Origin of the sequence: Enterococcus montenegrensis, assembly GCF_029983095.1 — a bacterium.
Lineage (GTDB): Bacteria > Bacillota > Bacilli > Lactobacillales > Enterococcaceae > Enterococcus_C > Enterococcus_C montenegrensis.
The window spans coordinates 57672-173014 of record NZ_CP120467.1; the positions used below are offsets into that span (position 1 = coordinate 57672).

At 38.9% G+C, this 115343-nt stretch carries 93 protein-coding genes, 9 tRNA genes, 3 rRNA genes and 2 pseudogenes (2 of these 107 cut by a window edge); 76 read left to right on the forward strand and 31 right to left on the reverse strand.

Features of this window, described 5'->3' with window-relative positions; translation table 11 throughout:
• The 3 genes from P3T75_RS00240 to P3T75_RS00250 all read left to right on the forward strand — a co-directional run.
• Positions 1-753: the 3' portion of a Gfo/Idh/MocA family protein gene (locus P3T75_RS00240; protein WP_282461917.1), read on the forward strand. Its footprint begins 327 nt before the window's first position; only the last 753 of its 1080 coding nucleotides appear in the window; the start codon falls outside the window, past its left edge; the stop codon is at positions 751-753.
• 49 nt (positions 754-802) lie between these two features.
• Positions 803-1771 (forward strand): sugar phosphate isomerase/epimerase family protein, encoded by a 969-nt coding sequence (locus P3T75_RS00245; protein ID WP_206902903.1) that lies wholly within the window; start codon positions 803-805, stop codon positions 1769-1771.
• A gap of 87 nt (positions 1772-1858) precedes the next feature.
• On the forward strand, positions 1859-2890 hold the full coding sequence (locus P3T75_RS00250; protein ID WP_282461918.1) for a Gfo/Idh/MocA family protein: 1032 nt from the start codon (positions 1859-1861) through the stop codon (positions 2888-2890).
• Positions 2891-2995: 105 nt separating this feature from the next.
• Here the strand turns inward: P3T75_RS00250 and P3T75_RS00255 are convergent, their stop codons facing one another.
• Together P3T75_RS00255 and P3T75_RS00260 are read right to left on the reverse strand one after the other, a co-directional pair.
• A complete protein-coding gene (locus tag P3T75_RS00255; RefSeq protein WP_282461919.1) occupies positions 2996-3673 on the reverse strand; it encodes a type 1 glutamine amidotransferase domain-containing protein in 678 nt (225 codons plus the stop codon).
• Positions 3670-4008, reverse strand: a complete 339-nt coding sequence (locus P3T75_RS00260; RefSeq protein ID WP_282461920.1) for an ArsR/SmtB family transcription factor — start codon at positions 4006-4008, stop codon at positions 3670-3672. The genes P3T75_RS00255 and P3T75_RS00260 overlap by 4 nt, the downstream gene beginning before the upstream one ends.
• Positions 4009-4260: 252 nt before the next feature.
• Between P3T75_RS00260 and P3T75_RS00265 the strand changes: the two genes are divergently transcribed.
• The 9 genes from P3T75_RS00265 to guaB all read left to right on the forward strand — a co-directional run bounded on the left by P3T75_RS00265 (position 4261) and on the right by guaB (position 12864).
• Positions 4261-5277, forward strand: a complete 1017-nt coding sequence (locus tag P3T75_RS00265) for an NADP-dependent oxidoreductase (protein ID WP_282462617.1) — start codon at positions 4261-4263, stop codon at positions 5275-5277.
• A 38-nt stretch (positions 5278-5315) separates the two neighbouring features.
• Positions 5316-5969, forward strand: coding sequence for a 5'-methylthioadenosine/S-adenosylhomocysteine nucleosidase (gene mtnN, locus P3T75_RS00270; protein ID WP_282461921.1), 654 nt, complete (start codon positions 5316-5318; stop codon positions 5967-5969).
• 159 nt (positions 5970-6128) lie between these two features.
• Positions 6129-6842, forward strand: a complete 714-nt coding sequence (gene rsmG, locus P3T75_RS00275; RefSeq protein ID WP_282462618.1) for a 16S rRNA (guanine(527)-N(7))-methyltransferase RsmG — start codon at positions 6129-6131, stop codon at positions 6840-6842.
• Positions 6843-7185: 343 nt separating this feature from the next.
• Entirely contained in the window at positions 7186-7950 is a 765-nt protein-coding gene (locus P3T75_RS00280; RefSeq protein ID WP_206902896.1) for a ParA family protein, read from the forward strand.
• Positions 7940-8830: a ParB/RepB/Spo0J family partition protein gene (locus tag P3T75_RS00285; protein ID WP_206902895.1), complete on the forward strand. Its 891-nt coding sequence runs from the start codon at positions 7940-7942 to the stop codon at positions 8828-8830. Before P3T75_RS00280 ends, P3T75_RS00285 begins: the two co-directional genes overlap by 11 nt.
• A 44-nt stretch (positions 8831-8874) precedes the next feature.
• The gene (locus P3T75_RS00290) at positions 8875-9063 is read left to right on the forward strand and encodes a DUF951 domain-containing protein (RefSeq protein ID WP_071865595.1); all 189 of its coding nucleotides are present in this window, start codon (positions 8875-8877) and stop codon (positions 9061-9063) included.
• A 268-nt stretch (positions 9064-9331) separates the two neighbouring features.
• Positions 9332-10432: a redox-regulated ATPase YchF gene (gene ychF, locus P3T75_RS00295; protein ID WP_206903057.1), complete on the forward strand. Its 1101-nt coding sequence runs from the start codon at positions 9332-9334 to the stop codon at positions 10430-10432.
• Between the two features lie 71 nt (positions 10433-10503).
• Positions 10504-11193: a DUF1129 domain-containing protein gene (locus P3T75_RS00300; RefSeq protein ID WP_206902894.1), complete on the forward strand. Its 690-nt coding sequence runs from the start codon at positions 10504-10506 to the stop codon at positions 11191-11193.
• A gap of 186 nt (positions 11194-11379) precedes the next feature.
• Positions 11380-12864, forward strand: a complete 1485-nt coding sequence (gene guaB, locus P3T75_RS00305; RefSeq protein ID WP_206902893.1) for an IMP dehydrogenase — start codon at positions 11380-11382, stop codon at positions 12862-12864.
• Between the two features lie 203 nt (positions 12865-13067).
• On the opposite strand, the gene P3T75_RS00310 is transcribed toward guaB, so the two are convergent.
• From P3T75_RS00310 to P3T75_RS00330, 5 genes are all read right to left on the reverse strand, one after another.
• Positions 13068-13523: a DUF2798 domain-containing protein gene (locus tag P3T75_RS00310; RefSeq protein ID WP_206902892.1), complete on the reverse strand. Its 456-nt coding sequence runs from the start codon at positions 13521-13523 to the stop codon at positions 13068-13070.
• Positions 13524-14065: 542 nt separating this feature from the next.
• Entirely contained in the window at positions 14066-15529 is a 1464-nt protein-coding gene (locus tag P3T75_RS00315) for a polysaccharide deacetylase family protein (protein ID WP_230709912.1), read from the reverse strand.
• Positions 15530-15886: 357 nt separating this feature from the next.
• Positions 15887-17164: a serine--tRNA ligase gene (gene serS / locus P3T75_RS00320; RefSeq protein WP_206902890.1), complete on the reverse strand. Its 1278-nt coding sequence runs from the start codon at positions 17162-17164 to the stop codon at positions 15887-15889.
• A gap of 403 nt (positions 17165-17567) precedes the next feature.
• Positions 17568-18785, reverse strand: a complete 1218-nt coding sequence (locus P3T75_RS00325) for a sensor histidine kinase (protein ID WP_282461922.1) — start codon at positions 18783-18785, stop codon at positions 17568-17570.
• On the reverse strand, positions 18775-19464 hold the full coding sequence (locus P3T75_RS00330) for a response regulator transcription factor (RefSeq protein WP_206903056.1): 690 nt from the start codon (positions 19462-19464) through the stop codon (positions 18775-18777). Before P3T75_RS00330 ends, P3T75_RS00325 begins: the two co-directional genes overlap by 11 nt.
• A 741-nt stretch (positions 19465-20205) precedes the next feature.
• On the opposite strand from P3T75_RS00330, the gene P3T75_RS00335 reads away from it, so the two are divergent.
• The 16 genes from P3T75_RS00335 (at position 20206) to P3T75_RS00410 (ending at position 32136) form a co-directional block, all read left to right on the forward strand.
• Positions 20206-21765 (forward strand): 16S ribosomal RNA (locus P3T75_RS00335).
• A gap of 233 nt (positions 21766-21998) precedes the next feature.
• Positions 21999-24911 (forward strand): 23S ribosomal RNA (locus P3T75_RS00340).
• 78 nt (positions 24912-24989) lie between these two features.
• A 5S ribosomal RNA gene (rrf, locus tag P3T75_RS00345) occupies positions 24990-25105 on the forward strand.
• Together the 16S, 23S and 5S rRNA genes with 9 tRNA genes alongside form the textbook arrangement of a ribosomal RNA operon.
• An 8-nt stretch (positions 25106-25113) precedes the next feature.
• Positions 25114-25186 (forward strand) — tRNA-Val (locus tag P3T75_RS00350).
• A gap of 3 nt (positions 25187-25189) precedes the next feature.
• Positions 25190-25262, forward strand: a tRNA-Lys gene (locus tag P3T75_RS00355).
• 10 nt (positions 25263-25272) lie between these two features.
• A tRNA-Leu gene (locus P3T75_RS00360) sits at positions 25273-25354 on the forward strand.
• Positions 25355-25360: 6 nt separating this feature from the next.
• Positions 25361-25433, forward strand: a tRNA-Thr gene (locus tag P3T75_RS00365).
• Positions 25434-25443: 10 nt separating this feature from the next.
• Positions 25444-25515, forward strand: a tRNA-Gly gene (locus P3T75_RS00370).
• A gap of 20 nt (positions 25516-25535) precedes the next feature.
• Positions 25536-25621, forward strand: a tRNA-Leu gene (locus P3T75_RS00375).
• A gap of 10 nt (positions 25622-25631) precedes the next feature.
• Positions 25632-25705, forward strand: a tRNA-Arg gene (locus P3T75_RS00380).
• Positions 25706-25724: 19 nt separating this feature from the next.
• Positions 25725-25798 (forward strand) — tRNA-Pro (locus P3T75_RS00385).
• 72 nt (positions 25799-25870) lie between these two features.
• Positions 25871-25944 (forward strand) — tRNA-Arg (locus tag P3T75_RS00390).
• Positions 25945-26335: 391 nt separating this feature from the next.
• Positions 26336-26803 (forward strand): CtsR family transcriptional regulator, encoded by a 468-nt coding sequence (locus P3T75_RS00395; protein ID WP_206903170.1) that lies wholly within the window; start codon positions 26336-26338, stop codon positions 26801-26803.
• 5 nt (positions 26804-26808) lie between these two features.
• On the forward strand, positions 26809-29307 hold the full coding sequence (locus P3T75_RS00400; protein WP_206903171.1) for an ATP-dependent Clp protease ATP-binding subunit: 2499 nt from the start codon (positions 26809-26811) through the stop codon (positions 29305-29307).
• A 255-nt stretch (positions 29308-29562) separates the two neighbouring features.
• Complete coding sequence (locus tag P3T75_RS00405) at positions 29563-30486, forward strand: peptidase U32 family protein (protein WP_282461923.1); 924 nt, start codon at positions 29563-29565, stop codon at positions 30484-30486.
• 405 nt (positions 30487-30891) lie between these two features.
• Positions 30892-32136: a peptidase U32 family protein gene (locus P3T75_RS00410; protein ID WP_230711197.1), complete on the forward strand. Its 1245-nt coding sequence runs from the start codon at positions 30892-30894 to the stop codon at positions 32134-32136.
• A gap of 260 nt (positions 32137-32396) precedes the next feature.
• On the opposite strand, the gene gloA2 is transcribed toward P3T75_RS00410, so the two are convergent.
• Positions 32397-32783: an SMU1112c/YaeR family gloxylase I-like metalloprotein gene (gene gloA2, locus P3T75_RS00415; protein WP_282461924.1), complete on the reverse strand. Its 387-nt coding sequence runs from the start codon at positions 32781-32783 to the stop codon at positions 32397-32399.
• Between the two features lie 293 nt (positions 32784-33076).
• On the opposite strand from gloA2, the gene gor reads away from it, so the two are divergent.
• Complete coding sequence (gor, locus tag P3T75_RS00420) at positions 33077-34426, forward strand: glutathione-disulfide reductase (RefSeq protein WP_271856781.1); 1350 nt, start codon at positions 33077-33079, stop codon at positions 34424-34426.
• Between the two features lie 381 nt (positions 34427-34807).
• Here gor and P3T75_RS00425 read toward each other — a convergent pair whose 3' ends face one another.
• On the reverse strand, positions 34808-35542 hold the full coding sequence (locus P3T75_RS00425) for an ABC transporter permease (RefSeq protein ID WP_282461925.1): 735 nt from the start codon (positions 35540-35542) through the stop codon (positions 34808-34810).
• Entirely contained in the window at positions 35539-36246 is a 708-nt protein-coding gene (locus P3T75_RS00430) for an ABC transporter ATP-binding protein (protein WP_282461926.1), read from the reverse strand. The genes P3T75_RS00425 and P3T75_RS00430 overlap by 4 nt, the downstream gene beginning before the upstream one ends.
• Before the next feature lie 103 nt (positions 36247-36349).
• On the opposite strand from P3T75_RS00430, the gene P3T75_RS00435 reads away from it, so the two are divergent.
• The 4 genes from P3T75_RS00435 to P3T75_RS00450 all read left to right on the forward strand — a co-directional run bounded on the left by P3T75_RS00435 (position 36350) and on the right by P3T75_RS00450 (position 39164).
• Positions 36350-37093, forward strand: coding sequence for a polysaccharide deacetylase family protein (locus P3T75_RS00435; protein WP_282461927.1), 744 nt, complete (start codon positions 36350-36352; stop codon positions 37091-37093).
• Positions 37093-38061 carry an ABC transporter substrate-binding protein gene (locus P3T75_RS00440; protein ID WP_282461928.1) on the forward strand — a complete coding sequence of 323 codons (969 nt, stop codon included), beginning with the start codon at positions 37093-37095 and terminating at the stop codon, positions 38059-38061. Before P3T75_RS00435 ends, P3T75_RS00440 begins: the two co-directional genes overlap by 1 nt.
• A 156-nt stretch (positions 38062-38217) precedes the next feature.
• Positions 38218-38529, forward strand: a complete 312-nt coding sequence (locus P3T75_RS00445; protein WP_282461929.1) for a PadR family transcriptional regulator — start codon at positions 38218-38220, stop codon at positions 38527-38529.
• On the forward strand, positions 38529-39164 hold the full coding sequence (locus tag P3T75_RS00450) for a DUF2812 domain-containing protein (protein ID WP_282461930.1): 636 nt from the start codon (positions 38529-38531) through the stop codon (positions 39162-39164). Before P3T75_RS00445 ends, P3T75_RS00450 begins: the two co-directional genes overlap by 1 nt.
• Before the next feature lie 107 nt (positions 39165-39271).
• Here P3T75_RS00450 and P3T75_RS00455 read toward each other — a convergent pair whose 3' ends face one another.
• From P3T75_RS00455 to P3T75_RS00470, 4 genes are all read right to left on the reverse strand, one after another.
• Positions 39272-40258, reverse strand: coding sequence for a polyprenyl synthetase family protein (locus P3T75_RS00455; RefSeq protein WP_271856804.1), 987 nt, complete (start codon positions 40256-40258; stop codon positions 39272-39274).
• A gap of 81 nt (positions 40259-40339) precedes the next feature.
• Positions 40340-40888 carry a Gx transporter family protein gene (locus tag P3T75_RS00460; RefSeq protein WP_206903183.1) on the reverse strand — a complete coding sequence of 183 codons (549 nt, stop codon included), beginning with the start codon at positions 40886-40888 and terminating at the stop codon, positions 40340-40342.
• A gap of 16 nt (positions 40889-40904) precedes the next feature.
• A complete protein-coding gene (locus P3T75_RS00465) occupies positions 40905-41324 on the reverse strand; it encodes a NusG domain II-containing protein (protein ID WP_230711189.1) in 420 nt (139 codons plus the stop codon).
• Between the two features lie 448 nt (positions 41325-41772).
• Positions 41773-43800: an NAD(P)/FAD-dependent oxidoreductase gene (locus P3T75_RS00470; RefSeq protein WP_206903185.1), complete on the reverse strand. Its 2028-nt coding sequence runs from the start codon at positions 43798-43800 to the stop codon at positions 41773-41775.
• A gap of 260 nt (positions 43801-44060) precedes the next feature.
• Between P3T75_RS00470 and P3T75_RS00475 the strand changes: the two genes are divergently transcribed.
• The 4 genes from P3T75_RS00475 (at position 44061) to menA (ending at position 49331) form a co-directional block, all read left to right on the forward strand.
• Positions 44061-45215 (forward strand): peptidoglycan-binding protein, encoded by a 1155-nt coding sequence (locus tag P3T75_RS00475; protein WP_282461931.1) that lies wholly within the window; start codon positions 44061-44063, stop codon positions 45213-45215.
• Positions 45216-45566: 351 nt separating this feature from the next.
• Positions 45567-46502, forward strand: coding sequence for an extracellular electron transfer flavoprotein PplA (pplA, locus tag P3T75_RS00480; protein WP_230711187.1), 936 nt, complete (start codon positions 45567-45569; stop codon positions 46500-46502).
• Positions 46503-47140: 638 nt separating this feature from the next.
• Positions 47141-48223, forward strand: coding sequence for an FAD:protein FMN transferase (locus tag P3T75_RS00485; RefSeq protein WP_282461932.1), 1083 nt, complete (start codon positions 47141-47143; stop codon positions 48221-48223).
• A gap of 151 nt (positions 48224-48374) precedes the next feature.
• The gene (gene menA / locus P3T75_RS00490) at positions 48375-49331 is read left to right on the forward strand and encodes a 1,4-dihydroxy-2-naphthoate polyprenyltransferase (protein ID WP_282461933.1); all 957 of its coding nucleotides are present in this window, start codon (positions 48375-48377) and stop codon (positions 49329-49331) included.
• Positions 49332-49475: 144 nt separating this feature from the next.
• Here menA and P3T75_RS00495 read toward each other — a convergent pair whose 3' ends face one another.
• Positions 49476-50438 carry a biotin--[acetyl-CoA-carboxylase] ligase gene (locus P3T75_RS00495; protein ID WP_206903190.1) on the reverse strand — a complete coding sequence of 321 codons (963 nt, stop codon included), beginning with the start codon at positions 50436-50438 and terminating at the stop codon, positions 49476-49478.
• 924 nt (positions 50439-51362) lie between these two features.
• Between P3T75_RS00495 and rpoB the strand changes: the two genes are divergently transcribed.
• Together rpoB and rpoC are read left to right on the forward strand one after the other, a co-directional pair.
• Positions 51363-54977, forward strand: coding sequence for a DNA-directed RNA polymerase subunit beta (gene rpoB / locus P3T75_RS00500; RefSeq protein WP_230711185.1), 3615 nt, complete (start codon positions 51363-51365; stop codon positions 54975-54977).
• A gap of 123 nt (positions 54978-55100) precedes the next feature.
• On the forward strand, positions 55101-58751 hold the full coding sequence (rpoC, locus tag P3T75_RS00505; RefSeq protein WP_277988641.1) for a DNA-directed RNA polymerase subunit beta': 3651 nt from the start codon (positions 55101-55103) through the stop codon (positions 58749-58751).
• 300 nt (positions 58752-59051) lie between these two features.
• On the opposite strand, the gene P3T75_RS00510 is transcribed toward rpoC, so the two are convergent.
• The gene (locus P3T75_RS00510; protein ID WP_282461934.1) at positions 59052-59768 is read right to left on the reverse strand and encodes a prepilin peptidase; all 717 of its coding nucleotides are present in this window, start codon (positions 59766-59768) and stop codon (positions 59052-59054) included.
• A gap of 139 nt (positions 59769-59907) precedes the next feature.
• Between P3T75_RS00510 and P3T75_RS00515 the strand changes: the two genes are divergently transcribed.
• The 14 genes from P3T75_RS00515 (at position 59908) to P3T75_RS00580 (ending at position 74249) form a co-directional block, all read left to right on the forward strand.
• Complete coding sequence (locus P3T75_RS00515; RefSeq protein WP_282461935.1) at positions 59908-60615, forward strand: DUF5105 domain-containing protein; 708 nt, start codon at positions 59908-59910, stop codon at positions 60613-60615.
• Positions 60616-60804: 189 nt separating this feature from the next.
• The gene (locus P3T75_RS00520; protein WP_206903195.1) at positions 60805-61272 is read left to right on the forward strand and encodes a Dps family protein; all 468 of its coding nucleotides are present in this window, start codon (positions 60805-60807) and stop codon (positions 61270-61272) included.
• 596 nt (positions 61273-61868) lie between these two features.
• Positions 61869-64529: a pectate lyase-like adhesive domain-containing protein gene (locus P3T75_RS00525; RefSeq protein WP_282461936.1), complete on the forward strand. Its 2661-nt coding sequence runs from the start codon at positions 61869-61871 to the stop codon at positions 64527-64529.
• Positions 64530-64537: 8 nt separating this feature from the next.
• Positions 64538-64888: an LPXTG cell wall anchor domain-containing protein gene (locus P3T75_RS00530; protein WP_206903197.1), complete on the forward strand. Its 351-nt coding sequence runs from the start codon at positions 64538-64540 to the stop codon at positions 64886-64888.
• Positions 64889-64916: 28 nt separating this feature from the next.
• A complete protein-coding gene (locus tag P3T75_RS00535) occupies positions 64917-65585 on the forward strand; it encodes a WxL domain-containing protein (RefSeq protein WP_206903198.1) in 669 nt (222 codons plus the stop codon).
• 62 nt (positions 65586-65647) lie between these two features.
• Complete coding sequence (locus tag P3T75_RS00540) at positions 65648-66427, forward strand: WxL domain-containing protein (protein ID WP_206903199.1); 780 nt, start codon at positions 65648-65650, stop codon at positions 66425-66427.
• 19 nt (positions 66428-66446) lie between these two features.
• Positions 66447-67184: a WxL domain-containing protein gene (locus P3T75_RS00545; RefSeq protein WP_282461937.1), complete on the forward strand. Its 738-nt coding sequence runs from the start codon at positions 66447-66449 to the stop codon at positions 67182-67184.
• 178 nt (positions 67185-67362) lie between these two features.
• A complete protein-coding gene (locus P3T75_RS00550; RefSeq protein ID WP_282461938.1) occupies positions 67363-68460 on the forward strand; it encodes a DUF916 and DUF3324 domain-containing protein in 1098 nt (365 codons plus the stop codon).
• Positions 68435-69202 carry a class A sortase gene (locus P3T75_RS00555; RefSeq protein WP_282461939.1) on the forward strand — a complete coding sequence of 256 codons (768 nt, stop codon included), beginning with the start codon at positions 68435-68437 and terminating at the stop codon, positions 69200-69202. The genes P3T75_RS00550 and P3T75_RS00555 overlap by 26 nt, the downstream gene beginning before the upstream one ends.
• 21 nt (positions 69203-69223) lie before the next feature.
• On the forward strand, positions 69224-69811 hold the full coding sequence (locus P3T75_RS00560) for a hypothetical protein (RefSeq protein WP_282461940.1): 588 nt from the start codon (positions 69224-69226) through the stop codon (positions 69809-69811).
• The gene (locus tag P3T75_RS00565; protein WP_282462548.1) at positions 69795-71270 is read left to right on the forward strand and encodes a helix-turn-helix domain-containing protein; all 1476 of its coding nucleotides are present in this window, start codon (positions 69795-69797) and stop codon (positions 71268-71270) included. The genes P3T75_RS00560 and P3T75_RS00565 overlap by 17 nt, the downstream gene beginning before the upstream one ends.
• A 241-nt stretch (positions 71271-71511) precedes the next feature.
• Entirely contained in the window at positions 71512-72039 is a 528-nt protein-coding gene (locus tag P3T75_RS00570) for a GNAT family N-acetyltransferase (protein WP_282461941.1), read from the forward strand.
• Between the two features lie 96 nt (positions 72040-72135).
• Positions 72136-73455 (forward strand): putative DNA modification/repair radical SAM protein, encoded by a 1320-nt coding sequence (locus P3T75_RS00575; RefSeq protein ID WP_282461942.1) that lies wholly within the window; start codon positions 72136-72138, stop codon positions 73453-73455.
• 41 nt (positions 73456-73496) lie between these two features.
• The gene (locus tag P3T75_RS00580) at positions 73497-74249 is read left to right on the forward strand and encodes a TIGR03915 family putative DNA repair protein (RefSeq protein ID WP_282461943.1); all 753 of its coding nucleotides are present in this window, start codon (positions 73497-73499) and stop codon (positions 74247-74249) included.
• A gap of 516 nt (positions 74250-74765) precedes the next feature.
• Here the strand turns inward: P3T75_RS00580 and P3T75_RS00585 are convergent.
• From P3T75_RS00585 to P3T75_RS00600, 4 genes are all read right to left on the reverse strand, one after another.
• A complete protein-coding gene (locus P3T75_RS00585; protein WP_282461944.1) occupies positions 74766-76130 on the reverse strand; it encodes a hypothetical protein in 1365 nt (454 codons plus the stop codon).
• Positions 76127-76696, reverse strand: coding sequence for an RNA polymerase sigma factor (locus P3T75_RS00590; RefSeq protein WP_282461945.1), 570 nt, complete (start codon positions 76694-76696; stop codon positions 76127-76129). Before P3T75_RS00590 ends, P3T75_RS00585 begins: the two co-directional genes overlap by 4 nt.
• Before the next feature lie 420 nt (positions 76697-77116).
• Positions 77117-78508 carry an argininosuccinate lyase gene (argH, locus tag P3T75_RS00595; RefSeq protein WP_282461946.1) on the reverse strand — a complete coding sequence of 464 codons (1392 nt, stop codon included), beginning with the start codon at positions 78506-78508 and terminating at the stop codon, positions 77117-77119.
• A 301-nt stretch (positions 78509-78809) separates the two neighbouring features.
• Positions 78810-80024 (reverse strand): argininosuccinate synthase, encoded by a 1215-nt coding sequence (locus tag P3T75_RS00600; protein ID WP_242595801.1) that lies wholly within the window; start codon positions 80022-80024, stop codon positions 78810-78812.
• A 462-nt stretch (positions 80025-80486) separates the two neighbouring features.
• On the opposite strand from P3T75_RS00600, the gene rplM reads away from it, so the two are divergent.
• The gene (gene rplM, locus P3T75_RS00605) at positions 80487-80933 is read left to right on the forward strand and encodes a 50S ribosomal protein L13 (protein WP_303754245.1); all 447 of its coding nucleotides are present in this window, start codon (positions 80487-80489) and stop codon (positions 80931-80933) included.
• A gap of 15 nt (positions 80934-80948) precedes the next feature.
• Positions 80949-81341: a 30S ribosomal protein S9 gene (rpsI, locus tag P3T75_RS00610; RefSeq protein WP_206903211.1), complete on the forward strand. Its 393-nt coding sequence runs from the start codon at positions 80949-80951 to the stop codon at positions 81339-81341.
• Between the two features lie 22 nt (positions 81342-81363).
• Here the strand turns inward: rpsI and P3T75_RS00615 are convergent, their stop codons facing one another.
• The 4 genes and pseudogenes from P3T75_RS00615 to P3T75_RS00635 all read right to left on the reverse strand — a co-directional run bounded on the left by P3T75_RS00615 (position 81364) and on the right by P3T75_RS00635 (position 84441).
• Positions 81364-82659 (reverse strand): site-specific integrase, encoded by a 1296-nt coding sequence (locus P3T75_RS00615; RefSeq protein WP_282461947.1) that lies wholly within the window; start codon positions 82657-82659, stop codon positions 81364-81366.
• Positions 82660-82724: 65 nt separating this feature from the next.
• The gene (locus tag P3T75_RS00620) at positions 82725-83000 is read right to left on the reverse strand and encodes a helix-turn-helix transcriptional regulator (protein ID WP_002340127.1); all 276 of its coding nucleotides are present in this window, start codon (positions 82998-83000) and stop codon (positions 82725-82727) included.
• Between the two features lie 39 nt (positions 83001-83039).
• A pseudogene (locus tag P3T75_RS00625) lies at positions 83040-83884 on the reverse strand (rolling circle replication-associated protein).
• 206 nt (positions 83885-84090) lie between these two features.
• Entirely contained in the window at positions 84091-84441 is a 351-nt protein-coding gene (locus P3T75_RS00635; RefSeq protein ID WP_156190012.1) for a hypothetical protein, read from the reverse strand.
• A 180-nt stretch (positions 84442-84621) separates the two neighbouring features.
• Here P3T75_RS00635 and P3T75_RS00640 point away from each other — a divergent pair, with 180 nt between their 5' ends.
• The 20 genes and pseudogenes from P3T75_RS00640 (at position 84622) to P3T75_RS00735 (ending at position 107050) form a co-directional block, all read left to right on the forward strand.
• Positions 84622-85485 (forward strand): helix-turn-helix domain-containing protein, encoded by an 864-nt coding sequence (locus tag P3T75_RS00640; RefSeq protein ID WP_156190011.1) that lies wholly within the window; start codon positions 84622-84624, stop codon positions 85483-85485.
• 244 nt (positions 85486-85729) lie between these two features.
• Positions 85730-89200 (forward strand): Eco57I restriction-modification methylase domain-containing protein, encoded by a 3471-nt coding sequence (locus P3T75_RS00645; RefSeq protein ID WP_156190010.1) that lies wholly within the window; start codon positions 85730-85732, stop codon positions 89198-89200.
• Complete coding sequence (locus P3T75_RS00650) at positions 89200-92676, forward strand: helicase-related protein (RefSeq protein WP_265614591.1); 3477 nt, start codon at positions 89200-89202, stop codon at positions 92674-92676. Before P3T75_RS00645 ends, P3T75_RS00650 begins: the two co-directional genes overlap by 1 nt.
• A 733-nt stretch (positions 92677-93409) precedes the next feature.
• Entirely contained in the window at positions 93410-93754 is a 345-nt protein-coding gene (locus tag P3T75_RS00655; protein WP_230711166.1) for a PadR family transcriptional regulator, read from the forward strand.
• Complete coding sequence (locus P3T75_RS00660; RefSeq protein WP_282461949.1) at positions 93744-94568, forward strand: DUF1129 domain-containing protein; 825 nt, start codon at positions 93744-93746, stop codon at positions 94566-94568. The genes P3T75_RS00655 and P3T75_RS00660 overlap by 11 nt, the downstream gene beginning before the upstream one ends.
• Positions 94569-94840: 272 nt before the next feature.
• Positions 94841-95885 (forward strand): annotated as a pseudogene (locus P3T75_RS00665) (Fic family protein).
• Between the two features lie 283 nt (positions 95886-96168).
• Positions 96169-96294 carry a hypothetical protein gene (locus tag P3T75_RS00670; protein WP_282461950.1) on the forward strand — a complete coding sequence of 42 codons (126 nt, stop codon included), beginning with the start codon at positions 96169-96171 and terminating at the stop codon, positions 96292-96294.
• A gap of 367 nt (positions 96295-96661) precedes the next feature.
• A complete protein-coding gene (locus tag P3T75_RS00675; protein WP_282461951.1) occupies positions 96662-97171 on the forward strand; it encodes a hypothetical protein in 510 nt (169 codons plus the stop codon).
• A 305-nt stretch (positions 97172-97476) separates the two neighbouring features.
• Complete coding sequence (locus P3T75_RS00680) at positions 97477-97692, forward strand: hypothetical protein (RefSeq protein ID WP_282461952.1); 216 nt, start codon at positions 97477-97479, stop codon at positions 97690-97692.
• A gap of 80 nt (positions 97693-97772) precedes the next feature.
• Positions 97773-98042 carry a hypothetical protein gene (locus tag P3T75_RS00685; protein WP_282461953.1) on the forward strand — a complete coding sequence of 90 codons (270 nt, stop codon included), beginning with the start codon at positions 97773-97775 and terminating at the stop codon, positions 98040-98042.
• Positions 98018-98791: a hypothetical protein gene (locus P3T75_RS00690; protein WP_282461954.1), complete on the forward strand. Its 774-nt coding sequence runs from the start codon at positions 98018-98020 to the stop codon at positions 98789-98791. Before P3T75_RS00685 ends, P3T75_RS00690 begins: the two co-directional genes overlap by 25 nt.
• A gap of 912 nt (positions 98792-99703) precedes the next feature.
• Entirely contained in the window at positions 99704-99979 is a 276-nt protein-coding gene (locus P3T75_RS00695; protein ID WP_206903236.1) for a hypothetical protein, read from the forward strand.
• Between the two features lie 281 nt (positions 99980-100260).
• Positions 100261-101073, forward strand: a complete 813-nt coding sequence (locus tag P3T75_RS00700) for a metallophosphoesterase (protein WP_282461955.1) — start codon at positions 100261-100263, stop codon at positions 101071-101073.
• Positions 101074-101557: 484 nt separating this feature from the next.
• Entirely contained in the window at positions 101558-101959 is a 402-nt protein-coding gene (locus tag P3T75_RS00705) for a hypothetical protein (RefSeq protein WP_282461956.1), read from the forward strand.
• A 660-nt stretch (positions 101960-102619) separates the two neighbouring features.
• Positions 102620-103420, forward strand: a complete 801-nt coding sequence (locus tag P3T75_RS00710) for a hypothetical protein (protein ID WP_282461957.1) — start codon at positions 102620-102622, stop codon at positions 103418-103420.
• 264 nt (positions 103421-103684) lie between these two features.
• Complete coding sequence (locus P3T75_RS00715; protein WP_282461958.1) at positions 103685-104590, forward strand: Rgg/GadR/MutR family transcriptional regulator; 906 nt, start codon at positions 103685-103687, stop codon at positions 104588-104590.
• A 225-nt stretch (positions 104591-104815) separates the two neighbouring features.
• Positions 104816-105373 (forward strand): hypothetical protein, encoded by a 558-nt coding sequence (locus P3T75_RS00720; RefSeq protein ID WP_282461959.1) that lies wholly within the window; start codon positions 104816-104818, stop codon positions 105371-105373.
• Positions 105374-105401: 28 nt separating this feature from the next.
• Complete coding sequence (locus tag P3T75_RS00725) at positions 105402-105557, forward strand: hypothetical protein (protein WP_282461960.1); 156 nt, start codon at positions 105402-105404, stop codon at positions 105555-105557.
• 104 nt (positions 105558-105661) lie between these two features.
• A complete protein-coding gene (locus tag P3T75_RS00730) occupies positions 105662-105952 on the forward strand; it encodes a hypothetical protein (protein ID WP_282461961.1) in 291 nt (96 codons plus the stop codon).
• A 336-nt stretch (positions 105953-106288) separates the two neighbouring features.
• Positions 106289-107050, forward strand: a complete 762-nt coding sequence (locus P3T75_RS00735) for a hypothetical protein (protein WP_282461962.1) — start codon at positions 106289-106291, stop codon at positions 107048-107050.
• 289 nt (positions 107051-107339) lie between these two features.
• Here P3T75_RS00735 and P3T75_RS00740 read toward each other — a convergent pair whose 3' ends face one another.
• From P3T75_RS00740 to P3T75_RS00770, 7 genes are all read right to left on the reverse strand, one after another.
• Entirely contained in the window at positions 107340-108170 is an 831-nt protein-coding gene (locus tag P3T75_RS00740; protein WP_206903253.1) for an ABC transporter substrate-binding protein, read from the reverse strand.
• The gene (locus P3T75_RS00745; RefSeq protein ID WP_282461963.1) at positions 108170-108850 is read right to left on the reverse strand and encodes a prenyltransferase; all 681 of its coding nucleotides are present in this window, start codon (positions 108848-108850) and stop codon (positions 108170-108172) included. Before P3T75_RS00745 ends, P3T75_RS00740 begins: the two co-directional genes overlap by 1 nt.
• Positions 108823-109119, reverse strand: coding sequence for a hypothetical protein (locus P3T75_RS00750; RefSeq protein WP_282461964.1), 297 nt, complete (start codon positions 109117-109119; stop codon positions 108823-108825). The genes P3T75_RS00745 and P3T75_RS00750 overlap by 28 nt, the downstream gene beginning before the upstream one ends.
• Complete coding sequence (locus P3T75_RS00755; protein ID WP_206903255.1) at positions 109116-109934, reverse strand: carbohydrate ABC transporter permease; 819 nt, start codon at positions 109932-109934, stop codon at positions 109116-109118. Before P3T75_RS00755 ends, P3T75_RS00750 begins: the two co-directional genes overlap by 4 nt.
• Positions 109935-110738: a carbohydrate ABC transporter permease gene (locus tag P3T75_RS00760; protein ID WP_282461965.1), complete on the reverse strand. Its 804-nt coding sequence runs from the start codon at positions 110736-110738 to the stop codon at positions 109935-109937.
• Between the two features lie 61 nt (positions 110739-110799).
• Positions 110800-112077 (reverse strand): ABC transporter substrate-binding protein, encoded by a 1278-nt coding sequence (locus tag P3T75_RS00765; protein WP_282461966.1) that lies wholly within the window; start codon positions 112075-112077, stop codon positions 110800-110802.
• Positions 112078-112128: 51 nt separating this feature from the next.
• A complete protein-coding gene (locus P3T75_RS00770; protein ID WP_282461967.1) occupies positions 112129-113163 on the reverse strand; it encodes an ABC transporter ATP-binding protein in 1035 nt (344 codons plus the stop codon).
• A 520-nt stretch (positions 113164-113683) separates the two neighbouring features.
• Between P3T75_RS00770 and recQ the strand changes: the two genes are divergently transcribed.
• Positions 113684-115343, forward strand: partial view of a DNA helicase RecQ gene (gene recQ / locus P3T75_RS00775; protein ID WP_282461968.1) — the 5' portion only. Its footprint extends 86 nt past the window's final position; the window shows 1660 of its 1746 coding nt (coding positions 1-1660); it begins with the start codon at positions 113684-113686; its stop codon lies beyond the right edge, outside the window.

The window sequence follows — 115343 nt, forward strand, 5'->3', positions numbered from 1 at the left end:
ATGGTGGCAGTGGCAAAAAAGACTGGGAAAAAGTTGACGATCGGCTATCAAAATCGCTTTCGTAAGGATGCCCAATATTTGCAAGAAATTTGTACAGAAGGAGAATTGGGAGAAATTTATTTTGGGAAAGCTCATGCAATTCGCCGGCGGGCTGTCCCGACTTGGGGTGTTTTTCTAGATGAAAAAGCGCAAGGTGGCGGACCTTTAATTGATATTGGAACCCATGCTTTGGATTTGACTTTGTGGATGATGGATAATTATGAACCAAAATTTGTCGTGGGTACGGCCTATCGTAAATTAGCGGAGCTTGAAAATGCGGCAAATGCGTGGGGCGCTTGGGATCCACAAAAATATAAAGTGGAAGACAGCGCATTTGGTTTTATCACCATGAAAAATGGGGCCACCATTTTCTTAGAAGCAAGCTGGGCGTTAAATTCTTTGGATGTTAAAGAGGCAAAGACAACATTGTGTGGCACAAAAGCTGGCGCAGATATGAATGATGGGCTAACCATTAATGGTGAGGATCACAGCACGTTGTATGAAAAGAAAATTGAATTGGAGCCAGGTGGCGTTGATTTTTACGATGGTGCCGCAGATGATCCCGCATATAACGAAGCAAGAGCGTGGATCGATGCCATTTTAAATGACACAGCACCTTTAGTAAAACCTGAACAGGCTTTAGTCGTCACTGAAATTTTAGAAGCAATGTATGAATCTTCGGCGACAGGAGAACCTGTTTATTTTGAACAATAATTTTTAACTTTACCAAATTAAAAGAAAACAAACCGGAAGGATGATAACAATGAAATTAGGCGTTTTTACCCCCTTATTTAATAATTTAAACTTTGACGAAATGATTGAAAAAGTCGCCAGCTATGGCTTGGAAACAGTGGAAATCGGCACCGGGGGATCACCGGGCTCTGCCCATTTAGATATTGAGCAATTATTAGCCTCCTCAGATAGTCGCAAAGAATATTTGGCTAAATTAGCCGATAAAGGACTGAGCATTTCGGCTTTAAGCTGCCACCACAATCCAATTTCACCAGTGGCGCAAGTGGCAAAAGAAGCGGACGAACTTTTACAAAAAACCATTAAATTAGCTCAGTTAATGAACGTACCAGTGGTCAATGGTTTTTCTGGTGTTGCCGGCGGGAATGCCACGGATACGCAAGTAAACTGGCCGGTTTTACCGTGGCCAACAGAATATAGCGACAGCTATAACTATCAATGGGAGCAAAAGTTAATTCCTTACTGGCAAGAAATTAATACTGTCGCCGAAAGTGCTGGCGTGAAAATCGGGATTGAATTACACGGTGGCTTTTTAGCCCATACCCCTTACACGATGTTGCGTTTGCGGGAAGCAACGGGCAAAGCGATCGGCTGTAATTTAGATCCTAGCCATTTATGGTGGCAAGGCATTGATCCAGTCGCGGCAATCAAAATTTTAGGCAACGCGGGTGCTATTCACCACTTCCATGCCAAAGATACATTTTTAGATCAAGATAATATTAATATGTACGGCTTAACGGATATGCAGCCATACGGCAATGTTAAAACTCGTTCGTGGAATTTCCGTTCTGTTGGTTGTGGTCACGACTTGAAAGTTTGGTCTGATATTGTTTCTGCTTTGCGTTTGCAAGGTTATGACTACGTATTGAGCATTGAGCATGAAGATCCGTTGATGTCAATTGATGAAGGCTTACAACGGGCAGTCACGAATTTACGCTCGGTCATGATTTGCGATACACCAACTGATATGTGGTGGGCGTAAATTACAATGCGGATTACTAGGAAAAAAAGGCGGACAAAATAAGACGTTATTGTGGTAAAAAGACGTCAAAAGAAAGTGAGTGCAAAAATGAAACAATTACAATTTGCCATTATTGGGTATGGCGGAATGGGTTCTTACCACGCCACGACCATCATGCCGCAATCACAAGAACTTGTGGCGATAAAAGGTGTTTACGATCTATTACCCGAACGCAATGAAGCAGCAAAAGCAGACGGTTTTTTTGCTTATGGGAGTTTACAGGAGCTCTTAACAGATGAAAAAAGCGAGGCAGTTTTAATCGCAACGCCTAACGACAGTCACAAAGACTTGGCGATTGCGGCTTTAAAGGCAGGAAAACACGTCGTTTGTGAAAAGCCAGTGGCGATGAATACAGCAGAATTAGATGAAATTTTAGCGGTGGCAGAAAGTGTCGAAAAAGTCTTCATGGTCCACCAAAACAGACGCTGGGACCCAGATTTTTTATTAATTCGCAAACTCTATCAAGAAAAACCACTGGGAGATTTATTCCAAATTGAATCAAGGGTTCAAGGAGCAAACGGTATTCCCGGCGACTGGCGTCATTTGAAAAAACATGGTGGTGGTATGCTCTTAGATTGGGGCGTTCATTTATTTGATCAACTACTTTTTTTAATTGACAGTCCAATTAAATATATTCACACCGACTTAAGTTACATTTTAGGCGATGAGGTGGATGACGGGTTTCATAGTTATTTGACGTTTGAAAATGGCGTTAAAGTGATCATTGAAGTCGGAACGACAAACTATGTCACCTTACCGCGCTGGTATGTCAAAGGTTTAAATGGAACCGCGAAAATCTCTGACTGGGCGTTAAACGGTGAAATCATGCGGCGTACACAACAGGAAATCGCTGCACCAAAACCCATTCAAGCCGGCGTGGGCTTAACCAAAACGATGGCACCACCACAAGAGGAGGCCACAGAAAAATTGGCTTTTCCTAAAGTAGAATCCCCTTATCCAAGTTTTTATGCGAATTTTTACGATGTTGTTGTGCATAATGCCACCCCAATTGTAAAAAACAGTGAAGTTCGCCGTGTTTTATCCTTACTGGAAAGTATTTTAGCAGCAGGAAAAGATTAAAAAAAGTGAGTCCGCTATTTGAGCAGACCGGATAAATTAGCCGAAAGCTAATTTTGCGGTTGCTACAATAGGGACTCGCTTTTTTGGTGAGGTAATTTTAACTCTCTACTTCTTAAAATTTTCAAGCAAAAGTTTCGCCACGGCTTTAACAGAAAAAGGATTTTGTCCGGTAATAAATTGTCCATCTTGGAGGGCAAATTCGCTATAGGGCCGTCTCTTTTGAAAATGCGCCCCGCGTTCTTTGGCGACGTGTTCATTTAAAAAGGGCACGACGCTTTTTTTGCCGGCTAAAATTTCTTCACTGGTGGTAAAACCGGTGATTTTTTTGTCTGTAATTAAATAGTTGCCTGCATCATCTTGTAAATTCAAAAGTCCGGCGACACCATGGCAGACAGAAGTTATATAGCCACCTTGTTTGTAAATATCTAAGGCAAGTTTGTGCAGGGTATCATTATTGGGAAAATCCCACATCACACCATGACCACCGGTGAAATAAATCGCATCATAATTTTTGGGGTCGACAACTTCCAGCGGCAGGGAATTTGCTAGCGCCCGCTGTTTAAAGTCGGTTGTATTATAAAAGTCCATGATTTCTTCATTCGTATATTTCATGCTGCGGGGATCAATGGGGACATATCCGCCATTGGGACTGACGTAATCATAAGAAATGCCGTGTTTTTGCAATTCGGCTGCAAATTCAGTGGCCTCACCTAACCATAAGCCAGTGGCATCTTCTGTGTTACCATAATGGGTTGTGTTCGTTAATACAATCAATACTTTCATTTTCTTCCCGCCTTTTCAATAATTTGACTGACGTGACTTAGCAATGCTTGTAATTTATCAATTTGCGTTGTTTCGTGGGATAAGTAATAGTAATTTTTGGTTCCTTCTTGGCGATAATCAATTAAGTTAGCTTGCTTTAAAATTTTTAAGTGATGGGAGACTGCCGGTCGTGATAAATTGGTGGCCGTAGTCAAATCATTCACCCGCAATCCCTCACAAGCTTTATCTTGCAGCAAAGCAATAATAATTGCTTGGCGTTTTTCATCGCCCAATGCGATTAAAAAATCGCTGACTTCGGTAAATTCTTGTTTCAAATTTGTTAAATCAGGGGACATGAGCAAACTCCTTTGGTCGATATTTTTAAACCATTAAACCAAAGACTTAAAAAAAAGTCAATTTTTTTAACTTAGGAAAAGGGAGAAAATAACGCAGATTAAGGGGTATCTGCCAAAATCTGCTCGGTGAATTTTAGGTGCGTTTCAAATTCTTGACGATAAAAAATTTCTGCGTTAGGCTATGGTCAGTTTTAAACGGTTTAAAAGTTTAAACGAATAAACGATGTGTGAGGATAAATGATGAAAGATACAATGATTGCAGCACAAATTGAAAATTACGGTGAAAAAATTGGTTTAAAAAAGCAGCCACTACCTAGAATTGGCAAGAAGGACTTACTTGTAAAAGTCATTGCCGCTAGTATTAATCCGATTGATTTAAAAACAAAAGACGGCAAAATGAAGTTGCTCCTTCGTTATAAAATGCCGTTAACTTTAGGCAGCGACTTTGCTGGTATTGTGGTGGCGCGAGGGGAACAAGTAAAAAAATTTCAGGTTGGCGATGCTGTTTATGGTCGGGTGCAAAAAAATCGCATCGGAACTTTTGCGGAGTATATAGCTGTAGATGTGAAAGATGTCGCCTTGAAACCCAAAAATCTGACGTTTGCCAAAGCCAGCAGTATTCCTTTAGTTGCTTTAACCAGCTATCAAGCCCTACATGAAGTGATGAAAATTAAACCGCAAGACAAAATTTTAATTCAAGCAGGTTCTGGCGGGATTGGAACACTTGCCATTCAATTGGCAAAGCTTGCCGGCGCGTACGTTGCTACAACAACGAGTGAAAAAAATCGAGCTTTTGTAAAAAGTCTTGGTGCAGATGAGGTAATTGATTATCGTAGTGAAAATTTTGCCGAAAAATTAAAAGACTACGATTTTGTTTTCGATACCATGGGGGGCGATATTTTAAAGGATGCTTTTAAAATCGTGAAGCCTGGCGGTAAAGTCGTGACCTTGTCGGGTACGCCTAATTATGCTTTTGCAAAAAATTATAATCTCCCCTTATGGAAGCAAATAGCTTTAGGGATTGCCAGTTATCCCATTACCAAATTAGCCAAAAAAACTGATGTGTCCTATGACTTTTTATTTATGCGGCCAGACGGCAACCAACTAGCTGCATTAACCAAACTAATTGAAGCAAAACAATTACAACCAATCATCGACAGCGTTATTTCCCTAGCCGAAATTCAAAAAGCCATCGATAATTTAGCTTCTGGGCGCGCCAAGGGGAAAATTATTTTAGCAGTGGATGAAAAACTGGCACAAGAATTTTAAAAATACAGTAAACTAAAAGATAGATGAGGTGATTAAGAATGAAAATTGCATTTGTAGCTGCAATGGAGCTAGAAATTGAAGAGCTAATAGCTAAGTTTACTGCTGTTACGAAAGAAACTTTTTTGAAGCGAGATTTTTACACAGTAAAAGGTGAAAATACGTATATCTTTTTAGCAACTGGGCAAGGAAAAACCAATGCAGCGATGTACACGCAGTTTTTGATTACGAAATTTGTCCCAGATGCAATTATCAATCTCGGTGTTTGTGGCGGTATCACATCACAAAGTGAGCTTTTGGCTGTGTATGTTGGAAGTAAGTATTGTCATTATGATATTCGCAAAAAACAAGCTATCGGCAAATTTCCTCGGCATCTATATTTTGACGCAGATACAAAATTACTGACACAATTCTTACACGCTAATAAAGAAATTCAAGTTGGAATTTTTGGAACGGGAGAAGGATTTGTTTCAAGTAAAGAGCTGGCCGAAAAAATCCATTCTAATTTTGCAGTAGATTGCGTGGACATGGAGTCTGGTGCAATGGCGCAATGTTGTCAATTGAATCAAGTGCCCTTTATTTCCATAAGGGCAGTCTGTGATTTAGCCGACCGGAAAAAAACTTCTTCAGATGATTTCCAAAAAAAAGCGATGAAAAAAGTACATCGCATCGTTTTTGAAACGATGAATTCATAGGTTGGTAAAATTATCACCCGCCAAATGTTGGCGGTTCTTTTTTTACCTTAAACAAGCCTTTAAAATTCAATTCCTCCCATTGCGAAAAACCTCCATTTGCGTTAAAGTAGAGAAAGCGTGAAACAAAAATTTGTTTCACAAAAAAGAAAGGAAAAGGCCATGTTACCAGAAGAATTTCAGCAGCAGTTGGCCCAAAAAGGCATTGAATTAAGTTCTACTCAAATGCAACAGTTTGAAAAATATTACGAGCTGTTAGTCGAGTGGAATGAAAAAATGAATTTAACGGCGATTACTGAAAAAAAAGAAGTTTACTTGAAGCATTTTTACGATTCGATTTTACTTGGTGTGGCAGTGGATTTAAAAGCAGAGGCTGCTATTTGTGATGTTGGCGCAGGAGCGGGATTTCCCAGCATTCCACTGAAGATTGCTTTTCCTGGGTTAAAAGTCGCTATCGTCGATTCTCTTAATAAACGAATTACCTTTTTAAATCATTTAGCACAAAGTTTGAATTTGACGGGGGTTGATTTTTATCACGATCGCGCCGAAACTTTCGCGCAAAACCCACAATTTCGTGCTCAATTTGATTATGTCACGGCTCGAGCAGTGGCACGTCTGAATGTTTTAGCGGAATTGTGTCTGCCTTTGGTGAAAAAAGACGGCTTTTTCTTTGCTTTAAAAGCGGCAAAATCAGAGGAAGAATTATCAGAAGCTAAAAACGCGATTGCGACACTTGGTGGCAAGTTCATTGAAGATAAAGAGCTTGCTTTGCCCAATGGTGATACGCGACACATTTTGGTGATCCAAAAGAAAAAAGAAACGCCCAAAAAATACCCCCGCAAACCCGGCACGCCCAATAAGCAGCCGTTAAAATAGCGGTAAAACGATAGCAAAATTGTTTTATTTTGGACAGCTTTTTATCTTTAAACGGTGAAAAAAAAGCCGTTTCAACTTTTATTGTATCTAGTTTCATGAGCTGGAAAAATCGGAGACAAGCAAAAATAACCATCTGACAAAAAAACGTCAGCCGTCTATTTTGTTCTTGTCCCTCATTTTCCGATCAAGCTCATTCAACTTTTATGGTATCTAGTTTCAACGGCTAAAAAAGCCGGTAATAAGCAAAAAAATGAAAAAGTCAGAAAGCGACTTTCTAATTTTTCCGACTTATTCCTTCTTTTTTTAACAAGCCGTTTCAACTTTTATTAAAGGAGACAAGAGAATGGCACGAATTATTTCTGTGGCAAATCAAAAAGGTGGCGTCGGCAAGACGACCACAACCGTCAATTTAGGAGCTTGTTTGGCTTTTATTGGTAAAAAAGTATTGTTAGTCGATATTGATGCCCAAGGTAATGCCACCAGCGGTATGGGCATTCGCAAGCCAGATGTAGCCAAAGATATTTACGATGTTTTAGTGAATGAAGAACCGATTAAAGAAGCAATTTTACCAAGTTCACGGGAAAATATGGACATTGTGCCAGCAACGATTCAGTTGGCAGGTGCTGAAATCGAATTAACTTCCATGATGGCCCGCGAATCACGGCTAAAATCAGCACTAGAAGAAATCAAAGATGATTACGATTTTATTTTCATCGATTGTCCGCCGTCATTGGGACATTTGACGATCAACGCCTTTACGGCGAGTGATTCGATTTTGATTCCGGTGCAGTGCGAATATTACGCTTTAGAAGGCTTGAGCCAATTACTAAACACCGTGCGTTTGGTGCAAAAACATTTCAATCCTGGTTTGGAAATCGAAGGGGTCTTATTAACGATGTATGACGCCAGAACCAATCTTGGAGCTGAGGTAGTGGAAGAAGTGCGCCGTTATTTCCAAGAAAAAGTTTATGACACAATTATCCCCCGCAATGTGCGGCTTTCAGAAGCACCAAGTCATGGTTTATCGATTATTGACTACGATCCAAGTTCAAAAGGTGCCGAAGTTTATCAAGCACTAGCAAAGGAAGTGTTGACCCGTGAAAAATAAAGGAAAAGGTTTAGGTCGGGGCATTGACGCTTTGTTTCAGGACTTGCAAGATTTAGAAGAAGTAGATGTAAAAACCGAGGAAGTTGTCGATATTCCTTTAAGTGAATTGCGCCCAAATCCTTACCAACCGCGCAAAACATTTGATGAGTCTTCTTTGCAAGAATTAGCCGCGTCTATCGAACGTTCCGGTGTGTTCCAACCGATTATTGTCCGCAAATCGGCAGTAAAAGGCTATGAAATTATTGCCGGTGAGCGTCGTTTTCGCGCTTCAAAATTAGCGCAAAGAGAAACAATTCCCGCAATTATTCGAGATTTTGACGAAGAATCCATGATGCAAGTGGCCGTTTTGGAAAACTTGCAACGGGAAGATTTAAATCCGCTGGAAGAAGCGGAAGCCTATGAGATGCTAATGAAAAACTTGAAATTAACGCAAGCGGAAGTAGCGGAACGTTTAGGTAAAAGCCGTCCGTATATCGCCAATTATCTGCGATTGTTGACATTACCGAAACTGGTTAAAGAAATGGTACAAGATGACCGCCTCTCAATGGGGCAAGCGCGGACGTTATTGGGGCTAAAAGATAAAAGCCAAATTTTAAAATTAGCCAATCGCTGTGTGAAGGAAAACTTGACCGTCCGTCAGTTAGAACAGTTGGTAAATACGTTAAACGAGAAAAAAGTTGAGAAAAAAACACCACCCCGCGTGGTCAAAGAAAAACCTTACTACTTGCGAGAAGGCGAAGACCGTTTAATGGATAAATTCGGTACGAATGTGGAAATTTTAGAAAAAGACGGCAAAGGAAAAATCGAGATTGAATATTTATCGCAAAAAGATTTGACCCGTATTTTGGATATTTTAGATATTCGCTTTGACGAGGCCTAAGCTATCGTTAAAACCAAATTTTTATTAAAACGAGGAGGATTCAAATGTACGATTTAGGTGACATCGTGGAAATGAAAAAGCCCCATGCTTGCCAAGCCAACCGCTGGGAAATTATTCGGATGGGTGCTGACATTAAAATTAAGTGTACCAATTGTGGCCACATCGTCATGATGACCCGCCGCGATTTTGAGAAGAAAATGAAAAAAATACTGGAAAAAGCGCCCGAAAAATAATCCAGTTTCATGAGCTAGAAAAGTCGATAATAAGACATGAGAGCTTTGTAAACGTGTTTAACTCTCAAGCAATAAGGTGGAATTTTGATAAATTGCTTTTCAAATTTCTCGAAATTTCAACTTATTGTCGTAGCGAGTTCGTTTCCAAGGCTTACCAAAGCAAGAAAACTCCCAAGCTAAAGAGCAGCTTTTTCGTTTTCTGTCTTATTACTCCTTTTCTAAACAAGCTCATTCAACTTTATAATTAAAAAAAGAAAGAGTGAAGAAAATGGCTTTAACTGCCGGAATCGTTGGGTTACCCAACGTTGGGAAATCAACTTTATTTAATGCAATCACAAAAGCAGGTGCAGAGGCTGCAAACTATCCTTTTGCAACAATTGATCCAAATGTGGGAATGGTTGAAGTGCCAGATTGGCGCTTACAACGGTTGACAGAACTTGTGCATCCGAAAAAAACGGTGCCGACAACTTTTGAATTTACTGATATTGCCGGTATTGTAAAAGGCGCCAGCAAAGGGGAAGGTTTAGGAAATCAATTTTTAAGCCACATTCGCCAAGTAGATGCGATTTGTCACGTTGTGCGTTGTTTTGACGATGACAATATCACCCACGTTGAAGGTCGGGTTGATCCATTAGAAGATATCGACACGATTAATTTAGAGCTTGTTTTAGCCGACTTGGAATCGATTAATAAAAGATACACTCGCATTGCTAAAATCGCGAAGACAAAAGACAAAGATGCCGTAGCGGAATTAGCGGTGTTGGATAAAATCAAACCGGTTTTAGAAGAAGGCCAATCTGCTCGTAGCATTGAATTTTCCGATGATGAACAAAAAATCGTGAAAAGTTTATTCTTATTAACAACAAAACCTGTTTTATATGTGGCCAATGTTTCAGAAGACGATGTAGCTAATGCCGATGATAACCACTATGTACAAGAAGTCCGGAATTTTGCGGCAACAGAAAATGCAGAAGTGATCGTTGTCTGTGCCCGTGCAGAAGAAGAAATTGCTGAATTGGACGATGAAGATAAAGCTGAATTTTTAGAAGCACTTGGAATTGAAGAATCTGGTTTGGATCAATTGATTCGTGCAGCTTATGATTTATTAGGCTTAGCAACTTACTTTACTGCCGGTGAACAAGAAGTGCGGGCGTGGACCTTCCGCAAAGGAATTAAAGCGCCACAAGCAGCGGGAATTATCCACACCGACTTTGAACGGGGCTTTATTCGGGCGGAAACAGTTTCGTTTGAAGATTTGGATAAATACGGCAATATGCACGCGGCTAAAGAAGCTGGTCGGGTTCGTTTGGAGGGCAAAGATTACGTCGTACAAGATGGCGATGTCATGTTATTCCGTTTTAACGTTTAAAAAAACGGTGTCATCTTGGCTGCAATATGTTAAAATGCCCTTTGTAAAAGAAGTTCAGGAGGAAGTCATTCATGGATGCAGAAGCACTACGCGCAATGGTTGCACAAAATCGCGAATTAGAACCGCAATTGACCAAACGTAACCAACAATATATTTTTGATTTGAAGAAATCTTTAGAAGCAGCGAATTTATCCGAAGCAGAAATGGCAACAGCTTTAAATGAAATTCTGCCGGTTTTAGTCAAAGAACAAAAAGGCGGGAAAACCGCGCGCCAATTATTTGGGACGGTTTCAGAACGGACAGAAGCTATTTTGGCCAAGCCAGAACCTAAAAAAGAAACCAAACCACTTTTAATGTGGGCAGATAATGCGATGTTTATCTTTGGTTTGTTTGCGGTAATGTTAGGCTTAATGCGCCTGTTCACGAAAAATAGTGGACAACAAACTTACGGCTTATTGACATTGATTATTGCCTCATTATTTGGGGGTTATGCATTTTACTTAATGTATAAATACATTTACCAATATGAACGTCCAGGGGCAGATAAGAGCAAACGGCCGAAATTATGGAAAACAATGTTAATTTTAGTTCCTGTATTCTTCTTATGGATTTTAGTCTTTACGGTTAGCGCAATGTTGCCATACAATATTGTGTTGGATCCATTTATCCAATTGGTTTTAGGTGCCGCTGTCTTTGCATTACGCTGGTACTTGAAGAAAAAATACAATATCGAAGGTTCCCTTACAATTCCCAAAAATTAATTCGTCGCTAAAACTGACTGGAAAAACTATTCCGGTCAGTTTTTTTGTTTAAGTAATTTCCGAACATTGTCTAAAGGCGTTACGATGAATTTTCAGAATATTACGTAAACAATTGCAGCTGTTGACTTGCCGCTTATTTTCTGTTAGTTTCATAGATAAAAATAAAACTGAGGAGTGGTACTAACAATGTCTAACTGGGAAACGAAATTCGCTAAAAAAGGTCTAACTTTCGATGATGTCTTATTAATTCCGGGTGAAAGTCACGTCCTACCAAATGAAGTGGATATGCATGTTCAATTAGCGAAAAATATCCGTTTAAATATTCCAATCATCTCTGCCAGCATGGATACTGTAACCGACAGTAAAATGGCAATTGCCATGGCACGTCAAGGCGGCTTAGGTGTTGTTCATAAAAATATGAGTATCGCGATGCAAGCTGATGAAGTACGCAAAGTGAAACGTTCGGAATCTGGCGTTATTATCGATCCATTTTTCTTAACTCCTGATCATTTAGTGCAAGATGCTGAACATTTGATGTCAAAATATCGCATTAGTGGTGTGCCGATTGTCGAAACAATGGAAAATCGCAAATTAGTTGGGATTATCACCAACCGCGATATGCGTTTTGTGACAGATTACAGCATTAAGATTGACGATGTGATGACCAAAGAAAATCTTGTTACCGCCCCAGTTGGTACCAAATTAGCAGATGCTGAAAATATCCTCCAAAAACATAAAATTGAAAAATTACCGATCGTGGATGAAGACGGTCGTTTAAGCGGCTTGATTACCATCAAAGACATTGAAAAAGTAATCGAGTTTCCTCATGCAGCAAAAGACGAACACGGGCGCCTGTTAGTTGCGGCTGCTGTGGGCGTAACGAGCGACACTTTTGAACGGGCGCAAGCGTTACTTGACGCTGGAGCAGATGCCATTGTAATCGACACAGCGCATGGACACAGTGCCGGCGTTCTACGTAAAATTGCTGAAATTCGGGCAAAATTTCCACAAGCCACTTTGATTGCCGGTAACGTTGCAACTGCTGAAGGAACAAAAGCATTGTATGATGCTGGCGTCGATGTTGTAAAAGTCGGGATTGGCCCAGGCTCAATTTGTACAACACGAGTTGTTGCCGGTGTTGGCGTGCCCCAATTAACAGCCATTTATGATGCTGCTTCTGTTGCTCGCCAATATGGCAAAGCAATTATTGCCGATGGTGGGATCAAATATTCTGGTGATATCGTGAAAGCATTGGCCGCAGGCGGTCATGCAGTTATGCTCGGCTCCATGTTAGCTGGTACGGACGAATCTCCTGGTGAATTTGAAATTTATCAAGGTCGTCGCTTCAAAACTTATCGTGGGATGGGTTCGCTTGGCGCAATGGAAAAAGGTTCTAGCGATCGCTACTTCCAAAGCGGTGTCAATGAAGCCAACAAACTGGTGCCAGAAGGTATTGAAGGTCGTGTGGCTTATAAAGGCAGCGTGTCTGATATCATCTTCCAAATGATTGGTGGGTTGAAATCAGGGATGGGGTATGTAGGCGCAGCTGATTTGAAACAACTCCGTGACGATGCACAATTTGTCCAAATGAGTGGCAATGGTTTGAAAGAATCTCACCCACATGATGTTCAAATTACAAAAGAAGCACCAAACTACTCCGTTGAATCCTAATTTCTTTTAAAATTAAATATTAAAAATACCCGGACCTGTTTTTTGTCGTCACCTTTTTGACGAACTAGAAAACAGGTTCGGGTATTTTTTGTCGTGATAAAAAATAGCGTTTATCGCGACAAAAAGTTGAATTTTAGTCGTCTTGTTGGGGACTAAAATTTTTTAGACGAGTGGCTCATAATAACTTAAATTAATAGTACGACTTAAGCTGAGGCTGTCATTTTGCGGCTGGCACTTAAGATAGTCAAAGCGAGTGGACGCACAATTAATAGTTGTAATGGTAATGCCATCACAAAATTAAATAACCAGGTATGCAGATACGTTGCCAAACTTAGCTGGTGCCAACCAGATTCTACGACAATGCCAAATAACGACATAAAACTAACCATGCCTAAAATCATGCAGACACTAATGGAAATGCCGACTTGCCACATTTTTTCTTTATTAGTAGGTAATTTTAAGGCGATTTTTTTAGCCGGTTTCGCTACAACAAAGACATCTAAAATAAGAGCAATCACAAAGGCAAAGGGGAAACCGCCAAAAACGGCACCAAACGATAACGCGCCATGTAAAGCAACATTATAAATCGTCATGCCAAATACCATGAATAGACACATACTACAGGTGAAAAGCCAACTTTCTTTTTTTGTTTGGGGCATACAAAACTTCCTTTCAGTTTGCGCATGACAGAAATTTTCTGTAAATACGCTATTTTTCAATTGCAACGTTAGCTATCGTATCAAGAGAAAAATTTCTTCGTAAGTTCTTTTTGCTCCCTTTAGAATTTCTTAATAATTTGGTTCACGCAATGTATACAAAAAAACTCACCTTGCAGTACTCGGCATTTCCTAATGGAAAGCAGAGTGCAAGGTAAGAGAAGTAATTGGCTCTTTGGTAATCGTAATTTATTAAACTTCCGACTTAATACTTGGAAGCTGGGCTCATTCAGCTTTTCTTCATGTCTAGTTTCACGAACGAACTCTCGGCAACAATAAGCTAAAATCGTGAGAAATTTGAAAAACAATTTATCACAATTTCATCTTATTGCTTGAGAGTTAAACGCGTTCGTACCACTTTTCTATTGTCTAGCTTTATGAACGAACTTCCTACGGTATTAAGTCAAAATTTTAAGAAATTTGAGGAGCAATTTATTAAACTTCCGACTTAATACTTGGAAGCTGGGCGCGTTCATAAAGCTTTTCTATAGGTCTTTAGCTAAGCGGTAGTCTTCGGCGCCGAAGTAGACGTACATTGGTTTTTGTTGTTTTTTCAAGAGTGTATCAACGGACACAAACTCGAATCCTTGTTGGCGCATGTTGTCGATTACACCAGGTAATGCTTCAACGGTGGCGGGTTGAATATCATGCATCAAGACGATAGCATTTTCAGTTAAAGTGGCTTTGATGCGGCCTTGAATCATGCCGGCATTTTTGGATTTCCAATCTTCTGAGTCAACATCCCAGTTGATGATGGGTTTTCCAGCCACGCGGGCCACGCGTTCATCTGCAGCACCATAAGGCGGACGCAGGTTTCGTGGTAAGATACCGCAAGCTTCAAAAATAGCTTTATCTGTATCGCGAATTTCCTTTTTCAAAGCCGCATCTGACAAACTAGGTAAGACCGGATGGGTGTAAGAATGGCTGGCAACTTCATGGCCATCGGCTACAACACGTTTGACGATATCTTGGTTGTCACTAACATTTTTACCCAGCATGAAGAAAGTTGCGCTAGCTTTTTTATTTTTTAAAATATCTAATATTTTAGGCGTTGTGGCTGGATTAGGACCATCGTCAAAGGTTAAGGCCACGTATTTTTTCTTTGGATCAAGTTGCGGGAAGGCATCCTTGATTTTTTCTGGATTGACAAAATCTGTATTCACATAGGCGGCAATATCTTTGTAATCCAACGTAACCTGATCAACGCCGGTTTTATTTTTTGCCAAGTCGATGGTTAATTCATCTGGTGTGAATTCAATTTTATTTTGATAATTAATGCGGGGTAAATCCAAAATACTATCGATAACCGCTTTTTTATCTTTTGCTTCATTGAAAATCTTTTGTTGAATCACTTGTTGAATGCCAAGTAGGTCGCCTTCTTCTGGAATCAGCTCTTTAACCGTTACAGCTTTGCCAGTTTTATGGGCAATATAGGCGGGCTTGTTGCTGACTGGTTTACCTTTGGTGAAACTTTGTTTATCCTTGTGCCACACATAAGGCTCAGCGACTAATTCGTAAGTATCTAACTGATCGCTAACAGGATTAACTTCCAATTTTGCGACAATCAGGCCTTTTTTATCTTTTAGACTTTCTTTGGCTTTATTGGTTAGGGCGGTTAATTCTTTGTTACTATCTGCTGCAGAAAAAACTTTGTCTTCTTTTGGTAGGTAAGTCACCGTCACCAAATCAGTAGCTTTTTTTTCTGTTTTTTCGCTAGGAATCCCACTTTGATTCCGTTCTTCTTGTACTTCTTGTAAGAGCGCAGTCGTTTTTTCTTCAAAAACTTTTTGCGCCTTGGCCTCTGCTTGTTTCATTTGATAAAAGGTATAGGCGAAAAAGCCGAATAAGACGACTAATAAAATGCTAAGCAAGGTAAAAATATTCTTACCCAAATTGTTACTTGGTTTTTGCGAGTGCCGACTGCTGCGGGTACTGTTGTTTTCTTCCATTTTACGCGTAACTCCCTAATTGTCCGTGATTATTTTCACTGTACCATTATTGGCCTATCCATTCAACACAAAAAGGTTGGCGCAAGCCTTACATTATCGTCATTTTCAAATTTCTTAAAGAAAAACCGCTCCTGGCATTTTAAGTAAAAAAACTGCCCGTCTGCCTTAATTTTTGGGCAATAGGACCAGAATATTTCGAAATTATTGCCCAAATCAAAAACATTTTTTCTTAGGGGTGTTAAGGCTAGTTTGCAAAGCAATTATTTATGTAAAAATTTTATATTTTCCTGATAGTAAAAAAGCGCAGTTGAAAATTTTCGGTAAGAAAAATTTCCAACTGTGCTTTTAAATAGTGGATTAGTCTTTGGCGATTTTTTGTAAACCACCCATGTAAGGGACTAAAACTTCGGGAATAGTAACGGTGCCATCAGAATTTTGATAGTTTTCCAAAATAGCAGCGACAGTGCGGCCAACTGCTAAACCAGATCCGTTTAAAGTGTGGGCGTAGTGCAATTTGCCTTCTGCATCACGATAGCGGATCATAGCGCGACGAGCTTGGAAATCTTCACAGTTTGAACATGAGCTGATTTCGCGATACGTATTTTGCGCTGGAATCCAGACTTCTAAGTCATACGTTTTAGCAGCAGAAAAGCCCATGTCGCCCGTAGATAAAGCCACCACGCGATAAGGTAAGCCCAATTTTTGTAAAATTTCTTCGGCGTTATTGGTCATTTTTTCCAATTCTTCATAAGAATGCTCGGCATCAGAGAATTTCACCATTTCAACTTTGTTAAATTGGTGCAGGCGGATTAAGCCGCGGGTATCGCGACCAGCACTACCAGCTTCAGAACGAAATGATGGGCTTAATGCAGTGAAATAAATTGGCAAGTCTGCACCATCTAAAATTTCACCATTATAATAGTTTGTTAAAGGCACTTCAGCTGTTGGAATCAAGGTTAGGTCAGTGTCTGCTAACTGGAAGACATCTTCTTTGAATTTCGGAAATTGACCGGTACCAAACATAGAATTGCTGTTCACGATGTAAGGTGGGATCATTTCAGTATAGCCGTGTTCATAGACGTGTAAATCCAGCATAAAGTTATACAAGGCCCGCTCTAAGCGTGCGCCTAGACCGCGATAGTAAACAAAACGGCTACCGGAAACTTTTGCGCCCCGTTCAAAATCTAAAATTTCCAAGTCTTCTGCTACTTCCCAGTGGGCTTTTGGTTCAAAAGCGAAGTTTCGTGGCGTACCAAAACGACGGACTTCGACGTTATCTTCTTCATCTTTACCGATTGGCACAGAGTCGTTAGGCAAGTTTGGTAAGGTTGTCGCGATTGTTTTTAATTCGTCGTCAATTGCCGCGATTTTAGTATCGTATTCTTTAATTTTTGCGCCGACAGTTTTCATGGCCGCGATTTTTTCTTCGGCATTTTCTTTATTGCGTTTTAATTGGGCAATTTCTGCTGAAACATCATTGCGTTGTTTTTTCAATTCTTCTGATTGGACTAAAAGCGTGCGGCGTTCTTCATCTAATTTAACAAATTCATCTAAGACATCTGCGGGCACACCTCTTGTTGCTAATTTTTCTTTTACCATCGTCATGTTTTGGCGAATCATTTTGATATCTAACATTATTTTCCCTCACTTTATTTTTTTTCGATAAGACTTTTTAAACGTATAACAGCTGCGAACTTTATCACGTTAGGAGAAATAAAAAAAAAACTATTCCATCCCAAATTGCTTGGGACGAAATAGTTTGTTCGCGGTACCACCCAAGTTCAGCTTACGCTGCCCTTGTTGACTGGTATCGTCAGTCAGCCGCGCTTATTTGTCATAAGCGTACGTAAACAAAAACTGGATTCAACGGTTTGGCCTACTGATTCACACCACCATCAGCTCTCTTTAAAGTTACACCATTTACTAGGTTTTCTCGTTTTTCTATCAAGTTAGCTTTAGCATACTCAACTTTTGAATTTTCGTCAACTGGCATCTTCGTAGAAAAGTTTAACCCGTCAAACGTTAAAACAGCATAAACTTACTCTTTTGGATACAAATAGTGATCAGATTTCCGCGCTTTTGGTGAGACATTGCTTTTCACCGGCAAGTGAATAATAAAAGAAGTCCAGTTAGGATTACTCTTAGCGTAAATATAGCCGCCGTGTAGCGCAACGATGCTTTGCGTAATGGCAAGGCCCAAGCCGGTTCCGCCAGTAGCTTGATTACGAGATTCTTCTACACGATAAAAACGGTCGAACAAGGAGTCTAACGCTTGTTTTGGAATCATCGCGCCATTATTTTTAACAATAATAACTGCTTCTGTTCCAATTTGATCGACTTCAATCACGATTTTAGTGGCACCTTTGCCATATTTAAAAGCATTTGTGAACAAGTTGTTAAAAACGCGCACAATTTTTTCGGTGTCTCCATCCATAATCAGCTGTTCTTTTGGTGAAGCAACTTCAATTGTAATATTTTTTTTCTTGGCTTCCAATTCAAAATCTGCGGCCAATTGTTCTACCAGCTGAATCATATCAAAAGAAGTAACGTTGATCGGCACACTAGGCTGACGTACTTTTGTGTACTCAAATAAATCATCTACGAGAGACTTCATCTGTTTGGCTTTCACAAAAGCTGTGTGGGTGTATTTTAGCAAATCAGCTTCTGATTGATATTGGCCGTCTTCGATTAGCCCCAAATACCCAATAATAGAAGTTAAAGGCGTGCGAATGTCGTGACTGACATTTGTAATGAGTTCGTCTTTGGACTTTTCAATTTTGCGCTCATCTTCAATAGCCGCAACGGTACTATCGACTAAACCGTTAATGCTGGAAACGACACGACTTAAATCGCCGCTTAATTCAAAGGGAATGCGATGATCGTAATTTCCGTTGGCGATATAGTGAAGTTCACTGATAATATGCCGCAATTGCATCTGACGATAACGGCGAATCAGCCGCCAATACAAGACACCAGCATCAAGTAATAAAAATAGCGGCAAAATAAAATTTCGACCATTCCAGAAAAAGTCAGAATCAAGCCGGTGGGCAAAAATATTTTTAGAATCCCAAATGGCGTTTTCCAGAGAAGGGGAGTTTTTAATAATCGAAGCTAAGACTACTAAAACAGCTACGTTTACTAATAGTAGTAAGATAATCGTAACAATTCCCTCAGCCAAAAGTTCGCTGATTTCTTTTGATGTCAAAGTTATGCGTTTTTTCTTTTCGACTTTGCGTTGTCTGCTTTTATTTTGCATCGATCTTATAGCCAACACCCCAAACTGTTTGGATCACTTTTTCGCCGCCAGTGGCTTCTTCGATTTTATCTCGCAAGTGACTCACGTGGACCATTACGGTTTTAGCTGAAACAACACTTTCTTGTTTCCAAACGCGTTCAAAGATTTCATCGGCACTAAAGACGCGATTTGGATGAGAAGCCAATAGATATAAAATGCCAAATTCCAACGCTGTTAGTTGTATCTCTTTACCATCCATTGTTTTCACTTCATGGGAATCTTTATTAATGATTAATGAATTTACTTCTAGAATATCAGGTTGATCTGGCGTAACTTGCATTTTTGTTCGGCGTAAAAGAGATTTTACTCGGGCCATAACTTCCAATGGATTGAATGGTTTTGTTACGTAATCGTCAGCGCCTGCAACTAATCCTTTAATTTTATCCATGTCGGTTGTCTTAGCCGTTAACATAATAATCGGAATTTGTGATTCCTTGCGTAGCTCTTTGACAACTTGCATCCCGTCTTTTTCGGGCATCATGATATCTAAAATCATTAACTCAATATCGGGATTTGTGCGGATTTTTGACAGGGCTTCTTTACCATCATAAGCTTTGACCGCTTCGTAACCTTCATTGTGAATATAAATGCTCAATAACTCGACAATCTCTTTGTCATCATCAGCAACTAAAATTTTCATCATAAAAAATCCTCCTGTATTAAAAATAATTTGTTCTTTCTATAGAAGAAAAGATTTGTAAAACAAATTTAAGTAGAAAAATTTACCGTACTTTCTACAGCTATAGTATCAAAAAAGTGCTAAAGAAAACACTCAGAGCCCCTTTTTAACGATTCCTTAAAAATCACCTTCAAAAAATTAACGAACGAAATTTCATTTAACCCAGTTTTAAAAAGTTCTATTTCGGAAAAATCACGAACGATTTTCCGTCGTTTCAAATCTATAGTTTAGAGTTGTGAAAAATGTTGTTAAATCAATAAGTTTTCGTTGACTTAAACTTTCAAAGTTGGTATATTATTACTTGTCCTTGAGAACGAGATTCTTAAGAAAACAAACTTTGAAAAAAGTTAAAAAAAGTTGTTGACAGTTGCTACAACGACTGTTAAACTAACGAAGTTGCTTGATGAGCGGCGGACTTCTGAAATATCATTTCAAAAAGTTTTTAAAACTTTTTGAAAAAACAGTTGACAGAAATTAAGTCAGCTGATAAGATATAAGAGTTGCTGAAACATTTCAAAAAGCAACCAACTGCAAGTTAGATAAATACATTTAACTTTGCAAGTAGACCTTTGAAAACTGAACAAAGCAAGCAAACGAACCAATGTGTAGGGCGCTTCTTTTATAGAAGCAAACAACATGCAAGCAATAGCTAGCAAAGTTAATTTTTATTTGAGCTTAACAGTCTATGACTGTTCAAACACTTTTTATGAGAGTTTGATCCTGGCTCAGGACGAACGCTGGCGGCGTGCCTAATACATGCAAGTCGAACGCTTCTTTTTCCACCGGAGCTTGCTCCACCGGAAAAAGAGGAGTGGCGAACGGGTGAGTAACACGTGGGTAACCTACCCTCAAGCGGGGGATAACACTTGGAAACAGGTGCTAATACCGCATAACAATACCAAACACATGTTTAGTATTTGAAAGGCGCTTTTGCGTCACTTGAGGATGGACCCGCGGTGCATTAGCTAGTTGGTGAGGTAACGGCTCACCAAGGCCACGATGCATAGCCGACCTGAGAGGGTGATCGGCCACACTGGGACTGAGACACGGCCCAGACTCCTACGGGAGGCAGCAGTAGGGAATCTTCGGCAATGGACGAAAGTCTGACCGAGCAACGCCGCGTGAGTGAAGAAGGTTTTCGGATCGTAAAACTCTGTTGTTAGAGAAGAACAAGGATGAGAGTAAAATGTTCATCCCTTGACGGTATCTAACCAGAAAGCCACGGCTAACTACGTGCCAGCAGCCGCGGTAATACGTAGGTGGCAAGCGTTGTCCGGATTTATTGGGCGTAAAGCGAGCGCAGGCGGTTTTTTAAGTCTGATGTGAAAGCCCCCGGCTCAACCGGGGAGGGTCATTGGAAACTGGGAGACTTGAGTGCAGAAGAGGAGAGTGGAATTCCATGTGTAGCGGTGAAATGCGTAGATATATGGAGGAACACCAGTGGCGAAGGCGGCTCTCTGGTCTGTAACTGACGCTGAGGCTCGAAAGCGTGGGGAGCAAACAGGATTAGATACCCTGGTAGTCCACGCCGTAAACGATGAGTGCTAAGTGTTGGAGGGTTTCCGCCCTTCAGTGCTGCAGCAAACGCATTAAGCACTCCGCCTGGGGAGTACGACCGCAAGGTTGAAACTCAAAGGAATTGACGGGGGCCCGCACAAGCGGTGGAGCATGTGGTTTAATTCGAAGCAACGCGAAGAACCTTACCAGGTCTTGACATCCTTTGACCACTCTAGAGATAGAGCTTCCCCTTCGGGGGCAAAGTGACAGGTGGTGCATGGTTGTCGTCAGCTCGTGTCGTGAGATGTTGGGTTAAGTCCCGCAACGAGCGCAACCCTTATTGTTAGTTGCCATCATTTAGTTGGGCACTCTAGCGAGACTGCCGGTGACAAACCGGAGGAAGGTGGGGATGACGTCAAATCATCATGCCCCTTATGACCTGGGCTACACACGTGCTACAATGGGAAGTACAACGAGTTGCGAAGTCGCGAGGCTAAGCTAATCTCTTAAAGCTTCTCTCAGTTCGGATTGTAGGCTGCAACTCGCCTACATGAAGCCGGAATCGCTAGTAATCGCGGATCAGCACGCCGCGGTGAATACGTTCCCGGGCCTTGTACACACCGCCCGTCACACCACGAGAGTTTGTAACACCCGAAGTCGGTGAGGTAACCTTTATGGAGCCAGCCGCCTAAGGTGGGATAGATGATTGGGGTGAAGTCGTAACAAGGTAGCCGTATCGGAAGGTGCGGCTGGATCACCTCCTTTCTAAGGAATATTACGGAAACTACACAGTTGTAACTTGTCTTTGTTCAGTTTTGAGAGGTTTACTCTCAAATATTTTATTTTGTTCATTGAAAACTGGATACTTGAAGAAAAAATCAAAACAAACCGAGAACACCGCGTTGAATGAGTTTTTTAATAAGTTCAATTGCTTATTTTCTTGAGTAAGCTTCTATCGCTAGAAGAACTGCTCAAAACCAGACCGTAAGGTCTTATAAGGTTAAGTGAATAAGGGCGCACGGTGGATGCCTTGGCACTAGGAGCCGATGAAGGACGGGACTAACACCGATATGCTTTGGGGAGCTGTAAGTAAGCTATGATCCAGAGATTTCCGAATGGGGGAACCCAACATCTTTTATAGGATGTTACGTATACGTGAATACATAGCGTATACGAGGTAGACGCAGAGAACTGAAACATCTAAGTACCTGCAGGAAGAGAAAGAAAAATCGATTCCCCAAGTAGCGGCGAGCGAAAAGGGAACAGCCCAAACCAAGATGCTTGCATCTTGGGGTTGTAGGACTCCAATATGGTAGTTCTTTCAGATAGTCGAATGACTTGGAAAAGTCAGTCAAAGAGGGTAAAAACCCCGTAGGCGAAATTTGGAAGGCACCTAGGAGGATCCTGAGTACGGCGGAACACGAGGAATTCCGTCGGAATCCGGGAGGACCATCTCCCAAGGCTAAATACTCCCTAGTGACCGATAGTGAACCAGTACCGTGAGGGAAAGGTGAAAAGCACCCCGGAAGGGGAGTGAAATAGATCCTGAAACCGTGTGCCTACAACAAGTTAGAGCCCGTTAATGGGTGATAGCGTGCCTTTTGTAGAATGAACCGGCGAGTTACGATTGCATGCGAGGTTAAGTTGAAGAGACGGAGCCGTAGCGAAAGCGAGTCTGAATAGGGCGAATGAGTATGTAGTCGTAGACCCGAAACCATGTGATCTACCCATGTCCAGGTTGAAGGTGCGGTAAAACGCACTGGAGGACCGAACCCACGTACGTTGAAAAGTGCGGGGATGAGGTGTGGGTAGCGGAGAAATTCCAAACGAACTTGGAGATAGCTGGTTCTCTCCGAAATAGCTTTAGGGCTAGCGTCGAAGTTAAGAATGATGGAGGTAGAGCACTGTTTGGACTAGGGGCCCATCTCGGGTTACCGAATTCAGATAAACTCCGAATGCCATTCATTTATATTCGGCAGTCAGACTGTGAGTGATAAGATCCATAGTCGAAAGGGAAACAGCCCAGACCACCAGCTAAGGTCCCAAAATGTATGTTAAGTGGAAAAGGATGTGGGGTTGCACAGACAACTAGGATGTTGGCTCAGAAGCAGCCACCATTTAAAGAGTGCGTAATAGCTCACTAGTCGAGTGACCCTGCGCCGAAAATGTACCGGGGCTAAACATACTACCGAAGCTGTGGAGTACACCGAAGGTGTATTGGTAGGAGAGCGTTCTAAGGGCGTTGAAGGTAGATCGTGAGGACTGCTGGAGCGCTTAGAAGTGAGAATGCCGGTATGAGTAGCGAAAGACAGGTGAGAATCCTGTCCACCGAATGACTAAGGTTTCCTGGGGAAGGCTCGTCCGCCCAGGGTTAGTCGGGACCTAAGCCGAGGCCGATAGGCGTAGGCGATGGACAACAGGTTGATATTCCTGTACCCGTTGTATTTGTTTGAGCAATGGAGGGACGCAGGAGGCTAAGAAGTGCAGACTGATGGATATGTCTGTTCAAGCAGTAAGTCTTGAGATGAGTCAAATGCTTATTTCTATAAGGACAAGCTGTGATGAGGAGGGAAATAATAGTACCGAAGCTTCTGATGTCACACTGCCGAGAAAAGCTTCTAGTGAGAAGACAACGGCCCGTACCGCAAACCGACACAGGTAGTCGAGGAGAGAATCCTAAGGTGAGCGAGAGAACTCTCGTTAAGGAACTCGGCAAAATGACCCCGTAACTTCGGGAGAAGGGGTGCTGACCGCAAGGTCAGCCGCAGTGAATAGGCCCAAGCGACTGTTTATCAAAAACACAGGTCTCTGCAAAATCGAAAGATGAAGTATAGGGGCTGACGCCTGCCCGGTGCTGGAAGGTTAAGAGGAGTGCTTAGCGTAAGCGAAGGTACGAATTGAAGCCCCAGTAAACGGCGGCCGTAACTATAACGGTCCTAAGGTAGCGAAATTCCTTGTCGGGTAAGTTCCGACCCGCACGAAAGGCGTAACGATTTGGGCACTGTCTCAACGAGAGACTCGGTGAAATTTTAGTACCTGTGAAGATGCAGGTTACCCGCGACAGGACGGAAAGACCCCATGGAGCTTTACTGTAGTTTGATATTGAGTGTCTGTACCACATGTACAGGATAGGTAGGAGCCGTAGAGATCGGGACGCTAGTTTCGAAGGAGGCAATGGTGGGATACTACCCTTGTGTTATGGCCACTCTAACCCGCACCACTAATCGTGGTGGGAGACAGTGTCAGATGGGCAGTTTGACTGGGGCGGTCGCCTCCTAAAAGGTAACGGAGGCGCCCAAAGGTTCCCTCAGAATGGTTGGAAATCATTCGCAGAGTGTAAAGGCAGAAGGGAGCTTGACTGCGAGACTTACAAGTCGAGCAGGGACGAAAGTCGGGCTTAGTGATCCGGTGGTTCCGCATGGAAGGGCCATCGCTCAACGGATAAAAGCTACCCTGGGGATAACAGGCTTATCTCCCCAAGAGTCCACATCGACGGGGAGGTTTGGCACCTCGATGTCGGCTCGTCGCATCCTGGGGCTGTAGTCGGTCCCAAGGGTTGGGCTGTTCGCCCATTAAAGCGGCACGCGAGCTGGGTTCAGAACGTCGTGAGACAGTTCGGTCCCTATCCGTCGCGGGCGTTGGAAATTTGAGAGGAGCTGTCCTTAGTACGAGAGGACCGGGATGGACTTACCGCTGGTGTACCAGTTGTCTCGCCAGAGGCATCGCTGGGTAGCTATGTAGGGAAGGGATAAACGCTGAAAGCATCTAAGTGTGAAGCCCACCTCAAGATGAGATTTCCCATTTCTTAAAGAAAGTAAGATCCCTGAGAGAAGATCAGGTAGATAGGTCAGGAGTGGAAGTACAGTGATGTATGGAGCGGACTGATACTAATCGATCGAGGACTTAACCAAAGTAAAAGAAAACTCGGAAGAGTTTTGAAAAACTTCAAGATCCAGTTTTGAGTGAATGAAATTCACTTAATTAAATAGTGTGGTGGCGATAGCGAGAAGGATACACCTGTAACCATGCCGAACACAGAAGTTAAGCTTCTTAGCGCCGATTGTAGTGAAGGGTTTCCCTTTGTGAGAGTAGGACGTCGCCACGCGAACTTATGGGGGTTTAGCTCAGCTGGGAGAGCATCTGCCTTACAAGCAGAGGGTCAGCGGTTCGAACCCGTTAACCCCCATATGAGCCGTTAGCTCAGTTGGTAGAGCATCTGACTTTTAATCAGAGGGTCACAGGTTCGAGCCCTGTACGGCTCATAAGAAATATGCGGGTGTGGCGGAATTGGCAGACGCACCAGATTTAGGATCTGGCGCCTTACGGCGTGGGGGTTCAAGTCCCTTCACCCGCATAAAAGGCCGGCTTAGCTCAGTTGGTAGAGCATCTGATTTGTAATCAGAGGGTCGAGGGTTCAAGTCCTTTAGCCGGCATCAAAACCATGCGGAAATAGCTCAGTGGTAGAGCACCACCTTGCCAAGGTGGGGGTCGCGGGTTCGAACCCCGTTTTCCGCTTTACTTTAAAAAGTAAAAAAGCCGGGGTGGCGGAACTGGCAGACGCACAGGACTTAAAATCCTGCGGTGAGTGATCACCGTACCGGTTCGATTCCGGTCCTCGGCATTAGAAAGATGCGCCCATAGCTCAACTGGATAGAGTGTTTGACTACGGATCAAAAGGTTAGGGGTTCGACTCCTCTTGGGCGCGTAGTCTTTTTATTTTTTATCGGGAAGTAGCTCAGCTTGGTAGAGCACTTGGTTTGGGACCAAGGGGTCGCAGGTTCGAATCCTGTCTTCCCGATTTTTTTTATTTTAGGCTTTATTTCTAAATGAATTTAAGCTATAATGTTGTCAGACTTAATTTAATATTTATGCGCCCATAGCTCAACTGGATAGAGTGTTTGACTACGGATCAAAAGGTTAGGGGTTCGACTCCTCTTGGGCGCGTCTTAACGAAATCATATTAAGGATTTCGTTTTTTTGTATATCAAAATAGTTCTCTCAAGGTCAAAATTTTATTAGCTATGATTTTGTTTAAAAAATAGACAAGCTAGTAAATTATTTAGTGAATTATAAGGAAAAATAGTATGTGATTAGCTCAAATTAATGTATGAATATTCATTGTGTTAGATTTTTTACTTTTGTGAAAGTTGCGGTAAAATAGAGAAGTAACTTTTATTTCCTATAAAGAAGTTACAAAGCAGTTCGTGTGTACGTGTTTTACTTTTTCTTCCACTAATTCTTAAAGGAATGTTGTGATTCAGTCATGTTCCTTTAATTATCCAGCTAAGTTGGGTATAATTAAGGTCAGAATTAGTCAAGGGAGGGAAATCGCATTATGAGTCGTCACAACACTTCTGATTTAATTGAAGCTTATTTGAAAAAAATTTTGGAAGATAGCGAAATGATTGAAATCCGTCGCACCGAGATGGCTGATTTATTCAACTGTGTACCATCCCAAATTAATTATGTCATTAATACGCGTTTCACAATTCAACGGGGCTATGTTGTTGAAAGTAAGCGCGGTGGCGGTGGCTATATTAGAATTGAAAAAATCAAAATTTCTGACAATCATCGCTTTTTAGAGCAAGTAGATCAACTTTTTGTCGATACACTAGGTGAAAAAGATGCTTTAGCCATTATTCAAAAGCTATACGAAGAAGATATTTTAACCAAAACAGAAGGTAATTTAATTTTAGCGGCTTTGGCTAAAAGTACGCTGGGACGTTTTAAAAATGAAAATGAAATTCGAGCTGGCATGTTACATGCAGTGCTAGAGCGATTAAGTTATGAGGATAGGAAGTGAGTCAGATGGATGAATTATTTACAGAAAAAGCCAAGGCGGTCTTGACGATTGCCCAAGAAGAAGCAAAAACTTTCAAACATCAGTCAGTCGGTTCAGAACATCTACTATTGGCTTTGATTATTGAACAAGATGGTATTGCTGGAAAAGTTTTACGGGAAATGAGCGTTACTGAAACAGATGTTAGAGAAGAAATTGAGCATTTAACTGGCTATGGCACGATGAAATCTTATCCGGCTGGAGTTTACTTACCGTATTCACCACGGGCAAAACAAATTTTTGCCTATGCAGGTGACGAAGCAAAACGCTTAGGCGCTCCGAATATTGGCACAGAGCATTTACTACTGGGACTTTTACGCGATGATGAAATTCTTGCTTCTCGCATCATGGTCAACCTTGGTTTGAGCTTAGCTAGAATGCGCCAACTTTTGAAAAAGAAAATGGGCGTAAGTGAAAGCAAGGCACCCAATAACGGGTTAGGAGGACGCCGCAGACAAGCGCCTCAGGGTACAAAAGGCATGCAGCAAGGTACGCCGACGCTAGACGGCTTAGCTCGGGATTTAACGAAGCTTGCCAGAGAAAACCGCCTCGATCCCGTGGTAGGCCGCAGTAAAGAAGTAAAACGTCTGATTCAAATCCTCTCGCGCAGAACGAAAAATAATCCTGTTTTAGTAGGGGAACCTGGTGTTGGGAAAACAGCTATTGCAGAAGGTTTAGCGCAACAGATCGTGCGGGGCGAAGTTCCGGAAGATATGCAGCAAAAACGTTTGATGATGCTGGATATGGGTTCTCTTGTAGCGGGTACGAAATATCGTGGTGAATTTGAAGACCGGATGAAAAAAATCATTGATGAAATTTATCATGACGGGCAGATTATCTTATTCATCGACGAGCTGCATACTTTGATTGGTGCCGGCGGAGCTGAAGGGGCCATTGATGCTTCCAATATTTTGAAACCGGCTTTAGCTCGTGGCGAGTTACAAACAATTGGGGCCACCACGCTAGATGAATATCAAAAGTATATTGAAAAAGATTCTGCATTGGAACGTCGTTTTGCTCGTGTGCAAGTCGATGAGCCAACGCCAGAAGAGGCCGAAGAGATCTTAAGAGGCTTGCGTCCTCGTTACGAAGAACATCATGGTGTTGAAATCTCTGATGAAGCATTACATGCGGCTGTCCAGTTGTCTGTTCGCTATATCAATTCGCGGCAGTTACCAGATAAGGCAATTGATTTAATGGATGAGTCTTCAGCAAAAGTGCGTTTGGATAAAGCAGATGAACCTTCTGAAATTATCGGTTTGCAAGAAGACATTGCAAATCTGATGAGTGAAAAAGAAGAAGCAATTCAAAATCAAAACTTTGAAGCGGCAGCTCGTTTACGCCAAAAAGAGAAAAAGTTAAGTCAACGTTTGGCAGAATTAGCCTTTGCGGAAACAAAAGAAGCCTCTGGTTTTGCTGACCGTGTGACAGCAGAAGATGTCGCAACTGTCGTTTCTCAGTGGACAGGTGTACCGTTGCAACAAATGGAGAAAAAAGAAAGCGAACGCCTCCTAGATTTAGAAAAAATTCTCCATCAACGGGTAGTGGGCCAAGAAGAAGCAGTTAAAGCTGTCGCACGTTCGATTCGTCGTGCTAGAAGTGGCTTGAAAGATCCAAATCGTCCAATTGGTTCCTTCATGTTTTTAGGACCAACTGGTGTTGGGAAAACCGAATTGGCCAAAACGCTAGCAGAAGCGATGTTTGGCAGTGAAGATGCACTGATTCGCGTGGATATGTCAGAATTTATGGAAAAATACAGTACGAGCCGTCTGATTGGTTCTCCTCCAGGTTATGTCGGGTATGACGAAGGTGGACAATTAACAGAGAAGGTTCGTTCTAAACCATATTCTGTTATCTTGTTGGATGAAGTTGAAAAAGCGCATCCAGATGTCTTTAATATTTTATTACAAGTATTAGACGATGGGCATTTGACCGACTCAAAAGGACGTAAAGTTGATTTTCGTAATACGATTTTGATTATGACCTCCAATATTGGTGCTACGCAAATTCGTGAAGAAAAAAATGTTGGTTTTAACGTAACGGATTTAACAAAAGATCATGGGGCTATGCAAAAACGTATTTTAGAAGAATTGAAAAAAGCTTTCCGCCCTGAATTTTTAAACCGAATTGATGAAACAGTTGTCTTCCGTTCATTAGGAGAAGCTGAAATTCAACAAATCGTGAAAATCATGAGTAAATCCATTATAAAACGCTTGGCCGAACAAGATATTCAATTGAAAATCACACCTGCTGCCAATGAAGTTATCGGTAAAGCTGGTTTTGATCCAGAATATGGCGCTCGTCCAATCAGAAGAGCACTGCAAAAAGAAGTGGAAGATCGTTTATCTGAAGCGTTATTATCTGGCCAAATTCATTTGGGGGATAATGTTACAATCGGTGCTAAAAAAGGGAAAATCACCTTAACAGTAAAAGAACCTACTGAAGGGAAAAAATTGCAAAACGTTTAAAAATGCGGCCTCCAAATGTTAGTAATTTTCTAACATTTGGGGGTTTTTGTGTTCAGTTCTCTTTTAACGATTTTTTGGCAAAGTTTTGTTTTATCCATTTTACTTTCGGGGGATAAATTACCAGACTTATTAGCGTTCTGTTGTATTTTTAAAATCCAATCAGGAAATCTTCTAAAAATAGTAGGATTTTTGATTGCTACTTCTAAAATTCCACACCCTGTGATAAGATAATTGAGTTATCAAAGGGGGAAGAAGATGATTGAATTAGTCACAACGGTAGCCTCTGTTGACCAAGCCGAAAAATTACTAGCAGCTGGTGTGGACACCATCTACTTTGGGGAAGAAACGTTTGGTTTGCGGTTACCTTATTCATTTTCACGCAAAGAACAAAGGCAATTAGTAAATTTAGCCCATGCTGCCGGGAAAAAAGCAGCAATTGCCGTCAATGGCATTATGCATCCGGAAAAAATGAAGTTAGTACCGGAGTATTTAGCTTTTGTAAAAGAAAGTGGTGCCAATCAAATTGTGGTGGGAGATCCTGGTGTCGTCTATGTGATGACGCAAAATGAAAACTTGGCGACGCCTTTTATATATGATGGGGAAACCTTAGTGACCAGTGCGCGTCAAATTAATTTTTGGAGTAAAAAAGGTGCTGTTGGGGCTGTTTTAGCCAGAGAAGTGCCTTTTGCGGAAATGGTAGAAATGGCGCCACAATTAACGGTACCGGCGGAAGTTTTAGTTTACGGTGCAACCTGTATCCATCAATCAAAACGGCCACTTTTACAAAATTATTATAATTATACGCAGCAAGATGAGCGTACAAGTCGTGAACGCGATTTGTTCTTATCGGAACCAAAAAAACCAGAAACCCATTACTCAATCTTTGAAGATAGTCATGGGACGCATATTTTTGCTGATAATGATTTGGATTTGATGAAAGAAGTAGGACAGTTGGCCCAAACTGGTTTTACAACGTGGAAACTGGATGGATTGTTTACCGATGAAGCCAATTTTGTTGCCATTGCCGAATTATTTGTGGCCGCTAAGGCAGCCATCTTAGCTGGGACGTGGGACGAAGCACAAGCTGCAGCATTAGATGAAAAACTGCAGACCTTGCATCCTGAAAAGCGCGGATTAGACACTGGTTTTTATTATTTAGATCCAAAAGCGATTCGCTAAAAAGCAAGCGAAACTATTTACGATAAATGAAGTGAAAAAGGCCAGAAAGTAGCAAAAAGCCAAGAAATAAATGATAAGCAAAATGCGCTTACACTGTTTTTGCCTAATTGCTCACTTTCTAAGCGAGCCTTTTTCACATCTAAAGAAATCGAGTTGTCAAAAGTCCTGCCAACTGGGTATTAAGCCACCCAACGTGCATGCCAAAAGGCGGCATACAATTGGTTTTACTTAATACCAGTTGGCAATTCGGATGTTGACAACATCACTAAATCGAGTAAAAAAGGCCAGAAAGTTCAACAATAAGTAAAACCAGTGATAAGCAAAATGCGCTTACACTGTTTTTGACTTATTGCTCGCTTTCTGTGCAAGCCTTTTTCACATCTAAAGCAGGAGTGACAAAAAGACATGACAAAGAGAGTCTTGAAGCGGCCGGAGGTTTTGGCTCCGGCGGGAACTTTGGAAAAATTGAAAACGGCGATTCATTATGGCGCCGATGCTGTTTATATTGGCGGGAACGCGTATGGTTTGCGAAGCCGCGCGGGGAATTTTAGTTATGAAGAAATGGCAGAAGGTGTAGCTTTTGCTAAAGAACACAATGCCAAAGTATACGTAGCGGCCAATATGGTTACCCATGAAGGGAATCAAGAAGGTGCGGGAGAATTTTTCCGCGAGTTGCGGGATGTCGGAATTAGTGCGGTGATCGTGTCTGATCCGGCATTGATTGAAATTTGTGCAACAGAAGCGCCGGGTCTTCCGATTCACCTTTCAACGCAAGCCTCTGCCACAAATTTTGAGACACTGGAATTTTGGAAAAATGAAGGCTTAGAGCGGGTCGTTTTAGCACGGGAAGTTTCAATGGCAGAAGTTGCTGAAATTCGCAAAAATACTGAAATTGAGATTGAAGCCTTTATTCACGGGGCAATGTGTATTTCATATTCAGGCCGGTGTACATTATCGAACCATATGTCCATGCGGGATGCCAATCGCGGCGGCTGTTCACAATCTTGTCGCTGGAAATATGAATTATACGATATGCCCTTTGGTACAGAGCAACACCGCAGTTTAACGGATAAAGGAAATGTAAATGAAGAATTTTCCATGAGTGCTGTCGATATGACGATGATTGAGCACATTCCAGATTTAATTGAAAACGGCGTGGATAGTTTAAAAATTGAAGGGCGCATGAAATCTATTCACTATGTTTCCACCGTTTCAAACGTGTACAAAGCGGCGGTGGACAGCTATATTGCAGATCCAGAAAATTATGTTTGCAAACAAGAGTGGATTGACGAACTATGGAAAGTGGCACAACGAGAGCTTGCAACGGGTTTTTATTACCATACACCAACGGAAAATGAACAGCTCTTTGGCCCAAGACGTAAAATTCCGCAATATCAGTTTGTCGGCGAAGTCATGGCCTATGATCCTACAACGAAAATTGCTACGATTCGCCAACGAAATCACTTTTCTGTCGGGGATGAAATTGAATTTTATTCACCAGGCTTTAAACATTTTGAACAATCAGTGGCATGGATGAAAAATGATGAAGGGGAAATGATCGACCGGGCCCCAAATCCGATGATGATTTTAACGATGCCTGTTGCCCAAGCTGTTGCGGTGGGGGATATGATTCGTAAGAAGAAGGATTAGGAAATAGGATAAAAGACAAGGCAGGTTATTTCGCTTGGCGGGAAAAATATCAGAAGCTTGACTTTGGTGTATTTTCCGCAAAGCAAAATTTCAGCTTATTGTGAATAAAACTAGTTCAACAATAGAAAAACTCCAGTCTAAATGGATGACTGTCACTAAGGTAGCTTTGATGCTAACCTAAATGAGATAGCCGACCATGAATTAGACAGGAGTTTTTTTGTTTGATAGATTGGGTGCAGGTTAATTTGTTGCGACTTTATTTATTCATGCAATTCCAGCGGCAAGCCGTCAGGATCAAAGAAGAAAGTCATTTTTTCGTTTGTGAAGGTGTCCCGCCGAATTTCTTCACATCTTACCCCCTGTTCTTTTAAGTAGGCGACTTCGGCTTCAATATTGGTAGTTTTGAAGGCTAAGTGGCGTAGTCCGCAAGCCTCAGGAAAACTTGGTCGTTTGGGCGGATGAGTTGTGGCAAAGATTTCCAGTTGGCAATTATCTAATTGCAAATCGAGTTTCGTATCATTTTTTTCGGGCCGATAATGTTCTCTAATGATCGGTAGTCCCAGAATGTCCACATAAAAGTGTTTGGCGCTAGCGAAGTTGGAAACGATAATGGCAACATGATGAATTTGGGTAAATTTTAGCGGCATGATTTTGCTCCTTTATACGAAAATAACTATTACGCAAAAATTACTGGTTATATCCACGTAATCTTTAAGTAAGTTTAGCCTATAAACAGCCTACTAGCTTATCATTTTTCTTTCAAGTACAATACAGGTATTGGAAAAATTATGGGAATCCTAGTATGTCTGAAAATGTAGTAGGCTTCAGATTTTAGCAAATTTTTTGAATGAAGACTAAAGGGTGACTGATAGGACAAAGGTCAAATTATCTGTCGTTGAAATTTTCAGACGTATTCTAAAAGGATAAAGGGGAGAATTACGTGAAAAGTTATGATTATATTGTCATCGGTGGCGGTAGCGGCGGGATAGCATCGGCAAATAGAGCGGGGCTGCACGGACAAAAAGTTTTGCTAATTGAAGGCAAAGCTTTAGGCGGAACGTGTGTAAATGTTGGTTGTGTACCGAAAAAAGTAATGTGGCAGGCTAGTGAAATGCTGGAAATGATTCGCCGCGATGCACCAAGTTACGGTATTACAGCAGATATCAAAGCGTTTGATTTTACAGAATTGGTGACGCGCCGAGAAAAATATATTTCCTTTTTACACGGGGCTTACCAAAGAGGTTTAGACAGTAATAAAGTTGATGTAGTAACGGGCTATGGAAAATTTGTCGACTCCCAGACGGTAGTGGTTGGCGATGAAAAATTTACAGCCCCTCATATTTTGATTGCGACTGGGGGAAGACCGAGCCATATGAATATCCCCGGGGGAGAATATGCAATGGATTCAGACGACTTTTTTGCCATGACGAAAAAGCCGGAGAGTATGCTGGTCTTGGGAGCAGGCTACATTGCAGCAGAGCTTTCTGGTATGGCACAACAAATGGGCATTAAAACCATGTGGGCTTATCGGCAAGGGCGTCCGTTACGAACTTTTGATCCGATGTTAAGTGATAATTTAGTGGAAATGTACCAAGAAGCAGGCTTGTCTTTGTATCCTGAGCACGTTGCAACTGAAATTATTAAAAATGATGACGATACTTTTACAGTGACGTTTGAAAACGGGGCAAAGTTACAGGCTGAAAAAGTTCTCTTTGCCGGTGGGCGTTTACCAAATACGCAAAATCTTGATTTAGAAAAAATTGGGGTGAAATTAGACCAGCGTGGGTTTATCGCGGTGGATGAATTCCAAAATACTTCGGTGCCGGGTGTTTATGCGGTAGGCGATATTATCGGGAAAGTTGATTTAACCCCAGTTGCGATTGCTGCCGGACGGCGTTTATCTGAGCGCTTATTTAATGGCAAAAAAGATCTGCATTTGGATTATGATCTGATTCCAACGGTGATCTTCACCCATCCGCCGATTGCGACAATCGGGCTGACAGAAGAACAAGCCTATGAAAAATATCAAGCTGAAAAAGTAAAAGTTTACCGTTCCCGCTTTACCCCGATGTATTTTGCCTTAAATGATTATCGGCAAAAATGCGAAATGAAATTGATTTGTGTGGGAGAAGAAGAACGAATCGTCGGCTTGCACGCGATTGGTATCGGTGTGGATGAAATGTTACAAGGTTTTGCGGTTGCCATCAAAATGGGGGCCACAAAAGCAGATTTCGACAATACGGTTGCGATTCACCCAACCGGAGCCGAGGAATTTGTCACAATGCGTTAAAATAAAGTACGACCTTTTAAGCAAACTTAAAAGGTCGTACTTTTTTTAGTGCTGATCATAAATTTTTTTGAAAAATTTGGGGGTGAAAAAGAGAATTGTCCTCTCGTTTTAAAAAGAAATTCGCTTGGAGAACAAAGCGAAATTTTGGGAGCACCAAGTAAGAACACGCAACATCAAGGCTATAAACGTTGTGTTTTCTAGTTATTCCCTAAGTTTCCGCCTCAATGCTAGAGGTCTAAACGAGTTTGCAAAGCTTTTTTTAATCTAGCTTTTCGCACTAGCCCTCTGCGACATTAAGGTAAAATCTGGCGAAATTTGAAGAGCAATTTAGCCAGTTTCCCCCTTAATGCTAGCGGGCTAAACGAGTTTGCAAAGCTTTTTTTAATAGCGGAACTTTTCTTCTAGTAGGTCCAATAAAAGGAATAATATGCCGCCTAATAATGCGATACAAAAAATGCCGGCAAACATTTCGGAGTAGGCCATTTTGGTCCATGCGCTTAAAATCAAATAGCCTAGGCCGTATTCTGTGGCATAATTTTCGGCAAAGAATAAAGACGCTAAGGCAATGCCGATACTGACCCGTAAGCTGGTTAAGAGGCTTGGGATTAAGGCGGGCAAAATCAAATAATAAATCTGCTGTAAAAAATTTGCATGAAAGTTCGTCATCGTCTTTTGGAAGTTGGCTGGAATTTGGTGAACGCCATCGCGAATGGAGACGATTACCTGCAGTAAAATAATCGCAAAGAGCAAGAGTACCTTCGAAAAATTCCCCAAGCCCCAAAACAGCATAAAAATCGGCAAGAAAGCGACTTTTGGTAGCGGGTATAAAAAATAGATGAAAGGGGCTAAGATGCGATTGGCTCCTTTAGATAAGCCCAATACAATCCCCATAGGAACACCGACTAAAAGGGCCAACGCTAAAGCAGTCAACACCCGTAAAAAACTCGCACCACTGTGAAGCAGCAGCATTTTTTTCAAGGCCCAAAAAGTCGGCCAAGTAGCAAGGGGCGTTGGAATGGCGTGATTTTTCGTAATTAGGGCTAATAGTTGCCACAACAAAAGATACATAATTCCACCCAGCAGCAGTTGACTTACGTGTTGTCGTAATGTTTTCATTGTCGCACCTCTGCTCTTAAAGCAATGCAAAATTCATAAAAGGCCAAACTTTCCCGTCGATTTTTAGTGGTAGCGGCAAATGTTGGGTTATCCATGACGATGAGTTGGGCATCTTTGACAATTAAAATAGTTTCACCCAAAAAGGCAGCTTCTTCAATATCGTGGGTTACGACTAACAGACTGTTTTGGCGTCTTTGTTGTTGGGCGATGAGTAAATCTTGAATTTTTTCTTTACTTTGGGAGTCCAAAGAAGAAGTGGGTTCATCCAGTAATAAAAATTGCGGGTTAAGGGCCAAGCCTTGTGCAATGGCAACTCGTTGTAGTTGTCCGCCGCTTAAAGCTTTCGGCCGTTTATCTTTTAAGTCGGTAAGTTGCAACTCCCTTAAAAGCTGTGTTACTTGTTGGTTGCGTTTGTCTTTTTTTTCGTGGGCTAATTTTAAGGGTAAGTTTACGGCAGCGGCAACAGTTAACCAAGGAAAAATTTGATTATTTTGAAAGACGGTCATAATCGTGTCTTCATCTTTTGTAAGGGTGCCGTCAGTTGGGGCTAAAAAACCTTGCAACAGCTGCAATAAAGTAGTTTTGCCGCTGCCAGAAGGGCCAATGACTGCATAGCGGTGATAATTTTTAAAACGATAATTTAGGTTTGTGAAAATAGTTTGTTTTCCATAATGGAAGGAAACATTGTTTAAGGTAATAGGCATGCTATAGGTATCCTTTTCTAAGTAGTTTGTGCAGCTTTTTTCAAACCTTGTGTTATACTAATGGAGGTTTTCAATGAAAGACAGCTTTTAAGGAGAGAAAAAAATGTTTACAACTTTAGTGTTTCACGAAATCCGACCACTTGCTGAGATAAAAGCGGGGATGCGCCCGATTCAAGTAGCAGATGGCTACGCCGATTCACTGCCGTTGCCTTTATACAATGATTTAGACAGTTTTACAGCCCAAATCGATTACTTAATCGCACAGCAGTATCATTTTTTAACATTGGCAGAAGTGGCAGCCTTTTATGCCGGAAAGTTTAATCTGCCCAAAAAAAGTATTTTGTTAACTTTTGATGATTGTTACCAATCGCAACTGCGCTATGCTTATCCTATTTTACAACAACGCAAACTGACGGCGGTCTCATTTGTGCCAACTGGTTGGATCTTTGCAAGGCCTAGTTTATATGCGCCGGAAGTTTCTCGTCCGGTGAGTTTCCCAGAACTATTGGGCATGGCAGATGTTTTTACTTATGCCAATCATACCCATCATTTTCACCAACGTAAAGGGACAACTGCTTCTAGAGCGATGTGGGAAAGTGAAACTGATTTTATTTTAGATTTAAAAAAGTGTAATCAATTTGTACCAGTGAAGGATGTTTTTGCTTATCCATTTGGGCTCTACGATGAAAAAAACGTAGCAACTCTGGCCAAAGAGGGCTTTAAACTAGCCTTTACCACCATTAAAGGCAGAAATGAAAAAGAGACAAATCCGTTGGAATTGCGCCGCAATGTGGTGCCGGCACAATTACCTTTAGCAGCATTTAAAGAAATCGTGGGGGAAAAATAATGAAAAAAATAGCGGCGAGTTTATTGGTTGTACTCAGTGTTTTAAGTTTAGCGGCTTGTGGTCAAAACAATACCCAAACAACGCCAACAACAACGACGAAGACAGCTGAAAAAGTAACTGGAAAAACAATTAATATGGGGATTTTACCAGCAGAATCGGCTATCCCGATTATTTTGGCACAAGAAAAAGGCTTCTTCAAAGAAGCTGGAACCAATGTCGCAATTAAATCCTTTGCTTCACCAAACGATCGCAATGTTGCCGTTCAATCCAAACAGCTAGACGGCACAATTAGTGATGTTATGACCGAAGCAACTTTTAAGAAAAACGGAATCGATATGAAAATTACTTCCGGTATTTTGGAAGATTTTAAAGTGTTGGCTTCCCCCCAATCCAAAATTACGGAGATGAAGGGCTTAGCGGGAAAAAAAGTCACTTTAGTTCCTAATTTTATTTTGGAATATATTATGGACGACTTTGCTAAAAAAGACGGCTTTACTTATGAAGTTGTCAATATTCCCTCATTTTCTGCCCGCTCAGAGGCGTTATTAAATGGCCAAGTGGACGGTGCGGTTTATACTGAGCCCCAAGCCAGCATGTTGGCTAAACAAGGCGCAAAAATTTTAGGTAGTTCTAAAGAGGCGAAAATTAACGGCGGTACGTTGCAATTTACCGATGCCATTTTAAAAGAACGTCCCCAAGATATTACTGCTTTTTATCAAGGTTATAATCAAGCTATCGATTATATGAATCAACACAAAGCCAGTGAATATGCGAATATTTTAACCAAATATCAATTCCCAGAAGCTATGAGTACGTATTTGGATAAGCAGCAAAAAGATTATCCTCATGCGCAAAAAGTACCTAAAGAACAATTTGATGCCATTATCAAATGGGCCAAAGATAAAAAGCAAATTGATGAAAATTATAGTTATACTGCATTAACAGACTTTAATCATTTAACAAAATAGTCGCTGAAAATTGCTATTTTGTAGCAATTGATTAAAAAGTCCCCAAAATTTCTTCTCAGAAAAGAAATTTTGGGGCTTTTTTTTCTTGCCTATTATACAGTTGTACTATATAGTTTAACTATACAGTTTGACTATATAAAAACAGGGAGCACTTTTATGAAAACAGATCAATTACCATTAACGGAAACGATTTTTTATCTGCTGCTGGTATTTTCCGAACCGACTTATGGTTATTTGGCGATTAAAAAAATTGAAGAATTAAGTATGGGCAACGTCCGGATTGCAGCAGGGACGATGTATGGCGCGATCGAAAATTTGTTGAAGGCCGAGATGATTATCCAAGTATCGCCGATACAAGAGCGCAGAAAGATTTACCACATCACAGAATATGGGCGCAATATTTTGACAGATGAAGTGAATCGGATGAGGCACTGTACACAGATTTTTGAAGAAATGGGGGAAAAATAATGAATCGCACAATTACAAAATTTCGGCTATTTTTTTCGCTAGAAAAAGAAGAAGTCTGGCTTAACCGCAAGTTAGCACAAGGATTTCAGCTATTTGACATCACCGGCAGCGGGATTTTTTATCACTTTAAAAAAGTCAAGGATACCGACAAAGTAATTCAATTTGATTATCGTAAGTTTACAAACAAAGAGGACTTTACCGATTATCTGCAATTTATGACCGATGCTGGCTGGGAGCATATTTATGGTCGTTACGACAGTGGTACCCAGTATTTTATCAGTGATCGCAGCCAAAATTTGCAATTATTTTCAGATGTTTCCTCTCTGATTGAACGGGAAAAGCGAATTCGCAAGGGTGTCTTTGGCTCTTTGTCTTTTCTAGTCCCAATTTATGTGGCGCTATTTATGAGTAGCACTGACCTTTCTGTGTTGTGGCACCCACAAAAAGAATTTCTAACACCAGGTCTCTGGCAGAAAACGGGTAGTGAGTTTTGGCGCGCTTTTTTCTTTGAATTACCTTTTGCTTTGATGCGGATTTTGAATCATTTGGTAGTGCCGATTATTTTCTTGTTCATTCTTGCGGTCTTCCTTAATTCTTATTGGCGCATGCAGCGGTATAAGAAATTGGTGTATTAGTGAAACATTACAGGTCCAAAAAAACGACGTTAAAGTTCAAGGACGGTCTCTTTTCATTAGAGATAGTCCTTGAATTTTTAGCGTCGTTTTTTGGTAAAAAATGCCGTCTAATTGTTCCGTTCTAATATCGTCTGGGTTAAACGTAAAAGTGTCTCTTTGGTGTTTAAGTCATTTTCGGGCAACTTGTGAATCCCTTTTAGCGCTTTATCGGTGTAATCTTTTGCGTAGGCTTTTGCTTTTGCTACGCCGCCATATTCATGGACATATTGATAAAGCTGTTCAACTTCTGTATCGGTAATTTCAGCTTTTTTTTCTAAAAGCGGTAGTAATTTTTGTGGTGCTTTTTGTAAGGCCAATAATAAAGGAAGGGAGTATACGCCTTGGCGCACGTCTTCTAGGACCGGTTTTCCAATCTCGGTGGCATTTTTAGAATAATCTAAGATGTCATCGATGATTTGAAAAGCCATGCCGATATTTTGACCGATATCACCACATTGTTTGGCAAAACGCTCCCCAGTACCACTTTCTAAAGCCCCAACAAAACAACTTAGGGAAAATAGTTCAGCCGTTTTTCCAGAAATATTTTCCAAATATTCGGCAATGGATACATCGGTCGCATAACGGGTGTCCATTTGTCCGAGTTCTCCGTTTAAGATTTTTTCCATACTACGGGAGTTGATTTGCAAGCTGCGCATGGAACTAGCGTAGTCTGCCATTAATTTAAAACAGCAGACAAAGAGAAAATCACCAGCATAAACAGCCACAGCATTGCCAAATTCAGAGCGGATAGTTTGAAGTCCGCGGCGCAAATCAGCTTCATCGACAATGTCATCGTGGACTAACGTTGCTGTGTGCAACATTTCAATTGAAGCAGCCAAAGAGACAGCTTTCTTGCGGTCTTGTTCGGGCCCAAATTGTGAAAAAAGTAATTGATAAGCAGGGCGCAATAGCTTGCCGCCGGAGTGAATCATGCTTAAAATTGCTGTTGCAACAGGTTTGTTTTTTAACTTGATAGAATCTTCCATCAGCGTCAAAGTTTGACGCAATTCAGGTTGTAAGACAGGATAGTCCTGCCACAGTGGATGTAACTTCATAAAATTCTCCTTTAGGTTTTAAAAGGTGCATAAGGTTCTTTTCCCTTTTATTTCCAACAATTGACACAAAAGATCAGCGTATTAGCGCCAACTTTGTTTTGTTTGATGTTCATAGGCAATTTGGAATTTTTGCAATGTTTGCACCCGCTGCAATAAAAAGTTTGCAGCAATACCAATGGCAATTCCAGATAAGATACCAAAAAACGAAAGAATCGGCAGGTACAACATGACCGTCCAAGATTGGGCAATAAAAGAAGCTGTTAAAAGCTGCCCAACATTGTGCATGAAGCCGCCGGCGGCACTAATGCCGATGATGCTGATGCGTTTTGGTCCCAAAATGCGTAAGCAGGCCATCGCAAAATAGCTTAGCATAGCACCGCTCATACTATAAAGAAAAGTTGAAAGTGTGCCGCCTAATAAAGTAGTTAAAATTAGGCGCATCCAAACTAGAGTAAAGCTGTCTTTTTTGGGCATGGTGAAAAGAGAAATAATGGTAATTAAATTTGCTAAGCCCAGTTTGGCACCAGGGGCAAAGGCAAAGGGGTAAGGAATCATATTTTCAATTAAGCCAATGACTACACCTTGTGCAACCAAAAGCGCAATATAAATCATTTTTTGTGTACGACTCATTTTTTGGGACGTCTAATTAATAAATTAAATCGTCGCCGTCACCTCCTGAACTTTGGCCTTGTACCTCAATGACCAGTTTATGAGGCAAACAGACAATCGTCTCGCCATTTTTTTTGGCCCAGCCCCGCCGCACACAGACCTGATCGCCGCAATTTGCTTCTTTGATACGGATTTTGTCGTCTTTTACCTCGATTAAATTATAATCTCCATCAGGATCTTCGTAACGATACGTCTCAATTTGTCCTTTAAAAAGTTTAAAGGTCTTGATCTCTTTGCCGTCAACCCGCAAAACCGCTACTTTGGTCGTAACAGGAGCATCTGTTTGCTGCAAGCCAAAAATAAGGGTCGGGATAAAAGAAGCAATAATCAAAATAATAACGATGATAAAATCCCAGGGTTTTAATTTACTGGCTTTAATAAATTCTTTTAGTTTCAAAAAGGTCACCTTTCTAAGTCTTAAAGGGTTACAAACGTGTGCTAAAAAACATTTGAATACAAAGTTAGTGTAATTTTTTCGAAAGCGTGAAAGGTCACCTTCCGCTTTTTGATCTAGCAGTTAAAACGAACTTCCTACGGCATTAAGCTGAAATTTCAAGAAATTTGAAAAACAATTTATTAAAATTTTATCTTAATGCTTGGAAGTAAACCGAGTTTTATCGCTTTTCTTTTGTCTAGCTTCAGGTGTCAACACTTTAAGAAAAATTCAAAAACTCGATTCTGGTAAAAAGCATACCAGAATACAAGTTCCTGATATTTTTTTAAGAGCTAACCGTCACCTTCCGCTTTTCTTTTGTCCTTTATTTTACCATAGGAACTTGGTTGGTAACTAAGAAAAGACCCAGACAAAAACTGCCCGGGTCTTTTTTACATGCCTAACAGCAAGTTTATTTTTGATTGTAAAGAGATTTCGGCTTGCCGTACCACCAGCCGCCTAGTTTTTTCTGAATCCATGGGATTACCCAACGGTCTAAACCGACTGCGCGACCAGAGCCGTTCATTAAGGCAAAGGCAACCGGGATGAACCAGATGTTAACCCAGTAGAACATACCAGACATACAGAACATGGCAACTAAGATGATTGTTGTACCACTCATTAACCAAGTGAACAAACCAGCCATTAAACAAAGTGCAATTCCGATTTCAACGAAGACCATCATTTTTTGGAAGAACATCGCAACGTCCATATTTGGCATCATCACTTTCATGATGCTGCTGAACCAGTCAGGCGCTTTGTCTAAAACAGCCATTGGTTGTTCGCCGTAACCGTAGCTTAAGCCAAAGTGGGCTGCATGTGCCGCAGCTTCTGCACCACCAGATGAAGCTGCATTTGTTGCTGCGTCGGCTGCACCAGAAGAAACAGTTGCAGAAGCACCACCGACAGCGTCGGCTACGCTTGAAGCAGTCGTTGCCGCGGTAGCCGAAGCACCAGAAGCAGCGTCAGCACCAGAAGATGCGGTTGTCGCAGCTTCTTTAGCATATTCCCAAGTCCAAGGGAAGACAGAGTTACCTGTAAACCAAGAACCTTCACCAAACCAAGTAGATGGTTTTAATACTTCGCCGTTTCCGACGATTTTTTTGAAGGCTTCAATAAACCAAACTAAACCGTAGAAAACGCGTAATGGGACACTCCACAAAACATTGCCGTAACGAGAAGAATGACCTCGTGTTACGTTGCGGTCGTCTTTGATGTGGAAGAATTCGTGCATCATGTATTGGAACATATAATAGCCAGAACGAATATCAAAGAAGTATTTCAAGTTGACGATGTGTTTCATAATGATTGCTAAGAAACCACTTAAATGGATTTTGCCGAATAATTCCGCAACGCCCCATTTCGCACCAACAGAAACCATGAATCCTTGATAGTTACTCTTGAATTTATGTTTTTGACCGTCACCTTTAATAGCAGATACTACGTTTGCTGCCGCACAGTGACCGGTTTGTTCAGCCGCTTGTACGATTTGCGGTGTTGGTGTATTTGGTTGTTCTTCATAGTAAACCAAATCCCCAATAATATAGATGTTTTTATCTTCGTAGCCTTTTGCTTCCATATATTCATTGGCAACTAAACGGTTACCACGAGCTGCTTCTAAACCAAAGTCAGCTGCGTCAGAGGTTGCTTTAACACCGGCTGTCCAAATTAAAGTGTGAGTTGGAATAGTAGAGCCGTCTTTTAATTTAATATGATCTGCGTCAACTTCAACGATTGGTGCATTTAAAACAAGTTCAACATTTTTCTTTTCCAAGTAACGAACAGCTTTGTTGGCATCGTTACGATTTAACATATTTAAAATTGTTGGCATTGCTTCAACAACTTTTAATGTAAATTCGCTTTTATCTAATTTGTAGTCTTCAGCTAAGCGGTCTTTCCAGTCCACTAATTCACCGATCATTTCAATTCCGGTAAAACCAGAACCACAGACAACAAATGTCAACATTGCTTTACGTTTTGTAGCATCAGGTTCAATTGCTGCTTTGGCAACGGTGTGTTCAATGTGTTCGCGAATGCGGACAGAATCTTCAAAAGACCACAGTGTGAAGCCGTGTTCTTTGACACCAGGGGTACCAAAATCATTTGGTTCGCCACCCATACCAATTACTAAGTGATCAAATGGATAGCTGCCAGCTTGTGTTTTGACAACTTTTTGATCTTTGTCGATACCAACTACAGTATCTGTTACTAATTTGACGTTCTTCTTACGGGCAAACAAGCGTTGTAAGTCATATTGAATAGCAGTTGGTTCCACGCGGCCGCCGGCAACTTCGTGTAGTTCTGTCATCATGGTGTGATAAGAATGACGATCGATTAATGTGATTTCCACATCATCTTTCTTCAATTTCTTGGCCATGAATTTAGTAGCGGCTACACCTGCGTAACCCGCACCCACAACGACAATGTTTTTCTTTGTCATTGAAAATCGCTCCTTAAAATATAAAAATAGTATGATAATTATTACACAATCCACACCATTATACAGACTTGTTCGCCATTTGTCTATTCTAAAAACTTCATTAGAATGAGGTTTTTCGCTGAAAATGAGCTTGTGAACATAGACCATTATTGTGAATTTTTCTCAAAGCTGTAAACGTTTGACTTTTACGTCGCTTTAATTACAATGTAATGTGCATCACATGCTTGTCACGTGAGAAGAATATGAAAAGGGGAAATACCATGTTAAACAAAAAATTAGTAGCAGGGTTTACAGTCTTGACGTTTTCTGCCTTAGTATTAGGCGCTTGCAGTCCAGACAAAAAAGATGATAGCGCGGCTAGTTCATCTGCTAAAACAGAACAAACAACAGCTTCATCCAGCAAAGCGGCAAATGCTGACGTTAAAATTGTCGATGGTAAAACAGAAAATGCAGAAGTTCCTGGAGCAGGTACAATTGTTATGCGTCAATTATACACAGCCCCTCACGGAGACAAATCATTTGCAGTTGTCAATGTAACATTAGATGGCGACAAAATTCTTTCCGCCCGGATGGATGAATTCCAATACGTTGAAAAAGGTGACGACTGGACTGGCGTGCCAAATTCAGACGGCAAATTGGGAGAAAACTTCCCGAAAGGTAATATTTTAGTTGCAAAAGAAGAAAACAGCAAAGCATACTCTGCTATGATGAAAGATCATGGTGGCGCAACGCAAACTTGGGATGCTAGCATGACAGCAATCACAAACTTTGTTAAAGGTAAAACAGTTGCAGAAGTAGAAAAAGCTGTTAAAGATTTAGAAGCACAAGGCAAAGATGCAAAAGTTGCCGATGTTGTTTCTGGGGCAACGTTTGCTGATACTAAAGGTTACTTGCAATCAATCGTAGATGCTGCTAAATCAGGTATGGTTTCGGTTGGCGAAAAAACAAGCAACACTGATTTGAAAGAAGCGATGATTTTAGCTGCTCCTCATGGCGATCAATCATTTGCTACTGTAACAGTTGCTTTAGACGGTGACAAAGTAGCTGCAACCTTTGTTGATGAATTCCAATATGTTGATCCAGCAGACTTCGGTGGCGTGCCAAACTCAAATGCTGCATTTGGTGAAGGCATTAAAGACAACTTGGTTTTAGGTTCTAAATATGCTAACAATGAAGCATACTCTGCTATGATGAAAGACCATGCAAAAGCTACACAAACATGGGAAGAAAATATTCACGCCGTTGATGCCTTTGCAAAAGGTAAAACAGTGGCAGAATTAGAAAAAGCTGTTAGCGACTTGAAAGGTCAAGGCGAAGACGGTAAAGTTTCTGACGTTGTTTCCGGTGCGACATTTGCTGATACAGCGGGTTACTTACAAGGAATTATCGACGCTGCTAAAAAAGCTGCAGAATAATTTTTATTAAAAAATTTTTGAACTTCCGGTCTTTTACGACTGGAAGTTTTTTTGTGAAAAAAAGGAGGGGCAATGCTTTTTCAAATAAAAACACAAAAAGAACAATAGTTGTCAGAACACAGCTTTGCCAGTTTTTAGAAAAAGAAAAAGATGGCAGTTTTTCATGTGAAATTTTTTTCAAAATGAAACGAAATTAAGAAAAATGGCGAATCGAAGATACAATAACAGGCTTTGTGAATCGTTAACAATCATGGAAACGTTTGACTTTTATGTAAGATTAATTACAATGTAATATGTATCACATGCTTAGTATGTGACAAGAATAAGTGAAATGAAGAGGGGAAATACAAAATGAAATCAAAAAAATTAGTAGCGGGTTTTACAGTCTTGGCGTTTTCTGCTTTAGTGTTAGGCGCATGTAGTGCAGACAAAAAAGATGATAGCGCAGCAAGCTCATCTGCTAAAACAGAACAAACAACAGCTTCATCTTCAGCAGCAAAAGAAGAAGCAGCTAAAGTTATCGCTGGCGGCGAAATGAAAGACGGTACTTACAAGTTAGAAGAAAAGAACTATTCAAACGGCTACCGTGCAACTTTTGAAATTACTGTAAAAGACGGTAAAATTACTGAATCTAAATACGATAACATCAATGAAGCTGGCAAATCAAAAACTGAAGATGCTGACTACAACAAACAAATGAAAGACAAAGCTGGTATCTCACCAGAAGAATTTATTCCTAAATTCAACGAAGAATTAGTTGCAGCACAAGATCCATCAAGCATGGACGTTGTTACAGGCGCGACACATTCATTTGAATCTTTCCAAAACTATGCACAACAATTAATCCAAGCTGCTCAAGCTGGTAAAACAGATACAATTGAAATTGACAATGGTGCAGAACTTAAAGACGGCACATATGCATTGAAAGAAAAAAATGACAAAAACGGCTACCACGTTGACTTTTCAATCGTAGTTAAAGACGGTAAAATTACTGAATCTAAATACGATAACTTAAACGCAGACGGCAAATCTAAAAAAGATGACGCTGACTACGAAAAGAATATGAAAGACAAATCTGGCGTTGGTCCTAAAGAATATATCGAAGACTTAAACAAAAACTTCTTAGCTGCAATGGGCAAAGAAGACGGTTCACCTGCTGATATGGACGTTGTAACTGGTGCAACTCACAGCTCACATACATTCATCATCTACGCTGAACAATTAATCAATGCCGCTGAAAAAGGCGACACAACTCCAATCGAAGTTGACAACATTGTAACTGAATAATCTATCACCTGATGAAATCCCGGCTGCTTTTTTTAGCAGTCGGGATTTTTGCGACTTCAACTAGGCGTTTTTCTGCCGTAGTTGAATCGTAAGCGTGACGAGGAAAAATTTTTCAAACTTTGAAAAAAATACCGAAGATGCGAGTTAGCAGCGACTTCAACTAGGCGCTCTCTGCCATAGTTGAATCGTAAGCGTGACGAGAAAAAATTTTTTAAACTTTGAAAAAAATACTGAAGATGCGAGCTAGTAGCGGCTTCAACTAGGCGTTTTTCTGCCGTAGAAAAATCCTAAGGGAAAGTAAAATGGTCACTGGTCAAGTTTAACTATATTTCTACTTTTTTTGATTATAAAATAATGAAAGCTGTTAGAAATGCCACTTTGGTTAAAAGAAAGTGATAGTTTTCATTTTTTGCTAATGTAACGGAAACCATTGTGAAAAAAATGGATAAAATAGTTATTAACTTTGACGGATCACAGCTTTTTCCAACGGCTTAATTTGCACAAAGGAATTTTTATTTTATTTTGTTATTTCATTTTCTTAAAAAAATGAAATATTCCGCTTTTTTTATAAGCTTGTGACTTTGCAAACAAGTTAAAAACCGCTATGATGTAAACGTTGATTTTAAGGAGGAAGGAACATGAAAAAATATTGGCGCCTGCTGTTTATTGCCTTTATCGGCATTTTCTTTTTAGCTGCTTGTGGCAAAGGCGACAGCGAGAAAAAGACGGCAAAATTACGAGAAGAACCTTATTACCAGGAAAAATTTTTAATGGGAACCTACGTTAGAATTCGCGTTTACGACGAAGGGAAAGAAGACGCGATGAAACCGGCTTTTGATCGGGTAAAAGAATTAGCTGACAAGATCACCATTAATCAAAAAGGATCAGAAATTGATGCGATTAATGAAAACGCCGGGATTAAACCGGTGAAAGTAACTTCGGATATGTATTACTTGTTAAAAGAAGCCTACAAATATAGTGAAGAAACAGATGAAGCCTTTAATATGACCATCGGTGCGATCACGCAATTGTGGCGGATCGGCTTTGACGATGCCAGAAAACCAGCCCAAAGCGAAATCGATGCCGCTTTGAAAAAAATTGATTTTCATAAAGTGAAATTCAACGACCAAAATCAAACGGTTTATTTGGAAGAAAAAGGAATGATCATCGACCTTGGTGCGATCGCCAAAGGCTATATTACAGATGAAGTAGTAAAAGTTTTACAAGATAAAGGTGTAACGTCTGCTATTGTTGACCTTGGCGGGAACGTTTATGTTTTAGGTCATAGCAACCGTGGCCAAAAAGATCCGTGGAATGTCGGTATTCAAGATCCTAATAAGAGCCGTGGCTCCATTGTCGGCAGTATCAAAGAAAAGAATCGGACGATTGTAACGTCTGGTATTTATGAGCGCTTCTTGGAAGTGGATGGTAAAAAATATCACCACATTTTTGATTCTAAAACAGGTTACCCTTATGATAACGATATTGCTGGAGTATCTATTATTACGAATAAATCCATTGACGGCGATGCCTTATCAACTTCTGTATTTGCTATGGGAGTTAAAGAAGGGTTGAAATTTATTGAAGAACATGAAAAAGGCAGCGATGCAATTTTTGTTACCAAAGACGATAAAATTTATGTGACCGACGGAATTAAAGATAATTTCAAAATTGGGAAAGACTCTGGTTATACCATGGGAAATCGTAGTGAATTAAAATAAAAAGGCGGGGCGGTTCTAAACGCGTTTAGTTACAGGTGATAAGCCAAAATTTTGCACCAGTTTTCTAAAATTAGGAAAATTGCGGCTAAATTTGGCTTATTATTTTGAATTGTTTATTGCCGCCTTTGAGATGGAAAAAGGAGTTTGTGGTATGTCTTTAAAAGTATTTTTGGAAATCGTGGAGATTAAGACTAAAATTGCCAGTGTTTTCCCCTTCTTAGTTGGGGCACTGTTTTCAGCTACGTTTTATCATTCCTTTCATTTTGGTTATACGCTATTATTTTTTATTGCCATGTTAATTTTTGATATGACGACAACGGCAATTAACAATTATATGGACTTTGAAAAAGCCCATTCACAAACCTATAAGTTTAACGAAAATGTGATTGGGCGGGAAAATGTGTCGCCTAAATTGGTGCGACAAATGATTGTAGGAATGATTTTAACCGCTGCTCTTTTAGGTTTTATTCTAGCCTATCAAACAGGCTGGTTATTGCTCGTGTTAGGTTTGGTGTGCTGTTTTATCGGCATTTTTTACACCTATGGCCCAGTACCGTTATCCCGGATGCCATTGGGAGAAATTTTCAGTGGTGTAACAATGGGATTGGGGATTACTGCTATGGTAGTTTATATCAATACCATGAGTAGCAACGTGATGTATTTAAGCGTTGATTTTGCGAGCGGTAAGTTTTCCTTTGACGGAAATTTCTGGCTGATTGCAGCGCTAGTTTTAGCTGCAATACCTTTAATTTGTACGATTGCCAATATCATGTTGGCAAATAATTTGCGAGATTTGGAAACAGATATTAAAAACCATCGCTATACTTTGGTTTATTACATTGGCCGCGAGCACGGAATTCACTTGTTTTCGTATTTGATGTATGCCAGTTACGTGGCAATTTTGGTCGGTGTGTTACTGCAAATCTTCTCTTGGCCACTGCTTTTGGTCTTTTTAACTTTGCCAAAGATCCGCCAAAATTTAATTGCCCACAAAAAAGAATTGCCTGCACCCCATAGTTTTGTTTATTCCTTGAAAAACATGGTGCTCTTTAATAGTGCCTATGTTATCTGCCTAGGCTTATCTTTAATCTGGCAATTGCTACGCTAACAGATAAAATCCAACCAAATAAACGCCCATCAAAGCAGACTAGAAATTTCTAGGAGGACTTTGATGGGCGTTTTTTATGTCAAAATAAATATGCGTTACTTTCACAAAAAAAGTTAGTGCTCTTTTTAACTGAACTTTTCTGCCTTATTTGCCAATGGAGCTGAGACTGATCTCGCCAGAGTTTAAGGTGAAGGTTTGTTGTGGCGTAGCTACGACTAGCTGGCCTTCATCGGTAATATCTTTAGCAATACCGGAATACGTTTTTCCGCCCTGCGTAAAGCTGACATTTTGCCCCAAAACAAAGGAGCGCTTGCGATACTCAGTTAAGAAATCTTGCTTGGGTAATTGCGCTAATAGGTCAAAAAAGTGCCGCCAAATTTCATTGATTAATTGATTACGTTCAAAAGGTGGCGTACCCCCTTCGGCAAAAAGAGAAGTGGCTTTTTGTTGCAGGTCACTTGGAAAATCTTTTTGTGGAATGGCAAAGTTAAAGCCCATACCGATAATCACGTGGGAAATAATGCCAGACTCAAAATCGCTTTGGGCTTCTGAAAGGATGCCGCAAATTTTACGCCCCTCCAAATAAATATCGTTGACCCATTTAATTTGTGGTTTGCGGGTTGTTAATTTTTCAATCGCCTGGCAAACAGCCACAGCCGCCAAAACGGTATACTGGGGTAATTCCGCAAAAGATTGGTTAGGAGTTAGTAATAAACTCATGTAAATGCCTTCGCCTTTTTGCGCGAAAAATGGGCGGTTAAAGCGGCCGTGCGCCGCTGTCTGCATATCGGCTACGACTAAAAAGGGTGCTTTAATACCACTAACTTGGGCAAGTTTGGCATCTTTCATCGTCGATTCCGAGATGTCTTTTGTCGCCACTGCTAAATCAGGTAAACCAGCGGCAATGGCTACATCATCCAAGCGATCTTGTGGTAAATAACGGTAACCTGTTTTTAAATGCTCAAAAGTATAACCGACTTTTTCCAATTCTTTAATTGCTTTCCAGACAGCAGTACGGGAAATAGCTAATTCTTGGGCAATTTTTTCTCCGGATAAAGTGGCGTTATTTTGTTTTAAAAGTTGTAATACGCGGTCTTTTGTCGTCAAGAAAAAACCTCCTATCTATTTTTATGGTCATATAAAAGATAAAGGATTAATGCTAAAAAAGAAACAAAAAGACAGCCAATTCGTATTAATAAAATCGTTGGGGACTCAAAATGCCGGTGATTCAGCACTTGGCTGAAGAAAAATAATAATAATAGCAGCAAAACGGCTAAAATTATTTTGTGGCGGTCCCACTTAATAAAAAAGGCAGCAATAATTAGAAAAAGTAGCACCGGTACCCAAAAAATGAGGCCGCTAATTTTCTCCATACAAAACACTCCAAATAAAAGATTCAATTTTTTGCTGTAAAGCCAGACAGCTTCAGCTTAATGCCAAAAGACTAACCGAGTTCATTTGGCTTTCCTATTGTGTTAGCTTCATGAACTAACTTTCTACGGCTTTAAGTTAAAACTTCAAAAAATTTGAAAAACAATTTATTGAACTTCCACCTTAAAGCTTGCAAGTTGACCAAGTTCATTTGGCTTTCCTATTGAACTATATTTTTTTGTAGAAAGTCACGAAAAAATTGTTAATAATTGAACAAGAGCGGCTAAGTTTTTTCAAAGGAAAAGAATTTGTTTCACCATTTTGAAAAGAATCAAATGAAAGAATGAATCTTTAACAAACTATTAAGCAAAGCCGTCAGCGCTGGGAGAAACCATTGACAAAATGGTATTTGGTCTGTATAATCGACAGAGCAAAAACTATCTGATGAAAAGAAGGAAGCAGGAACGATCTATTGTCCGTTTCGGCTTTGCCATAGGAAAACAAAAGTAGAAAGGTCAATTTGAACGTTCTATCTTTTGGTTTTTTTTATGCCCAAAAGCCGCAAAAAATGCTTTTTGTTACGAAAGTTTAATATTTGTAATCTTTTTGTAACGAAAGTTGGATAGCCTTTTTGAAAGAAATTTTTGAGGGGTGAAGAGCTTGGCTGGACACGTAGTAAAATACGGGAAACATCGCGAACGTAGAAGTTACGCTAGAATCAGTGAAGTATTGGAATTACCGAATTTGATCGAAATTCAAACCGACTCTTACCAATGGTTTTTAGATGAAGGTTTACGTGAGATGTTTGAAGACATCTTACCAATTGATGATTTTAACGGTAATTTGTCACTGGAATTTGTTGATTACGACTTGAAGGAACCAAAATACACAGTTGAAGAAGCTCGCGCGCATGATGCAAACTATTCTGCGCCACTACATGTTACTTTGCGTTTGACAAACCGGGAAACTGGCGAAATTAAATCACAAGAAGTTTTCTTCGGTGATTTCCCATTGATGACCGAACAAGGTACATTCATCATCAACGGTGCTGAACGGGTTATCGTATCACAGTTGGTACGTTCACCAGGTGTTTATTTCCACGGTAAAGTAGATAAAAATGGTAAAGAAGGCTTTGGTTCAACTGTTATTCCTAACCGTGGTGCATGGTTGGAAATGGAAACAGACGCCAAAGATATTTCCTATGTACGGATTGACCGCACACGTAAAATTCCATTAACAGTATTGGTTCGGGCGTTAGGTTTTGGCTCCGACGATACAATTCTTGAAATTTTTGGCGAAAGCTTATCATTACGCAACACAATCGAAAAAGACTTGCATAAAAACGCAAGTGATTCTCGTACTGAAGAAGGCTTAAAAGATATTTACGAACGACTACGTCCAGGAGAACCAAAAACTGCGGACAGTTCTCGTAACCTTTTGAATGCCCGCTTCTTTGATCCAAAACGTTACGACCTTGCTAATGTCGGTCGTTACAAAGTAAACAAAAAATTAGACCTTAAAACACGTCTATTGAACTTAACGTTAGCTGAAACTTTGGTTGATCCTGAAACAGGTGAAATCATCGTTGAAAAAGGCACTGTTTTGTCTCACCAAGAAATGGACAAATTAGCACCTTTCTTAGATAACGGTTTGAATGCTGTTACGTATTATCCTTCAGAAGATGGTGTCGTGACAGAACCAATGACAGTTCAAGTGATTAAAGTATTTTCACCAAAAGATCCAGAACGAGAAGTTAACGTAATCGGTAACGGCTATCCTGACGCTTCTGTGAAAACAGTTCGCCCTGCAGATATCATTGCTGCTATGAGCTACTTCTTCAACTTAATGGAAAGTATCGGCAATGTTGACGATATCGACCACTTAGGTAACCGTCGGATTCGCTCCGTTGGTGAATTATTACAAAACCAATTCCGTATCGGTTTAGCCCGGATGGAACGTGTGGTAAGAGAACGGATGTCTATTCAAGACACTGAAACGCTAACACCACAACAATTAATCAATATTCGTCCAGTTGTGGCAAGTATCAAAGAATTCTTTGGTTCTTCTCAGTTGTCACAGTTCATGGACCAAACAAACCCATTAGGTGAGTTAACCCACAAACGTCGTCTATCAGCCTTAGGGCCTGGTGGTTTGACACGGGATCGTGCCGGCTATGAAGTTCGAGACGTTCACTATTCTCACTATGGTCGTATGTGTCCAATTGAAACGCCTGAAGGTCCAAACATCGGGTTGATCAATAGTTTGGCATCATACGCAAAAGTAAATAAATATGGCTTTATTGAAACACCATATCGTCGTGTGGACCGTGCGACTGGCCGTGTAACGGATCAAATCGACTATTTAACAGCCGACATTGAAGACCATTACGTGGTTGCCCAAGCAAACAGCCCATTAAATGAAGATGGTAGTTTCAAAGAAGAATTAGTGATGGCCCGTGCAACTTCTGAAAACTTAGAAGTAACGATTGATAAAATTGATTACATGGACGTATCGCCAAAACAAGTAGTTGCAGTTGCGACTGCATGTATTCCTTTCTTAGAAAACGATGACTCCAACCGTGCCTTGATGGGTGCCAACATGCAGCGTCAAGCTGTGCCGTTGATTAACCCTAAATCACCATGGGTTGGGACTGGGATGGAATATAAATCAGCTCATGACTCAGGTGCTGCTTTATTATGTAAAAACCCAGGTGTCGTTGAATTTTGTGATGCATCTGAAATTCGTGTTCGTCGTGAAGACGGGGCATTAGATGTCTACTCTGTTACAAAATTCCGTCGTTCAAACTCAGGTACTAGCTACAACCAACGCCCATTAGTAAAACTAGGGGAAGAAGTTGAAAAAGGCGATATCCTAGCTGACGGACCTTCCATGGAAAACGGGGAAATGGCCTTAGGACAAAACGTTTTAATTGGTTTCATGACTTGGGAAGGTTACAACTACGAAGATGCCATCATCATGAGCCGTCGTTTGGTTAAAGATGATGTTTATACTTCGATTCATATTGAAGAATACGAATCAGAAGCTCGTGATACAAAATTAGGACCTGAAGAAATTACCCGCGAAATTCCAAACGTTGGGGAAGATGCATTGAAGAACTTGGACGAAATGGGGATTATCCGCATTGGTGCCGAAGTAAAAGACGGCGACTTATTAGTTGGTAAAGTAACGCCAAAAGGTGTAACGGAATTATCAGCTGAAGAACGTCTATTACATGCTATCTTCGGTGAAAAAGCCCGCGAAGTTCGCGACACTTCTCTTCGTGTTCCTCACGGCGGTGGCGGTATCGTCCACGACGTGAAAATCTTTACCCGTGAAGCTGGCGACGAATTATCACCAGGGGTTAATATGTTAGTGCGCGTTTACATCGTGCAAAAACGTAAGATCCATGAAGGGGATAAAATGGCCGGTCGTCACGGTAATAAAGGGGTTGTATCCCGGATTATGCCAGAAGAAGATATGCCATATCTTCCAGATGGTACACCAATTGACGTGATGTTGAATCCTTTAGGGGTGCCATCACGGATGAACATCGGACAAGTGTTGGAATTACACTTAGGAATGGCTGCCCGTCAATTAGGTATTCATGTTGCAACACCAGTCTTTGATGGTGCAAATGATGAAGACGTTTGGGCAACTGTTAAAGAAGCAGGTATGGCAAGTGATGCCAAAACGGTTCTTTACGATGGCCGTACTGGTGAACCATTTGATGGTCGTATCTCCGTTGGGGTTATGTACATGATTAAACTAGCCCACATGGTTGACGATAAATTGCATGCCCGTTCAATTGGACCTTACTCACTTGTTACCCAACAACCATTGGGTGGTAAAGCGCAGTTTGGTGGACAACGTTTCGGGGAAATGGAAGTTTGGGCACTGGAAGCTTACGGTGCAGCTTACACCTTGCAAGAAATCTTGACTTATAAATCAGATGACGTTGTAGGTCGTGTGAAAACATACGAAGCAATCGTTAAAGGTGAACCAATTCCAAAACCTGGTGTACCAGAATCCTTCCGCGTATTAGTGAAAGAATTACAATCATTAGGTTTAGATATGCGCGTCCTTGATATCGAAGATGAAGAAATTGAACTTCGTGACATGGATGACGATGATGATGATTTAATTACAGTAGATGCTTTGACGAAATTCGCCGAACAACAATCTGCTAAAGAAGTTGAACAGGCAGCTGCCGCTGAAGAAAAAACTGCAGAAGAAGATTTGAATCAAGAAATCGAAACTGCCGAAGACGTTGAATAAGCTTTAATTTAACGGAGCATTTGGCACTTTTCAGTCATAGACTGTCAAGTGTCAAAACTCCCTTAAAAGCTTACGTTTATATTCAGTTGCAACCCGCTAGAAATGAAATGGAGGGAACCCCTTTTGATCGATGTAAATAAATTCGAAAGCATGCAAATAGGTCTGGCATCTCCTGAGAAAATCAGAAGCTGGTCATACGGGGAAGTTAAAAAACCTGAGACCATCAACTACCGCACGCTAAAACCGGAACGGGAAGGTTTGTTTGACGAACGCATCTTCGGTCCTACTAAAGACTGGGAATGTGCTTGTGGTAAATACAAACGCATCCGTTACAAAGGCATCGTCTGTGACCGGTGTGGCGTGGAAGTAACACGCTCAAAAGTACGTCGTGAACGTATGGGTCACATTGAATTAGCTGCTCCGGTTTCACATATTTGGTATTTCAAAGGTATCCCATCACGGATGGGCTTAGTTTTAGACATGAGCCCACGGGCATTGGAAGAAGTTATTTACTTCGCTTCTTATGTCGTAATCGATCCAGGCGATACTTCACTAGAGAAAAAACAATTATTGACTGAAAGAGAATACCGTGAAAAACGGGAACAATACGGTCAAACATTCACTGCTGCGATGGGGGCTGAAGCAATTAAACAATTGTTAGACAGCGTTGACTTAGACGGCGAAGCAGCTGAATTAAAAGAAGAATTAAAAACAGCTTCTGGTCAAAAACGGACACGGGCAATCCGCCGTTTGGATATTTTAGAAGCATTCCGAAAATCTGGCAACAAACCAAGCTGGATGGTTATGGATGTTATTCCTGTAATCCCGCCAGACTTACGTCCAATGGTGCAATTAGAAGGTGGCCGTTTTGCAACGAGTGACTTAAATGACTTGTACCGTCGTGTGATTAACCGTAACAACCGGTTAAAACGTTTATTGGACTTAAATGCACCATCTATTATCGTACAAAATGAAAAACGGATGTTACAAGAAGCCGTTGATGCATTGATTGATAATGGTCGTCGTGGCCGTCCTGTGACAGGACCAGGTAACCGCCCATTGAAATCACTTTCTCACATGTTGAAAGGGAAACAAGGTCGTTTCCGTCAAAACTTGCTAGGAAAACGTGTTGACTATTCTGGTCGTTCCGTTATCGTTGTTGGACCTTTCTTAAAAATGTATCAATGTGGTTTGCCAAAAGAAATGGCAATCGAATTGTTTAAACCATTTGTTATGAAAGAATTAGTCCAAAGAGAAATCGCTTCAAACATCAAAAATGCAAAACGTAAAATCGAACGCATGGAAGATGAAGTTTGGGACGTTTTAGAAGACGTCATCAAAGAACATCCAGTTCTATTGAACCGGGCACCTACTTTGCACAGATTAGGTATCCAAGCCTTTGAACCAGTCTTAGTTGAAGGTCGCGCAATCCGCTTGCACCCATTAGTGTGTGAAGCCTACAATGCCGATTTCGATGGGGACCAAATGGCTGTTCACGTACCGTTAAATGACGAAGCGCAAGCAGAAGCGCGGATGTTAATGTTAGCGGCACAAAACATCTTAAATCCAAAAGATGGTAAACCAGTTGTAACCCCTTCTCAAGATATGGTCTTAGGGAACTACTATTTGACGATGGAAGAAGATGGCCGTGAAGGTGAAGGTATGATCTTCCGCGATATGGATGAAGCTGTAACTGCATGGCGCAATGGCTATGTGCATTTACACTCTCGGATTGCGGTTAACCCAAGAACTCTAGGGGACAAACCATTCACTGAAGAACAAAAAAATCGTTTGATGGTAACGACGGTTGGTAAAGTTATTTTTAACTCCATTATGCCACCAGAATTCCCTTACCTAAACGAACCAACTGATTTCAACTTGACAATCCAAACGCCTGACAAGTACTTTGTTGAAGCAGGAACAGATATTCCAAGTTTCATCAAAGAACAAGAGCTCGTTGGACCATTCAAGAAGAAAAACTTAGGAAATATCATTGCAGAAGTCTTCAAACGTTTCAAAGTTACAGAAACTTCTAAAATGTTGGACCGCATGAAAGACTTAGGTTACAAACACTCTACTCATGCCGGTATCACTGTGGGGATCGCTGATATCATGGTTTTATCTGAAAAACATGACATCATTGAAAATGCCCACAAACAAGTAGAAACAATCACTAAACAATTCCGTCGTGGTTTGATTACAGATGATGAACGGTATGAACGCGTTATTGGTGTTTGGAATGCAGCCAAAGATGAAATCCAACAAAAATTGATGGAATCTTTAGATGCGAAAAACCCAATCTTCATGATGAGTGACTCTGGAGCCCGTGGTAACATCTCCAACTTTACGCAGCTTGCTGGTATGCGTGGTTTGATGGCCGCTCCAAATGGTCGTATCATGGAATTGCCAATCATCTCAAACTTCCGTGAAGGACTTTCTGTCTTGGAAATGTTTATCTCTACTCACGGTGCACGTAAAGGGATGACCGATACCGCCTTGAAGACTGCCGATTCCGGTTATCTTACACGTCGTTTGGTTGACGTGGCTCAAGATGTTATCATTCGTGAAGAAGACTGTGGTACCGATCGTGGTTTAGATATCAGCGCAATTCGCGAAGGCAACGAAATCATCGAATCCTTGGAAGAACGCTTAGTAGGACGTTATACACATAAATCTGTCGTAAATCCTGAAACGGGCGAATTAATTCTTGGTTCTGATGACTTAATCACCGAAGATATTGCACGTCAAATCGTGGATGCTGGGATTGAAACTGTTTCAATTCGCTCTGTCTTCACATGTAATACAAAACATGGTGTATGTAAACATTGTTATGGTCGTAACTTGGCAACAGGTGCTGAAGTTGAAGTTGGTGAAGCAGTTGGTACAATCGCTGCCCAATCAATCGGTGAACCAGGTACTCAGTTGACCATGCGTACATTCCATACCGGTGGGGTTGCCGGGGACGATATTACCCAAGGTTTACCTCGTGTCCAAGAAATTTTTGAAGCCCGTAATCCAAAAGGGCAAGCTGTCATCACTGAAGTTACAGGTGAAGTCATTGAAATCGCTGAAGATGCTGCAACACGCAGTAAAGAAGTGACAATCAAAGGTACGACCGATACACGGACCTACACTGTTCCGTATACAGCACGCATGAAAGTGACAGAAGGAGATTACATCCATCGTGGTGCACCTCTAACTGAAGGTTCTATCGATCCAAAACAATTGTTACAAGTTCGCGATGTTTTATCCGTTGAAAACTACCTATTACGGGAAGTACAACGTGTTTACCGTATGCAAGGGGTAGAAATCGGTGACAAACATATCGAAGTTATGGTTCGTCAAATGTTGCGTAAAGTTCGCGTAATGGACCCAGGTGATACTGAAATTTTACCAGGTACATTATTAGACATTGCCGACTTTAAAGACCAAAACTACAACACATTGGTTGCTGGTGGCGTACCTGCGACATCTCGTCCAGTGTTACTAGGGATTACAAAAGCATCATTGGAAACAAATAGTTTCTTATCTGCTGCGTCATTCCAAGAAACAACACGGGTGTTAACAGACGCTGCAATCCGTGGTAAACGTGACCCATTACTAGGCTTGAAAGAAAATGTTATCATCGGGAAAATCATTCCTGCTGGTACTGGTATGGCACGTTACCGCAATATGGAACCAAAAGAAGTTACGGTTGCTTCTGAAAATGTGTATAGCATTTCAGACATCGAAGCCCAAATGGCGGCAGAAGATGCCTTAAACAACCAAGACTAATGCGTTAGTATTAAAAGTCGCGGCAGAACGCTTGCGAAAATGCCGTTTATTTTTGGAAATGAGTCAGGACAAAATTTTTGTCCTGGCTCATTTTTTTTTGACTATAAGAAAAGTAGGGATTGTCGTAGGAATAAATTATCTTTTTTTCTAAGCCTGTTTGTACCGCAAGAAAATAGGCAGGATAAATAAACCTTAGCCAAATCAGAAATTTAGCAGCTAGGTGTAGGATTTTTATAATCAATTTTTTGAAAATGAAGTTAAATTATGGAATTTTCAAAGTCACAAGGTTAAAAGATGCCGTCAAGGGAACTCCCATGCTAAAATAAAGAGAGCATGTATCGTTTTGTTAAAGTGTAGGACGAGGAAAAGCCCACAGCTTAAAAAAGGGATAAAGGGCAATCTGTCGCTATTTTTTTGCAGTATTTTTGCTACGATAAAGTACAAAAGTCCGAAACTACTGCTAAGAAAAAGCAGCATAGAAAATTGCCAGAAAGATAACCAAGGGCTCCACGCCAGCAATAATAAAAGGTCACCAACCCCCAATTTATCACGGTAGTAATAACTAAAAAGCGCGGCAAATAGGAGACAATAAAGGAATGTCTGCCAATGAAAAGGCATCTTTAAATAAGACTGCCCAAGCCATAGCACAAGACTTGTTACCAAGAAGGTACTGGTTTCTAAAATTTTGAAATAGTAGTCGGAAATACTCAAAAGCCAAGCAGAATATAGCCAAAAACAAGTGATGATCGGGTTTGCCGGCGAATAATTTAAGCATAAAGTAAAGAGCAGTCCGCAAGTAATTTCTGCAATAAGGTAATCCAAGGGAATTTTTGTTTGACAGTGACGACAGCGTCCTTTTTGTAAGAGAAAGCTTAACAGTGGAATCAATTCCAACCAGCTAAGACGCGTGTTACACGCCTCGCAATGAGAGGGAGGAAAAAGTGAGCTATTTTTAGGCAGACGCGTCGCGAGAAGATAACCAAAAGAGCCAAAGCAACAGCCAATAATAAAAGTCATAACCATTCTCCTTTCAAAATAAATTACGCAAAAAATATGTAACTTATTTATGAAAAAATATATGATTTCATCAAAGCAAAAATTTTGTTTTAATGTTTTAAAATTAGCAGCTATTTATCAAAAGATTGGGAGTGTTCGTATGAAAAAAATCTGGATACCATTCATGCTAGTGGCATTATTTGTTTTAGCGGGGTGTAATAAGGCTATTCCTGCCAAAGAGGCGGGTGAGCTGTTCGTTGATCGCGTCGTCTATGACGAAGATACGAAAAAATTTACAGAAAACTTTGCGAATGGAGAAGAATTGAATAAAGGCTTTAAAGAAAATGAGGCCAATTTCAAAGATAATTTTACAGCGGGGTTAATCAGTGTCGGCGATGCCGTTTCCAAAGATGAAGCCAATGAATTAACGGAATTATTAAATCATCAAATCAAAGAAGTTACTTCCTATGACGTAAAGGTAAAAGAAGCAGGTAAAATCTCCAATGTGACATATGAAGTGAAGGGTCTAGATTTTGCTGCCATCATGAAGGAAACTTCAAAAGGGATTACGCAAAAAATGATTGCAGATAATAAACTAGCCAACGATCAAAATAAGATTATTGAAGAAACGTTACAGCTGTTAAGAGAAAATATTAAAACAGCTAAAGCCAAAGAAACAGCTGTTCCGATTATGATCGAAATGAAACCTGAAAAAGGAAAGTGGACTATTGTCAGAGGACAAAGAGACCAAATTAATAATTTATACTTTGCCTTTGTAGCGGGTGTTAAAGATCAAGAAACACTGACAAGTGATTGGAATAAAGCGATGGAAGAAGTCGCAAAAGAAGTACAAGCAGAATTGAAATGATCCAATGACCTCTTGTTAAAAAACAAGAGGTCATTTTTAAAACGGGGGATTTTCAGTAAAGATTCCGCAAATTTACTTATTTTTTAAAAGTATGACAAAATTTGAAATAACGCCAAAGAGTGTTTTGTTGTACTTTTTTCCGATTTCATACTATCATTTTAATGTAAACAATTTGAAGGAGGATGAAAAATGAAATTTGCAAAAACAAAAGAAGTATTAAACCAATTAGTGGCAGACTTAAGTCAAATGTCAATGGTTATTCACCAAACTCACTGGTATATGCGAGGACCTGGTTTCTTGACATTACACCCAATGATGGACGATTTCATGGATGATGTGAACGACCAATTAGATGAAATTTCCGAACGCTTAATCACATTAGATGGCGCTCCTTTTTCTACATTGAAGGAAATGGCTGAAAATACTAAAATTCCTGATGAAGTAGGTCGTTGGGACCGTTCAATGGAAGAACGCTTAGCTACTTTGGTTGAAGGTTACCGCTATTTGGCTGACTTATACCAAAAAGGGATTGAAGTATCTGGTGAAGAAGGCGACGATCCAACGCAAGACATCTTCATCGAATTCAAAACAGCAACAGAAAAACGCATTTGGATGATTCAAGCACACTTAGGCAAAGCGCCTGAAATTGATGCTTAATATTTAAATACTATCTAAAAGATTCAGCGATGTATGTCGCTGGATCTTTTTTTGTTTAAAAGAAAAGCTCCTTACTCAAAAAGCAGCTTTTTAAGTGAGGTCTCATCTTGTTTTAAATGAGTGTGTTAGTAAACACTGAAAAATGAATATCACAGATTTTTATCGAAAACGAACTTTTCTTAAATTGCGTTTTTCACTGGATGAAAATGTATGTATCAAAGTTATGGAAAGCGCTTTTAAGAAATATCTATCATAAATTCATAATATTTTTTACTAAAAATTAATATTATTTTGGTATAGACAAAAATTTAAAATTAAAACTAGAATCTGATTTTTATTTCATAGTTATTTTTTGTTTTTTGGTTTAGTTTTTATAAAAAGGTATTTTCAATAAATTTTGATAAAATATATTATTTAATAATGTAATATAACGATTATTATTATGAGTGATTTGATTAAAAAAGACTCATTTTGGTTTGGGCTTTTTGCGACTGTTTTCTTATTTATTATAAGATAATTGTCATTTTAAACGAAAAAAATATAAAAATAGAAGAATTATCGTGCTATTATTTAGACCGTGAAGGAGGTGAATGAAAATGGTGCGGCGCAAAATGAAAATTTTTTTATTATTCACTATTTTGCTTTCTAATTTGATTGCTCCGCAAGTACAGGCAGTTCAAGCAACTTCAACAGATGAAACAAAGGTCACTACAGCCACGAGCGATGAAGGGAACCATGAATTTTCGACTAGCCAAAATGAGATTATCGACTCTGCAGAAAAAGCAATCTCCACAGAGGAGACCAAAGAAACAGCAGTCGGTGAAAAAGAGCCAACAGAAGTCACTACGCAAACCGAAAATAAGGTACAGGAGAAGACGACAAGTAGCAGCGAGCAGGTTGAAAAAAGAACAAATGCGTCTGCAAGACTGGCAGCAAACGAAGCAGAAGTAAGCAATTGGGCGGATTTTGTTAGTGCAATTCGTAATGAAACAATTACTAAAATTACTTTAACAGCAAGTTTTTCGAATCCGAATTTTTCGGATACGACGCTTTCCTCCTATCCCAGAAAAAATGATTTAGAAATCGACGGTAAAGGCAATCGTGTTGATTTTAGAGACTCTTCTATTTATCTGACTACACCGCAAAATGCAATCGGGAACTTTCACATGCACGATATTACATTGAATCAAACCTACGCCACGGCTAACTCAGAAGACATTGTCGGCAATCGTCTTGTATATGGTGCAAATTGGCGATATAGATTTGGGAATATCACCACAGAACCCGGGGTACAACGTTTAGCTCGAGCTCCTTATTCAGAAGTGCGTGTTTATGGCAAGATGAACATCAGTACGCGAGCAGAAAACTTTTATTTGGGCAGTATGATTATGGAAGATGGTACGCAATATGTAGGCACTGTTACTGTTTATGATTATTCCGTCTTTTGGTATAACGTGCCGCCGGTTGCAGGAGCAACAGGTGCGTCTCAAGAATTTACTATCGGCAAGAATTGTCGCGTAGATGTTGGTCAGGTACAAACAGCTGGCCGGACATATCCAGCAGTTTATCTTTACTATAAGGCAATCACAGTCGGGGAAAATAGCGTCTTTAACGTGGATATGCCAGGTAATGCGGTTCGGTTTGACAACGAGGGTTCTGGCATGACGATAAAAAAAGGTGCGATCGTCAACTTGACGAGTAAACAAGTGGCGGGGTCAATTGTCGCGTTTAGTAACAACAATACCTATTTAACTGCAGAACCCGGTAGTTATTTTTATGTAATTGGCACAAGTAATCAGCCGTTAATTAATCTTTCGGCTGACGGCGCGGGAACAGCAAGTGTTGTCCGTTCAGGAAATAGTTTTACTTTAAACAGCCCTGCCCAATATGATTTACGAAATTTGAATGATACACAAACAGCGGTGAGTGTTTCATATCCAAATGTGGCGAACAATAATTTTACTATTTTAGATTCAGATATTGACTTGTGGAATGTTGGGGTACCCGTTTTAGGACCATCTAGTGAAACTTACGCGAAAGTCTCAAGTCTAGTTGTAACGGGTAATGGTACACAAGAAGTGGTGAACACGTCTGACAGTAACTTACAGCAGTTTAAGCAAGCGAAATATCGGCGGATTTCAGGGATGAATCAGAATCCTAAAATTGAATGGACACCGATAACGGATGCAGATAAAACGATTAAAGGGCGAGTGGTAATTGGGGAAGTACCAGATAATAACGGTTTAGTTGATGGGGAAATCAAATATATTCCGGTGTATGCTTCAGAAAATCAAGCGCAAGTTACATTGACAGATACCCACGGAAATGTTCGGGCTAATCTTGCTACTGACGATAACGGTTATATTACGTATACGGATACGAGTGATCCAACACAGTATCAAATAGCTGGCAAAGAGATAACGGGTATCGCTACAAGAGGGCCTTGGGTTACACCAGCAGCGATTGCAACGATAGTTATTGATGCTACACCACCAGAACCCGCTAAGGTGGATAATGCAAACGACATTCAAAGCATTACACCAAAATTAACGGGAACTGGGGAGCCTAACAGCATTATAACATTAACAGTAAATGATCAACCACAAACAATTCCAGCACAAGTTGTTTCAGCTGATGGAAAATGGGAAATAGATTTATCCACTTTAAACCTTGTAAGAGGAGACGTTCTCCAAATATTTTTGCAAGATCAAAGCGGATTAATTACACAACTCAGTGAAGCACAACGACCAAGTACAAACGACAATATTGGGAATATCAATCCTAAAAATGATATGAATTATCGCGATGCAACCTTCAAGGCGGCTACAAAAGTTACGCTGGTAGGCTATTTGTCTTTAGCAACGGTACCGGATTTACTTGAGTTTGGTGCAAATCAAATTTCTAATCAAAGCCAAGCCTACCATCCTACGGTTAGTGGTCAATTGACCATTTCAGATTCAAGGAGCGATGGTAAAAAACCATGGCGTTTAACACTGAAACAGTCAGATACGCTAAAAAATGGAGCAGTTTCATTGGAAGATGACTTAACGTACACTTCTTCACTGGGGGAAAAACAAATTACAACTGCGACTCAAATAGTGGAATCTGGTGAATTTGCCACAGACGGCACCAAAGATATCTCTGAAGCGTGGACAGGAAATCAAGGCTTCAAATTAACTGTTCCTGTCGAAAAACAACGTATCGGCGACTATACAGGAAAACTATCATGGCAGTTAGAAGATGTCCCAGGAAGTTAGGTGAGTAGATGAAACGAGTATTAATAAACGGCGTACTAGCGATATTGCTACTATTCACTGCGGTACCGGTTTTTGCGGCAGAGGCTAACTATGATAGTAATAGCGTTACTTCTTTTTATGGCAAATATGAATATAAAAAAGAAGATACTAACAAGAAGAAGGAAGTAAATTTGACACCTGGTGGCCAAACGACCAATTATGCCAGCACTATACCTACTTATAAGGGCCAGGAAGTGATTATTCCATTGACAGGTGATACTTCTTACCACTTTGCTTCCATTCTTGGGTTAGTACTGTTAGTACTAATTTTTTTCAAGCTAAAGGAGGTCGAGGACACTGAAAAACATTCAAATATTTAGTTTCCTTTGTTTGCTCTCTTTTACGCTAATGCAAGGAGAAGTATTGGCAGCCGATACAGGTACCCATATGAATTACCAAAGTAGTAATGATGTGACCGTTAAACCACTAGATCCACTTTTACCAGACCCTGCAAAACCAGTAACACCAATCGATCCGACTGATCCAAGCGGGCCGGTCGCTGGGACAGGTGGCAGTCTTTCATTAGATTTTGCGTCGGGATTTCAGTTTGGGGAACAGGCAATTTCTACCAAAAATGAAATATATTATGCACAACCGCAAAAATATGTTGATTTTGACGGAGTAGCAAAAAAAGGGCCCAATTATGTGCAAGTAACAGATATTCGTGGCACGGGGGCTGGTTGGAAATTGACTGTTAAACAAGTCGCGCAATTTCAGACAGATGAAGGCCAAGTTCTAAATGGTGCAGAGCTTTCCTTTAGCCAAGGGGAAGTGATTTCAAACCTCGCCACTGACTTGTCGCCGACAGCAGTAACCTCCTTTACACTTCCTATTAATAGTGAAGTGCCTGTTGTTACGGCAAATACAGAAAAAGGTGTTGGGACTTGGCTTTATCGTTTTGGTTCAGATGAAATATCTGGTGGGAAATCGGTTGTATTGCAGGTTCCAGGGAAAACGGTTAAGTACGCTAAAAAGTATCAAACGGCGCTAACTTGGACCTTAAAGGACGTGCCATAAATTTATAAAATTAAAGAGAAATAATAAAAGGAAAATAACTCAAAACGTTAGGAGTAATAGACATGAAAAATATCCGCTTTATGACAGTGGCAGCTCTAGCAGCTTTATCACTTTCGATGGCTGGTGGGTTGGTTTCTCACGCAGCTTCAGTAGCTTATGATTCAAACGGGGTGGTGGAATTTATTCCCAATCCAGATCCCACCAAACCAGTTGATCCCACCAATCCAGATCCTACCAATCCGGTTGAGCCAGTCGATCCAACAGATCCAGACGGTCCAAAACCTGGTACCGATGGCCCATTATCCATTGACTACGCTTCTTCTTTAGACTTTGGGATAAATAAAATTACCAATAGTGATCAAGTGTATTATGCACGGGCACAACAATATAAAGATGGGACAGCCGCAACGCCGAATTATGTACAAATCTCAGATAATCGCGGGAATAACGCCGGCTGGACTTTAAAAGTAAAACAAAATGGTCAATTCAAAGCTGCAAGTGCGTTAAATGATACATTGACTGGTTCAGTAGTGAAGTTAGTGAGCCCGACAGTTGCGAGTAATTCAACTGCGGTTCATCCAACCGCAGCCAGTGTGATTGAATTAAATCCAGATGCCAGCGAAAGTTTGGTTATGTCGGCTAAAGCAGGTGAAGGTGCCGGAACTTATGTTGATCGTTGGGGTAGTGTTGAGACTGTTAAAGAAACAGACAAAGATGGGACACAAGTAGATGCGCAAGTAACCAAAGCTATTACGTTATCTGTGCCAGGTAGCACACCAAAAGATGCGGTAAAATACAGCACGACATTAACATGGAGTTTGTCTGACGTACCAGGAAATTAATAAAAAAGGAGCAATTACAATGAAAAAAATTGGTTATTTATTTCTAACAACAAGTATTTTAGCAGGCGTGGCTCTAAGTGGTACGACAGCTTTAGCAGCCGATGGCGCCAATTATGATTCAAATGGGATTATTACGTTTACACCAAACACAGATCCCACTAATCCCGTTGATCCAATCAATCCAGTAGACCCAGTGGAACCCGTTGATCCAACAGATCCAGCTGGCCCAAATCCAGGAACTGCTGGCCCATTATCGATTGATTATGCTTCAAGTTTAGATTTTGGCTCGCAAAAAATTACGTCTAAAAACGAAGTCTACAAAGCAAAAGCACAAAAATATGTGGACAAAGATGCCGTAGAAAAAACAGGACCTAACTTTGTGCAAGTAACAGACAACCGGGGGACAGAAGCTGGCTGGACGTTACAAATGAAACAAAATAATCAATTTAAAACAGCTGATAATGAAGAATTAACTGGGGCTGAAATTGTTTTTAAAAACGGCCATGTCGTAACGGCTTCTGATTCAGCAGCGCCTACCGGTCAAGCGACTATTATTGCTGATCCAAGTGGTGCTTTGCAAGATGTAATGTCTGCAACAGCAGGGCAAGGTGCCGGGACCTACTTACTAGATTGGGGTACAGATGCTACCACAGCAGCAGAAAGTATTGAATTAAGCGTACCGGGGGCAACAACGAAATACGCTAAAAAATATACAACCACCTTTACTTGGGTGTTAACTGACGCACCAGGAAATTAAGTTTTAAGACATGGGAAATAGAATAAAAAATTAAAATAAGACAAAATACCCGGACAATAGTAGATAAACGTGCTAAAAACGCTGTTTATGGCGTGATTTTTAGCATAGAGAAATGTCTCAATTGTTCGGGTAATCTGTTTTAATTACTAACTATTTTTTCATTGAAAGGATTATAGAAATGAAGGTAAAAAAAATAATCATGTTGCTAGCAGCCGTTTTTTGCTGTTTGTTATTACCACAGCCGAGTTTTGCCTCGGAGTTTAACTTTGCTGTGACACCAAAGACTTCTGCTAATCAAATTGATAAGACAAAGACGTATTTTGATTTATTGTTGGCACCAAACCAAGCAGATGAATTGTCCGTTGCATTACGCAATGACACGGAACAAAAAGTAATCGTAGAAGCTCAAATCAATAGTGCCACTACTAATGGCAATGGGGTTGTTGAATACAGCCAAAATGAGATTAAAGCAGATGAGACGCTGCAATATAATATTAAAGACTTTGTAAAAGCACCAAGTGAGGTTAGCTTGGCGCCTCATTCAGCAGCGGAATATAAAATTAAAATACAGATGCCCAATGAGAAATTTTCTGGTGTAATTGCCGGGGGCATCACGTTTAAAGAAAAAGCCGCAAAGACAGATAATTCCACTGCCAAGCAAGAAGATAAAGGCTTAGCAATTAAAAATGAGTATTCCTATGTTGTGGCGTTATTGATGCGCCAAACTACAGATAATGGCGCGCCGAACTTGAAACTAACGAAGGTCGCCGCAGATCAGCGCAATGCACGAAATGTCATTCAAGGGAATTTACAAAATCCTAATCCTACCTATTTAAATCAATTAGCGACAAAAACAACGATTAGCAAAAAAGGCAGTGATACAGCACTTTATACGTCAGAAAAAAAAGGCATGCAAATGGCACCAAATTCCAATTTTGATTTAGCTGTAGCATTAAATGGTGAAGCTTTAAAAGCCGGTAAGTATACCATGAAAATCGAAGCCTATGGGCAGCAAGATGAAAAAGGACAGTTTAAATTTATTGGAGATGGTCATAAAGAAACCAATTATCACTACCATTGGTCATTGTCAAAAGACTTTGAAATTAAAGCTGAAGTAGCCAAAAAATTAAACGACTCAGATGTCACCATCAAAAAAGACTATACCTGGGTATATATTTTAATCGGTATTTTATTGCTGCTCTTGTTAATTTTGTTCTTTATTATTTGGCGCAGAAAGAAAAATAAAGCAGATGATGAAGCAAAAAGTTCAAATTAGTCTGATTTTATTGTATGTCCTAGCAGTGACCCTGCTTTTTTTACCTTTTTTAAAGCAGGCATTGTTAATTTATCAAACCGATAATGTCACACTTAAAACAAGTCCTTTGCATACAAGTGAAGAAAGTGTGGCTTTAGAAGCTGTGCAGCCACCGGATTTAGCTGATGTTTTAGCGTTTAAGAAAACGGCCGTCTTCAAAGAAAGCGGCGGGATAACATTACCGGCAGTAGGAATCAGCGTGCCTGTTTTTAACGGTGTGACCAACCAAGAACTATTAGTAGGCGCAGGTTCGCTTTTTCCAGAGCGCTCGCCACAAGATCATAATTTTGTCTTGATTGGTCATCATCTTGGGCGTGAGAACTTGCTGTTTGGCAAATTACTCCAGGTGAAATTAGGCGATAGCATTTATTTACGCTACGAAAATAATTTTTATCATTACAAAGTAAAGGAAACAAAACTCGTGCATCAAAGTGAACTGCAAGTTCTGGATGATCACAATCAAACAGAGATTACACTAATCACCTGCGATAAACCAACGCAAACGCAATGGCGCTATGTGGTGTACGGCAAGCTGGTTCAAAATAATACCCAGTCGCAAATAAAGGCACAAATGGTAAAACAGGCAAAAACGATTACGCGAAAAAATCAGCAACAAAATCGCTGGTATGGCATCGGCGTTATCGTATCGTTTTTACTTTGCTTGGTGCTGGGAATTATCATCATTAAAAAAATCAGTTCATAATTTTAGAAAAGGGGTGATGTAATGAGAAAAATGACGCGTTCGGTCTTTTTAGCAGTAGGAGCTTCAATTTTCTTGTTTTCAGAACACGCCTTAGCCAATACGGTTATTTATGATCCATTAGATCCGCATAATGCGATTACACCAATCGCAAATGAAGAACAAAAAATTGAAACCAATAACACCCAAAAGACAGATGGAAAATTAGCATTGGAGAAAGAGGCAGATAGGTTACCTATCGTTGTCTCGCCAAAATCCGCTAAAAAAATAATAGAGGCAAAAAAAGTGATGCAAGACGTAGTGCCAAAAGACGCTTATTTATTAGATAAACAACAGACAAAAAGTAAAAAAACAGCTGTCTTTCCAAGTGAGCCTTACTACTTATCACCTTTACAAGGGCGGAGAAAAAATCAAGTTTTAATGCTTAATGACGAATTTTTTGCCCCCATGGAAATCGCAGCGTTATTGCCAGAAGGAAATGCAACTGGAGGAGATGATGCCGATGAATGGACAGAAATTGCGCAAAGTGCCTATGTATTATCGGGGTTGGTATTGTACGGTCAAGGAAATGGAAAATTAGAAGCGAGAGTGAGTGATGACTTTGCTGGCTAATTTTTTAGCAAAAGAAGAGTGGCGTAAATATCAGCTCTTGAAAAAAGTAGAACGCAGCCCGTATTTTGCTTTAACAAAAAAAGAATTAATGGAAGAATTAGGAATTTCCAATTATGTATTAAAAAGCCTGATTGATCAGCTGATTTTAGATTTGGAACACTATCAGCTGGCACCAGAAATAAATCTTTTTGTCGAGGAACCTTTTTTGCAACTGGAAATTACCGGAAGTGCAAGTTCTGAAACGTTGTTAGAAAAATACGTGGCAGAATCAACGAGTTTTCAAATTTTAGCAGGGGCTGCTTTAGGGCAGTTCAAATCCTTGAATGATCTTTCCGAAAAAAAGTTGATCAGTTACCCAATTGCCCATAGCAATTATAAAAATTTGAATACGTATTTAAAAAATTTCGACATCACGATTGATAAAAAGTTTCGTTTAACCGGTAAAAGTGAAAAGAACGTGCGCTTATTTTTAACCGAGTTATTTGCCCGGATTTTTAAAAATGATCAAGATATTTATCCTGTGGCCGACCAAAATATGATTCAAACGAAATTAGAAGCGTTGGATTTAATCAAAATGACGATGCATCAAAAAATGAAGTTGATGCATTACTTACACGTAACCAATTTACGTATTCAGCAAAAAAAGTATGTAGAGTGGCAAGACTTAAGTTTTCTGTTGCCGGAAAATTTGGAAAAAGAAATGCAAACAGCCTTTTTTTACCGGGTTCCTTCGCAATACCGGGAGGCTGAAGCGGCGGCGTTTTACTGTTATTACGGGGCGCGTTCCAAAGAGATCGGATTAACATTTGCACTTGCAGAAAGTCCACAGATCAATCAATGGAGTCAAAACTTACTTGCGCAATTAATTCAAACTTTCCCAAAACTAGTCAAGGAAACGGAAAGTTTGGCTGGATTTTTGACCCGTAGCCGTTATTTACATTTTCAATTGTTAGAGACAAGCACGGCATTTGAAAGTATTCAGCCGGAAATAAATATTATTTATTTTCAGCAAAATTTTCCGCGCGTATTAGCATTTTGCAGGCGGTATATCAGCAATCTTAAGCAAACAGCACCTGATTTGTATCGCAAGAAAAAACAGCTTTTACTGCAGTATCTCTTTTTAATTTTGGATTCGTTTCCTAAAAAATTGATTTTGGAAACGATCAATGTGTATGTCGATTTTTCATACGGCAATTTGTACAACCAATTTATCGTAAAAAACCTCGATTTTTTTAAACAGATCGGCGCAAATGTTGTTCCGACAATCAAGGATGCGGATATTCTACTGACAGACTCACGGGAGTTAGGGCAGGATTACCAAAAAGATTGTGTTGTCTGGTTAGCACCGCCACGACCTTTGGATTGGGCCAACTTGGCTCAAAAGGTAATTCAAAAAAGAGAGGCCAAATACAATGGGGAGAATTTAACTGCCGCAGGGACTGGTGGTACTTACAAATAATAGTAGCAAATTTTTTGGGGAAGTTTGCTACTATTATTTGTGCTTTTCAGCAGTAAAGAGGCCGCTAATTTTTACTAAAAAATTGATTGATTTCCTAAGATTATCACTGTTAAGAGACGTAAAATAGTAGAAATTAAGCTCAAAAGCTGCAGTTATGGCAAAACATTTCTGCATTTTAGCTTCGACAATGGTATAGTTGAGTTAAGAAAATACTTAGAAATTTGGCTAAGAAGGTGAGCAGATGGCAGTAAAAACGCGTTTGGCAAACGAGGCTGAAAAAGAGGCGGTTATAGCTTTTTTTAACAAAGGAATGGCACAAATCAATTATCCAATCGTAAGTTGGGTACCAAAAATCTACCCACTGGTAAGTGATATGACAGCCTCCTTGTCTAAAAAGGAACTTTATGTCGCAGAAATTGACGGTCAAATTGTTGGTAGTGTTATTTTAAATCATGAGCATGAAGTAGAATATTCCGAAATTGCTTGGGCAAATCAACACCTTTTGGATGAAGAGTTTTTAGTCATTCATACGCTATTGGCAGATGCTGATTTTAAAGGTCAAAATATTGGGCGTAGTTTGTTAGCGTGTGCTAAAGAAGTTGCGCGAAAAAAAGGCTGTCAGGCCATTCGCCTCGATGTCTTTGCGGATAATTTACCGGCAAAAAGTCTCTATGAAAAATGCGGTTACTTATGGCGGGAGCGTAAAGAATTGCGTTCTTTTGATGACCGGGGCACAGATACGTGTGATTTGTACGAATTGCTACTCTAAAAAATTTACAGCAGACGTCTTTTGACAGGCGTCTTTTTTCTTGTTAAAATACAAACATGCGTTCGGTTTGTCTTGTCAGAAAAGGTGGTGCCCAAAATGGATTTAACGAAAAAAATCGGCATTTTAGCGGATGCAGCCAAATATGATGTCTCTTGCTCCAGCAGTGGTGTGAGTGATACGAGTCGCAGTGGGACAATCGGCAGTACTGAAGCTGCTGGAATTTGTCATTCTTTTACCGCGGATGGACGCTGCGTGTCGTTGTTGAAAGTGTTGTTTAGCAATGCTTGTATTTTCGACTGCCATTATTGTGTCAATCGTCGTTCCAATCAGCGCCCGCGGGCTACGTTTAAACCAGCGGAATTGGCGAATTTAGTGCTTGATTTTTATCTGCGAAATTATATTGAAGGCCTGTTTCTAAGCTCGGCGATTGTAAAATCACCGGATTATACCTGTGAGTTGATGATTAAAACATTGGAAATTTTACGCTTTGAAAAAGGCTTTCGCGGTTATATTCACGTTAAAGCGATTCCTGGGGCGGATAGCCTCTTGATCGAGCGCTTGGGATATCTGGCTGATCGTATGAGTGTAAATGTAGAGCTGCCTTCAAAAGATAGCCTGCAGCTTTTGGCACCGGATAAAGATCCTTATGAATTATATAAGCCGATGAAACAAATTGCCTTAAAAAAAGAAGAGCAAAATTTACTGCCCGCACTTTACCGTCACAAGACGCCTTTTGTGCCAGCAGGACAATCTACCCAGATGATTATCGGGGCGAGCCCGGAAACAGATCGTGCAATAGTAAAAATTTCCGGCAATTTGTATCAAAAGTATCAGCTAAAACGCGTTTATTATTCTGCTTATATTGCGATGAATGATGATTCACTCCTGCCAGCTGTAACGCAAAAGCCGCCTTTGTTGCGGGAGCATCGTCTGTATCAAGCCGACTGGCTCATGCGGTTTTACAATTTTACCCCCGATGAAATTTTGAAAAAAGAACAACCCAATTTCAATTTATATCTTGATCCCAAGGCCAACTGGGCAATTCAAAATTTGGATCGTTTTCCTATTGATGTGCAAACCGCAGATCTAAATACGCTTTTGCGCATTCCTGGCGTAGGGCCAAAGAGCGCCCGCAATATATTACGCGCCCGCAAATATTATCGTCTTCATTTGAGCGATTTAAAAAAGTTAGGCGTGGTTGTAAAACGTGCCCAATACTTTGTCAGCTGCAACCACGAAAAATTTCCCGGCTTAGTCCAAGATCCCCAGTGGATTATTGAAGCCTTGATTTCAAAACGCCAATTTAAGCAGCTGCAGGCTCTTAATACCCAAAGTTTTGGTGAGCAGATGAGCTTGTTTGATGTCGAACGTTTTGAGCGGCAAAAAGGCCAGCAGCACCAATTTGCGTTGCAATAAGACAATATACAATTTAAAGCATCAGAAAGAAGGGATTTGTGATGGTGTGGATGAAAGAAACGATCGACATTTTGGAATACGATGGGACATTGGCGGGTTTTTATACCGTCATTGACCTGTCATTTCGCCGCCATCAATTTCCGGCTGTCGTGTTAAATCCGGCTACAACGGAAAATAATTTATTTCCGCCGGAGTGGATTAAAACTGATGAAAAAAAAGCCGAAAAGATTGCCCGTCGCCTGCAAGAAGTTCTAACACCAAATAACTATGTATTTCTTCACGACGGCTTTAATACGAGTTTGGAAAACAAGGAGACCTACTTGCTTCACGCGTTACATATTGGCCTTGATACCAAAGATAATTTGCAGAACTTTATTGGTAAACCGGAAATTTTAGCACTAGATACAGCAGTCCGTGCTTTGTATGGTGAGGCCCACCAGTACAAAGGTTTTGTTCGATTTGAATATGTGGAGGACGTTTTGTTTGCTAAAATTATGCCAAAGCACTACTGTCTGCCGTATATTTGCCCACACTTTGCAAAGCGTTACGCCAATGAAAAGGTCATGATTTACGATGAAACCCATCAATTATTAGCCTGTCTGGAAAATGGCAGCTATCGTTTATTAGAAAATATCACGCTGCCCAAAGATAAGTTTTTACAAGGCAATGATATCGTAGGGGAGCAGTGGCGCGCCTTTTTAGCCGCTGTGACGATTAAAGAGCGCATTAACCCTAGCACCCAACGCAATCATTTACCATTGCGTTTCCGCTCTGAAATGACAGAATTTCAATAAACTTTTTTTGAGAGCTCAGTGGAAAAATTACGAAAAAAGCAGTCAGACCCCAGTAGGGCCTAGTGGAAAACTTGTTGAAAAGCAAAGAGGAAAAAAACAGTCAAAAAACGTTGTAAAAACCAAGTAAAACTAGTAGAAAACCTCCTGAAAAAGCTAAAAAGCAAAAAAGCAGGCGACCCATCTTTTAAGTTGAAGATCCAAATAAATTTGGGGTCTTTCACTTAAGCGACAAGGAAGTGGTGCGCTGTTTTTTTTGTTTTTCTATTTTAAGGGAAAAAATGAAGTTTTCAAGAATTAGAGCGACCATAAGGCAAAAACTTGAGAAATTAGAAAAAATTTATCAAGCTTCTGCCTTATTGCTAGCGAGTTGGCCAAGTTTGCTCCGCTTTTCTTATTGTCTAGCTTCACAAACTAGCTCTCCAAGAAATAAGACGAAATTTCTAAAAATTAGAAAAACAATTTTAAGAAATCCCGCGCTTATTTTTTGAGAGCTGAGGGCGGTTTGCTCAGCTTTTCTTATTTTATTTTTAATTTTTGCTGGTTAAAGGTGATGCTTTTGATTTCTTTGTTATCTTTTAGACCGAATTCGTAACGAAAATTTTCGGCTTTTTTGTGATTGAGCTGATCGTCATATTCAACGGTGGTTGCAAATTTTGTGCCATCTTCATAGTTTAATGTAATCGTCGTGCCGCTTAAATTGCCGGTGTAGTTAAAATCAAGGGCGATAGGTGAAAGCTGGATGTTATCTAATTTCAACTCTCCTTGTTGCGTTGTGAGCGTTTGAGAGGAGATTTTGGTTAACGGAAGTTCTTTGGCTTTTTTCAGTTGAATGGCCCAATCTCCCTCTTGGTAAGTTTCCCACCGCCAACCTGTTAAAACAAGTTTTGCCTGAGTTAAATCGGCTTTTTTAACTGGGAAAATGTACTCTTGATAATCTGCGCGACCAGTTTTGTTGTTATGGGTGCCATAATCGACGCTAAAATCAGCGAAAGAATCAATTTTTTTATCATTTATTACTAACTGCGGGAAAACTGCCGCCATTTTGGGTGTATTGGGTATTTTTAATTGCAGATGGAGTAAATCGTCTTTGTAGGCAATATTTGAAATCGTAAACTGGTTATCTAATTTTTCGTTTACTTGTGAAGGTTTAAGGCCAGTTTTCACCAGTTCATTCCAAGACACACCATAATTTTTGGCAACTTCCTCATTTAGACCGCCTCCTTGCGCTTGTTGTTTCGTTAAATCAATCCAGCTCTTTTTGGCTTGTAGTAAGTTTTGCCAATTTGGCTGATAGGTTGTCGCAAAGTCTTTTTTTCCACTGGTAAAGGCCGTTAATTGAAAACCTGAATTTGGCGTATCATCAGCGCCGATTGCACTGGTTACTAAAGTCGCCGTTTTGGTACTGGCATCATAATGGGTCATTTGGGTATTCCCGCCGCCAAACATTTGCCAACGATCAATCATGGTGCTTTCGTCCAAGCGTTCGCCGGTTAAATCGGTTAGTTGGCTGACAAGATATTGATTACTTCCGTCTTTAAAAGAAGCGACGGCTTTTAGTTCCAATCCTTGATCGGTAACGTTTTGACTTAACTTATCAGAATTTAATAAAAGGAGTTCTGTTTGATTGCCAAAGCGTTTTTTGTAAGCCACCGATAAATCATCTCGGAAAGTAAAGCCGACTAATATTAAAGCTAAAGCAGCTGTGGCACCGCTGATTAACCAGCGGCGTCGTCGCTGGTTTCTTTTTTTAACCAAAGCTTTTTTTGTAGCAAATTTTTGGTGGATGTTATTTTTATTTTCTTTATCAAAGGGCTGTTCGTTATAATGTAACAACTCATCTAACTGGGTATCGTCTAAGTATTCTAAAGGATGTTTTTTCATGTATTTTCCACCTCTCTGAAAAAGGAATTGCGTTCTACCAAACTGCGTAATTTTTTTCGTCCCCGATACAACCGGTTGTCGACTTCTTTTGCCGGCAATCCGGACTTCTTGGCGATTTCTTGGGGCGTTAGTTCGTAGAAGATTCGCCAAAGTAAAATTTGGCGCGTTGGCTCATCAAAAGTCATAATAAGACTGTAAATTTCCTGCCAAGCCGCTTTTTCTTCCAACTCACTGCTAACTAACTCATCTGTGTTTTCCTCAATGTTCGCTAGTGTTTCGTGTTGACGCCGGCGTGCTTGTTGTAATTTGTTTTTTGTCATACTTTCAGTCATGATGCATAAATAAGTTTTTAGACTCCCTTTTTTTTCATCAAATTTTTCCGGCTGTTCCCACAAGCGTAAGAAGACATCGCTGACTACTTCTTCTAAATCCATGCCGTTTGCCGCGCCGCTGCGACTAGCCACTGCCCATAATAATTTACTGTAGGCGGTAATTAATGTGTTAAAGGCCGCTTCATCGCGCTTTTTCACCCTGCGATAAAAGAGGGTGTTTTCAATTTCTTCCATTACTTCACCACCTCGTTAAGATATGTTGCAAATTAAAACTATTTTGTTTGCTTTTGGTATTTCCTGACTTCACTTATACTACAAACCCAAAAGATTAAATTCCTCCCTTTTTTTTAAAAATATGTAATTTTTTGTTTTGAAAAAGTTGCTGGTGCTTTACGTTTAAATTTGAAAAACAAATTATCAAAATTTTATCGTATTACGCGCGCTTAGGTTAGGATACCTTTAGTTCATTTTATTGTTCAATATAAAAAATACCTGGATTAAGAAGTTTGCCACAAAGCTCACAGTTGCAAGAATGGGGCGATTACTTTTGGTGCTGAAAGCAAGGGACCAAAAGTTTTCTTCTATAATACAGGTATTTTAACTTTTTATATGATAAAAATTGTCAGGACTATGTTAAATATTGACGCCCGTAGTTTAATCGGCAGCTTTTTCTTTTTGCAGTTGCGTTTTGGCGGCTTTGATTTGTTTGTCTACTTGATCAAAACCGGTCCCACCATAAGAGTGGCGGTTTTTAACGGCGTTATAAGAAGATAATTTTTCATAAATGTCCGATTCAATGACAGGTGCGATTTGCTGGTATTCTTCCAGCGGCACATCTTGGAGGAAAATCCCCCGTTGAATGCAGGCTAGGACTAACTTGCCGACAATTTCGTGGGCTTCGCGGAATGGCACGCCGTGGTTGGCTAAGTAATCGGCTAGTTCTGTTGCATTGGAAAAATCCGATTCAGTGGCTTGCGCCATATTTTCTTTGTTGACTTTCATGGTATCAATCATGCCTGCCATAATATCCAGGCTAGTTAAAATCGTTTCCGCTGTATCAAACATGCCTTCTTTATCTTCTTGAAAATCCTTATTGTAGGCAAGGGGCAAGCCTTTCATAACGGTCAAAAGACCAAATAAGTTGCCGTAAACGCGACCAGTTTTACCGCGAATCAACTCGGCCATATCGGGATTTTTCTTTTGGGGCATAATTGAGCTGCCGGTAGAAAAGCTGTCGGTTAATTCCACAAACTTAAATTCATGGGAGCACCACAAAATCAACTCTTCGCAAAAGCGGGAGAGATGCATCATCATAATGGCGCTGTTGCTTAAAAATTCCAAAATGAAATCACGATCACTAACAGCATCCAAACTGTTGGCATAAATATTACCAAAATCTAGTTCATTAGCCGTAAAAAAGCGGTCGACTGGAAAGGTCGTCCCTGCAAGTGCGGCACTACCTAGTGGCATGCTGTCAATTCGCTGTAAGTTTTCAGTAAAACGCGTTTGATCGCGGGTCAACATTTCATAATAAGCCAGCAGGTGATGGGCAAAAGAAATAGGTTGTGCATGTTGCAAATGCGTGTAGCCAGGCATGACGGTGTGGATGTTTTCTGCTGCTTTTTCCACTAAAATATTGCGAAAATGCTGAATTTTTGGCAGCAATTGTTTGACGATATCTTTTAAATATAAATGCATATCTGTCGCCACTTGGTCGTTACGACTGCGGGCAGTGTGAAGCTTGCCAGCAACCGGCCCGATTTCTGCGGCCAGATAAGATTCCAAGTTCATGTGGATATCTTCGTTTCCAATGGTAAATTCTAATTGTCCGGCTGCTAGTTTTTCTTGCAGTTTTTCTAAACCCCGCTGGATTTCAGCGGATTCTTCAGCGGTAATGATTTCTGTTTTGGCCAACATTTTAACATGGGCCAAACTGCCCTTGATGTCTTGTGTTGCCATTTTTTGATCAAATAAAATCGATGCGCCAAACGCGTCAATCCATGCTTCGTTTTGACCGTCAAAACGGCCACCCCATAATTTTGCCACTTTCTCCACCTCGTTTGTCAGTTAAAAAAGCTGCGACATAAGTTGTAAGAAAACTCTGGGATAAATCCAACCGGAAATAACTACAGTCCGCTGGATTTGTAACGAATCTTGGGGCTGTGAATGAATATAATCACAGCGCTTATTTACGGATAAACGAGAGCCCAGCAGTAGCTTCTCTAAGCTGAACACGTCTATTCCAATCTCGATTTGTTAAATTTTAGAGTTTGTATCGTTACCTAACTTATGGCACAGCCATTTGTCTTAAAGTTGATTGTCGGTAAAATAAATATCCTGTTTGTCTTTATTTTACCAAATTTTCTGCTTGCATTTGTGTTTGAACCTCAGCGTGAACTTTGCTGGGCAGGCCCCACAATTTAATGAAGCCAACCGCTGCGTCTTGATCAAAGGTATCAGCAGATGTGTAAGTCGCCAAGTTTTCAGAGTATAAACTATTTTCAGATTTACGTCCTTCCACAATCACGTTGCCTTTTAGTAATTTAACGCGGACGATACCGTTGACATATTTTTGCGTTTCTTTTAGAAAAGCAATTAAAGCGTCAGTTAGTGGATTGAACCATAATGCGTTATAAATAATGTTACTTAATTGCTGTTCAATCATCGGTTTGAAATGGGCTACTTCACGGACGAAAGTTAAGTCTTCCAATTCTTTATGTGCCTTCATTAAAGTCACTGCGCCGGGACATTCGTAGACTTCGCGGGATTTAATGCCAACCAGACGATTTTCCACGTGGTCGATTCGCCCCACGCCATGTTTGCCGGCAATTAAATTTAATTCCATAATAATGTCAGCAAAATTGTAGGTTTCACCATTTAATGCCACCGGAACGCCTTGATCAAAGGTAATTTCCACGATATCAGCTGTATCAGGTGTATCTTCAATGGCAGTGGTAATTTCGTAAGCTCCTTCAGGGGGTGTTGCCCAAGGATCTTCAAGGATGCCGCACTCACACGCACGTCCCCAAATATTTTGATCAATCGAATAAGGATTATCTAAATTCGCTGGAATTGGTACACCTTTTTTGGCGGCGTAAGCAATTTCTTCTTCACGAGACCATTTCCACTCACGGACAGGTGCAATCACTTTTAATTCTGGCGCTAAAGAATTGATTGCAACTTCAAAACGCACTTGGTCATTTCCTTTACCAGTACAACCATGTGCAACCGTTGTAGCGCCAGTTGATCGGGCTAGTTCAACTAATTTTTTCGCAATTAACGGTCGGGATAGTGCAGATACTAAAGGATAAGACTGTTCGTAAAAAGTGTGGCCTTGCAATGCAATTAAGGCATACTCTTCGGCGAACTCGTCTTTAGCATCGATGGCATAAGAGGCGATTGCCCCCACTTGCAACGCTTTTTCCTTAATAAACGCCGTATCTTTTCCTTCCCCAATATCTAAACAACACGCGATGACGTCATACCCTTCATCGGTCAACCACTTAATGGATACGGAGGTATCAAGTCCTCCTGAATATGCTAATACAACCTTCTCTTTCATAATAAATACGCCCTTTCTGTTGTGCTTTTTTCAGTGTGAGTAAAAATGTGTTGACGCTATCGTATCAAATTGAAAATTAAAAAGCAAGCAAAAATATAAATATTTATACAAAATATTTTTAAAAAAGCATAAATCATACAAAAATAGCTGGTTTATAAAGTTTGGTTTGTATAAAAGAACAAAATCGCTTAAAGAAATCTAAAAATCATTTTCTGAAAAATGATGGAATAAAATGTAACAAGGACTGTTTGTTGAAAATGTCTTTTTCTAAAAAATTTGATTATTATAGTAGGGAAATAATGGCAGGAAAAAATAAAGTTTAAAAATGCTGGGAAAAGCCGCGACTTTTGATTGACTTTGCGCAGTTTTACCGTTATTATGTTAAATGGTATTGTTTACCCCACAAAGAGCCCCGGAAACTCAAGTGATTGTAAACATTCGAAATTGAAATTGGAGGAAAAAATCTTGCGTACAACATATATGGCCAAACCAGGCGAAGTAGAACGTAAATGGTATGTAGTAGACGCTACTGATGTTCCAATGGGACGCCTTTCAGCAGTCGTTGCTTCAATCTTACGCGGTAAAAACAAACCAACTTTCACCCCCCATGTGGATACAGGTGATTTTGTAATCGTCATTAACGCTGACAAAGTGAAATTAACAGGTAAAAAAGCATCTGATAAAATTTACTACCGTCACTCAAATCATCCTGGCGGCTTGAAACAAGTTTCAGCTGGTGAATTGCGTGCTAAAAATTCTCGTCGTTTGATCGAAACTTCTGTAAAAGGTATGCTTCCTAAAAACACTTTGGGTCGCGCACAAGGCATGAAGCTACACGTTTACGGTGGCGCTGAACATCCACATGCAGCTCAACAACCAGAAGTATTAGACATCACAAACTTAATTTAATAGGAGGGAATTTCATTGGCACAAGCTCAATATATCGGCACAGGCCGTCGTAAAAATGCAGTAGCTCGCGTACGTTTGGTACCAGGTACTGGTAAAATTACTATCAATAAAAAAGACGTTGAAGAATATATCCCACATGCTGACCTACGTTTAGTTATCAACCAACCATTTGGCGTAACTGAAACAACTGGCGCTTACGATGTAATCGTAAACGTAAACGGTGGGGGCTATGCTGGACAATCTGGCGCAATCCGCCACGGTATTTCTCGTGCATTATTAGAAGTTGATCCTGACTTCCGTCTTGCATTAAAACGCGCTGGTCTATTAACACGTGACGCTCGTATGGTTGAACGTAAAAAACCAGGTCTTAAAAAAGCTCGTAAAGCATCTCAATTCTCTAAGCGTTAAAAACAGCTTCATATCAGTACTTTCAGGCGTTTCGCAATTCACTTTGCGAAGCGTCTTTTTTTGAGTTGACACCATTGTTGACACCATTCCGGTCTGACTCTTTTTGAGACAATTTACGATAGGCAATTTCACCAATAGGCATTTGAATCACGTTTGGTGTATTTACATAAGTTCTTGTGATGTTTGTATCGCTGTGAGTCAATGCTTCAGAAATCTGTTCTAGCGCGACACCAGCTTGTTTGGCTAAAGTTGCCCCAGTATGGCGTAACTTATGTGGGGTCGCATGGGTAAGGTGCTTATGTCGTCGCTCAATGGATTTCATGCGGTAGTTCAAATAATCTGTATGAAGCCTTTGGTTGATATTCCCTTTATCATCAAAGAAGGTAAAGAGTAGCTGTTCTTCGGTTTGTTCAATTTCAAATTGAGCTAGTTCTTCTTTTTGTTGAACTTTCCACTGTTGAAGTAATTGCTTTAGTTCATTCGGAATATGGAAAATTGTCGTTTTATTCCCTTTTGTGCTTTTTTCATTGCCGAATTTATCTAAGGCTTTACCAATCGTAATCTGGGAAGCAGTGAAATTCACATTCTTCCATTTGATGGCATAAGTTTCTGATTTGCGATCAGATAAAAAGAAGGTAGTCAGAAATAATACATAGTCCTGTAAAGTCAGTTGCCCACTTTCATAATCGTTTTGGACGGCAGTTAGCCATTCTTGAAGTTGTTCAAAGGAGAGGTATAAATCTTCTTCTTTTTTAGCTTCTTGCAATTGGTTTTTCTTAGTAGCGTTGATCCGTTTGAGCGATTTTTCTAGTTTATTCCGTTCAATGTATTCAAGCTCTTCCGCCCAATCGAAAATAGAATTAACGTAGCTACGTAGTATTTTGAAGTTTGCGTATTCGGCAGCCTTTTGTGTCATGATTTTTAGAACAAAGGCTTTGTTTTGATTCAGATAGTTCAATGTGTATTTTCCGAACATGGGTAAGATATGAAGTCGAAAAATATCTTTTGTATTCGCGATTGTAACAGGAGTGGGGGACTTCGTGTTTCGAGAAGTTAAACCAGCTGTATAAGCATCAATCCAGATATCTTCATAGAAATCTTTGAACAGTGCTTCACCACCTAGTTCAAAAGCATTCTTTTCTTTGTTTTCCCGTAGCTCTTTAATCTTGGCATAAAAATCGATTTCTGCTGCTTTTGCCTCCTTTCTAGTTTTAAAAGTTTTGGAATAAAGTTTGTTTACACCTATCATCTCTTGGATATCTTGTGGATAGTAAAGCCGTAAACGGTAAGTTTCATTTTCTGTTTTGCTAATTGCCATAGTATTTCCCTCCGAGTTTGCGAGCCGAAATCAAATACTATATATGGAGTATAACGATGTCGGAATTATTTTGCTAGGCTTGCAAGCCATTGATCAATGGCGATACGGTCAAATCTATTTGATCCGTGGATTTGAATAAGGGGCAAGCCCTCTTTAATCCAGCCATCTAACGTATTATTGGAAACTTGTAGATAGTTACAAGTTTGTTTTTTATTCATATAGCGGTGTTGCAGGTTTTCCTGTGTCTTAATTTTTTCGATTTCAGTTGTGATTAAATCAGATAGTTGAGTAGAAATGATGCCCATCTGATCATCACTGAGTAAAATTTTCATTTCGGTCATGTTCTCACTTCCTTTGAATTTTGCGTAGGGAATAATGAATTATTTTTTTATCTTGGTATAGCGAACAGTGCTTTCTTGAAAATCCATCACTTGTTCTGGAGTTCCACCTTCATTTACAGCACTGTAAAAAATTGGGCGTCTTACGAGGTACTCATTGGTATAAAGCACGTCTTGATTTGTGGTATCAAAAGGTTGATCCACGAGTTGCTTTGTGACGCTGGGTACTTTGAGGTTACGGGATTTGAAGAATGCTTTCTTCTTATGCTCTTTCAAATCTAAGTCCTTATCAAAGTATTTACTAATATAGCGCCCGCGATTTTCGATACTATCGACATCAATCTTGTTGATTTTGACAAATCCATGTCCCCAGATGGTAGTAAGGCGATTGTTAGAGATAAAAGGAAAGTCAAACAGGATGATGTGATAATGGACGGCGCCTCGTTCTTGTTTTTCCCACGTGGCAAGGTATTTCAGGTTTGCTTTTTTTGTGTGATAGAGTTCGTAGTTTAGTCGTTTGATAAATTTTTTGAATTCATTATTCGCATAGGTAATGTCTTGAATGTTTTCTCTGAAAGTGAGGGTTAAAAATTTTGATCGATTGTCAAAGTTCATATCTACGAGTCGGGCAATTTCAAAACGCATATTTTGATAGTATTTTTGTTTTCGTTTTAAGCTGTCGTATTGTCCTTGAGCGGATAGTTCATCATAGTTTTTTCTTTTATTGCTAGTTGGATTTTCTTCTTCATAAAGCCAAGCTAATTCTTTTTTTGTTTTGGATTGGTTTCAATATTTCCTGTTTTTTGTTTAGGAGTAATGATTGCTTCATAATCATAAATTTCAAGGTACGTGGGAGTCTCAATGATTTTCTGATTATAAGCTTTCAAAAATCATCACTCCTTGATGTATATTCAGTTGTCAAAGAACCATCATTTTTCGCCTGATGTTGTTCTATAAATCAAGTTAAGGGGAAGTCCTGCAAAGCAGTCCTTCCAGCCTATGTGTTTATTGGGCGGTTTTAAAGGACAGAAACGGCTCTGTGGGCGCTGCCCCGCCGTTCCCGTCCTAACCACCCAACAACCCCACAGGGGAATTAGTTTTGCGTAGTGGAGCCTTGTTTTTTCGGAATCAAAGTTGCCACATCTGCCGTGGCTGATAATCCATAGCTAACGAATTGACCGTTAGAGCGACCCCAAGGTGCAATCACTAAATTGGCAAATGTAACCATGGCTAAACCTTGTTGGGTAAGTTCTTCCGGAGTAATCACGGGATTTTCAGATTTGACTTTGACACTGATTTTTTCGTAGCGGAGTTTTGGTAGGATACATTCATAACTCCAACCTAAAATTTCTCCGTCTTTTTGCCAGCGAGTAACATTGACAACTTGGTATTCTTTTTCGAGTTTTTCTTTTGGTAAAGTAAGATCATTGATTTTAATTGGCATAATAGCCCTCCTTCTTGGATATACGATAATTTATACGATTGGTTTAAAAAATATAGACGGCCATCTATGATTTGTATTTTATACGTTTGTTTATACGAAGTCAAGAGAATTAGTAAAAAATATATACGAAATTTTATACGAGTGATATAATGAGTAAAAATGACAAGGAGGAAGTAATCTATGTTTGGTTTATTACAACCGGATAAAGTGAAGGTAGGACAACGAATCAAAGAAATCAAAGAGAGTATGAATTTGTCCTTTACAGAGTTGGGCAATCGCTTGGGGATAAAGAAACCAACAATCAGCTCGTATGTTCAAGGTTATGCGTTAGCCCCTGAAAGTGTCATTAATCAATTATCGAGTATTAGTGGGAAACCAGTAGGCTGGTTTTACTTTGGTGACGTTGAAGAATATATTTCGGACTATTTGCAGTTAAAAGGACAGAACAGGATTGTGCAAGAACATCCTGAAGTTGTGAAAGCAATCAAAGAAGAGTTTTACACTGGGGAATTTAAAAATCCTGCATGGGAAAATGAAGTTGGTTATCCATGTGAAGAGTTTATGGATGATTATTTTTATGAACTGCAGCAAGAAGTCATTCAAGAAGAAATTCAAAAAATGGTAAGTGATCAGATAAAAAATTTACCGATTGCCGATGAATTATCTAAACAGAAGAAAGATGAGGCAGTCACCGTTATTACGAGCGGTATCATCGAGTATATGGATGTAGCTGGTGAATTTAATTATGAGAAAAAAGATGATATGATTAAAATAGTTACACGAGAAGTCGATAAGTATGATTTTTTTGCAGATAGTAATTTTGAAGATCAATATTTAGTGGGGAAACTAATTAATATCTTGGCAGATCAACAAAAAACTGGCGAATTAATTAATCATTTATCTGAAGAGCTGACAGATAAGTCATTTACAGGATTATTTGGTGGGGAAGAGTTGGTGGAAACAATTCAGACGTTAAGACCGGCGTTAATTAATCTGTCCAATAAAATTAGTGCTGATCAGCTTGAAGATTGGTTTGAAAAGTAAAATTAATTGAATTTAAGGGTTGATGATATGCCGCTAGGTGATCAATTGAGGTTGAACCGACAACGGATAGGGCTATCTAAGGGGAAAGTTGCAACTCGGCTCAATATTAAGTTAATTCTTCAAGATTGACCATAGGATGTGGTAAGAAATCTGACTTGGGAATAGCCAGCTATAAAGATAGGTACCTCAGAAAATAAAATTTAAAGGTTATTTGAACGAATAGGAGCAGAGGAGCAAACTAAAAATGGAAATCGAGGATATGTTAAAAAGTTTGACCGCAGATGAGCAATCAATACAGATAGTTGCCGATTACTTGGGTTACTCAGTAGGACGTAATCCAAACGAACCAGAAAGTGAATGGCGTATGTTGTTTACTGATAAAATCCCAGATAAAACAAGCGCGGTATTGGCTTTAAAAACTGTATCTGACTTGACTCTAGAGACAAAAACAATGGATATTCGGAAGTTGCATAAACGAGTAGAGGAACTTGCAGTGAGTTTTGGTGGATCGTTTGATGCGGAAATTGCCGGATTTGTCGGACAAAAAAGAATTGTATTATTCCGGCTGAGAAACGGCAATCGTGATGAGCGGTTGGACCTTAATGAAGAAACAATTGGGAAAGTCTTGTATCTAGATAATTTCAATATGCTGAAAAATAGCTCTATCACAGTTGAACAAGATGATTTTTGGGGTGGGTATGTCATTCATGGATTGAAAGATGTGTTCAAACGTGAACTAACGAATCACTTCTTGATGATGGTAGCTTTGTATAGAAAAAAATTATCAGAGTTAATCACATCTAAACCTTATAAAAACGAACTAGCTCCATTGGTTTCTGATAATGCTCGAGCATACATCGTTACAAATGCTTTAGCGCAGTTGGTCGAAGACGAATCTTATACAGCAGTTTTGTCGAACGTGGTTGATACAATGATCTTGCGTCAGCTGATGCGCCGGTTTATCGAAGCTTATTATGGCAAAGATGAAGTGCGTCCTTTCGAATTGAGCGGAATCGCGCTAGGCGTTGGACGAGGTACGTTAGATGAAGCAATCAAAGAAACGGTTGAAATTTATTCAAACTTGGATAAATCAACTGAATCAGCAATCTATAAGCTGAACAAAAAGAAAAGTGTGATTGAAAAATACGATGATTATGTTGAAATAAGCTTATTTGATGAAGACGAATATGATGTTACTAGTAAAATAAAAATGAAAGATGACAGCAAAACACGTTTGATTGAACTTCAAGATAAAGCGACCCGACAATTTCAAACAGTTTATGGCGGTGATCTATTTGCTTCATCAATCGGTGAGGTAACGACAGAAATCGAAAAGTTGATTGTTGAACACGATGCTGAAATGTGGGCGAAATTTTGGATCGATACATCAAGCGAAAACTATTCTTTTCGTTTTGAAGATGTGCCGCCGGAAGCGCTAGAAAAACAATACGAAAATTCCATGTCGCAAAATGTCCAAATCAAAATTGAAGATGGTAAGCCGATTGTTTTTTATGGAGAAGATCTGCAGGAACAGAAGAATAAAGGAGCTTACTATACCGACGAAAAATTCGTTCAATACATGGTACAGCAGACTGTTGAAGTTGAATTCCAAAACCGTATTGCAGACGTCAAAGAAGCTATAAAAGACGGTAAAGAAGCTGAAATTATCAAAACGTTGGATTACTTGTTTGACATGAAAATAGCAGATTTGACAGCTGGTGGGGGATCATTCTTGCGTGGTGCTTTTAGACAGCTAGCTGAGAAGCATGATGCACTTGTTGGATTAAAAGTAACTGATATGGTTAGAGGAAAATATCCGATGATGCAAGCTGGTGATGAGGGCAGTTTTGCTTGGGAAAAATATATTCTGCACAATATGGTCTATGGCGTTGACATCGATTACAAAGCGATTTTAATTTCGTCACTGACGTTGATGCTTTCATCTCTACAGCACCGTCCAGTTAATCAAAAATTACCTGAACTAATCGGTAATACTTTGATCCATCAAAACTCATTGATGAACTCTGTACCTTTTTATGAGCGCGAAATAATCTATACGAACTATCAAAAAGAAATCAAAGCGCTTTTGAAGCTGAAACGTGAACAATCGCCAAAATATGAAAGCAAACGACAAGAGCTGCAGCGGACTTTGTTACAATATGTACAGCCGATTCTGAATGGCGAGACACAATTTTTGCACGTGGAGGCTTTGGAAGTTAATTTGCCGGAAGTATTTTTTGGTGAAGATGGGAAGTTGAAGGAGAATGCTGGGTTTGATTGTGTGATTGGGAATCCCCCATGGGACGAAGTAAAGTCAAATAGTGACGAATTTTTCTCCAAGTATAGTTTAGGATACAATTCGTTAAAAAAGAAAGAAAAGGATGCTGTTAAAAAACAATTATTTGCAAAATTTCCTGCTATTGAACAGAAGTGGGGAAAATATAATGAACGTTTTGCAAAAATGAATAAATTTTACAAAAAATCAAATAGTTATATTTATCAAAGTTGGAAAGTTCTGGGTGTCAATACTGGAGGTAAACCCAACTTATACAGATATTTCATTGAAAGAAGTACCCAATTAGTTAAGAATAATGTCCGAATTTCTATTTTAGTTCCGGATAATGTTATGACAGATTTGGGTTCAACAGGGATTCGACATTTGATTTTTGAAAAGTGTAATATTTTTGAATTTCTTTCATTTGAGAATATCAAAAAGATTTTTGAATTTGTTCATAGTAGTTATAAGTTTGCAGTGCTGACATTTGCTAAAGGTGCCGGTAAAGTAACTCACTTTGATGCTTTTTTTTACAAAAATGAAATTATGGACGTTTATCAAGATGATAAAAAATTAAGTTATCCGATTAATATCGTTTATGATACTGAACCGGAAAAATTATCATTATTCGAACCGCGGTCTGAGATAGAATTTAGTATTTATAAAAAATTAAAAACTAAGTATCCACCACTACACCAAAGTAACTTACTGAATTTTTCTCAGGGCATTAATAAAACAAACTTTTCATCAATTTTGAACGATGATGATGATGATGATTCGGTTCCAGTTTACGGAGGAAAGGATGTTCATCAATTTAAAATAACGAATAAACCATCAATATTCATGAAAATAGAAAATGCAGAAAAAAGATCGAAAAACATGTATAAAGATTTCAGAATTGCATATAGAGATGTTGCTAGAGCCACGGATAAACGAACAGTAATAGCAACACTTTTACCGGAAAAATCAGTTGTAGTCAACTCGATGAATGTACAGAGTGAAGATAATACTACTTTGAAAGAAAAGTTGTTTTACTTAGGTATAATGAATAGCTATATTTATGATTTTCTACTTCGAAATGTGATTGATAAGCATGTTAGCATAAGTTTTGTTAAACAAACACCAATGCCAATTATAAATGAATTTAAGTACACAAATGAGTTAATACAAATTTCGAAGACGTTGCTTCAAAAAAATAACGATGAGATGTACGTTAGATTAAATAGTGTCATTAAAGATGATAGCTTTTTTTCCAAAATGAGTATTGATGAGCTTATTGCTGAACTGAATGCAAGAATCTTCATTGATTTTGAGTTATCAAGAGAAGAAATTATTGCTTTGATGAAAACTTTTGAAGGAAAAAAAAGCAAGCAAGCTGTCCAAGAAGAAGCTCAACGCATCATTGAAGTATATGATCGTCTTAAAGCAGGTGAAGAATAGTGACAAAAGAATACGAAGCTCTTTATAAAAGCCGAGTAGTTGATAATCGCAATGTTTCTATGGAATTTGCAATCAATCGTTTGCTTAGCCAAAATAAAGTTGATCGGTTTGATTTAGCAGTCGGATATTTTTATATATCCGGCTTGCTACTAATCAAAGATACTTTCACTGAGTTTATGGAAGTACGTGATGGTCATATGAGCATTTTGATGGGAAATGAGACGAATGAACTGACCAAAAATACTGTTCAAGCTGGTTTTTATATCAGTGAACTGAATGATGACGAACTGAAAAATGACTATAAAAATCATTTTCAAAACGAAATTCGGTATTTGAACGAAGAAGATCAGCTGTTTTTGATGAAATTTATTGATTGGCTGGAACAAAAGCGGATTGAAGTCAAAGTTTATACTGGTGAAGCAAATTATTTCCATGCGAAGAGTTATATGTTTTATGGTAAAGAAAATGACTACTCTGGTGAATCGTTAGTTGGTTCTTCAAACTTTTCTAGAAATGGTCTGCAAGGGAATACCGAATTAAATGTCTATTCCGCTGATAGTTTTAATGCTTTGCATGAGTGGTTCAAATCGATTTGGTTCTCAGATGAAGTCGATGTTTTTTCAGATGAACTAATCAAGACAATCAAACAAATCTATCCAGATATACAGCAATCTAAACGCTATAAATCAGTTTCTGAAACTTATTATGATTTTGCGAATATGTTTGCTCGTCCATATGCTCAATTAGATGACGATAAAATTTGGGAAACTTTATATCCGCATCAACGTGAAGGCATTTTAAAAATTCAGAACAAGCTAATGCAGTTTGGTACTGCAACATTAGCAGATGGGGTAGGGTTAGGCAAGACACGAACAACAGCTGGCGTAATACGCTTAGAGAAAAAAATTAACCCTCATTTAAAAGTAATCATTATTGCAGATAAAAAATTACATGAACAATGGCAAGCGGATTTAGATGCTGTAGATGTTGACTACAGTAATTTTAAATTCATCAATCGGGAAACATTTGCTCTAATGAAACCAGCTGAGTTGGATCTGATTGCTGCAACTTATCAAATGATTGTAATTGATGAGGGACATCAAGGATTTAAAAATAGAACTACTGCAGCATATCGTCATGCGGAATATGTCTTTTCGCATTCGGCTCATAATATGAAAGGAATCATGTTGACGGCGACACCTTGGAACAACAAGCGTGAGGATGTGATTAATATCGGTTCACTATTTCTAGAAGTAGATAACATCCCACTTGATCGTACTTATCGTACTTATTTTGCTTTCGGAGCACGTGGAAAAGCAGTTAAAGCGTTGGCAAATGATAATAAAGCCTTTGCTGAATTTTGGGAAGATTTATTCTTGCAGCGGACAAGGAAAACATACGGTGGCGAATCTGTTACTTTTGCTGAACGTTTTTTTCCAACGATTGAAGTTCCCTTCGAGCCGGTGAAAGAACAAATTTTCAGCAATAACTTTGAAAGAATCGATAATCTACATTTCCCATATATGGATACACTACGTTTCTTTGTTCAAGATAGTAATAATGAATTGACGCCAGGCAGATTGAAATTAATGCTATTAAAACGTGCTGATTCTAGTTGGCTGTCTTTCGTAAATTCTTTGAAGGCGATTCAAACTAAGACTCAGCAGTTTGTTAAGGATTTTGACGCAATTGAAACATCCGGCAAGTACTTAGATCGATTGAAAAATTATCTATCCCATGCTTATAAGGTAGATGAATATTTTTCAAATAATTTGGGATTGTTGTTGAACATTAAGAATGAAGAAGACGAAGATCAACTGCCAAATCAATTTCGTGAATTTCAAGAAAAATCAAATCGAAATCGTCGAAAATATATCGAGCGAATTACTGGTCAAATTGAAAGTCTGACAGTTAAATCTTCTAAGAGAGTTTTTAATACGTTAAAAGCTTATGCAGTTAAGGATTTGGCTGTTTTGCAAAGTATGATTGATGAAGTTGAAAAGAATTTTTTACGTAAAGATGAAAAATTTGAAACGGTTTTGCAAAGTTTAATCATTGAGCGAGAAAAAGGTAATAAAGTCATTTTAGTGAGCCAATTCCGCGATACAATTCTGTATTACGCTGATAAGGTCAAAGAATCGAAAAAATTTGACTTAGATAACATCGGTGTAGTAACTGGTAATCCTGATGATAATAAAATTGGCATGGATCACTACTCTAAGAATGCTATTTTAAATCGTTTTTCACCAAAATCAAAATTGCAGACAGAATTATTTAATTCAGAAAACGAAATCAATATTTTGCTTGGAACCGACACGATTTCTACAGGGCAAAATCTGCAAGATGCGACTGTTTTAATGAATTTGGATGTACCATACAATCCAATGCAACTAGAACAGCGAATCGGTCGAATCGATCGTCCTCGTGAGTATGGTCAAGTAGAACAGATTGATATCTACACTTTCCCAACTTATTCAGCAATTGAATCAATTTTGAAAATGACACAGCGCTTAGGGGAAAAGATGAAAGGTATTTATAGTGATACTGAATTTGATGATTTTGTTCTACCTGAGTATCGAGAATATGCTGAAGCTTTACTGAAAGAGAAAAATGCTACGAAAGCTTCCAAAGCCACGGAAAAAATGGTATTGGATAACGAATCAAAACAAATCATGAATGTTGGTGTATCTGCTGACTCTCATTCTGCTGATTATGATATGGCGAATAAACGAATGTACGATACTGTTCAACAAGGAGTTCATCGAGTTCTTGATCCAATTTATGATGATATCAGTTTTTCAAAAAATATTGGTAATGCTATCGTTGTTTTAAAAATGATTTATCGTGATGTTAATGGTGAGGACATCAGTAATGAAACAATTATTATTGATATGGATAAAATTAAAGAATGCACGATTTCTGATGCAGAGCGACGATTGAATGAATCAAAAGTAGCGAGTGTTTATTCAACACAGGAATATAGTGAAGCTAAAGCCGAGGTAAAAATACGTGATTATCGTCAAAAATTCCAACAGGTTTTAGAGCGGCATATTGAAAAAATCAATGCTGATAATCAAAAAACAAGAGATAATTTTGACGGTATAGCCGATAAAACCTCTAAGAAAGCTGCATCTAATATTATAGATAGTATTAAAAATCCCAAACTAAGGGGAACAATTAAATCAAAAATTGAAGCTTTTGGTTTATCTGGTAAAGAAGTTCAGGAGTTAGCAAAGCGCATTGAGTTTATTGATTCAGACAGTGATCTATATGATTATGTTCAAAATATCGCAAACGATGTTCAAGAATTTTGGATGAATTTTAAGGAATACGTCGACGCTTTTGATTTGCAGAATATTGAATTGAACAGTGGACGAATTAATAAAAATGAACCAACAAAACGGATTGCTACTGTTGAAAAATCTGAAGTTATATTGGTAATGGCTAATTATTCAATCGGTAACGAAACCCTATAAACATACTACTGTTAGAAATTAGGGGGAGCTTTTTCTCTGAAAAAGAGTAATCAAATTAGATGTTAAGAAAAAAATCAATAAAAGAAAAGACTTATCAGTCATATATGAGAGACCTTTATTTATTGTTCATAGTATAGGTATATGTATTTGATAGTATTGAATCGGCTCGCAGAAAATTGACACCATTGCTTTCAAATAATTTGAAAGTCAATAAAATTTTTCATGTTTTTATCTCTCTAAATCGTTGCTATTAAAGTATTGTGAAGCTGTTTGAAAAAATGGTTGGGCTAACCAGGTCTTAAAAAAGCCCGTAAAGCTTCACAGTTCTCAAAACGTTAATTGCTGGAGTTGTTGCGAATTTATTCGCTTACGAATGCAGTATGGGACGGAGATTTTGCAAGAAATCGAGTACCATTCAACTGAAACGTTTCAGACACTTTCTCATTACGAGAGAGTGTCTTTTTTTGTTTACTTGCTAAATAATTGCTATCGAATTGGATTGCTTAAAAAATATTACAGCAGGTCTATTTTTGCCGCTACGATAATCAAAAAATTGTAAATTCAGCACTTCAATCTGTAATGCCAACAATTAAATATTTTGTTACAGCCGGTAAGATTGCAGATGTACTTTTTTACTCAGATATATTCATAAAAGGCACTATCTTGCTTTACAAACTAGTTGAATATCTTTATACTGTGACTATATTGTAAAACAAGTTAGATAGGAGACGACATGGCTCAAAAATCATCATCGCAAATGTTAAAAGGAATTTTGTCTGGTAGTATTTTGATTCTTTTGGCTGAAGAATCTTTATATGGATACACATTAAGTGAAAAATTAGCAGATTTTGGTTTTGCGGAAATTCCCAAGGGAACAGTTTATCCGTTATTGCTTACTCTGGAAAAAAAAGGATACATTGAAGGACGTATGGAAGTTTCTCCGGATGGTCCCCAGCGAAAGTATTATTTTTTAACTGAAGCAGGAATAAAAGAAAAAAATAGCTTCATTCGGCAGTGGAAACAGCTAAAAAGCAACGTAGATTCTTTAATAGAAAGAGATGAAAAAAATGAAAACTGAAGATTTAATCCAATTAAATGCTGACTTGCAAACTAAGCTGACAAAAGTAAATGAAGAGTATTACGGTGATCTTTTGGTCTATGTGCGTACAATGTCTTTTTTGCGAGATGAGCAGCAAACAGAGGAAGTATTACTAAGTATTTTACAAGACATTTTAGATGCACAAAAAAGTGATATTACAGCTGAAGAATATTTTGGTAAAAATCCTAAAGAATTTGCTGACGAAATTTTGCAGCAGTTGTCCGTCAATCTTATAGATACGGGTAAGTTGGTCATTTATGCAATAGGGGCTTATTTTTTATTTTCAGCATTACCGAGCCTAATCAATCCAACGACAGCTTTTGATTTGGGAACTTTTTTTGTCACAGGTATTTATGTAGGATTTTTCTCGGTTGCAGCTTTGTGGTTGTTAGGAAAAAGCATCTATCAGTCTCAACGACTTTTCAAAGTGACGGCAGCGCTTCTTGGAGCTCTTTTATTTATCGGAGGAATAGCACTGAGTATGCGCATTTCTACCTCGTTAAAAGTTTATTTTAATGGCCTCTTGGGAAGTGTTGTTATTTTAATAATCGCGCTTATTATCGGGTATATTTTATCAAAGCAGGCTGACAAAAAACTTTGGTTGCCGTTTGTGCCTGTTTTAAGCACAAGTGCATTATTGGGTATTCTTTCTCGTGTACCAATATTTTCAAACTTCTTTGATTTTTCCACACAACAAGGAAAAATTGTTCTCATTATTACGTTGAGCATTGCTTTGTTTCTTCAATTTATTTTGTTATTTTGGATCGGCCGCAAATCTAAGCAAGTGAAGTAGTCAGAAGAAAAGTTTGAAGTCAGTAGTGTTGATGCCTCTCGCTCAGCACAACATAATGCTTACATGTCTACACTAGAACCAATGATTTGCTATGTTTATAAAAAAAGTGATCAGGATTTTGAGTGGGGAATCACAAATCTTATTTAAAAGAATGTAAAAAAGGTTTGGAACAGTATAGAAAAGAAACTCAAATAAAAGAATATGCAGAAGAGTACGATCGAACGTAATTTTTTCTCCGCCAAATGATATAAAATGGCGGAGAAAAGAGGTGGATGGCGGTGAAAGAATCCAATTATCAAGAGCTGAAAAAGTTGTCGCTTAGTCATGATTTGCTGAATATGCTGACAAAGATCCATGACTATAAAGGCAAGCAGGAGCTGCATCTCGCGACAAAGCCGGGAATTTTAAGTAAACTGACGGATATGGCTTTAATCCAAAGTACCGAATTTTCTAATAAAATTGAAGGGATCGCGACTACAGATGGCCGTTTGAAACAAATCGTGGAAGAGAAAGTCAAACCGCGTAATCGAGATGAAGAAGAGATCGCAGGGTATCGTGATGTTTTAAAACTGATCCATGACAACTATGAAAATATCAATGTCGTGCCCAATGATATTTTGACGCTGCATAAAAATCTTTATAATTACTCGGCTAAAAGCTATAAGGGGAAATTCAAAAGCAGCGACAATGTTATCACTGAAAAAGATTTGGACGGAAATGAGTGCGTTCGGTTTGTGCCTGCACCTGCTTATTTGACACCCGATTTAATGGGCAATTTGTGTTATCAATATAATCAAGCGATCCAGAAAGCAGAAATTGACCCATTATTATTGATCCCATGCTTTGTTTTGGACTTTTTATCTTAGTGATGGAAATGGTCGGATGTCGCACTTACTGACATTACTGCTGTTGTACAAGTCTGGTTATTTGGTAGGAAAGTATATCAGTATCGAAATGTTGACTGAAAAGTCGAAACAAACTTACTATGAAGCGTTGCAGGCAAGTTCCGTTGGTTGGCTGAAAAATAAACAAAATTATACGCCGTTTGTCCGCTACTTATTGGGAATTATTTTAAAAGCTTATGAAGATTTTTCAGAACGTTTTGAAGTTGTGATTAATCGTGAACTGACACCGACCGAAAGACTGTTGGAAGAATTGCAAAAATCATTTGATCCGCTTAGCCGAGCAGATTTAGAAGTTCTGTTGCCTGATATCAGCCGAAGAACGATCGAACGTGCATTATCAGAGCTGCAAACAGCAGGTAAAATCGAGAAAATCGGGCAAGGACGATCAACTAAATACCGTCGACTGATTTGATTTAAAATCCAATGAAACGCATTGAATAAAAGTGTGAACTGTTTAGCCTATAGGTCACATTTGGCTGAAGTGCTGAAGGTACTTTTACCCCAAGGTTTCAGCGTTGTTTTTTGTAGTTTTTCGATGTTTTTGTACTCCCTGTTAGATATGGGGGGAAATGCAAAATGGTTTGCGCCATTTTGCAAAAGGCTAAGCTCCACAGCAGGTATTTGCTGAGGCAAAACTGCCTGCCAATTGGGATAGTATTAGCAATGGTTAAAGATTTCGCTTCGATTTTAAATATGTGAGTTATGTAGTGGAAGAATTAAAAATTTGTAGTGATGCTGATATGCCGATGTTTTTTGGTTACGAACTATGGTTACAAGTGCTTGAAATCCAAATTGATTTGATTATTTCAAATGCTTGTTGATTTGGTCTTTTTGACATTCAATAATATTGTTTGAAGCGACGGAACTGCCAACCAGGTCTTAAAAAAGCACGTAAAGCTTCTCAATTCTCTAAGCGTTAATCGTTGTTATACCAACGATTCCAGACACTTTCCATTTTTTGGAGGGTGTCTTTTTTTATAAATTGGGACGATATCGGGGATGTATAATGTAATTTGTTCATATGGAATATGCAAATAGCTATTTGTATTGAGAAATATATTTGAAGTTCATGATTTTATGGTATATATTTATGTTGAGATTAAATGGAGAATCAGTCGGGTGGAATAGGTGTAATTAAAAATCTAGCTAACAAATAAAGATATCAACTTAGAATAGGAGATGGTGAAAATGGAATTACAAGTTAGAATTGCTTATGAAACAGCAGAAATGCTTGAATTGCTGAAAGAATATTACCAAGAGCATAATGAAATTAATTTTACTAAGGGTGAAGTATTGTCAAAAGCAATTTTAGATACTTATGATACATGGAAAGAAACTGATTGGAACAAGATACTTAATTTACCAATAACTCTTGATAAAGAGTATGAAATTTCTTCTGGGGCATTACGACCTAAATTCCAAATCTCTAAGAATATAGAACCTAAAATTGAAGAATTAAAAAAAATGATACAAAAAAGTGTCAATACTAATTATGTAACTATTGGTTCAGCGATTAAATTTGTTTTACGACTGGCCATATATGAATTTCAAAATAAAAATGATATTTCTGTAGAGACTGTAATTTTTGAAATATTGGATAGTTTTGACCAAAAAGATATATCTGCAGAAACTAAGAATGTGCTCAAAGAATTTGTTAATGAAATAATGATCAAGCTTGAAGTAAATGATTTATTATAGTTTTGTAATTTCCAGAACTCATTAGGAGTTCTTTTTTATTCAAAAAAATGTCAATTAAATGGAGAAATAGATGTTGACAACGGTTTGTAAGAAGGTGTATTATTCAGATATAAAAAGGAGAAATAAAGGAGAATTTTAGGATGGCGATCTTTGACAACTGAATAGATACTCGCTAACAAACTTTTTCAATATTTTTTAAGAAATACACTAACTAAGGTTATAACGGAGATATTTATTATGTCAGTAGATTTATTTACACGTAGCACAATAAAACAAACCGTTTATGCAACGGAACTTATGAAGCTTTGGAAAACTATAATTTCAGTTATGTTTTTAATGATGAGCATGAGGTTGAAGATAAGATTGAAGATCAAGCAATAGAATTGTTGCAAGATTATAATAAGTTTGCTAAAGCATTGAGCAAGCCAGAACTGTGTAGTATTTATGATGTTTTTACATTAGAGCAAGCTTTGGTGATTATCTACTACATGATTGTAGAATATCTAATGAAAGAAAAATAATAGATTGAATAATTGAATTTACACTAAGAGAAAAGGCTTAATTGCTTTTTATTTTATATAAATACAAAGGAGAAAATGCGATGAACAGTACGGAATGGGTAAAAATATGGTTAAAAACTTGTGATGAAAATGGAATTCCACCATGGGAATTTGACTTTAAACAATTTTACAAGAGCGAAATATTTCCGAACGCTGATACTGATGATACTTCTCACTTAAAATCATGGCTAAAATACAAATATACGAAGGAGTTAAATAAAGCTAAATCTAATACATTTACCGATTCTTTAAAAAAATATACGAAGATGAAAATATTGAAAAGGGTATGGATAAGGATACAGATAGAGTAGTATTTCCAATTTATCAGGTATTGGAATGGCAAGATGAAGAAAAGTCTGTAATAAAAGGAGATCATATGAATTCCTTTTTAACAACTTTTACACCTTTGTTATTAACAGGGCCAACAAAAAAAATACCCTATGCTCCCTTCGGCAACGAAAACAAAAAGACATTTAACGAGGAACCTAAAATAGCTAATAAGTTAAGCGGATGGGCGGAGGAAGCAGATTCAGGTCTGTTAAATATTACAGAATTTGAATTTTATAAAGAACAATATAAAATTTGGGGTAATTTTAATTTATTTGCTCGAATGACTGATACTTTGGGTAATTTTACAGTTATTCCAAGTAAATTAAATATAGCACGTGGATCGAGTGAAGCATTCCGCGACTATTGGGATATCACGCTTCGAGTACTATATGATTTGTTCATGGCAATAGGTATTGAAGGAGAAGAGGCTTGGAAAGCATTTATTAATAAATATTTCTTACAGACATATGTTAACAAAGATTATTCTGTAGGAGAACTTTGGAAAGGACATCTAGAAGATAAAGAAGGCATTTTTATAAATGGAGTATATCCCCAAAAAATAGATGACTTTGAGCAATTTTACCGGAATGTCAATTTGCTAATTGAAGAACGAGGAAAATGGATGACTAAAATACTTTGTGAGAAACTTGACTTAACAAATTTAGAATTTTACAAGGATGATTTGGTGAACATGGAAAAGATTCGATTTTTTAATGACATTATTAAATAGACAAACTTAGCGAGGTCAAAAAATGACCTTGCTTCCTTACTTGAAAATAATTGTTGTGCTAGTAAATAAAATAAAGGGATTTTTAAAATAAGCGATAAATTTTAAGAGAATATAGTCTTTGTATTCGCTGTACGACTAATTTTAACGATTGCTTTACCACAACAAAAATACTTTTTGGAACTACAGGAGCAATTTTAGCATTATTTGTTCTATATTTTGAAGTAAAAGTCATACTGAAAGTATAATCGCATTCTTTCGTAAACCGCAGAAATGAATGAAATTCTATTATCTGCTACAAGAATGTATTAAAAGAAAAACAAATTTCTCTTCTCTTACCTCAAACTTTCAAAAAATAAGGATAACTTTTAAAAATATCCTAGTTTATTACAATGTTTTAGATTTTTAATAGTAATCGCAGCTGCTAGCTTGATTATTATTTCGTTTTCTTTTAAGGATGTAATAGTAATTTTGTTAACTTAGTCTGCTTGTATAGTTATATTCATAAAATAGTTTTTTGACTGAAAAAGTTAATGTGATAATTTTAAAAAGAATTTTACATTGACTGGCTACTTTTAGAATTTATGGTGGCGATAATCTATACTTTGAAAAAATATGTAACAATTTGTCTCGAATCGAAAGAAAAAAAGGACTTTCGGGAAATCAGAGACTGATGGCATTCAGCGCAGATGTAGAGTGCCTTAAAGCACTGTCTAGTGCTTATTTTGAGATTGTTGGAAATGCTAATTGAAGAGGACATAATTTCAAAGAGACATAAGCACTCAAAGTATAAGTATGATAAGAGTGAGTATATCTCTATAGTTAATTTTAAATACGATAGTATCAAACAAGGCAAGAAGATTCGATCGAGGATCAATCAACTTGAAAATTATTTTTATTAAGGTGGAGGAAAATATGAACGAAATTAATGAGCAAAGCCTTCAAGGAAAATATACTTTTTTTACTGAATCAGGAAGTACTTATATTTTAACAATTGATGAAAATCGAAAAGTGTGGTTAGAAAGAAAGAATGAAAATAGTGGCTTGTCTTTAAGACGAGATAACGAAAAATTGTATGTCCTAGAAATCGTGCGATTACAGGTAGGCCTATCGGCTGTGTTTGTTCTTGAACCTCTTGGCAAAGGAGAAGTAACTACACGTATTACTTCAAAAGTTTTAGAAATAGTCTAGTGATAGGTAAGTGTGACAAAAGCTGATTGGAGTAAGAAGAAAACATTGGAACGATTGTACTTGCAACGAGGAGAATAAACATTTGAGTGACAAACTGATCTGAAGACTTTTATGATGAGCATCAAAATATATTTCAATTTTTTGAGTTTAGATTGAGTGAAATTTTGTCTGCTATTCTATCTCTAGTTGTGCAATGATGTGGATTTAATTTTGATAAACTAAAATTTCTGGAAATAAGTTATTCACTATCCAATACACTTTTTGACAAAGGAGTAACAGTTATGGCAAAAATTTATGCTGTTAGTGATATACATGGCTGCTATAAAGCTTTTAGACAAGTATTACGATTAATTGATTTGAGTGTTTCAAAAGAGAATCAGTTATATTTATTAGGAGATTATGTTGATGGTGGTAAAGATTCCTACCGTATATTAAAACAGATTATGAAACTAGAACAGAAATACCCAGAGCAGATAAAAGTGTTGTGGGGCAATCATGATGAAGCCTTTATGAATTGGTTAGAACAAAAAGATAATGATTTATTTGGTTATTTGAGTAGTGGTGGTGTTTCCACAATTAAAAGTTTTTTTAGAGATAACCCAGAGGAGTACAATATCATAGTTAAGAATGCAGACGGTAAGTCAAAACGTGCTATGGTGCAGGACTTGATTGCTGCAATCAAGTCTGTAGGCAATAAAACGGGTCTTATAAAATGGCTACATAAAAAAGACGCCGCTTCACGTTTTATTGAAACCGATAATCAAATATTCGTTCATGCTGGAATTGCTGAGTACCCGGATGGACTCTGGAAGTATGCTACTGCTGACGAAGAATTTACTAATATGTATCCACCTAAAACGGGGTCTTTTTACAAAGATATTATCGCTGGACATGTTTGGAGCACTGAGGTATCGAAAGATTTATCGTATGCCGGAAAAGTATATTGGGATGGAGAAAGTCATTTCTTTATTGATGGCAATGTTTTGGCTACAAAAAATATTCCCGTTCTAGAATATGATACAGAAACAAAAAAGTATTTCAGCTTTGAAAAAAATACTGAAACCGATTCCTTAATTAAATATGAAATTAAGTGATTGCATAATCAAGGTTTAATATATGTGAGAAAATATCGAATTTGAATAAATAGAAGGATGTGGGGCAAAATATTAATGGAAATGTTCACACTTTAACGATTGATCTAAATAAAAAAGTCTGAGTACCTATTAAACAATAGGTTAGATTTATATATCAGAGAAGATATAATCAAAGATATGTTCTAATTTGAAAATGAGCACCGCTTAACCTTGCCAATAGCCCAATTAATCGAAGTCGATTTTAAAACTGTTTATATGGGTAAAATAGCGGAAAAAAATTTTAGAAATTTCGTTATTTTAAAACGAAAAGCTGCTTAATGAATTGACTATAAGTATTTTTGAGATAGGAATGAAATTTTATGCTATACCAGGAAAACTTATTGTTGCCTACTAGAGGCGGAAATTTGATGTATAAAGATATAGATAAAATAAGTATTGATAAATTTACAGCAGTTAGATGTTTAATGAAATTGGAGATGTTTAAATGATTAATTTTACTTTTGAAAATTATTTACAACAAGATAGTGCTATGAGAATTGATGAGGCGTTAGAAATTTATAATGGCATTATGAGACAAGCTGATAAAGAGGACGAAGATTTTCGTACATTATGGGAAGATTTAATAGATGAAGCAAGTAAGTATGTAATAGTCCGTTCTAAATGGGCCCTCCAAACACAAGATGAACGGATTAGTGTTGATGCTTCTCGTTCAGCACAACATAATGCTTACATGTCTACACTAGAACCAATGATTCGTTATGTTTATAAAAAAAGTGATCAGGATTTTGAGTGGGGAAATTTGTTAGGTGATCGTAAAAAAAATCGAAAAAGATGGGGAGACTTTGCAGGTTATCTGCTCTTATTCAATACCTTAGGAAATCGCTAAAAGCATAATATAAAGTCTAAAAAGCTAGTATTCTTTAAAACGGCTGAAGGATAATAAAAAGTTTGTACTGAAATAATTAACTGATCTCCCAAGTCTTATAGCAATACTAAAATTATAAAGAGCCGTATAAATCAGATATTTGAAATTGTAGAATTATTGGAGCATACAGAATATAATCGCATCGAAAAAAACAACAAAAGAAAAGAGTTAGAGGGAAAGGTCATGGATGCCAAGAGCTTATGATTTGGATAGATACAGTTCAAGAAGAATTTGAGAGTGGGAAATTGATTAGATAAGACGTTGTACTATTTATGCTGACTTTTATTTTAAGAGCTTGTAAAATGAGCTACCTCACTTGTTAGGCTGAATAAGCATTCAAACTAGTAGTCAAATCTCATGTATATTCAGAAGAAAATTGAAATTGATAAAGTGCCATATTTTGATACGATAAAATAAAGCTTGTATTTTTATTGTATTTAGTTGGGATGTTTTTCAGATAGTATTCTGGATTGGTACATGGAACATATTTTGTTCTTATTTCAATAACTCCTGCGTAATTCTTTTCTAGAAAGTAATCCGGTTGCGAGTATATTGTTAGGTTACTATTAAAGTGTGGAACAATTGTCATGATGTTTTTTAAATAATTTAAGGGTGAATATTATGAAAAGAATGAGATATGCTGCTATGTTAAGCGCAACTTTATTATCCTTAACATTCTTAGTAGGGTGCAATACTCATGAAAAACAAAGTATGTCTAAAATTTCTAGTGATACTACAACTGCTACCAAGAAAGAGGATACTTCTGATTCAAGTGAAACATTAGAATCTAGCTCAGCTACCTCTTTAAAAACTTCTACCAGCGACTCCTTGGAATTTACTAGTGAGACTGAAAAAGACATACAGTCCGTTAATGTCAAAGAAATTCTATCTACTGATAACGTTCAGAAATATGTAGACGCTTACAATAAGTTTACCATGCAAGGTAACCCTTTTCCTCCAACTCAACGAGGGCTTACTGTAAGTAATGAAATATATTCTGCATCTGGATTAGAAGGTACTGAATATGGTGATAGATTTTGGGGCATAATTGATTATTATGGGAATGCAGTTCAGCAAGGGTGGATTTCGCAAGAGCAAGCTAGTCAAGCAAAAAAAGAAGCTATCAACAAGCTACAAAGTGGGGAATATGCGTTACATTCGAAAAATGAAACGCAGCAGGTTACTGCTGAAAATGCAGCTCAATATGCAGAAAAATTTAATCAAGAAACTTTAGGCTGGGCATTACAATATATGCAAACAATACAAGATAGTGAAGAAAATTTTCAGGTATATTTTATCAGTCAAGACCCTACTGAAAAAGCGAAAAAGGGCTATTTTCTAGTAACAAAAGATAGAATGGTATCCAGATATTCAAATGGTGGGGGAGTATTATCAGATCCAATAGAGGTAACTTTACCTTAAAAACTTTTGCAACGATTTCAGACACTTTCTCATTGCGAGCAGGTGTCTCTTTTGTTTAGTTCGGTATTTTAAAAACAAGGTATTAATTTTTTAACTTGAGAAATAATTTAGCTTAGATAAAGTAAATTTAGTTTCTTTTTTATCGTGTAGACCCCCAATATGGGAAAAAATAGCAAGCATAGTTTCGCTTTTTTTCAAACGATATTTTTTTGAGGTAAACTGAAACTAGTAAATTTAAGCAAACGTGAATGGAGGTGTCATCAGATGACGGAAAAAAATTATGGCGAAACCTTTAGAAAAATCCGTAAAAGTAAAGGTTTTACAGTTAAAGAAGTAACTGATGGAATTGTAAGCCCGCAATTTTTAAACAAATTTGAAAAAGGCGATTCAAAAATAACGGTTGATAATTTAACACTACTGTTAAATCGAATCTTTATATCATGGAAAGAATTCATGCAAATTCATGATGGCAACACGCTTGATCAACTTGAGAAATTCAGTAATGTGGCAAATCAGTTAATCTATTCAAAAAAGTACTATGAACTTGACCAACTTGCTAAGCAATTTGAAAAGGCATACGAAAGTGACGGATTTGCTAAAGATCTTCATCTTAGCCTAATTATAAAAGCAGGGTTTTATTACAACATCAATAAGACCATTTCAGATCAAGATATTAAGTCCATACGTAAGCATTTGCAGCAAATTGATAACTGGTATGAATATGAAAACTTTATTTTTGGTAGTTTTATTCATTTTTTGCCAGCAGAAGATGTGATGCTTTACTACAAGCGTGTAGCCAGAAATTTTGAGCGACAAAGAAAAGAGCATATCGATGATAGGCCAGAGACAGTTCAATTAATTACCTTTATCGTTAGTTTTTTTGTTGATCGTCGAAGACTAGATTTGGCGCAAGAAGTGATTAATGAATCAAGAGAATATATGGAAGTAGATGATGATCCGACCGATCTCTTTTATCGTGTCATCTATAAAAGTAAAGTAGCCTTGATTAAAATTTTGCAAGGAAATGTAGCGGAGGGGAAAGCTGAATGTGAGGGATATATCCAGGCGTTGAAATTGATTGGTAATTATCCGACAACGATCAACAGTTTGTTTATAGATTTAAACAAGGCATTGTCAGAGGTGAATAACAGTCAAAATGGAACCAAATAGGAAATTGTATTGTCTCAATTAATCGAGTAATGCCCAACAATAAATGATAAAGGCATTGCAGAAACAAAAATAAAATAAATAGTGTGTATGTTAACTACTTTTTGAAATGCTTTCTGACTTTAAGGTCAGGAATTCTTGTATGGAATAAATGGTTTCACATTTAGAAAGAGTATCGTTTTTAGAAATCGTAAGGTATTGCTAAAAAGTAAGTGAGGAGATTGTGAGATGGCAGAGTTAAGCGGAAATACTGTACCAGGGATTACAGAAAAAGAGTTTCAAAATATTAATAACTATATTCGTCAATCAATAGATTCGGGAAGTTATTACTTATTGAAGGGTGGTAGCGTAGACGCAGCTGATGCAAAATTTGGTAATCCGAAAATTACAACAAATGTTGTGATGCGGTATGCGGGTTTTTTTGGAAATGGAGCGGACAAAGGTCCAAATTGGATAAAAAAATTCAAGCAGAGCCATCCCGCTATTAGCGATGATGAAATTTATGATTTGTGGGGAAATTATTTACATAATCTGTCTTCGTATTATATTGAAGGAGATAGATATATTGCAAGTCCAAGTTTCCGATCTGTACTACTAGATTATGCAAAACAAAAAGCAAATGCGACTACGACTACACCTTACCGACCAGATTTATCACCGCGAAGATCTAATAATGCAAGACCAGAAAGTACAAATAAGGCTGAAGAAGATGGTTCTTTGGCAGTGGTAGGTTGTGCTGGTATTTTGATTATTTTGGTAATTATTTATTTTATTTTTATTAGATAAAATTATTGAGATGTAAAGGAGAATTGGTATGAATAAAAGAGCTACAGAATTTGAAAAATGGTTAAGGTTAACTGAACAAGCGAAATCCAATAAAGCTGAAGTGATTGGCAAGGGCATTAGTAAATTAAATATCCAGGTGAAACAGAAGCTGATTTTTACAAGCTGGATACTGAAGAAGCGGTAAAAGAGAAGATTGCTTTTTATCGGCAACAACCAAATTGGCAAGAAGTAAATAAGGCTGTCAGCAACGGCTTATTTTTGGCAGTTCTAAATCACTATAGTGAATTTATGAAGGAAAGAGAATTTGTTACGAAAGCACAAGCGCAATTTGAAAAATGGTTACGCGATAACGACTTAGCAAAATCGAATAAGGCAGATGTTATTACAAAAGGAATCTATAAATTAAATATTCCAAATGAAACAGCAAGCAAATTTTTTGCTTTACCAACGTCGGATTTGATCGAAAATAAAATTGCCTTTTACAAACAACAACCGCAATGGGATGAAGTAAATAAAAGCATGAGTAATGGCTTATTCCAAGCTGTTTTAAACCATTATCTTACGTACAAACGAAGCTAAAAGTTTAGTAGAGTAAACGCTACTGTTGTTTATGAAATAGTCTTACTGAAAAATTATTTTAGGTGTTGATTATGCTCCATAAAAAGGAAAATCAATCCTAGCTACGCTACAAAAAAATATTGTAAAAAAACGTTGAGGATTGACCTTTATGCAATTTTGGTTGAAATTCTTACAAAATCAATAAGTACAACAGACATCTCCAATAAATGAGATGTCTGTTATTTATTTTTGTTTAACTTATCTTTTTTTAGTTGTGAAAGTAGGCTCATTGCTGCTAACTGTCTTTTGTGATTGAAGAAATTTTTACAAAAGGAAAAGTAGGACGCGGATGAGAAAATGCAACAGATAGAAGCAGGGGATGAGTTTGCCTATACTTTTGTGCTGTGGTTGGAAATAAAGTTGAAATTTGCGGCCAATGAAAAAGAATGTGAAAAGGTGTATCAAAAATATTGGGATTCACCTAACGTGCGAAATTTTAAGGCAGATATTTTATGGGAAAAGGGCAAATTGTCTGAAGTTGAAAAATTATTACAGGAAAATTTAGTAATTGATCAAGCTGACCCATACTGGTTGAGTGAGTGGCACGAACTATTGAAAATATTGTATTTGCAAATGCAGGATATCTCGAAGTATGAAGGGGAGTTGTGGGCATTACTGTTAGTTCACAACAAAGGTTCTGAATCGATTTTCCATGAGATGAAAAATCATTTTGGGGCTGAAAAATGGCCAGCGGTAAAAGAAAAAATTTATCAAAAGTTAGCAGATTCAAATGAAATTGAAAAGTTATTCGCACTGGAAGCAGATTGGCGTTTGTTATTGGACCACACGAAACAAACGGGGAATTTTGAATTAGTCTTACGACATGCGGAGGAAATTAAAGCAGCGTTTCCCAAAGAGTTAATTCAAATTTTTACTGAGGTCATTAGAGCAGAGGCAAAAACAGACGATACGCGGCCGAAGTATCAGCAAATCGCGCAAAAATTACAGAAATTGAAAAAAATTCCCGGTGGCATTGTGGCAGCCAGTCTTTTAAAAAAGGAATTACTGCAAAAATATCCTCGTCGTAGTGCCATGAAAGATGAATTGCGTCGTGTGTAGATGTGTGTCATAAGAACCAATAAATAAACCTCTAAACTAAACGTAGCAGAAAAAACGATTTTACCCCTCGTATTTTCTAACACATTTAGTTTAGAGGCTTTTCATTCCAAACCAACGAATATCCCTGTTCTTTTGCGTAATAATTATTACGCAAAAGTTCGCGCTAAAATTTTTCAAAAAGATTCTGCGTCAAAAATTTCCGCGCCCAAATTTCCCAACAATATTTTCCCACGAAAATTCTGCAACAAAACACCGCAACGTCAAAATTTCCTGTCAAAAATAACTTCCTCTAAAACACCTTCCGCAAGCAATCGGCTGCTAGATACTTCTGGTTTACTTCGCCTGTTTGCCACAAGAAATCTGCTAATAATTCAAAATCTTTAGCCGCATAATTGTGCTGTTCTTCAAATGTGAAGTGGCGCAAGTTTTCGGCGGCTTGTGGTGTATAGTGGGCAACTTTTATCGCTTGAGCGCACTTTTCAGTAGCTGATAGGGCGTTGAAGTCTTGGGCAGCGGCTTCTAAGGCACGGTGGAAATTGGCAACTGTTTCGCCATTGTTATCATAAAATTTGCGATCAAAGCACCACATCACCATATTTTTGTCCGAATTTTTGGAGTGCCATAAAATTTCAGTATCGGGCTGACTTTTTAAGATGTCTGTGATAAATGGTTCAATGGCAACGAGGCCGTCAATTTTCCCATTTTGCAGCAGGTCCATCCGCTCGTAGGTGTTATCGACCCACACGATTTCAGGCTGGTTGAGGATGTTTTTTAAATCATGAGCCATAAAAAAGGGAAACAGTCCTTTACGGGCGACCCCGATGCGCAGCCCTTTTTTAGGCGCGTCTTTTTTTACCAGCAGTTGAATGGTGCGGGTCAAATCAGTGGTGACGACAGCGTCTTTTCCTTGCTGGCGGTAGTTAAAGTAAAAGGTTAAATCCCCCATCATAGCATCCACATCACCGGCGACAAAACTGCTTTTTTGTGCGAATTGGAAGGTTTCGGCAATGGTTAAGTCAACGGGGACACCAAATTTTTCAAAGTAACCGAGTTTATCGGCAAAAATTACAGGTAACACGAGGGGATTGATTTTATTTTGAACCAAACGGATTTTTTCCATTATAAGTACTTCCTTCCCATGATTTGGATGAAAAATAAAAGGCTCATCCAAGTGTTAAAGTGATAAATCAACAGTAAGGGGCGAGGGCCATATTCTTTGCCCATTTCAGGGTAAACAGCCGGAATTTTCCAATAGTCTTTGTACCAACGTTGCCAGCCTTGGCGGTAAAAAATCAAACAGCCGACTAAAAATTGCCACCAGGGAATGGTTTGCGTTGCCAAAAGAATTACCCAACAACTAAACAAGAGCAAAAATTCAGGTATCACAAGTAAAATGGCATTGCGAAAACCGATGACGTGAGGCAATGTTATCCGTACGCCGCGATCTTTTTCGTAGTCGCCCACGTTATTGGTGGACATTAAAAAGACGGTTAAAATCATGGGAATTACGCTATATACAAGTAGCTGCCAACTGCCACTGCCAATTTGCACCCTAGCTGCTAAGTAGCAGGCAAGGCCACCGACAAAAAAGCCAGAGACGATTTCTCCTACTGGATAAAGCAGGTAAGGTTTTGGACCTAAGGAATACGTAATTGCCGCCAGTAAACCAACTAATCCCCAAGCGAGCAGCCACAAATCTTTGGTGAGAAAAACCAGCAGCAGACCACAGCTGCCGCCAAGGGCAATCATGAGGAGTAAAACAAAGACAGCATCTAAAAATTTGGCATCGCCACGAACCAAGCCCTCGCTCCCTTTGTGGTGGGTAAAGGTTGCTTCATTTTCTTCTTTGCTAAATAAGCGCGCATTTCATTGGCGGTATTGGCGACAATATTAAAGCAAAAGCCGGCAATAAAAAATAAAATCACGTATAAAAAATGGATTTCTCCCGTTAAATATGCACCAAAAAAGCTCCCGCTTAAAACCGGCAGTCCGGTGGCAAAGCCAGTCCTCACTTCCATGACAGTATAAGCGCGTTTTGAAAAACTCTGTAAATAGGTTAGAACATTCAACTCTTGACACCTCCTGCCAAACTTTCATAAATATATTTTTGCAATGCTAAAAAGACCAGTAGCATCGGAATAATGCTTAAAATCACCAAGGCACAAATCACTTGCCAGTTGGTTTGATTAGGGCCCATAAAGCGGTAAAGGGCAGTAGCAACTGTCCCGTGCTCTGAACCAGGTAAATATAAAAAGGGAATATAAAAATCGTTGTAGATGCTAATCATTTTTAAAACGATCACTGTGCCAGTGGCTGGTCGCAATAATGGAAATAAAATTTTGCGATAGATTTGAAAATAACTAGCCCCTTCTAACAGTGCCGCCTTATCTAATTCAACGGGGATTTTTTCATACATTTGCAAATAGACGTAAATCATGACAACATCTGCTCCCAAATAAATTACAACCGGGGCAATTAGGCGATCGTAAAAACCTAATGCGGTGATAATTTTGAAAGTAGAAATTTGGGAGACGACCATCGGGACCATCGAAATTAGAAAATAAGCCCCAATCACCAGCTTTTTAAAAGGAAAATCAAACCGATTTAAAACATAAGCGACCATTGAGCCAATTAAAACACTACCGCAGACACCGCAAAAAACTAAAATGAAGGTGTTAATAAAGGCTTGGGGCAGATTGCCAGTGGTAAAAGCCAGCCGATAATTTTCAAAGTGCCACTGTGTTGGCGGGGTAATTCCGCGGGTGGCGTTAAATTCTTGGTAAGTTTTAAAAGAGCCAAAAAAAACGGTCAAAAGCGGATAGCAGCAAATAAACAGCCAGGCAATTAAAAAGAAATATTTACTAGTTTTGGCAATCATTCGCATTTATTTCTCCTCCTTTTGAAAGCGTTGCTGGGCTAAACTTAAGAAAATCACAATGAAAGACATTAAAACTGCTAGACTAGAGCCTAGGCCGACTAATTTTTGATCAAAGGCGACTTTCATTGTTTGGACTAAAAAAGTCGCAGTTCCATTGGCACCATTGGTCATAATCAAGGGGATTTCAAAGGCGGAAACAGCCCCAATGGTGAGTAAAATAAAGTTCAATTTTAAAACGGTGCGAATATTTGGCAAAATAATATAGCGGGTTTGTTGCCATAAATTGGCGCCTTCTAAACTAGCAGCTTTTTGATACACTTTAGGCAGACCTTGAATGGCGGCAAAATACAGTAAAAAACTCGTGCCTAAATGGCGCCATAAGGAAATAAAAGCTAATGTATAATTGGCCACCGCCGGATCCCCCAGCCATAAGCGAATAAATTTGCCTAAATGTAAAAACTGCAAAAGCTGGTCAAATGAGCCGTCTGGTTCAAAGAACAGGCGGAAAATCAAAGAAGTGGCCACACCACTGATCATAATGGGAAAAACAATCACAGCCTTAAAAATATTTTTGCCGTAGGTTTTTGTCGACAATAAAATGGCTAAAGCTAAGGCTATCATGATTTGTAAAAGACCAGAGCCTAAGTAAAAGAGATTGGTTTTGAAGGCCTGAAAATAAACCGGGTCCTGCCAAATGGTGATATAGTTTTTAAAGCCGACAAAGTTTTTTTCAACTGAAAGTCCGTCCCAATCGGTAAAGCTATTGTAAATTAACGTTCCAATCGGCAAGAGGCCAAAAATTAGTAACAATAAAAGCGGTAAAGAGAGAAAAAGCAGAATGGTCTGCTTTTCCTCTCTTTTTAGGCTGCGCTTATTCATGGGCTTTTGCTGCAGCCTCCCATTTTTTCTCTAGGCTTGCGACATAATCTTGATAGCTTTCATTTTGATCAGGGTATAATGCGATGTTTACAGTTTTTTGTAAAACATCCGTTAAGCGGCCAACACCGACTTCATTTGCAATAGCGCTATATGTGGCTTCAATAGCAGGGTCTGTTGCTGGGGCGGTTAAGATGACGTTGTTTTCTTTAATCGCTTTTTGCTGGCTTTCATTTAATTTGGCTTTAACAGGTGTCATGCCGCCCATATCTTTGGCAAAACCAGAAGCAGGATCAATGAAAAAGTCTAGGAAAGCTTTGGCAGCGACTTTATTTTTAGAATTTTTGTTAATGCCAATCACAGAAGGTGCACCAAGAGCTAAGCTGGTTTTACCAGCTAATAAATGTGGAAATGGCATAATGTTGATGGTATCTTTGCTTAATTTTTGAATTGGGGCGACATCTTGGGAGCCGCTCATTAGCATGGCGATTTTGCCATCAGCTAATTGTTGTTGTGCTTGTTGGGTTTCTAGGGTAACGGGATCTTTTTCAATTAAACCAGCTTTTGCTAATTCGTAAATAACATCCATGACTTCCCGAATTGGTTGCCCGTCTTTAAAGGCAGTTTTACTTGTCACCATTTCTTTTTTGAAGTCTTCACCACCATAAGAAGACAACGCGCCTGCCCAAACAGCTAAGCGTTGGTAATTGGTATAAAAGGCAATTGCACCAGTTTTTTCTTTAATCATTTTAGCGTCTGCGATTAATTCATCGGTTGATTGGGGTAATTTATCAATGCCGGCTTTTTTGAAAACTGCTTCATTGTAAACTAAACCCAATGAGTTTAAAACAGTCGGCAAGCCGTATGCTTTGCCGTCGTAATCGGCTTCAGTGACGTCCAGATAATCTTTTTCCATCGCTTTTGTTGTGCCTAGCTCTTCAAAGTATTTACTGTAATCTTGTGGTTTGCCTGCCATTGAAAAAGGCACAAAAACGACGTCACCATAATCTTTGGTGTTCATGCGATTTGCGATGTATTGATCGTAATCAGTGCCAGCAGACTCCCATTTAATGTCTGTAATCTCAGGATATTTTTTCTTAAAATCTTTTTCCATTTGATCATAGAGTTTATCTGCATCTGTACGATTGGTGACAACGGTCAATTCACCGCTGACTTTATCGTTTTCTTTTGTGTTTGCTTCTTTAGAATTGCCGCAGGCTGCTAAAAATAAAGTTGCCGCCGCTACTGCCATCCCTAAATAAATTTTCTTCATGTTCTTTCCTCCAATAAAATAAAAATAAATAGCTGTTTGGTCAGCTAAAATTTACAAATCAAAAAAGAGTAGTTTGCTGGTATCAAAAGTAAAATGAACGCGTTGGCCCATTAAATTGCTGGTATCTTGGTATGTTTTGACTGAAAGTATGCTATCTTGCCACGCAAGCTGTAAAATACTGCTGCCCCCATAATACCGAATTTCTGTGACGACCCCTATTTCTAAAGGAGCCGTAAATCCACCATCTTTGTGTGAAATTTCACGAATATGAAGATACTCACTGCGAATGGCGACTAATTTTTTTGACTCCCGGGGAAATTGCTGCTGCAATTTTTGCGGCAATTTACTAAAAGGAAATAAATTAATCGCAGGGCGGCCAATAAATTCTGCCACAAAACGGTTCTGGGGCTTTTCATAAACTTCGTGGGGTGTACCAACTTGTTGGATAAGGCCGTCTTTTAAAACAATGATACGATCGGCTAATGACATGGCTTCTTCTTGGGAATGGGTGACAAACAAAGTCGTCGCCTGTAATTTTTTATGGGTAGCTAAAATTAAATCCCCCACTTGATCTTGTAATTTGGCATCTAAATTGGATAAAGGCTCATCCATTAAAAATAGCTTGGGGTTACGCACGATTGCCCGCGCTAAGGAAACCCGTTGTCTTTGTCCCCCAGATAAGTTTTTGGGCAAAACATTTACTACCTCTGTCAAACCTAACTCTTTTGTTACCCAGTCTAATTTTTCTTGTCGTTCTTTTTTTGCTGTTTTTCGAATTTTCATGCCAAAAGTAATGTTTTCTGCCGCCGTCATGTGGGGAAATAAGGCATACTCTTGAAAGACTAACGCCATATTGCGGTCTTTAGGTGCCAATTTTGTAATTTCTTGGTCAGCTAAAGTGATTTGCCCGCTACTGGGTTCTTCAAAACCGGTCAAAATATTTAAAAGCGTCGATTTTCCACTACCGCTGGGTCCAACGATGGCAATAAATTCACCTTTTGCCACATCTAAAGAAAAATCTTGCAGCGCTTTTGTCTTTTTATGGGGATAAAGCTTGCTGATATTTTGGATTGATAAATAACTCACAGCACAACCTCCTGTTAGCTGAAATTCGCCTCACCAAGCTTACACTTTTTTTGTTTATGCGTCAAAATACAACAAGCAAAATAAAATATGTATGAAAAAAAACTGAGAAAAAATAAAAATATATTGTCATTTTATTGCGTAATTATTTGTAGCGAAGAATTTAATGAGTAAAAACACGCTACACCAATAATAATTGCGGTGCACTAAGATGAGTAGCTTTGATGAGTAGCTTTTTAGTAAGAAACGGAAATTTTCAATAATTTTTGCGCAAATCACAATCCAAAAGATGTTGAACTACACCTCAAGTTTCAAGAAGTTTTCACTTATAGCCAAAGAAGCTCCTTTTAGCACAGCATTTATACGCAAATAGGAATTTCAGACAGATGAATGTCCCAGCACTTTATCTGCTAACCATTCACCGAATTTTTACAACCTTTTTTTACAAAGTTTTCCATGTTAAGATGAGTGACAAGAGAAGCTGAATCAAAAGCCGTAAAAAGTAGTGAGAAGAGGATTATACGTGGATGTTTTAACACAATTATTAAAAGAAAAATTTGGCTATGAAAGTTTTCGCGCAGGTCAATTGGAGTTAATTCAAAAAGTCTTGAAAAACGAAAATGTGTTGGGAATTATGCCAACTGGTGGCGGCAAATCCATTTGCTATCAGCTGCCGGCTCTTTTATTAGATGGCTTGACTTTAGTTGTGTCTCCTTTAATTTCTTTAATGAAAGACCAAGTGGATGCATTAAATGAAATGGGGATTGCGGCAACTTTTGTCAACAGCAGTCTGTCACAAGAAGAAGTGAGTGTGCGGCTAAAAGATGCTGCTTACGGAAAATATAAATTGGTTTATGTGGCACCGGAACGATTTGAGATGTTTTCTTTTAAGCAATTGTTGCAACAAGAAAAAATCAGCCTCATTGCAGTGGACGAAGCCCATTGTATTTCCCAATGGGGGCACGATTTTCGCCCCAGCTATTTGCAGTTAGCAAAAGAGATTAAAGCATTGCCTCAAAGGCCGGCAGTTATTGCGCTAACGGCTACGGCAACGCCCCAAGTTGCGGCAGATATTGAAAACAGTTTAGAAATTCCAGCTAACAATAAAGTACAAACCGGCTTCGCGCGGGAAAACTTGGCTTTTCAAGTGGTAAAAGATGCCAAAGACAGCTATTTATTAGAATACTTACGGGTCAATGCCAATCAAGCGGGTATTATTTATGCCAGTACGCGAAAAGAAGTTGAGCGGGTGTATCACTTGTTGAAAAGCAAAAAAATTGCGGCCGGCTACTACCATGGCGGTTTAACAGAAGCAGCCCGCACTAGAGCACAAGAGGCTTTTTTATTTGATGAAATTAAAGTGATGGTAGCAACCAACGCTTTTGGCATGGGGATTAATAAAAGTAATGTCCGTTTTGTCATTCACGCGCAAACGCCGGGAAATATTGAATCTTATTATCAAAAAGCAGGACGTGCAGGGCGAGACGGCTTACCCAGCGAAGCGATTTTGATGTATGCGCCCCAAGATTTACAGGTACAGCAATTTTTTATTGATAATTCCGATATGGAGATTGATTATAAGCAAAAAGAATATTTGAAATTGCGGGAAATGAGTCAATATGCCCATACTGAAATGTGTTTACAGCGGTATATTTTACGCTATTTTGGCGAAGACGGTCCTGAGTGTGGACATTGTAGTAATTGCTTAGATGAACGGGCAGTTGAAGAGATTACCTTAGATGCGCAAAAAGTGTTGTCTTGTGTAAAGCGCATGGGAGAACGCTTTGGTAAAGCATTAATTAGCAAAGTTTTGACCGGCTCAAAAGATCAAAAAATTACCCAATGGCATTTTGAAAAGTTATCCACCTATGGATTGATGAAAGACTGGAGTCAAAAAGATGTCAGCCAATTGATCGACTTTCTAACGGCAGAAGGCTATTTAACGCCAACAGAGGGACAATTTCCTTTGCTAAAAATTTCAGCTACAGGTAAAAATGTGTTGTTGGGTCAGCAAAAAGTGATGCGCAGAGCACAAGTAGTGAAAAAATTGGCACCAGATAATGAACTATTTGAAAAGCTGCGGCAATTACGTTTGGAATTAGCCTCAAAGCAAAATTTACCTCCTTATGTTATTTTTTCCGATAAAACTTTGTATGAATTAGCAGAAGTTCAGCCCCAAACTA

Coding starts and splice junctions, on each gene's coding strand:
- P3T75_RS00690 (WP_282461954.1), top strand. CDS start 98,018: ATGGATAAGGATACAGATAGAGTAGTATTTCCAATTTATCAGGTATTG.
- P3T75_RS00290 (WP_071865595.1), top strand. CDS start 8,875: ATGTACGATTTAGGTGACATCGTGGAAATGAAAAAGCCCCATGCTTGC.
- P3T75_RS00660 (WP_282461949.1), top strand. CDS start 93,744: ATGAAAACTGAAGATTTAATCCAATTAAATGCTGACTTGCAAACTAAG.
- P3T75_RS00515 (WP_282461935.1), top strand. CDS start 59,908: ATGAAAAAAATCTGGATACCATTCATGCTAGTGGCATTATTTGTTTTA.
- P3T75_RS00685 (WP_282461953.1), top strand. CDS start 97,773: ATGAACAGTACGGAATGGGTAAAAATATGGTTAAAAACTTGTGATGAA.
- P3T75_RS00410 (WP_230711197.1), top strand. CDS start 30,892: ATGACAAAGAGAGTCTTGAAGCGGCCGGAGGTTTTGGCTCCGGCGGGA.
- P3T75_RS00575 (WP_282461942.1), top strand. CDS start 72,136: ATGGATTTAACGAAAAAAATCGGCATTTTAGCGGATGCAGCCAAATAT.
- P3T75_RS00395 (WP_206903170.1), top strand. CDS start 26,336: ATGAGTCGTCACAACACTTCTGATTTAATTGAAGCTTATTTGAAAAAA.
- P3T75_RS00755 (WP_206903255.1), bottom strand. CDS start 109,934: ATGCGAATGATTGCCAAAACTAGTAAATATTTCTTTTTAATTGCCTGG.
- P3T75_RS00280 (WP_206902896.1), top strand. CDS start 7,186: ATGGCACGAATTATTTCTGTGGCAAATCAAAAAGGTGGCGTCGGCAAG.
- ychF (WP_206903057.1), top strand. CDS start 9,332: ATGGCTTTAACTGCCGGAATCGTTGGGTTACCCAACGTTGGGAAATCA.
- P3T75_RS00735 (WP_282461962.1), top strand. CDS start 106,289: ATGCAACAGATAGAAGCAGGGGATGAGTTTGCCTATACTTTTGTGCTG.
- pplA (WP_230711187.1), top strand. CDS start 45,567: ATGAAATCAAAAAAATTAGTAGCGGGTTTTACAGTCTTGGCGTTTTCT.
- gloA2 (WP_282461924.1), bottom strand. CDS start 32,783: ATGCCGCTAAAATTTACCCAAATTCATCATGTTGCCATTATCGTTTCC.
- P3T75_RS00430 (WP_282461926.1), bottom strand. CDS start 36,246: ATGCCTATTACCTTAAACAATGTTTCCTTCCATTATGGAAAACAAACT.
- P3T75_RS00580 (WP_282461943.1), top strand. CDS start 73,497: ATGGTGTGGATGAAAGAAACGATCGACATTTTGGAATACGATGGGACA.
- P3T75_RS00705 (WP_282461956.1), top strand. CDS start 101,558: ATGATTAATTTTACTTTTGAAAATTATTTACAACAAGATAGTGCTATG.
- P3T75_RS00640 (WP_156190011.1), top strand. CDS start 84,622: ATGTTTGGTTTATTACAACCGGATAAAGTGAAGGTAGGACAACGAATC.
- rsmG (WP_282462618.1), top strand. CDS start 6,129: ATGTTACCAGAAGAATTTCAGCAGCAGTTGGCCCAAAAAGGCATTGAA.
- P3T75_RS00530 (WP_206903197.1), top strand. CDS start 64,538: ATGAAACGAGTATTAATAAACGGCGTACTAGCGATATTGCTACTATTC.
- P3T75_RS00695 (WP_206903236.1), top strand. CDS start 99,704: ATGAACGAAATTAATGAGCAAAGCCTTCAAGGAAAATATACTTTTTTT.
- P3T75_RS00730 (WP_282461961.1), top strand. CDS start 105,662: ATGAAGGAAAGAGAATTTGTTACGAAAGCACAAGCGCAATTTGAAAAA.
- P3T75_RS00525 (WP_282461936.1), top strand. CDS start 61,869: ATGGTGCGGCGCAAAATGAAAATTTTTTTATTATTCACTATTTTGCTT.
- P3T75_RS00560 (WP_282461940.1), top strand. CDS start 69,224: ATGAGAAAAATGACGCGTTCGGTCTTTTTAGCAGTAGGAGCTTCAATT.
- P3T75_RS00740 (WP_206903253.1), bottom strand. CDS start 108,170: ATGGAAAAAATCCGTTTGGTTCAAAATAAAATCAATCCCCTCGTGTTA.
- P3T75_RS00710 (WP_282461957.1), top strand. CDS start 102,620: ATGAAAAGAATGAGATATGCTGCTATGTTAAGCGCAACTTTATTATCC.
- P3T75_RS00720 (WP_282461959.1), top strand. CDS start 104,816: ATGGCAGAGTTAAGCGGAAATACTGTACCAGGGATTACAGAAAAAGAG.
- P3T75_RS00725 (WP_282461960.1), top strand. CDS start 105,402: ATGAATAAAAGAGCTACAGAATTTGAAAAATGGTTAAGGTTAACTGAA.
- P3T75_RS00245 (WP_206902903.1), top strand. CDS start 803: ATGAAATTAGGCGTTTTTACCCCCTTATTTAATAATTTAAACTTTGAC.
- P3T75_RS00485 (WP_282461932.1), top strand. CDS start 47,141: ATGAAAAAATATTGGCGCCTGCTGTTTATTGCCTTTATCGGCATTTTC.
- P3T75_RS00620 (WP_002340127.1), bottom strand. CDS start 83,000: ATGACCGAAATGAAAATTTTACTCAGTGATGATCAGATGGGCATCATT.
- menA (WP_282461933.1), top strand. CDS start 48,375: ATGTCTTTAAAAGTATTTTTGGAAATCGTGGAGATTAAGACTAAAATT.
- P3T75_RS00715 (WP_282461958.1), top strand. CDS start 103,685: ATGACGGAAAAAAATTATGGCGAAACCTTTAGAAAAATCCGTAAAAGT.
- P3T75_RS00475 (WP_282461931.1), top strand. CDS start 44,061: ATGTTAAACAAAAAATTAGTAGCAGGGTTTACAGTCTTGACGTTTTCT.
- P3T75_RS00565 (WP_282462548.1), top strand. CDS start 69,795: ATGACTTTGCTGGCTAATTTTTTAGCAAAAGAAGAGTGGCGTAAATAT.
- P3T75_RS00450 (WP_282461930.1), top strand. CDS start 38,529: ATGAATCGCACAATTACAAAATTTCGGCTATTTTTTTCGCTAGAAAAA.
- P3T75_RS00510 (WP_282461934.1), bottom strand. CDS start 59,768: ATGACTTTTATTATTGGCTGTTGCTTTGGCTCTTTTGGTTATCTTCTC.
- P3T75_RS00425 (WP_282461925.1), bottom strand. CDS start 35,542: ATGAAAACATTACGACAACACGTAAGTCAACTGCTGCTGGGTGGAATT.
- P3T75_RS00440 (WP_282461928.1), top strand. CDS start 37,093: ATGAAAAAAATAGCGGCGAGTTTATTGGTTGTACTCAGTGTTTTAAGT.
- P3T75_RS00325 (WP_282461922.1), bottom strand. CDS start 18,785: ATGCAAAATAAAAGCAGACAACGCAAAGTCGAAAAGAAAAAACGCATA.
- P3T75_RS00550 (WP_282461938.1), top strand. CDS start 67,363: ATGAAGGTAAAAAAAATAATCATGTTGCTAGCAGCCGTTTTTTGCTGT.
- P3T75_RS00455 (WP_271856804.1), bottom strand. CDS start 40,258: ATGAAGTTACATCCACTGTGGCAGGACTATCCTGTCTTACAACCTGAA.
- P3T75_RS00545 (WP_282461937.1), top strand. CDS start 66,447: ATGAAAAAAATTGGTTATTTATTTCTAACAACAAGTATTTTAGCAGGC.
- P3T75_RS00255 (WP_282461919.1), bottom strand. CDS start 3,673: ATGAAAGTATTGATTGTATTAACGAACACAACCCATTATGGTAACACA.
- P3T75_RS00535 (WP_206903198.1), top strand. CDS start 64,917: ATGCAAGGAGAAGTATTGGCAGCCGATACAGGTACCCATATGAATTAC.
- P3T75_RS00590 (WP_282461945.1), bottom strand. CDS start 76,696: ATGGAAGAAATTGAAAACACCCTCTTTTATCGCAGGGTGAAAAAGCGC.
- P3T75_RS00540 (WP_206903199.1), top strand. CDS start 65,648: ATGAAAAATATCCGCTTTATGACAGTGGCAGCTCTAGCAGCTTTATCA.
- P3T75_RS00570 (WP_282461941.1), top strand. CDS start 71,512: ATGGCAGTAAAAACGCGTTTGGCAAACGAGGCTGAAAAAGAGGCGGTT.
- P3T75_RS00310 (WP_206902892.1), bottom strand. CDS start 13,523: ATGCCCCAAACAAAAAAAGAAAGTTGGCTTTTCACCTGTAGTATGTGT.
- P3T75_RS00645 (WP_156190010.1), top strand. CDS start 85,730: ATGGAAATCGAGGATATGTTAAAAAGTTTGACCGCAGATGAGCAATCA.
- P3T75_RS00615 (WP_282461947.1), bottom strand. CDS start 82,659: ATGGCAATTAGCAAAACAGAAAATGAAACTTACCGTTTACGGCTTTAC.
- P3T75_RS00655 (WP_230711166.1), top strand. CDS start 93,410: ATGGCTCAAAAATCATCATCGCAAATGTTAAAAGGAATTTTGTCTGGT.
- P3T75_RS00445 (WP_282461929.1), top strand. CDS start 38,218: ATGAAAACAGATCAATTACCATTAACGGAAACGATTTTTTATCTGCTG.
- P3T75_RS00520 (WP_206903195.1), top strand. CDS start 60,805: ATGAAATTTGCAAAAACAAAAGAAGTATTAAACCAATTAGTGGCAGAC.
- mtnN (WP_282461921.1), top strand. CDS start 5,316: ATGAAAATTGCATTTGTAGCTGCAATGGAGCTAGAAATTGAAGAGCTA.
- P3T75_RS00675 (WP_282461951.1), top strand. CDS start 96,662: ATGGAATTACAAGTTAGAATTGCTTATGAAACAGCAGAAATGCTTGAA.
- P3T75_RS00400 (WP_206903171.1), top strand. CDS start 26,809: ATGGATGAATTATTTACAGAAAAAGCCAAGGCGGTCTTGACGATTGCC.
- P3T75_RS00470 (WP_206903185.1), bottom strand. CDS start 43,800: ATGACAAAGAAAAACATTGTCGTTGTGGGTGCGGGTTACGCAGGTGTA.
- P3T75_RS00315 (WP_230709912.1), bottom strand. CDS start 15,529: ATGGAAGAAAACAACAGTACCCGCAGCAGTCGGCACTCGCAAAAACCA.
- P3T75_RS00435 (WP_282461927.1), top strand. CDS start 36,350: ATGTTTACAACTTTAGTGTTTCACGAAATCCGACCACTTGCTGAGATA.
- P3T75_RS00460 (WP_206903183.1), bottom strand. CDS start 40,888: ATGAGTCGTACACAAAAAATGATTTATATTGCGCTTTTGGTTGCACAA.
- P3T75_RS00250 (WP_282461918.1), top strand. CDS start 1,859: ATGAAACAATTACAATTTGCCATTATTGGGTATGGCGGAATGGGTTCT.
- P3T75_RS00700 (WP_282461955.1), top strand. CDS start 100,261: ATGGCAAAAATTTATGCTGTTAGTGATATACATGGCTGCTATAAAGCT.
- P3T75_RS00405 (WP_282461923.1), top strand. CDS start 29,563: ATGATTGAATTAGTCACAACGGTAGCCTCTGTTGACCAAGCCGAAAAA.
- P3T75_RS00585 (WP_282461944.1), bottom strand. CDS start 76,130: ATGAAAAAACATCCTTTAGAATACTTAGACGATACCCAGTTAGATGAG.
- P3T75_RS00265 (WP_282462617.1), top strand. CDS start 4,261: ATGATTGCAGCACAAATTGAAAATTACGGTGAAAAAATTGGTTTAAAA.
- P3T75_RS00765 (WP_282461966.1), bottom strand. CDS start 112,077: ATGAAGAAAATTTATTTAGGGATGGCAGTAGCGGCGGCAACTTTATTT.
- P3T75_RS00260 (WP_282461920.1), bottom strand. CDS start 4,008: ATGTCCCCTGATTTAACAAATTTGAAACAAGAATTTACCGAAGTCAGC.
- P3T75_RS00330 (WP_206903056.1), bottom strand. CDS start 19,464: ATGAAAATTTTAGTTGCTGATGATGACAAAGAGATTGTCGAGTTATTG.
- serS (WP_206902890.1), bottom strand. CDS start 17,164: ATGTTAGATATCAAAATGATTCGCCAAAACATGACGATGGTAAAAGAA.
- guaB (WP_206902893.1), top strand. CDS start 11,380: ATGTCTAACTGGGAAACGAAATTCGCTAAAAAAGGTCTAACTTTCGAT.
- P3T75_RS00300 (WP_206902894.1), top strand. CDS start 10,504: ATGGATGCAGAAGCACTACGCGCAATGGTTGCACAAAATCGCGAATTA.
- P3T75_RS00635 (WP_156190012.1), bottom strand. CDS start 84,441: ATGCCAATTAAAATCAATGATCTTACTTTACCAAAAGAAAAACTCGAA.
- P3T75_RS00600 (WP_242595801.1), bottom strand. CDS start 80,024: ATGAAAGAGAAGGTTGTATTAGCATATTCAGGAGGACTTGATACCTCC.
- P3T75_RS00555 (WP_282461939.1), top strand. CDS start 68,435: ATGATGAAGCAAAAAGTTCAAATTAGTCTGATTTTATTGTATGTCCTA.